The 112,854-nt window shown below is 57.0% G+C and carries 118 protein-coding genes and 1 tRNA gene; 51 read left to right on the forward strand and 68 right to left on the reverse strand.

Annotated elements, in window-relative coordinates; all coding sequences use genetic code 11:
• The coding region (locus GS620_RS21865; protein ID WP_216597948.1) for a hypothetical protein at positions 1-200 on the forward strand (200 nt) is incomplete at its 5' end.
• 237 nt (positions 201-437) lie between these two features.
• Here the strand turns inward: GS620_RS21865 and GS620_RS18280 are convergent.
• Positions 438-1,082: a cation transporter gene (locus GS620_RS18280; RefSeq protein ID WP_170682774.1), complete on the reverse strand. Its 645-nt coding sequence runs from the start codon at positions 1,080-1,082 to the stop codon at positions 438-440.
• Between the two features lie 74 nt (positions 1,083-1,156).
• On the opposite strand from GS620_RS18280, the gene GS620_RS18285 reads away from it, so the two are divergent.
• The 8 genes from GS620_RS18285 to GS620_RS18320 all read left to right on the forward strand — a co-directional run bounded on the left by GS620_RS18285 (position 1,157) and on the right by GS620_RS18320 (position 5,421).
• Positions 1,157-1,573, forward strand: coding sequence for a helix-turn-helix domain-containing protein (locus tag GS620_RS18285; protein WP_170520077.1), 417 nt, complete (start codon positions 1,157-1,159; stop codon positions 1,571-1,573).
• 582 nt (positions 1,574-2,155) lie between these two features.
• Positions 2,156-2,249 (forward strand) — tRNA-OTHER (locus GS620_RS18290).
• A gap of 19 nt (positions 2,250-2,268) precedes the next feature.
• Positions 2,269-2,775 carry a hypothetical protein gene (locus GS620_RS18295; RefSeq protein WP_171617354.1) on the forward strand — a complete coding sequence of 169 codons (507 nt, stop codon included), beginning with the start codon at positions 2,269-2,271 and terminating at the stop codon, positions 2,773-2,775.
• The gene (locus GS620_RS18300; RefSeq protein WP_171617355.1) at positions 2,775-2,954 is read left to right on the forward strand and encodes a hypothetical protein; all 180 of its coding nucleotides are present in this window, start codon (positions 2,775-2,777) and stop codon (positions 2,952-2,954) included. Before GS620_RS18295 ends, GS620_RS18300 begins: the two co-directional genes overlap by 1 nt.
• A gap of 3 nt (positions 2,955-2,957) precedes the next feature.
• The gene (locus tag GS620_RS18305) at positions 2,958-4,016 is read left to right on the forward strand and encodes a hypothetical protein (RefSeq protein ID WP_170682768.1); all 1,059 of its coding nucleotides are present in this window, start codon (positions 2,958-2,960) and stop codon (positions 4,014-4,016) included.
• Entirely contained in the window at positions 4,009-4,173 is a 165-nt protein-coding gene (locus tag GS620_RS18310; RefSeq protein ID WP_170682767.1) for a hypothetical protein, read from the forward strand. Before GS620_RS18305 ends, GS620_RS18310 begins: the two co-directional genes overlap by 8 nt.
• 144 nt (positions 4,174-4,317) lie before the next feature.
• Positions 4,318-4,629, forward strand: coding sequence for a hypothetical protein (locus GS620_RS18315; RefSeq protein WP_170682766.1), 312 nt, complete (start codon positions 4,318-4,320; stop codon positions 4,627-4,629).
• A gap of 195 nt (positions 4,630-4,824) precedes the next feature.
• Positions 4,825-5,421 (forward strand): hypothetical protein, encoded by a 597-nt coding sequence (locus tag GS620_RS18320; RefSeq protein ID WP_170682765.1) that lies wholly within the window; start codon positions 4,825-4,827, stop codon positions 5,419-5,421.
• Positions 5,422-5,744: 323 nt separating this feature from the next.
• On the opposite strand, the gene GS620_RS18325 is transcribed toward GS620_RS18320, so the two are convergent.
• The 3 genes from GS620_RS18325 to GS620_RS18335 all read right to left on the reverse strand — a co-directional run bounded on the left by GS620_RS18325 (position 5,745) and on the right by GS620_RS18335 (position 8,494).
• On the reverse strand, positions 5,745-6,917 hold the full coding sequence (locus tag GS620_RS18325) for an adenylate/guanylate cyclase domain-containing protein (RefSeq protein WP_170332093.1): 1,173 nt from the start codon (positions 6,915-6,917) through the stop codon (positions 5,745-5,747).
• Positions 6,918-7,065: 148 nt separating this feature from the next.
• Positions 7,066-7,458, reverse strand: coding sequence for a potassium channel family protein (locus tag GS620_RS18330; protein ID WP_367397140.1), 393 nt, complete (start codon positions 7,456-7,458; stop codon positions 7,066-7,068).
• Positions 7,459-7,540: 82 nt separating this feature from the next.
• Positions 7,541-8,494, reverse strand: coding sequence for a helix-turn-helix domain-containing protein (locus GS620_RS18335; protein ID WP_171206358.1), 954 nt, complete (start codon positions 8,492-8,494; stop codon positions 7,541-7,543).
• Positions 8,495-8,572: 78 nt separating this feature from the next.
• Between GS620_RS18335 and GS620_RS18340 the strand changes: the two genes are divergently transcribed.
• From GS620_RS18340 to GS620_RS18350, 3 genes are all read left to right on the forward strand, one after another.
• Entirely contained in the window at positions 8,573-9,910 is a 1,338-nt protein-coding gene (locus GS620_RS18340) for an amidohydrolase family protein (protein WP_170380015.1), read from the forward strand.
• A 104-nt stretch (positions 9,911-10,014) separates the two neighbouring features.
• Positions 10,015-10,824 carry a DUF3299 domain-containing protein gene (locus GS620_RS18345; RefSeq protein ID WP_170380014.1) on the forward strand — a complete coding sequence of 270 codons (810 nt, stop codon included), beginning with the start codon at positions 10,015-10,017 and terminating at the stop codon, positions 10,822-10,824.
• Positions 10,825-11,300: 476 nt separating this feature from the next.
• Complete coding sequence (locus GS620_RS18350) at positions 11,301-14,669, forward strand: DEAD/DEAH box helicase family protein (RefSeq protein WP_171206359.1); 3,369 nt, start codon at positions 11,301-11,303, stop codon at positions 14,667-14,669.
• Here GS620_RS18350 and GS620_RS18355 read toward each other — a convergent pair.
• Genes GS620_RS18355 through GS620_RS18370 form a run of 4 tightly spaced genes read right to left on the reverse strand, consistent with a single transcriptional unit; the run spans position 14,666 to position 20,030 of the window.
• Positions 14,666-16,495 (reverse strand): TniQ family protein, encoded by a 1,830-nt coding sequence (locus tag GS620_RS18355; protein WP_171617356.1) that lies wholly within the window; start codon positions 16,493-16,495, stop codon positions 14,666-14,668. The genes GS620_RS18350 and GS620_RS18355 overlap by 4 nt on opposite strands.
• The gene (locus GS620_RS18360; protein ID WP_170657906.1) at positions 16,467-17,447 is read right to left on the reverse strand and encodes a TniB family NTP-binding protein; all 981 of its coding nucleotides are present in this window, start codon (positions 17,445-17,447) and stop codon (positions 16,467-16,469) included. Before GS620_RS18360 ends, GS620_RS18355 begins: the two co-directional genes overlap by 29 nt.
• Positions 17,428-19,380: a Mu transposase C-terminal domain-containing protein gene (locus GS620_RS18365; RefSeq protein ID WP_170657905.1), complete on the reverse strand. Its 1,953-nt coding sequence runs from the start codon at positions 19,378-19,380 to the stop codon at positions 17,428-17,430. Before GS620_RS18365 ends, GS620_RS18360 begins: the two co-directional genes overlap by 20 nt.
• Entirely contained in the window at positions 19,377-20,030 is a 654-nt protein-coding gene (locus tag GS620_RS18370) for a hypothetical protein (protein WP_170698494.1), read from the reverse strand. Before GS620_RS18370 ends, GS620_RS18365 begins: the two co-directional genes overlap by 4 nt.
• A gap of 121 nt (positions 20,031-20,151) precedes the next feature.
• On the opposite strand from GS620_RS18370, the gene GS620_RS18375 reads away from it, so the two are divergent.
• Complete coding sequence (locus GS620_RS18375) at positions 20,152-20,976, forward strand: hypothetical protein (protein WP_170657903.1); 825 nt, start codon at positions 20,152-20,154, stop codon at positions 20,974-20,976.
• Between the two features lie 413 nt (positions 20,977-21,389).
• On the opposite strand, the gene GS620_RS18380 is transcribed toward GS620_RS18375, so the two are convergent.
• From GS620_RS18380 to GS620_RS18390, 3 genes are read right to left on the reverse strand one after another with little or no spacing between them, the layout of a single operon-like run.
• Positions 21,390-22,175, reverse strand: coding sequence for a hypothetical protein (locus tag GS620_RS18380; protein WP_170592131.1), 786 nt, complete (start codon positions 22,173-22,175; stop codon positions 21,390-21,392).
• A 47-nt stretch (positions 22,176-22,222) separates the two neighbouring features.
• Positions 22,223-23,896 carry a sulfatase-like hydrolase/transferase gene (locus tag GS620_RS18385; RefSeq protein WP_170644975.1) on the reverse strand — a complete coding sequence of 558 codons (1,674 nt, stop codon included), beginning with the start codon at positions 23,894-23,896 and terminating at the stop codon, positions 22,223-22,225.
• Between the two features lie 14 nt (positions 23,897-23,910).
• On the reverse strand, positions 23,911-24,066 hold the full coding sequence (locus tag GS620_RS18390) for a hypothetical protein (protein WP_170380012.1): 156 nt from the start codon (positions 24,064-24,066) through the stop codon (positions 23,911-23,913).
• A gap of 106 nt (positions 24,067-24,172) precedes the next feature.
• Here GS620_RS18390 and GS620_RS18395 point away from each other — a divergent pair, with 106 nt between their 5' ends.
• Positions 24,173-25,129 (forward strand): AraC family transcriptional regulator, encoded by a 957-nt coding sequence (locus tag GS620_RS18395; protein WP_170556206.1) that lies wholly within the window; start codon positions 24,173-24,175, stop codon positions 25,127-25,129.
• A gap of 352 nt (positions 25,130-25,481) precedes the next feature.
• Here the strand turns inward: GS620_RS18395 and gyrB are convergent, their stop codons facing one another.
• Complete coding sequence (gene gyrB, locus GS620_RS18400) at positions 25,482-27,899, reverse strand: DNA topoisomerase (ATP-hydrolyzing) subunit B (protein WP_152456615.1); 2,418 nt, start codon at positions 27,897-27,899, stop codon at positions 25,482-25,484.
• Positions 27,900-28,013: 114 nt separating this feature from the next.
• The gene (locus tag GS620_RS18405; RefSeq protein WP_171617357.1) at positions 28,014-28,586 is read right to left on the reverse strand and encodes a TetR/AcrR family transcriptional regulator; all 573 of its coding nucleotides are present in this window, start codon (positions 28,584-28,586) and stop codon (positions 28,014-28,016) included.
• A gap of 100 nt (positions 28,587-28,686) precedes the next feature.
• Here GS620_RS18405 and GS620_RS18410 point away from each other — a divergent pair, with 100 nt between their 5' ends.
• The gene (locus tag GS620_RS18410) at positions 28,687-29,253 is read left to right on the forward strand and encodes a carboxymuconolactone decarboxylase family protein (RefSeq protein WP_171617358.1); all 567 of its coding nucleotides are present in this window, start codon (positions 28,687-28,689) and stop codon (positions 29,251-29,253) included.
• Here the strand turns inward: GS620_RS18410 and recF are convergent.
• From recF to mutM, 6 genes are all read right to left on the reverse strand, one after another.
• Positions 29,250-30,347: a DNA replication/repair protein RecF gene (gene recF, locus GS620_RS18415; protein WP_171617359.1), complete on the reverse strand. Its 1,098-nt coding sequence runs from the start codon at positions 30,345-30,347 to the stop codon at positions 29,250-29,252. The genes GS620_RS18410 and recF overlap by 4 nt on opposite strands.
• Positions 30,348-30,406: 59 nt before the next feature.
• Positions 30,407-31,528, reverse strand: coding sequence for a DNA polymerase III subunit beta (gene dnaN, locus GS620_RS18420; protein ID WP_171617360.1), 1,122 nt, complete (start codon positions 31,526-31,528; stop codon positions 30,407-30,409).
• 225 nt (positions 31,529-31,753) lie between these two features.
• Entirely contained in the window at positions 31,754-33,139 is a 1,386-nt protein-coding gene (gene dnaA, locus GS620_RS18425) for a chromosomal replication initiator protein DnaA (RefSeq protein ID WP_170345655.1), read from the reverse strand.
• Positions 33,140-33,694: 555 nt separating this feature from the next.
• On the reverse strand, positions 33,695-33,958 hold the full coding sequence (gene rpsT, locus GS620_RS18430; RefSeq protein WP_152459792.1) for a 30S ribosomal protein S20: 264 nt from the start codon (positions 33,956-33,958) through the stop codon (positions 33,695-33,697).
• 221 nt (positions 33,959-34,179) lie between these two features.
• The gene (locus GS620_RS18435; protein WP_117870917.1) at positions 34,180-34,956 is read right to left on the reverse strand and encodes an enoyl-CoA hydratase; all 777 of its coding nucleotides are present in this window, start codon (positions 34,954-34,956) and stop codon (positions 34,180-34,182) included.
• Between the two features lie 66 nt (positions 34,957-35,022).
• Positions 35,023-35,874 (reverse strand): bifunctional DNA-formamidopyrimidine glycosylase/DNA-(apurinic or apyrimidinic site) lyase, encoded by an 852-nt coding sequence (gene mutM / locus GS620_RS18440; RefSeq protein WP_171171749.1) that lies wholly within the window; start codon positions 35,872-35,874, stop codon positions 35,023-35,025.
• An 86-nt stretch (positions 35,875-35,960) separates the two neighbouring features.
• Between mutM and ubiE the strand changes: the two genes are divergently transcribed.
• Together ubiE and ubiB are read left to right on the forward strand one after the other, a co-directional pair.
• The gene (gene ubiE / locus GS620_RS18445) at positions 35,961-36,713 is read left to right on the forward strand and encodes a bifunctional demethylmenaquinone methyltransferase/2-methoxy-6-polyprenyl-1,4-benzoquinol methylase UbiE (protein WP_171206363.1); all 753 of its coding nucleotides are present in this window, start codon (positions 35,961-35,963) and stop codon (positions 36,711-36,713) included.
• A 3-nt stretch (positions 36,714-36,716) separates the two neighbouring features.
• Positions 36,717-38,246 carry a 2-polyprenylphenol 6-hydroxylase gene (gene ubiB / locus GS620_RS18450; RefSeq protein ID WP_171206364.1) on the forward strand — a complete coding sequence of 510 codons (1,530 nt, stop codon included), beginning with the start codon at positions 36,717-36,719 and terminating at the stop codon, positions 38,244-38,246.
• Between the two features lie 97 nt (positions 38,247-38,343).
• Here the strand turns inward: ubiB and GS620_RS18455 are convergent, their stop codons facing one another.
• Entirely contained in the window at positions 38,344-39,519 is a 1,176-nt protein-coding gene (locus tag GS620_RS18455) for an acetyl-CoA C-acyltransferase family protein (protein WP_171617361.1), read from the reverse strand.
• Positions 39,520-39,635: 116 nt separating this feature from the next.
• On the opposite strand from GS620_RS18455, the gene GS620_RS18460 reads away from it, so the two are divergent.
• The 6 genes from GS620_RS18460 to GS620_RS18485 all read left to right on the forward strand — a co-directional run bounded on the left by GS620_RS18460 (position 39,636) and on the right by GS620_RS18485 (position 45,272).
• Positions 39,636-40,199 carry a helix-turn-helix domain-containing protein gene (locus GS620_RS18460; protein WP_152459787.1) on the forward strand — a complete coding sequence of 188 codons (564 nt, stop codon included), beginning with the start codon at positions 39,636-39,638 and terminating at the stop codon, positions 40,197-40,199.
• A gap of 110 nt (positions 40,200-40,309) precedes the next feature.
• Entirely contained in the window at positions 40,310-41,497 is a 1,188-nt protein-coding gene (locus GS620_RS18465; RefSeq protein ID WP_171617362.1) for a glycine C-acetyltransferase, read from the forward strand.
• Positions 41,494-42,444: a PLP-dependent cysteine synthase family protein gene (locus tag GS620_RS18470; protein WP_171617363.1), complete on the forward strand. Its 951-nt coding sequence runs from the start codon at positions 41,494-41,496 to the stop codon at positions 42,442-42,444. The genes GS620_RS18465 and GS620_RS18470 overlap by 4 nt, the downstream gene beginning before the upstream one ends.
• Before the next feature lie 19 nt (positions 42,445-42,463).
• Positions 42,464-43,492 (forward strand): L-threonine 3-dehydrogenase, encoded by a 1,029-nt coding sequence (gene tdh, locus GS620_RS18475; RefSeq protein WP_171617410.1) that lies wholly within the window; start codon positions 42,464-42,466, stop codon positions 43,490-43,492.
• 64 nt (positions 43,493-43,556) lie between these two features.
• Positions 43,557-44,441, forward strand: coding sequence for a tryptophan 2,3-dioxygenase (locus GS620_RS18480; RefSeq protein WP_171617364.1), 885 nt, complete (start codon positions 43,557-43,559; stop codon positions 44,439-44,441).
• A 3-nt stretch (positions 44,442-44,444) separates the two neighbouring features.
• The gene (locus tag GS620_RS18485; RefSeq protein ID WP_171331646.1) at positions 44,445-45,272 is read left to right on the forward strand and encodes an alpha/beta hydrolase; all 828 of its coding nucleotides are present in this window, start codon (positions 44,445-44,447) and stop codon (positions 45,270-45,272) included.
• Between the two features lie 68 nt (positions 45,273-45,340).
• On the opposite strand, the gene infB is transcribed toward GS620_RS18485, so the two are convergent.
• From infB to pip, 6 genes are all read right to left on the reverse strand, one after another.
• On the reverse strand, positions 45,341-47,815 hold the full coding sequence (infB, locus tag GS620_RS18490) for a translation initiation factor IF-2 (RefSeq protein WP_152459782.1): 2,475 nt from the start codon (positions 47,813-47,815) through the stop codon (positions 45,341-45,343).
• 8 nt (positions 47,816-47,823) lie between these two features.
• Positions 47,824-48,447 carry an RNA-binding protein gene (locus tag GS620_RS18495; RefSeq protein ID WP_171206370.1) on the reverse strand — a complete coding sequence of 208 codons (624 nt, stop codon included), beginning with the start codon at positions 48,445-48,447 and terminating at the stop codon, positions 47,824-47,826.
• 22 nt (positions 48,448-48,469) lie between these two features.
• Positions 48,470-50,089: a transcription termination factor NusA gene (gene nusA / locus GS620_RS18500; protein ID WP_152459780.1), complete on the reverse strand. Its 1,620-nt coding sequence runs from the start codon at positions 50,087-50,089 to the stop codon at positions 48,470-48,472.
• The gene (gene rimP / locus GS620_RS18505) at positions 50,089-50,679 is read right to left on the reverse strand and encodes a ribosome maturation factor RimP (RefSeq protein WP_170386826.1); all 591 of its coding nucleotides are present in this window, start codon (positions 50,677-50,679) and stop codon (positions 50,089-50,091) included. The genes nusA and rimP overlap by 1 nt, the downstream gene beginning before the upstream one ends.
• Before the next feature lie 160 nt (positions 50,680-50,839).
• Positions 50,840-51,661 carry an ABC transporter substrate-binding protein gene (locus GS620_RS18510; protein ID WP_171617365.1) on the reverse strand — a complete coding sequence of 274 codons (822 nt, stop codon included), beginning with the start codon at positions 51,659-51,661 and terminating at the stop codon, positions 50,840-50,842.
• Positions 51,658-52,635: a prolyl aminopeptidase gene (pip, locus tag GS620_RS18515; protein WP_171617366.1), complete on the reverse strand. Its 978-nt coding sequence runs from the start codon at positions 52,633-52,635 to the stop codon at positions 51,658-51,660. Before pip ends, GS620_RS18510 begins: the two co-directional genes overlap by 4 nt.
• A 48-nt stretch (positions 52,636-52,683) precedes the next feature.
• On the opposite strand from pip, the gene ubiG reads away from it, so the two are divergent.
• The gene (gene ubiG, locus GS620_RS18520) at positions 52,684-53,430 is read left to right on the forward strand and encodes a bifunctional 2-polyprenyl-6-hydroxyphenol methylase/3-demethylubiquinol 3-O-methyltransferase UbiG (protein WP_152459776.1); all 747 of its coding nucleotides are present in this window, start codon (positions 52,684-52,686) and stop codon (positions 53,428-53,430) included.
• Between the two features lie 4 nt (positions 53,431-53,434).
• On the opposite strand, the gene GS620_RS18525 is transcribed toward ubiG, so the two are convergent.
• Genes GS620_RS18525 through GS620_RS18540 form a run of 4 tightly spaced genes read right to left on the reverse strand, consistent with a single transcriptional unit; the run spans position 53,435 to position 55,808 of the window.
• Positions 53,435-53,875, reverse strand: a complete 441-nt coding sequence (locus tag GS620_RS18525; RefSeq protein ID WP_171120173.1) for a MarR family winged helix-turn-helix transcriptional regulator — start codon at positions 53,873-53,875, stop codon at positions 53,435-53,437.
• 12 nt (positions 53,876-53,887) lie between these two features.
• Entirely contained in the window at positions 53,888-54,718 is an 831-nt protein-coding gene (locus tag GS620_RS18530; RefSeq protein ID WP_171617367.1) for a carbon-nitrogen hydrolase family protein, read from the reverse strand.
• Positions 54,718-54,975: a glutaredoxin 3 gene (gene grxC, locus GS620_RS18535; protein WP_152459773.1), complete on the reverse strand. Its 258-nt coding sequence runs from the start codon at positions 54,973-54,975 to the stop codon at positions 54,718-54,720. The genes GS620_RS18530 and grxC overlap by 1 nt, the downstream gene beginning before the upstream one ends.
• A 38-nt stretch (positions 54,976-55,013) precedes the next feature.
• A complete protein-coding gene (locus GS620_RS18540) occupies positions 55,014-55,808 on the reverse strand; it encodes a ComF family protein (RefSeq protein WP_171617368.1) in 795 nt (264 codons plus the stop codon).
• Between GS620_RS18540 and GS620_RS18545 the strand changes: the two genes are divergently transcribed.
• Entirely contained in the window at positions 55,759-56,589 is an 831-nt protein-coding gene (locus tag GS620_RS18545; RefSeq protein WP_171617369.1) for a methyltransferase domain-containing protein, read from the forward strand. The genes GS620_RS18540 and GS620_RS18545 overlap by 50 nt on opposite strands.
• Before the next feature lie 55 nt (positions 56,590-56,644).
• Positions 56,645-57,694 carry a ferrochelatase gene (hemH, locus tag GS620_RS18550; RefSeq protein ID WP_171171784.1) on the forward strand — a complete coding sequence of 350 codons (1,050 nt, stop codon included), beginning with the start codon at positions 56,645-56,647 and terminating at the stop codon, positions 57,692-57,694.
• A gap of 71 nt (positions 57,695-57,765) precedes the next feature.
• Here hemH and GS620_RS18555 read toward each other — a convergent pair whose 3' ends face one another.
• On the reverse strand, positions 57,766-57,948 hold the full coding sequence (locus GS620_RS18555) for a hypothetical protein (protein WP_117870963.1): 183 nt from the start codon (positions 57,946-57,948) through the stop codon (positions 57,766-57,768).
• Positions 57,949-58,087: 139 nt separating this feature from the next.
• Positions 58,088-58,687, reverse strand: coding sequence for a L,D-transpeptidase (locus GS620_RS18560; protein WP_152459769.1), 600 nt, complete (start codon positions 58,685-58,687; stop codon positions 58,088-58,090).
• A gap of 169 nt (positions 58,688-58,856) precedes the next feature.
• Between GS620_RS18560 and GS620_RS18565 the strand changes: the two genes are divergently transcribed.
• Positions 58,857-59,372, forward strand: a complete 516-nt coding sequence (locus GS620_RS18565) for a CAP domain-containing protein (RefSeq protein WP_171120163.1) — start codon at positions 58,857-58,859, stop codon at positions 59,370-59,372.
• Between the two features lie 55 nt (positions 59,373-59,427).
• Here GS620_RS18565 and ptsN read toward each other — a convergent pair whose 3' ends face one another.
• The 7 genes from ptsN to GS620_RS18600 form a co-directional block, all read right to left on the reverse strand.
• Positions 59,428-59,892 (reverse strand): PTS IIA-like nitrogen regulatory protein PtsN, encoded by a 465-nt coding sequence (gene ptsN / locus GS620_RS18570; protein ID WP_117872900.1) that lies wholly within the window; start codon positions 59,890-59,892, stop codon positions 59,428-59,430.
• Positions 59,893-59,951: 59 nt separating this feature from the next.
• Positions 59,952-60,515: a ribosome hibernation-promoting factor, HPF/YfiA family gene (gene hpf, locus GS620_RS18575; protein ID WP_171120161.1), complete on the reverse strand. Its 564-nt coding sequence runs from the start codon at positions 60,513-60,515 to the stop codon at positions 59,952-59,954.
• 252 nt (positions 60,516-60,767) lie between these two features.
• Positions 60,768-61,526 (reverse strand): LPS export ABC transporter ATP-binding protein, encoded by a 759-nt coding sequence (lptB, locus tag GS620_RS18580; RefSeq protein WP_152459766.1) that lies wholly within the window; start codon positions 61,524-61,526, stop codon positions 60,768-60,770.
• The gene (locus GS620_RS18585; RefSeq protein ID WP_371807913.1) at positions 61,526-62,017 is read right to left on the reverse strand and encodes an LptA/OstA family protein; all 492 of its coding nucleotides are present in this window, start codon (positions 62,015-62,017) and stop codon (positions 61,526-61,528) included. The genes lptB and GS620_RS18585 overlap by 1 nt, the downstream gene beginning before the upstream one ends.
• Positions 62,018-62,020: 3 nt before the next feature.
• Positions 62,021-62,602 carry an LPS export ABC transporter periplasmic protein LptC gene (gene lptC, locus GS620_RS18590; protein ID WP_253283988.1) on the reverse strand — a complete coding sequence of 194 codons (582 nt, stop codon included), beginning with the start codon at positions 62,600-62,602 and terminating at the stop codon, positions 62,021-62,023.
• Positions 62,603-62,631: 29 nt separating this feature from the next.
• Positions 62,632-63,600 (reverse strand): SIS domain-containing protein, encoded by a 969-nt coding sequence (locus GS620_RS18595; protein WP_171171788.1) that lies wholly within the window; start codon positions 63,598-63,600, stop codon positions 62,632-62,634.
• Positions 63,597-64,211, reverse strand: coding sequence for a ribonuclease D (locus GS620_RS18600; protein WP_152459762.1), 615 nt, complete (start codon positions 64,209-64,211; stop codon positions 63,597-63,599). Before GS620_RS18600 ends, GS620_RS18595 begins: the two co-directional genes overlap by 4 nt.
• Before the next feature lie 133 nt (positions 64,212-64,344).
• On the opposite strand from GS620_RS18600, the gene GS620_RS18605 reads away from it, so the two are divergent.
• The 8 genes from GS620_RS18605 (at position 64,345) to GS620_RS18640 (ending at position 71,513) form a co-directional block, all read left to right on the forward strand.
• On the forward strand, positions 64,345-64,602 hold the full coding sequence (locus GS620_RS18605) for a metal-sensing transcriptional repressor (RefSeq protein WP_171206378.1): 258 nt from the start codon (positions 64,345-64,347) through the stop codon (positions 64,600-64,602).
• Positions 64,603-64,605: 3 nt separating this feature from the next.
• On the forward strand, positions 64,606-65,925 hold the full coding sequence (locus GS620_RS18610; protein ID WP_152459760.1) for an MFS transporter: 1,320 nt from the start codon (positions 64,606-64,608) through the stop codon (positions 65,923-65,925).
• A 52-nt stretch (positions 65,926-65,977) separates the two neighbouring features.
• Positions 65,978-66,406: an Lrp/AsnC family transcriptional regulator gene (locus GS620_RS18615; protein ID WP_152459759.1), complete on the forward strand. Its 429-nt coding sequence runs from the start codon at positions 65,978-65,980 to the stop codon at positions 66,404-66,406.
• Between the two features lie 73 nt (positions 66,407-66,479).
• Entirely contained in the window at positions 66,480-67,178 is a 699-nt protein-coding gene (locus tag GS620_RS18620) for a transglycosylase SLT domain-containing protein (RefSeq protein ID WP_371809828.1), read from the forward strand.
• A gap of 69 nt (positions 67,179-67,247) precedes the next feature.
• A complete protein-coding gene (gene flhA / locus GS620_RS18625; RefSeq protein ID WP_216597951.1) occupies positions 67,248-69,275 on the forward strand; it encodes a flagellar biosynthesis protein FlhA in 2,028 nt (675 codons plus the stop codon).
• On the forward strand, positions 69,272-70,045 hold the full coding sequence (locus tag GS620_RS18630; protein ID WP_171617371.1) for a flagellar biosynthetic protein FliR: 774 nt from the start codon (positions 69,272-69,274) through the stop codon (positions 70,043-70,045). The genes flhA and GS620_RS18630 overlap by 4 nt, the downstream gene beginning before the upstream one ends.
• Positions 70,042-71,130 (forward strand): flagellar type III secretion system protein FlhB, encoded by a 1,089-nt coding sequence (gene flhB, locus GS620_RS18635; RefSeq protein WP_171617372.1) that lies wholly within the window; start codon positions 70,042-70,044, stop codon positions 71,128-71,130. The genes GS620_RS18630 and flhB overlap by 4 nt, the downstream gene beginning before the upstream one ends.
• The gene (locus tag GS620_RS18640; RefSeq protein WP_171171800.1) at positions 71,127-71,513 is read left to right on the forward strand and encodes a hypothetical protein; all 387 of its coding nucleotides are present in this window, start codon (positions 71,127-71,129) and stop codon (positions 71,511-71,513) included. Before flhB ends, GS620_RS18640 begins: the two co-directional genes overlap by 4 nt.
• A 33-nt stretch (positions 71,514-71,546) precedes the next feature.
• Here GS620_RS18640 and GS620_RS18645 read toward each other — a convergent pair whose 3' ends face one another.
• From GS620_RS18645 to GS620_RS18685, 9 genes are read right to left on the reverse strand one after another with little or no spacing between them, the layout of a single operon-like run.
• On the reverse strand, positions 71,547-72,053 hold the full coding sequence (locus tag GS620_RS18645) for a flagellar basal body-associated protein FliL (RefSeq protein ID WP_171617373.1): 507 nt from the start codon (positions 72,051-72,053) through the stop codon (positions 71,547-71,549).
• A 9-nt stretch (positions 72,054-72,062) separates the two neighbouring features.
• Positions 72,063-72,794: a flagellar basal body L-ring protein FlgH gene (gene flgH / locus GS620_RS18650; RefSeq protein ID WP_152459754.1), complete on the reverse strand. Its 732-nt coding sequence runs from the start codon at positions 72,792-72,794 to the stop codon at positions 72,063-72,065.
• Positions 72,794-73,210, reverse strand: a complete 417-nt coding sequence (gene flgA, locus GS620_RS18655) for a flagellar basal body P-ring formation chaperone FlgA (RefSeq protein ID WP_171617374.1) — start codon at positions 73,208-73,210, stop codon at positions 72,794-72,796. The genes flgH and flgA overlap by 1 nt, the downstream gene beginning before the upstream one ends.
• On the reverse strand, positions 73,210-73,995 hold the full coding sequence (gene flgG / locus GS620_RS18660; protein WP_171617375.1) for a flagellar basal-body rod protein FlgG: 786 nt from the start codon (positions 73,993-73,995) through the stop codon (positions 73,210-73,212). Before flgG ends, flgA begins: the two co-directional genes overlap by 1 nt.
• 21 nt (positions 73,996-74,016) lie before the next feature.
• The gene (locus tag GS620_RS18665) at positions 74,017-74,727 is read right to left on the reverse strand and encodes a flagellar hook-basal body complex protein (RefSeq protein WP_171617376.1); all 711 of its coding nucleotides are present in this window, start codon (positions 74,725-74,727) and stop codon (positions 74,017-74,019) included.
• A complete protein-coding gene (locus tag GS620_RS18670; protein ID WP_170345696.1) occupies positions 74,727-74,999 on the reverse strand; it encodes a flagellar biosynthetic protein FliQ in 273 nt (90 codons plus the stop codon). Before GS620_RS18670 ends, GS620_RS18665 begins: the two co-directional genes overlap by 1 nt.
• Before the next feature lie 4 nt (positions 75,000-75,003).
• On the reverse strand, positions 75,004-75,294 hold the full coding sequence (gene fliE / locus GS620_RS18675; RefSeq protein WP_171171810.1) for a flagellar hook-basal body complex protein FliE: 291 nt from the start codon (positions 75,292-75,294) through the stop codon (positions 75,004-75,006).
• Positions 75,295-75,306: 12 nt separating this feature from the next.
• Positions 75,307-75,693, reverse strand: a complete 387-nt coding sequence (gene flgC, locus GS620_RS18680) for a flagellar basal body rod protein FlgC (protein WP_171617377.1) — start codon at positions 75,691-75,693, stop codon at positions 75,307-75,309.
• Positions 75,694-75,704: 11 nt separating this feature from the next.
• Positions 75,705-76,091, reverse strand: a complete 387-nt coding sequence (locus GS620_RS18685; RefSeq protein ID WP_171617378.1) for a FlgB family protein — start codon at positions 76,089-76,091, stop codon at positions 75,705-75,707.
• 132 nt (positions 76,092-76,223) lie between these two features.
• On the opposite strand from GS620_RS18685, the gene GS620_RS18690 reads away from it, so the two are divergent.
• The 6 genes from GS620_RS18690 to GS620_RS18715 all read left to right on the forward strand — a co-directional run bounded on the left by GS620_RS18690 (position 76,224) and on the right by GS620_RS18715 (position 83,413).
• Positions 76,224-77,516, forward strand: a complete 1,293-nt coding sequence (locus GS620_RS18690; protein ID WP_371809829.1) for a FliI/YscN family ATPase — start codon at positions 76,224-76,226, stop codon at positions 77,514-77,516.
• An 85-nt stretch (positions 77,517-77,601) separates the two neighbouring features.
• Positions 77,602-78,441 (forward strand): flagellar motor protein MotB, encoded by an 840-nt coding sequence (locus tag GS620_RS18695; protein WP_171617380.1) that lies wholly within the window; start codon positions 77,602-77,604, stop codon positions 78,439-78,441.
• Between the two features lie 91 nt (positions 78,442-78,532).
• A complete protein-coding gene (locus GS620_RS18700; protein ID WP_171617381.1) occupies positions 78,533-79,828 on the forward strand; it encodes a flagellar hook protein FlgE in 1,296 nt (431 codons plus the stop codon).
• Positions 79,829-79,860: 32 nt separating this feature from the next.
• Positions 79,861-81,312, forward strand: coding sequence for a flagellar hook-associated protein FlgK (flgK, locus tag GS620_RS18705; RefSeq protein ID WP_171617382.1), 1,452 nt, complete (start codon positions 79,861-79,863; stop codon positions 81,310-81,312).
• Positions 81,313-81,314: 2 nt separating this feature from the next.
• Positions 81,315-82,322 (forward strand): flagellin, encoded by a 1,008-nt coding sequence (locus tag GS620_RS18710; protein WP_171617383.1) that lies wholly within the window; start codon positions 81,315-81,317, stop codon positions 82,320-82,322.
• Positions 82,319-83,413 carry a flagellar basal body P-ring protein FlgI gene (locus GS620_RS18715; RefSeq protein WP_171120118.1) on the forward strand — a complete coding sequence of 365 codons (1,095 nt, stop codon included), beginning with the start codon at positions 82,319-82,321 and terminating at the stop codon, positions 83,411-83,413. The genes GS620_RS18710 and GS620_RS18715 overlap by 4 nt, the downstream gene beginning before the upstream one ends.
• A 54-nt stretch (positions 83,414-83,467) precedes the next feature.
• Here GS620_RS18715 and GS620_RS18720 read toward each other — a convergent pair whose 3' ends face one another.
• The 7 genes from GS620_RS18720 to GS620_RS18750 form a co-directional block, all read right to left on the reverse strand.
• A complete protein-coding gene (locus tag GS620_RS18720; protein WP_152459741.1) occupies positions 83,468-84,112 on the reverse strand; it encodes a DUF1523 family protein in 645 nt (214 codons plus the stop codon).
• A 10-nt stretch (positions 84,113-84,122) separates the two neighbouring features.
• Positions 84,123-84,389, reverse strand: coding sequence for a hypothetical protein (locus GS620_RS18725; protein WP_171120117.1), 267 nt, complete (start codon positions 84,387-84,389; stop codon positions 84,123-84,125).
• A gap of 1 nt (position 84,390) precedes the next feature.
• Positions 84,391-85,728 carry a DUF6638 family protein gene (locus tag GS620_RS18730; RefSeq protein WP_171617384.1) on the reverse strand — a complete coding sequence of 446 codons (1,338 nt, stop codon included), beginning with the start codon at positions 85,726-85,728 and terminating at the stop codon, positions 84,391-84,393.
• Complete coding sequence (locus tag GS620_RS22320; RefSeq protein ID WP_171617385.1) at positions 85,725-86,429, reverse strand: DUF2971 domain-containing protein; 705 nt, start codon at positions 86,427-86,429, stop codon at positions 85,725-85,727. Before GS620_RS22320 ends, GS620_RS18730 begins: the two co-directional genes overlap by 4 nt.
• Positions 86,429-88,360 (reverse strand): ATP-binding protein, encoded by a 1,932-nt coding sequence (locus GS620_RS18740; protein ID WP_171617386.1) that lies wholly within the window; start codon positions 88,358-88,360, stop codon positions 86,429-86,431. Before GS620_RS18740 ends, GS620_RS22320 begins: the two co-directional genes overlap by 1 nt.
• A gap of 57 nt (positions 88,361-88,417) precedes the next feature.
• Positions 88,418-89,536, reverse strand: a complete 1,119-nt coding sequence (locus GS620_RS18745; protein ID WP_171617387.1) for a hypothetical protein — start codon at positions 89,534-89,536, stop codon at positions 88,418-88,420.
• Between the two features lie 222 nt (positions 89,537-89,758).
• Positions 89,759-90,838, reverse strand: coding sequence for a hypothetical protein (locus tag GS620_RS18750; protein ID WP_171230262.1), 1,080 nt, complete (start codon positions 90,836-90,838; stop codon positions 89,759-89,761).
• Positions 90,839-91,122: 284 nt separating this feature from the next.
• Between GS620_RS18750 and GS620_RS18755 the strand changes: the two genes are divergently transcribed.
• The gene (locus GS620_RS18755) at positions 91,123-92,598 is read left to right on the forward strand and encodes an NAD-dependent succinate-semialdehyde dehydrogenase (RefSeq protein WP_171617388.1); all 1,476 of its coding nucleotides are present in this window, start codon (positions 91,123-91,125) and stop codon (positions 92,596-92,598) included.
• Between the two features lie 110 nt (positions 92,599-92,708).
• Here the strand turns inward: GS620_RS18755 and GS620_RS18760 are convergent, their stop codons facing one another.
• From GS620_RS18760 to GS620_RS18790, 7 genes are all read right to left on the reverse strand, one after another.
• The gene (locus GS620_RS18760) at positions 92,709-94,934 is read right to left on the reverse strand and encodes a tetratricopeptide repeat protein (protein WP_171120110.1); all 2,226 of its coding nucleotides are present in this window, start codon (positions 94,932-94,934) and stop codon (positions 92,709-92,711) included.
• A 144-nt stretch (positions 94,935-95,078) separates the two neighbouring features.
• Positions 95,079-95,546, reverse strand: a complete 468-nt coding sequence (locus GS620_RS18765) for an Hsp20 family protein (protein ID WP_152459732.1) — start codon at positions 95,544-95,546, stop codon at positions 95,079-95,081.
• 123 nt (positions 95,547-95,669) lie between these two features.
• A complete protein-coding gene (locus GS620_RS18770) occupies positions 95,670-96,485 on the reverse strand; it encodes a serine protease (protein ID WP_171617389.1) in 816 nt (271 codons plus the stop codon).
• Positions 96,482-97,273, reverse strand: a complete 792-nt coding sequence (locus tag GS620_RS18775; protein ID WP_171171842.1) for a serine protease — start codon at positions 97,271-97,273, stop codon at positions 96,482-96,484. The genes GS620_RS18770 and GS620_RS18775 overlap by 4 nt, the downstream gene beginning before the upstream one ends.
• A gap of 119 nt (positions 97,274-97,392) precedes the next feature.
• Positions 97,393-98,706, reverse strand: coding sequence for a glycolate oxidase subunit GlcF (gene glcF / locus GS620_RS18780; protein ID WP_171617390.1), 1,314 nt, complete (start codon positions 98,704-98,706; stop codon positions 97,393-97,395).
• A 4-nt stretch (positions 98,707-98,710) separates the two neighbouring features.
• On the reverse strand, positions 98,711-99,811 hold the full coding sequence (gene glcE / locus GS620_RS18785; protein ID WP_171617391.1) for a glycolate oxidase subunit GlcE: 1,101 nt from the start codon (positions 99,809-99,811) through the stop codon (positions 98,711-98,713).
• 49 nt (positions 99,812-99,860) lie between these two features.
• Positions 99,861-101,300 (reverse strand): FAD-linked oxidase C-terminal domain-containing protein, encoded by a 1,440-nt coding sequence (locus GS620_RS18790; RefSeq protein WP_171617392.1) that lies wholly within the window; start codon positions 101,298-101,300, stop codon positions 99,861-99,863.
• Between the two features lie 79 nt (positions 101,301-101,379).
• Between GS620_RS18790 and GS620_RS18795 the strand changes: the two genes are divergently transcribed.
• Together GS620_RS18795 and GS620_RS18800 are read left to right on the forward strand one after the other, a co-directional pair.
• Positions 101,380-102,090, forward strand: a complete 711-nt coding sequence (locus GS620_RS18795; RefSeq protein ID WP_171617393.1) for a DUF599 domain-containing protein — start codon at positions 101,380-101,382, stop codon at positions 102,088-102,090.
• A 35-nt stretch (positions 102,091-102,125) separates the two neighbouring features.
• Positions 102,126-102,473 (forward strand): hypothetical protein, encoded by a 348-nt coding sequence (locus tag GS620_RS18800; protein ID WP_171331677.1) that lies wholly within the window; start codon positions 102,126-102,128, stop codon positions 102,471-102,473.
• Positions 102,474-102,476: 3 nt separating this feature from the next.
• On the opposite strand, the gene GS620_RS18805 is transcribed toward GS620_RS18800, so the two are convergent.
• The 4 genes from GS620_RS18805 to GS620_RS18820 form a co-directional block, all read right to left on the reverse strand.
• Entirely contained in the window at positions 102,477-102,962 is a 486-nt protein-coding gene (locus GS620_RS18805) for a flavodoxin family protein (RefSeq protein ID WP_171206405.1), read from the reverse strand.
• 1 nt (position 102,963) lies between these two features.
• On the reverse strand, positions 102,964-103,434 hold the full coding sequence (gene rlmH, locus GS620_RS18810) for a 23S rRNA (pseudouridine(1915)-N(3))-methyltransferase RlmH (protein ID WP_171617394.1): 471 nt from the start codon (positions 103,432-103,434) through the stop codon (positions 102,964-102,966).
• 44 nt (positions 103,435-103,478) lie between these two features.
• Entirely contained in the window at positions 103,479-103,838 is a 360-nt protein-coding gene (gene rsfS, locus GS620_RS18815) for a ribosome silencing factor (RefSeq protein ID WP_058276550.1), read from the reverse strand.
• A gap of 164 nt (positions 103,839-104,002) precedes the next feature.
• The gene (locus tag GS620_RS18820) at positions 104,003-105,355 is read right to left on the reverse strand and encodes a mechanosensitive ion channel family protein (RefSeq protein ID WP_171230251.1); all 1,353 of its coding nucleotides are present in this window, start codon (positions 105,353-105,355) and stop codon (positions 104,003-104,005) included.
• Between the two features lie 115 nt (positions 105,356-105,470).
• Here GS620_RS18820 and GS620_RS18825 point away from each other — a divergent pair, with 115 nt between their 5' ends.
• From GS620_RS18825 to GS620_RS18850, 6 genes are all read left to right on the forward strand, one after another.
• Positions 105,471-105,566 (forward strand): isopropylmalate isomerase, encoded by a 96-nt coding sequence (locus GS620_RS18825; protein WP_224857982.1) that lies wholly within the window; start codon positions 105,471-105,473, stop codon positions 105,564-105,566.
• 43 nt (positions 105,567-105,609) lie between these two features.
• A complete protein-coding gene (gene leuC / locus GS620_RS18830) occupies positions 105,610-107,013 on the forward strand; it encodes a 3-isopropylmalate dehydratase large subunit (protein ID WP_152459723.1) in 1,404 nt (467 codons plus the stop codon).
• A 37-nt stretch (positions 107,014-107,050) separates the two neighbouring features.
• Positions 107,051-107,605: an HdeD family acid-resistance protein gene (locus GS620_RS18835; protein ID WP_152459722.1), complete on the forward strand. Its 555-nt coding sequence runs from the start codon at positions 107,051-107,053 to the stop codon at positions 107,603-107,605.
• A gap of 42 nt (positions 107,606-107,647) precedes the next feature.
• Positions 107,648-108,253, forward strand: coding sequence for a 3-isopropylmalate dehydratase small subunit (gene leuD, locus GS620_RS18840; RefSeq protein WP_171206408.1), 606 nt, complete (start codon positions 107,648-107,650; stop codon positions 108,251-108,253).
• A 332-nt stretch (positions 108,254-108,585) separates the two neighbouring features.
• The gene (locus tag GS620_RS18845; RefSeq protein WP_152459720.1) at positions 108,586-109,416 is read left to right on the forward strand and encodes a hypothetical protein; all 831 of its coding nucleotides are present in this window, start codon (positions 108,586-108,588) and stop codon (positions 109,414-109,416) included.
• Positions 109,413-110,441, forward strand: coding sequence for an endonuclease/exonuclease/phosphatase family protein (locus GS620_RS18850; RefSeq protein WP_171617395.1), 1,029 nt, complete (start codon positions 109,413-109,415; stop codon positions 110,439-110,441). Before GS620_RS18845 ends, GS620_RS18850 begins: the two co-directional genes overlap by 4 nt.
• Here the strand turns inward: GS620_RS18850 and GS620_RS18855 are convergent.
• Entirely contained in the window at positions 110,433-111,341 is a 909-nt protein-coding gene (locus GS620_RS18855) for an epimerase (protein ID WP_171617396.1), read from the reverse strand. The genes GS620_RS18850 and GS620_RS18855 overlap by 9 nt on opposite strands.
• Before the next feature lie 84 nt (positions 111,342-111,425).
• Between GS620_RS18855 and GS620_RS18860 the strand changes: the two genes are divergently transcribed.
• Positions 111,426-112,319, forward strand: coding sequence for a LysR family transcriptional regulator (locus tag GS620_RS18860; RefSeq protein ID WP_171617397.1), 894 nt, complete (start codon positions 111,426-111,428; stop codon positions 112,317-112,319).
• A gap of 3 nt (positions 112,320-112,322) precedes the next feature.
• Here GS620_RS18860 and GS620_RS18865 read toward each other — a convergent pair whose 3' ends face one another.
• On the reverse strand, positions 112,323-112,850 hold the full coding sequence (locus tag GS620_RS18865) for a redoxin domain-containing protein (protein ID WP_171120094.1): 528 nt from the start codon (positions 112,848-112,850) through the stop codon (positions 112,323-112,325).
• Positions 112,851-112,854: the final 4 nt, after the last annotated feature.

Here is a 112,854-nt window from a genome sequence, read left to right on the forward strand (position 1 = left end):
AAGGTGAAAACGCGCTTGGAGGCCCAATTGAAGTCCTGGCTCATCTTGTGTCTCTACTCTCACAAGCCGACCAGCTTCAGGCAGGCGAGCTGGTTACAACCGGTACTTTGACAGACGCATGGCCAGTGTCTCCGGGTGAAGATTGGTCAGCTGGTTTTGGTGGCGTGATGGACACCGAGCTATCAGTACGATTTACATGAGGCCTTGGTAGAGTGGTGACGCCGACTGCACCAAAGAAAAGTTACTCTCAATAGCTGACCATGATGGTCTTCCACTGGTTTCATCAATTCTGGGACGCAATTTAACCAGGTCCGGTTTAGGCTCGGTGTCGTCGTTCGCTCAGTCGCGGCGAATGTCCGGAAAGCGGACATGCATCGCGACTGAGCGAATGACCGCGTGGAGCCCATACCTGTGTAGTTTGCCCTCCGCAGCGAATGTCAGCTTGTCCGAGCTGTTCTATGCTCGTGTGCTGCTTCCTCGTGCCGTTCCTCAAGAGCCTGACGAATGATCTGGTACGAAGATGACAAGAACAGGCTTGCCATGATCGCAGCAACTATTAGGTCAGGCCAACCTGTTGCCGTACCCCAGACGCCCAACGCGGCAATCATCACAGCTACGTTACCGATGGCGTCGTTCCGCGAGCATAGCCAGACTGATCGCACGTTGGCGTCTCCATCCTTGTAGCTAACAAGCAAGAATACGCTCGCAAGGTTTGTTGCGAGAGCCAACGCGCCGATGATGCCCATAATTTCGGCCTCTGGAACGCCCACGTAAAAAACACGGTAGACGGTAGACCCAAACACCCACGCACCCATAAAAAAGAGGCTGATCCCCTTTGCCAAGGCGGCATTCGTTCGAGCGCGGATAGACGCGCCGATCACAGCGAGGGAAATGCCGTAGGTCAGTGCGTCACCAAGGAAGTCGAGCGCGTCGGCCTGAAGTGCCTGAGACTTCGCGTAGTGTCCCGCGGTCATCTCGACCACGAACATCGTCGCATTCAACGCGATGACGATCCAAAGCCGACGTTTGTATTTGTTCGACATTCCGTCGAATTTCACCTCGTTGCCGCAGCACCCTGCCATCTCAAAACCTCTTCAGAATCGCGTCAGATCCAATGTAGTGTCTCTAGTGACTAGAGGTTCAAGAGGTTTTTCACATGTTCTCGATTGGCGAGCTTTCGAAGCGGACGAAGGTCAAAGTGCCCACCATCCGCTATTACGAAGAAATGGGTCTACTGGCCGCACCGGAACGGACGGCAGGCAACCAGCGGCGCTACACAAATGAGGGTTTGGAGCGCCTGAGCTTTATACGGCACGCGCGTGATCTCGGCTTCTCCATCGAAGCAATTTCTTCTTTGATTGAGTTACAGAACCATCCGGATCGGTCGTGCGAAGCGGCCACCGAAATCGCAGAAGGTCAGTTGTCCGAAGTACGCGCAAAGATCAAACGCCTCAAAGCTCTCGAATATGAATTGAAGCGTATCGCACAGGGATGTGACGGACGGGGTGTGGCAGAAGACTGTTACGTCCTGGCTTCGCTTGCAGACCATGACCTTTGTGGTCGAGATCACTGACCCACAAAAGCAGACATCTTTTCACTGATTTTGAACGGCCGCTTGGCGGACGAAGCGGACATTGCAAAGTTTGGTGGTCGAGGCCAACTTTGGGCATGGTTTATGGGAACGTATCATCACAAATTACTCGAGACGCTAAATGGATTGAAACTTGCAAGGTTTTGCAACCGGTATCTCCATTTTTCGAAAGATGCAGGTCAATGCTGCCGCTGAGGTTTGGTCAGATCAAGACTTTTGTATTTTTCCAGAACAGAGCGCATCAGACGCAGATCAAAATAAGCGCGTCGGTTCAGAGCGCACTATCGACGGAGTTTCTGAGTTCGAGTCCGGGTCACAGGGTATCGAATCGTTTCGCTGACTGAGAGCTACTCGACGCTGTACTGACCCGCAAAATAGGATGCTTCATTCTTTTTGGCACACGCTAAGCTAGAAGGTTCCCAGAACTACGCGGTGAATCTCGGGCTGCCGCGCACGTCGACTTGACACAGTAGCCCTAACTGGTTCAGCTTCTGGTCATGACGTACACACGCATCCACTGCCATCGAATATCGGCCTGAGGTCGATAACCCACGCGAAATCCGCGGGAGGCAGCATTGGTATGCGGGCGAGGCTTATATCCTTGTAATTGCTCCAGATTAGAGTGCACGAGTCGGTTCGATTCCGACGCCTCCTACCATCCTCAGGAGGAGTCCAACATGGCGGACGACGTCACGAACGCAATTGATTTCAACGACATCAAGCAATCGGTCGAGGAGAACCTCGGAAGCACACCCGAAGGCTGGTCCGGCTTGGTCACGGCACTCTTCACAGAGGTTAAGGAATACTGCAATCTGAAGGGTGCCACCTACCCCTTTGTCCTTCAGATCAAAGAGAAACTCGGCGAGCTCCGCATCTACCACCGGTGTGATGATCGACAAATCCAGTCGATGATCACCGCCACAATTGCACGAGCAAATCGTACCTGTGAGCGATGCTCAAACGCTGCCGAGACCCAGCTGTTGGACGGCTGGTACACGACACTGTGTTGCTGGTGCGCGCATGATGTCGCGAGCAAGCGCCACCCTGAAAGGAAGAGGCATTTTGGCGTTCGAAAAACGCGTGTTCGAGATCGAATGACCTGTGGTGTCTGCGGATATTACGGCCAGATTGACCGAACGGATGACCGTAATCGGTGCCCCGCGTGCGTGAAGAAGGACTGGTGATGACCGCCGAACAACAAGTGATCTTCAATAAGATTATGGAAGACCACGATGATGAGGACTACGCCCGGAAGCTCATGAACACGGGCTCGCTGTCAACTGGCCATGTTCCGCCGATTGCGCTTTGCCAGATCCCGGGAGGTGTATTCCACCTCAACAGGGCCAAGTTTTGGAGAGTGTGACTGATGGGTGATGTCGAAAAGAGCTGGAAGGAATTCCGGGAAAAGGTCCGAGGTGTGATCGAGGACCATGGAGCGCCAGATGATCTCCGCTCATTTGACGCCTGGTACGCCGAAGAGATGCGTTTGGTGATGGCGCACAACTACCCAGCTCCGCACGTCTCTGACGTCACATGGTCGACCGAGTTTCTGCATGTCGAGTGTGATGACCGCGAAGTGGTCGACCGTATGATGACTGCTATGGCGGAGGTTTCACATGATCTCAAAGAGGCGCGGGCCCGGAGGTCAGTGATGAGCAGTGTTGTCGACTGGAATGATATTCATGGAAGCGTCTTCAAGCAGCTTGGTGAGTATCGTGCCGGGTGGGCGGAGCAGCTTACGCTTGCACTTGAGAAAGTGAAGAGGTTGACCAACGAGCAGCCCGACCTGTTTGGTGATGAACACCCGTCCATCGTTCAGATCAAACAGAAATGGGGAGGCTTGCGCGTCTATGAGGGCCCGGGCTGCAACCAGGCTGCGAGTGAAGAGATTCAATGGCGTGTCGATCAGATTGAGCAAACCTGTGAAGGTTGTTCTAATTCTGCCCAACGCCAGAACATCCTTGGGTTTGTGACGACGCTTTGCAGCTGGTGCTACAATGATGCTCTACGGCGGCGATTTGAGGGCGCCGAAGAATCCTGGCCCGACAGCCTTAGGCTGGACATTGTGGAAAACTATCCAGACCTCGTTTCTCCGGATTGCGCATCTCTTGTTCCTGCTATCGGAAAGGGCTGGCTCGTCGTGATTTCGCAAGCACTCCACAAGCTTTCCTTCAGTCAGGATTTCAGGGCACTGGACCCTGGAACTATTCAGATCTCGGATATTAAGAAAGGCCAGGATGGCAAGATTTCCATCGGTTTCAGTCGATACCACGATCTCCTTCAGGAGTACGCTGACTGGATGAAGTTTCGATGCGGTGTGACGTGTGAAGAGTGTGGCCACGTTGGTGACATCGTTCGGACAGCCGACAGGTCTCAAGTGCTCTGTTCTCACTGTTATTGTACTCGGGAGAAGTCTGATGGGTGATGACGACGACGTTGAGCTGGATGAACAAACCTTGCGTTTGCTTAGGCTTCGGGAGGCTGAAATTGCGGCCGGTCGAGCAAAACTAACCAAGCCGATTACCTCGGATGAGATCCGGTCGCGAAAGGTGCCTGATCCGAAGGTTAAGCCAGATGAGTGACGAGTCTACGGAAGAGGAAATCCCAATTTTCGTAGTCTGCGAGACTTTGGTGAACGGCAAACTTCGAGAGATTGAAGGAAAAGAGATCACTGTAAAACCAAACAAGATCTTAGTCTTGACGATCAGTGTCGAGGATGTTGAGCGATGACAGATGATTTTTCAGAAGACGAGATCTTCGGGCGCCCGTTACAGGATGTTCCTCTGGATGAATTGATCGCGGAGTTGCAAGCTCGTCGCAAAGAGGGTCCGGAGGTCTGGCTTGCATTGCGCAAAATGATTTTCGAGCAAATCGCCGATTTTGCACAGCGTCCGGCCGATGCGCCCAAATGGCGGGATGAATGGGTCAAAGAGAACACCTGGGATCTAGTGACTGACGACGATGATGTCGAGATCACTGATGGTAGCGGCAACGTGTTCGACGACCTCGGGATCGAAGACCCAAGGAAGAAGACTTAGTGATGGGGGCGGAGCATATCAGCTTGATCTTATCCGCTGTGATCATTGTCGCGTTGGCGATCTACGTCAGACACATCGTCCAAACTGCCGGAAATGATCGCGAAGTCGACCCAGAGCGAGTTCGAAGGATCATGCGAGATCTGGACTACAGCCACCTGGACCGAGTGATGAACTGGCGAAGGAAGGGGTAGCGGGATGTTGAAGGTGGTTGTCTATGTCGGCGAAAACGAGGTCGCTCGAGCCATTGCTGAGAACGCTTCAGATCTGGCTGACGTGTCTGATTACGATATCCGCATGAATGAGAGGGCATCTGAACAGCTCGGTGTTGAAGAACGAGGCCTTGGCGGTAGAATCGAAGACCACCCACGAAATCAAACTGTTTGGTCGCTTGTTCGCAAGATCGCAGACCTTTGGCTTGCAGGGACTGGTGCTGGTGAAGAAAGCGCTCAGGCAAAGCTGCTGTCGGTGATCCGTGAGTCCATTCGCGAACCAGACGAGTGGATCGAAAAGGAATCGAACCAGAATGACGATTGGAATGCTGTGATCAAGCAGATTTCTGATGACGAGCCGTATTCCCTAGGCTTCTACGCTGACAAATTTGAGTCGTGGACAGCGGACGAGATTGAAGCTCTTCGATGTGATGTGGTTGAATCAGCCACAGAGGAAGAACTAATGGCCGAGGTCGAACGCCGGCGAAGAGCTGGTCTACTGCCCAAGGAGGCCTCGAATGATGGCTTCTCAGATATGGTTGATGATCTCTGGGGCAAGCTCGATACAGACCCAGACCGCTAGTACAGCTTACCTGCCGCCCTTAACCAAAATTTGACATAAGAAGTCTATGGCGACTGTCGTTGTAGTAGTGCGTGCTTCTTCTAAGCGCCTCTCCTGCTAGGAACCAAAGCGCCCCGGATAAGCATTTCCCCAGCACTGCTCTGCGGAACTATGTACCACCAGTCTCTACGATGAGCATGGTTGACCGCAACCAGCCCAAACCGGACATCCATCGTCGGGCTTTGCAAACTCCCAAATGAGGTAAAAACCTGCCTCTTAACACTTGGTGCCCAATATCTGGTTCCTGCTTCTCGCGATGCTGCCAAAATTAAGTCAGCGCTGAATCAAAGCTCTTCTTCGACGAGAGAAAACAATTCGATTGGACGCGCAAGTCCACGAACTTCTTGAAACCCACAAGGGGAAAACAGATCAGGGGAGACTTCGGCAATCGCAGATGTTGCCAGCACTCTTCGGCCAATAGATTTAGTCAGCCCCTCAATTCGACTCGCAACGTTCACTGCACCTCCGAGAACCGTGAAATCAAGTCGACCAGGGCTGCCGATGTTGCCATAGCTGACTTGTCCAACATTGATCCCGATCCCAACGTCCAAAGACGGCTTTTTCGCTTCAGCGCGGCGACGGTTGAGGACCGTCAAACCGGCCAATACACTTTGTGCGGCTTGCGCAGCCTTTCGGCATCGGTCGGCGTGATCAGCCTGAGTTGCGATGGTGAAGATCGAGAGAATTCCATCACCCATGAACTTGAGAACATCGCCACCGTTATCTTCCACAGACTGAACAACCAGATCAAAGTAGCCGCTCAGCGCGTCAAACACATCGGCCTCGGGTGCGGCTTCTGAAAGCGCCGTGAACCCTCGTAAATCAGAAAACATGACCACCGCATCAAGGGTCGTTCGTTCGCCTCGCTTGATCCTCCCGCTCCATACGGCGTCGGAGGGCCCATCGCCAAGATATGTTCGCAATAGACCCTTGGCTGACTTGCGCATCGTGACAGGTTCCAAAGCGGAAGACAAAGCAGGCAGCGCTGCCTCAATCAATTCCAGATGTTGCGGTGAAAAGCCGTCTGGTTCCTGCGTGACAAATGTGCAGCCGTGCAGAGATCCGTCGCCATAATACATCAGAGTTGCATAGTAATCTGTGCCACCGAGCTCAGCGAACTCTAGATACGATAAATGCTCAGTCTTTGGATCCAGTTGTCGCAGGCTTTTGTGAAGCGGCTTTCTGTGCTCCAGAATGTACTCAAACGAGCTACCAACATACCCTTCCGTCAACATCGTTTCATGAGTTACGTCGTAGCTGTCGGTCCCATCAGGTGTCCAAACGACCCCCCATGCAATGAGTAGCGGATTGGCGAAGCGCTGACCGATATTGACCCGCCAGAGCGGTACACCTTCCTCAATTAAGGACGAGCAGAAATGCGAAACTACTTTAACAGGGTCGCCTGAGCGGCGTCCTTCGGTAATCATCCAGTCGGTTAGTTGTGCTACGGAGGCCATGTTCTCAAACTAGCTGCTTAGACAAGATGATAAAGAACCTTGTCTTTGCTTTGTTTGCCTTAATCCAAGCAGTTTCTCAACGACCTTAACCGCATACGGCAGAGCGAAGCGCTAGGGTGCAACGACCGAAAGACCGTTGCTTCAGTCTTCAATTATCTGACGACTTTTTCTCATCGTAGTCCCTAAGAAGGGCATGTGTGAATTGTACAAACAGCGTGATGAAGACCCCGACGCCTACGAAAATATACAACACGGTAAAGAGTTTTCCTGTGTCGGTTACGGGCGTTAGGTCACTGAGGCCAACCGTAGAAATAGTAGTTGCACTGAAGTACAGCGCGTCCACCCAAGACCACCCCTCGACGCTGACATAAAACAAAGTTCCGGAAAGCAACAAGAGTATTGCAAGGGTAAGCGCTCCGCGGAATCTAGGGCTACTCCACGAGCGGACAATCGCTTTTAAGAGCCTGTAGAAATTCAAAAAAAATGAAAACATTCCGCCGTCCAATCCATAGTTCTGTTTGGCAAATCGTTGAGGTGCCATTGCAATCCGTCAAGGGAACTCTGCTACATCGGAGCCGAGATTCGTATTAATCGGTTTTCGGCAGAACTAAAAAGACAACCGGTCAAATGGGTACAGTACGCTCAATTTGCTCTGATGGTAAAATTCCATATATGCTTTTGTACAGGCTCCCAAATCGTCCCAAATCGGTGAATCCGTGAGCGAGCGCCACTTGCTTCACCATGGGTTTTTGCTGAGACGCCTGAACAAGTTCATCATGGACATTGGCCAGTCTTTGAAGAGCAAAAAATCGTGCTGGTGTTTCACCCGTTACGTCGCGAAATGCTGAGATCAATGTTGGCGCGCTTACCGCGGTTACTCGACACAGATCTGCCACTGATGGCCTTTTTGACAAGGCGGAAGAATAGTACTCTCGTGCTTTTGAGACCAAACCCACTTTTTGAGACCAAGTCGCTTTGCGTGCATTCCCACTATTCAGAGATAAGGCAAAGAAGATCGCAAGCGTCCTTGCAAGACGCGCCTCCAAATCACTCTGGGTATATTGACCATCGGCTTGGTTCATTATGCAGCTAAGTGTTCGCACCAAAGCTGCGTGAAAATCAGAAGACAGTTTCACGATAACCGTTGGTCTGCGAAAATCCGATGTATTTCTGCCGGAAAAAAGTTGAACCTCTTTGAGAAATCGTTGCAAGGGCACACGACCACATAACGAAGTTCGATTGCGCGCGACTACCTCGGTTTCCGATGCAGTGAAATTGAAGAAAACGGAGTTTTCTTTCAAAGGAACGCCACTTACCGTCCATAACTCTGAAGCGCAGATTGGTACAGTGAAATTAGCGAAGCTTTCACTTTGTGCGGTTCTCACCAATGCATTGGGCTTGAAGCGGATACTAGACAAACGGGAAAGCCCTAAACGAGCTGTGAAAATTGCGCCTTCGTCAGCCCCCTTTCCCAACTGTATCACATCGCCATCGAAAACCTCTCCTGTCATTGCTTCACGTACGGTTGCCGCAAAAAGCTCCGGTTTGCCTTCGCCAAGTTCCTTAAAAAAGTTCATATCGATTTTCCTCGGAGAGTTGGCTACCTTCGTTAAAATTAAACAATCGAATGCTTTGATATTCCTAGGGTGAAAGATATGCGCAAAAATCAATTGTCAACGCTCTGCTTGGTAATCTCAAGCATGCTGGCAACGCTGGCGAGCGCTCAAGAGGATTCTACAAGAACTCTCATAACGAATGTTCATGTTTTTGACGGGGTAAACGAAGCACGCATCGAGAATGCTAACGTTTTGATCGAAGATAATCTCATAACCGCTGTTTCTTCCGACCCAATCGAAGCCGAGAACGCGGTGGTGATTGACGGTGGCGGTCGCACGATGATCCCAGGATTGATCGATGTCCATTGGCACACGACGTATGCCTACACCCCTGCATCCGTTCTAATGTTGAATCAAGGCGACATGTCGGAAGTGGCCATTCGCAGTATGAAGGGGGCTGAAGAGACTTTAATGCGTGGATTTACCACCGTTAGAGACCCTGGCGGAAATCCGTTTACGATCAAGAAACTGATTGACGCTGGTGAATACCCCGGTCACCGCATTTTGCCCTCCGGACCATTCATGAGCCAAACGTCAGGCCATGCCGACTTTCACACGCTGCTTGAAAACCCAAGAAACTCCAACTCTGAACTGAGTTATTGGGAAAAAAATATGATGGCGATGATTTCTGATGGCGTACCGGAAGTCAGAAAGAGAACCAGAGAAATCCTCAAGTTTGGTGCTACTCAGGTCAAAATCACGACTGGTGGTGGTGTCTCTTCCCAATACGATCCGCTGGATGTGAGCGAGTATTCGGTCGACGAAATTCGTGCGGTAGTCGAAGAGGCAACGAACTTTAACACCTATGTTTTGGCGCATGTGATGACAGACAGAGGTATCCGTACCTCAATAGAAAACGGCGTGATGAGCATCGAGCACGGCTTCTTCGCATCAAGAGAAACACTGGAATTGATGAAGGAAAAAGGCGCTTGGCTCAGTCCTCAGGCGATGTTTGAGGCCGATATGGTTTGGGATAGCCCAGTTAGTGCCAAAAAGTGGAAACAGGTGACTGATGCTGTAGACGCGCTGTACCCAATGGCCGTCGAAATTGGCGTGAATCTCGCCTTTGGCACCGATCAACTCATGGATCCATCAAAGGCGTATCAACAGAGCGAATATCTTGTGAGGTTGGGAACTTGGATGACGCCTTATCAAGCGCTCAAGATAGCGACCTCTGAAAATGCCCGCCTAATGGAAATGAGTGGCCCTCGTCATCCCTACCAAGACGGTCCACTCGGAGTTATCAGAGATGGCGCATACGCTGATCTGATCCTCGTGGACGGCAACCCGCTTGAAAACTTGGAGCTTGTAGGGGACCCACAAGAAAACTTCGACCTGATTATGAAGGACGGAGTCATCTATAAAAACGAGCTTTGAACTGTGTTTCGCTTAGAGCCCAAGTGTCCATAAATGTCTTAAGCTGGCAGGTGATGACGCATTGACCAACATCCAAGTGGCCATACGGTTGAAAAGGATAAGTCATGAAGATTTGGAGAATAGTCTGTGTTGCCTCTTTGATTTCAACGTCGTTGTCCGCAGAAATCGCTGAGTTAGACTGGAACCAATTGATTGATGAAGAATCTCAGGAATACGTAGATCCTTTCAAAGAACTGACACCTGACCAGCTTAGTGGTCTTGTTGAAGTCGTCCGACTAAAGCTCAGACTGGATAGTGGAGCCCATTCCGAAGATGTCCGCAAAAGTCTTGAAGCGAAAATTCTGGAAAATGAGACGCCGCTGCAAAAGGCTGGGATCGACGTTGATTGGTTGATTGAACAACGATGGGTCGTTGCAGAGCGACGAAAGAAAGCCGCCACGGCTGGTAATCCAGAAATTGACGGAAAAGTCGTAAAGCTGGCGGGCTATGCGATACCCGCACCACCGGATCCTGATGGTACAAACGTCGCTTACTTGGTTCCGGAGAGAGGTATGTGCAGCCATACGCCTCCACCGAACCCAAACCAGCTTATTCGTGTTCGATTGCCGGAAGGTTGGTATCCAGAACGCTTTCACGAGCCAGTTCGCCTTACAGGGATAGTTTCTATTTCGCCGTCAGAGAGGACGATGAATTTCGTGGATGGGTTCGTTCCAATGAGAGCAACGTATTCATTTGAAGCTCAGTATGTAGAGGCTGGCGATGATCTCCCAGCTTATGGTTGGAAGTTCACTGACGCGGATGAGGTCAACGATCCAAGCGCCATTGGAAAATTAGGTTCCGGGGCTGCAAAATTTGACGCGTCAAAATTGGCAAGTTTTCGAGCCAAAGCTGCGCGTGAAGCAAATTCGAATTAAAAACCGCCTGTCTTAAGCATATGAAAGCCAGTGTGTTACGTGCCCAGACTGTGGATAAAACAGAATGTCATGCAGTAATACTTAAATGAAATTGCTTAATACGATTATCAATCTGGCGCCCACCAAGCATTGAAGTGCTGCTTGAAGTGGAGACTGTGACTTTGCAAAGTCAGCTTTCTGCGCATCGCAGACCTTTGAGTTCGAGGAAGCCCTTTGAACTTTGTGCTCACGGCTACCGCTGAAGGAATGTTCACGAGTGTCCGAGGTTCGGATCTAGCCGGTGGTTGGCTGACTAGAACGCAACCGCTCCATAATTGCGACTTATGTTAAATCTCGAAATCCCGGCATCCTGCCACAAAACCGGTGCGAATTTCCGACAGTTTCAGGAAAACGAATGTTTCTTCCGGTGACGTCTTGAAGGACGATGCCCGCAGTATCACTATTAGACTAAGTGTCCTTAAACCAAGACTTGTTCATTGTTTTCACTCCCTGATTGGCTGCGTTCCAAGCCAAAGCAGCTCACCGAAGCAAATCAAAAGCCCGCAAGCGAGCTTGATGCCGAACCGGTTGCGAAGGTCGGCACCAATATCGACCGGCCGGTCATCAATCTTTATCGACCCCACATCACCTCCGGGGATTGTCTGATTGTCACCGGGTATCAGGACTTCTTGTCTTCGCTGTCGATTTTGATGAAGGAATTGCCCGAGCTGCGGGATCTGGAAAACGACAGCGATATCCGGATCCGGATATCGTTCGGGATCGACACTGCGAATACCAAAAGACTGACAAACCCCAAACCAGTCACCCAAGAAATGAAAATCTACTGGCTGGAGCGCTCCGGGCTTCAAGTGGAAGAGGACCACGATCTCATCGCAGTGCTGGCAAAACACGCCATCAAAACCGGGAAAATTGATCTGCGTGTCTTCGATCCGGAGCTCGCCAAACGCAAGTTGGGTATATCTGGGGATCGGCGGCTACACTCAAAAATCGTCAGTTCCCCAAAAGGTGCCGTCGCCGGGTCCGCAAACTTTTCCTACTCAGGGCTCTACAGAAACATCGAGTATGCCGATGACCTGGATGCGGGCACGCATGAACTTCAGGTCGAACGCACAGAAGCCGCCGAGCAGGCTTGGGATGTGTCTGTCGATTGGAATACCGAGGCGCTGGAGATACTCGAAAAGCTTATCAAACCGGTGACCGCTGAAGACGCGATGGCGCGAACACTTTCGGAGCAAAAGGGGTTTGAACCCTGGCTCACTGGCGCCCGAAAAGAGATCACGAGCCATACGCTGTTTGGGTATCAACAGGAGCTGACCTATGAGGCGTGTTCCATCGTCTATGACCATGGCATCGCCTTCGTAGAAGCGCCAACCGGTTCAGGAAAGACAGAGATCGGCTGTCACCTGGCCGAAGCATTGTCAGAAACATTCTCAGAAGTCGTGCCCCGCTCCCCCGTCCATGGCGTTGCGCGAAAAAATGCGGCTGTAATTGCCCCGCCCAAAGTTATTCCCAGTTGGCGCAAGTATTCGACAAACTCGCTCCAACCTGTCGCGAATAGCAAACTTGCCAAACAACACCTCCGCGGCGCTGGCGATGAAGAAAAATCTGGGCTCAGGCTCGATCAGTTTGGCATTCTTATAATCGATGAAAGCCACACGGTTACACCAGGCTTTGAACAAGCATCTCAAATGGCTTCAGCCATCGAACTTGCCCCACCAAGCTGGAATGTCTGTCTGTCAGCAACGCTGCTCGGGAACCGGGATGTCGACTGGTTGACCCATATGCAGGAGAAGCGGGCGTCCATTTTCATGACCCCAACCTTCATTCAGGCCATGGGTGAGTTGTTCGAGCGCGAAACCCACGTTCCCAAAGATATCTTCAACCAGGATGCACAACTGGCCGTTTTGTCAGAACCCGACACGACGCTCACGCGAGAGGCTCGCACCGAACTCGCGCAACTTGTTTCTCCGTTTTTGACACGCAGACAAAGGCGATGCATTGGCGAGGACGAAGATCCCAGGAAGCACAGTTACCCGAAACTTGAAAACCACGGGCGCCCGAAGAAACTTATGGTGACAAAGCCTCAGCAAACGCGCCTGGATGAGATTGTGGCACTCTGTAAAGAACTTGCGCCTGGCGGTAGGGTGACCGCTGTCGAGAAAAGCCGGTTCGGGCATGTCAGCACGCAACAAAGCACCCAGGACCAACTCTACATCCGCAACCTTTTGAACATTCTGCGCGTGAGCGCCGCCCAGGCCCATTGGGAGATGTCTCATGGAGCTATTGGCAAATCGCTTCGCGACTTCGAGCGTGGCGGAAAATCGAAGAAAAAGGTGCCCCACCGCGACCAGTCCGACATGTTCGAAGCATTGGGAATAGAAGCGCCTGAACCCACAAAGAAATGCGACGCGCTAAACCAAAAACTGGGTCTCAGTGTTCTCAAGGAGCTTGATGAGAAGCGGTATGAGGCATGCCTGAGAATACAAAATGAAAAAGACAGAGTCGTCTTTCTCGCAGAACGGACGGACACACTAGAGATTTTTGCAGAAGCACTGTCGCGCAAAGGCCACCACACCAACTATGTCGTGGGAAACCAAACCAAGGGTGAAGATCGCGCCGTGAAGGTGATCTTTGGAGGTGGCCCCGACAGCTTCAAGCGTATCACACAGGGCAAGTCCGTTGAGTCTTACTTCCGACCTGGAGGAAAGAACGAACCAAAAGGATCTGCCTCGGTTTTTCTGACTTACAAAATGGCTGAAGGTATCAACCTTCAGTCGTCAGACACGCTGGTGTTGCTTGGTCTGACCTCGAACCTGAAAGAGCTCATCCAAGGTCTGGGTAGGATCGACAGGATCGATAGTGAGTTCGGGGTCGTCAATTATCACCTTATTGATGTGCCAGTAGGTCAGTTTGCATCTGACGAAAAAATCGCCCAGCGCATAGAGAACTATAGAACTTTGGCTGGGGAAGAGCTGATCGACGCCGTCTTAGAAGAAAGCACCGAAGACGCAGAACTGATCCTCGATAGTGTTGTTGAATATCTGCGATCCCCAAGGCGGCTTCGCGACAATAACTTTCACGACGTGCTGGAACGCACCAAGCAAACAATCCCCGAAGACCGCTACAAACTCATCGACAAGGCCAAAATCCAGGGCACCTGGGGCGCCGAGTTGGCGCTCCTATCGGCCCGTGAGAAATTCACGGCGCTACATCTCAAAGGACTTAGCAAGAGCAATAGCTTCTTTCCGCCTCGCCTGCTGCTTCTAAAGGATACTGCGCAAGGCCTGATATTGGAACGCGACCAGCTGGCCTGCGTCCAATCTCTGGAGACTGCATACGAACGGACCAGAAGCCTGGGTATGGAACACACCCACATGTCACTGGAAGATCTCTCTGAAGCGCTAGAGACGATTTCAGAGCAGATTGGCAAGCTGACCGAGTGGGACTTGCGCCCCGCTCGCGTTGAGAGCCTCATGAAAGCCTGCGCCGAGTTCATGGGACGCAAAGGTGGTGTCGAACTCAGTGATCAAGAATTGTTTGGCCATATGGCACTGCCTGCCGTGGAAATGGTGTGTGAGGCGTGGAGCCGTGAGCTTGATCCCTTCTGGGAAAAAGCGAAACACGAAGTGCGTGACAGCTTCGCCTATGAGGGTCTTCCCAAGGGGTACATCGCGCTTCAGGTTATCCTGGAAAAGCTCGAAAGCGATCATCAGGCGTCCGCAGAGATCCATGAGAAGATGGTCCGGGTCATCGAAGAAGCTGAACATATTTCACGCGACCACGAACCCGCAATTGGACAGCGCATTTCAGTGGTGTTCTTTTCGGATGGTGCAGGCGAGCACTAGGCAGCCTCAGACAGCAGCGAAGCCAGATCACTCAGTTTTACCAAGTGTCCTCGCGTCGTCTTACCTTCCATTTGCGCACCATGGGTCTCAATCCCTTTGCTCTCAAAATCAGACAGGAGTTTTCGGGACGTAGTTCCTCTTGACCTAGCCAGTGTAGCTACCGGCATGTACTCGCTTTGAAAGATCGCAAGCTGCTGCGGTCTGACCAAGAAAGACTCGCTTGGGCCATGCGGAACTTTGCGTGATCCGAGCAGGCCCAGCTTGCACCAATGTGTCACCGCCTGAGCCTTCCAACCCGTCAACTTTGCGACATCATTTGCGGTCCAGTCTTTTGACAACCGCTGCGTCCCAAGTTCGCGGTCGATGTCGGAAACTGAAAAATGAAACTCACCAAGTCGCATGTTTTCTTCCGCAACAACAGGTTTGATAACGCCTGTGGAGATTTTCTGAAGAACATGCATCAAAGCAGCTCGATAAGTTGTGCGCCTCAGGTTGAGCTGATTGAACGGAATAGTTTCTCCCGCTTGAACTTTAGTGCAGTTTCGAATGTTTGTTGTGAGCTCTTTTAGGCTTTCACCGTCAATGCAGCCATCAACAAGTGGAGGACGGTATTCAGCAGCAACCTCGTGGATCAATTCTGACGCGCGAAGCAGATCAAATTGCTTTCTTGTAACACCAAGGTAGTCTCTGGCCTGCAACCCATTCCAATACCGCTTCCTATCCAGATAGATGTTCGAAATTTCGAAGCGTGGAATCATCGTATGCCGGTGCCCATACCCGCTATGGGCTTGCTTTCCGGCAATTTGACCTGACTGAACCTCAGCCACCAAGCGCTGTGCAGAAATTCCCAGTTCCTTGGCCGCTTGTTTAGCCGAGACCCATTCCCGAGCTTGCAACGGCGTTAGCTTTCCCAGGTAGGTTCCCTTGAACTCGGTTGAAGCAGCACGCGACACTGCATCTCTGAAAGGCTGGTACGCATCATCTTCGAACTTCATAAGTCTTTGATACCAGCTTCCGAGCATGGACGGCACAGAGTTGGATTCTGAATTTCCTGCCAGTATCAACCCTCGAACGTGTTCTTCGAACCCATTTGGCCAATGGTCAAATACAGTTGCCAACGGCTCAATCAGTTCCAACGAATCTGCAACGCTTTTGGGTGTTTGTGTTTTCCCAGACTTGCCCGTGCGGTTCTGAGCGAAACCACTCGCTAGGAAATTAATAAAAGCGCCAATGTCTTTTGGGACCTGACGCCCTCCTGCAAGGTCAAGAAACCGCTTGCCAACCGTTGAATCTCCCGCAATCAAGGCGGAGATGATCACTTCGTGGTCCTTTGCTGCCACCCCTGAGAAATTTGAGTAGCTAAAGCCACATCTGCATTTATCAAAGCCGCCGGACGTCGGACGCAATGTGGTTTTGCAGACAGGGCAAACATCTTGAAGACGCGTTTTGTGATGGTGACAGGCTGTCACCAAGTAATGACGCCAAGTTTGTTGAAAGGGTAAGCCATCGGCAAGACATGAAGGGCAAATCGGATCGCTATGATGCCGCTCGAAACGCCAGCTTAAGCTGGGTGACTCAGGTTTGGCAGAAGGGGAGATAGCAACCAACAAACCTTTCTCTAAGCCCATCTCTTGCTCAAAGTGCTCGATGTTCTCGACTAGAATTCGCCCATACTTCCGCCGGAACCGTGTCAAAAATTCAGAGACATCTCTGTATCCATTTACATGGGCTAGACGACGCAAGTATCCGATAAGGCTCTCGCCTTTCAATGGTGGTACTGCAAACAAACCCGGCACCTCATACACCTCGCATAATCGCAAGCTCATGCGACGTCATAGGCTCTACTTCGAGACCAGCATCTGCCATGACTCTGATGTATGACCTGATCAGCTCAGTATCCGATGGTGGTTCTTCTTGAAAAAACGACTGATACGGATCTCGCTCCAGGCCTGAATCCGTCGCTGCCCTGGCAATCGTTTTGGTGCTGTATTGTAAATTTTGGGCACCCAATGCCAGGGGCGCGCGCAGCACTTCCAACGCCACTGGCACACGTCCGCCGGAAACACCGTACAATCGCCGTACCATATCGTCTTGGTCAAACTCCAAAAGGATGCCGGACTCCTCAAGACAATAGAAGGCCGCAAAGATTGCATCGCAGAACGCGATACGATCAGCCTCAACGCTCCACCAATAGGGGTTCATTCGAATGGTGTTCAAACAGCGTCCCGCAAACTGCTCGTTGCTGTCCATAACCGCTTCGAACATTGGCAACCCAGCTAAAATCAGAGTGACTGAGGTTTCATCAACAATAGTCTTGAAGTGATCAGCGGCTTGTCGACGCGAGTGTCTAGTCAGAGTTTCGGCGCAATGGTTCACTTCGTCGATAATGATAGTTTGAATGCCGTGCTCAGCTACGAGCCGAAAGAGACGTTCTCGAATTTGGGCAGGTCGCTCTCGTTCTACGAAATCAAAGCCCATGCTTCGCAAGCAGGAACCGTAATAATCCCGCTCGGAAGGCCGTGGCGCAAGTCGGCCCAGAATGACATCTGAAGATACCAGAATAGCACTTGGGCCGTGGCGGTCATTTTCAACTTGTGCCTTCAAGTCCTTTGTCAGTTCTGTCTTTCCACATCTCGTCGGCCCCAAGATTGGTATGATCCGTCCACCCTCGGTTGCTGCAATATTCAAAAGACGTTTTATCTCCGAGACAGCCCATTCGTGGCGGCTATGTCGGATGAATGCACCTTGCAGAGCTCTACTAGTTGTTTGGTCCAGCATCTTTTCTTTCGACCCTTGGCAAGTTCTTTGATCTCGTAACTGCGAGCTTGTTGTGACCAACCTCTGACCGTATTTGGTCAATTAGTTGTGGTTCTTTCAAACTTCTGTTCTGCATATCAGCGGCCCGCAACTTGTCGATTTCCGCAGAGCGGTTCCTTTGCAGTTTAGTTTTTTTGCCCTGCTTATACGTCCTGCGCGCTTGGATATCTTTGTGGATCTCCAAAGCCGTTTTGATTGGTCCGTTGTGTTTCGCCTTGGGTGACCGGCATTCTCTTAGCTCACGATAAGAAAGTGCTGCCAAGTCTTTTGCTTTGTTGGACGCGCGCACCAACTCGCCTGTATGCGGATCCACGACCAAAATTTCCCTAGCATCAAGTGGAGCATAGCGTATTTCAACACGCTGGCGCGGGCCTAGTCGTCGGTACAGCCTTGCCAAGTCTTCAGAGTTGTATTGCATACTCTCGAATTCGATACCGTAGTGCCACAGAGTTCGAGATTCGGATTGGATCATCAGCGCTGCGTGATGCTCGTCCAAAGACGGGGGTTCTGGCACTATGTGTTCATCTGCCAATCTGTCCCAAGCAGCGCTAGGTGTTTCACCCCGTTTAAAGATGTCTTGGACTTTTCTCCTCGGAGTTCTTCCATATTCGTCGTAGCGCCAGCGTTGCATTATTGAATTGAACACTCTTAGCGTCAGACGGGCTTCATCCATTGCTTTTTTGGTTCGATCCCGGTCGGGATACGCCTTTGACTTAGTCGCACCCGGAAGCTGGCTGACTTTGCTTCGAACTGCCCCGAACAAGTTTTCGATAAACGGCTTTTCCTGGGGTTTTCGAGGTTGCGCCCAATGGCCATGGACACCAGCAACTTCGATAAAAGCATCGATGGGTTCGCCCACGTTCTCTGAACCCTGATCCATTACAACCACTTTCGGCAGTGCGGCGATTTTTTTCCTGTTTACAATTTCGTGCTGTTCGAAAAAGTCTTCCTCTGGGTAGCTAATCATCTCCTTTAGAGCTTTGGCCACATGTTCTGATGATGGATCTGGTAGGAAGACCTGAAATGCGACAATCCAACTAGTAGCACAGTCAATCGCTGCACAAATCCACGGCCGACCTATTACCTCCCCGCTATCATCAACCAGCATTATGTCAGCTTTTGTGCAGTCCAATTCTATTTGATCGTAAGGTGCTGTTATATCATAGTATTTTTGGGCAATTCGCATGTGTTGGCGCGCCTCGTTACTGCCCAGTTGCCACTTTAGAACGTCAAAATGAGGGATTGTGTGCACAATCGCTTCGACTGCCTTGCGTCCGCAGCACCCAGGTTTTATGCCATTCTCATGGCAAACCAACTGGTATTGAATATAAGCGTCGCTAGACAGACTTGTTAGATTTTGTCTGTCCGAAGACGTATATTGCATTTCCAATAGATCGAGCACTATCTCTTGGAAAACGCTGTCAAACCTTGGCATACGATTTCCTGAATTGCTGCGCTTGGGCAAAAGCGCGTCCGGCCCGCCGCGCCGATACAATTTGACCCAATTCTGAACAGTCGATTGCCTCGGAAAACGGTTACCCTTGATTTTGAAGGTGGGTTCTTCGGCGAACTCGCGTTGAAGTATCGGTATGCGTTTTGCCCAATGAACGCCTTCCTCCCCAAGCTTTAGTGCATTTTCCACAATGCGTAGTCTGAGCTGAGCTTCACGTGCATCTTTAGCGGTTACATTACGAGGACGTTTGTCGAAGCCTTCTTCCTTCACTAGCCCATCGTGCACATGGTCTCGATATTCTTGTCCAGATATCTCAAAAGGATCAACTTGGGAGTTCGATATCTGATATGCATCCCGCCCAGCTATCGCTCCATCGACAGCATAGGTTTCTCCCCTATATTTGATGGTTCTCTGGTGCCGCCTTTTGACAATCTGCTTCAAAATTCGATTACCTCCAGATGTCTTCGGTCGCGGTTCGCAGTATTCAGGTTCGTGGATGGCCCAAGAGCTTCACATGAAAAATCGAACACCAGATAGCCATCAAGAATAAGGCGAAGAATCTTCGCTTGGGGGATGCCAATATTCTCTCTTAGTTCTTTGAACGTCACACGTTGCTGTTTGAGACACGCTATTTTGCTTGCAAGTTTAGGGGCGGTCTCTTCGGCTTGTCCTTGCAATAGCAGCCAAGCATTTCGATCAATCGGCCCCTGCAATAAGGACTCAGTTACAATGACAAGCGAGATTCCGACTTCGGCAAGAAGTGAAGGATAGTCCAGGTACTCAGGTTTCTTATCTATGTGAGCGCTGTGCTTGGCGTCCAAGTAGAACAAACGGCCGTCGACAAGTTTGACTTCTAGGTCTGGTGTATAAAGCTTAGGCCTGTACCGACGCCCTTCATAAGCCTCTAGCGCTGCTTCTTTGTTTGCAAATGCTCTTCCGGTTCCCATGTCGATTGTGCAAGGCTGTGGCTTAAGCGAGACCACACGAGGGTCGACCTGCATGCAACGAACCAGTGCTGCTTCCATTTGGCTTTCGAGCTGAATGACGCCTGGGAACTTGACGCCAGACATTTTGCCAGCGCGTTTTTTCATTCCGCGCTTGTGAACGCGTCGGGCCGTCGGGGGTGCGTGTCGATCTATCCTCATACGGGCTCTATACATGCATCCATTCGCATTGGCAATGGGCTCGATGCGAATAAAATGATTGCGACCGATGATGACTGAAGACGAATTTCAAGATTTGGCCAAAACTGAAAACTGGATTGCCCTCGGAGCGTGGCTGAATCGCGTTGTCCAAGACAGCCAAGCCTGCGGGTACGCGTTTCCGGACGATGCACTCCAAAGCGTTGCCGCTATTAGAGGCACAAAGCCTGCAAGCCTTCGCAATCCGATGTCCGCGGCGAAATGGTTAGAACAGAACCGACCCGATCTTTTTGAATCAAAGCCCGACTGGCTGGCCATGATGCAAGTTATTTTGCTTTCAAGGATAGATCGGTATGACCCTAGGAAATCCAAAGAGATAGCTGATGCCGTTCTTTCAGGGGAGTTATCTCAGGCGGAAACTAAGTCTATTCTTGATGAAGTTCGATTGGCGGAGAAGCCTGCGGTCGTGATTGCTAGAGGTGGTTTTGGCGGCCAGCGAAGAGCCCGAGACTTCGAAGTAAACGCAAAAATGCTTTTCAAACAGAACACTAGTGACATTTTCAATATGGAAAATTTGACTGTTCGAGAAGGCAGAACGTTCGAGCCTCTTGCCACAGACTTAATCGTATACAAAGGCTCGGAGCCTTTTGCGGCGATTGAGATCAAAGGCCCGAGGAATAGAATTGATCCTGGCTACTTGATTGACCAACTGGCAAGAGCAGCACTTCTTTTGAGAAAGGTTCCTCAAGTACTATACGTTGTTCCTGAGCAATCTGAGTACAAACTGGGTGAACTTGTAGCGATACGAGACAAACTCGAAATCGAAGGAATTAAATTTGGGACATTGCCGGAGAAAAGTCGGCTCGCACCAAAAGATCTAAAAGTTCTGGGATGATCCACTCTCTAATGTTGGGTGGTATGCCGTGCGCGAAGGTCTGCAATGCGCAGACAGCGGACTTTGCAAAGTCTTGGGTACAGATCGTAATAGAAGTCTCTTTTCTCAGAACTCTGGGCCTGAGCATCGCTGGCTGGGGATTAGAAGCGCGAACAACGGATTCAGTTTCAAGGTTCAAATCCATCTCAGCGGATCGCCTAGAGACTGTTGATCTTCCCCGAGTTCAGAGCGGAGCGACCAGGTAGAATGATGCGGCGCGAGTGACGCCAATTTATTTCCTACCAACCCGGCGCGGGCAGGGATTGGCTCAAGGCAGTTCCAGGAAGGGTCAAGATAGGCGCAGAATACAAATGGCTGAACAGAGTTCTGGACTGTGACATAGATGATCTTCGCCGAGGTTGGGTGTGGGTGAACTAGTAGTTGAAACGCAAACCCAAGCCGGCACCTTTATCGTAGGGGCGGTCGGAACCTATACCGATTAGGAAATCAGCATAAATTGCGATGCCAGGACTGAGGTTCTTGCCAATCTGGAACTCAGCGGTCGCTGGCCAAGCATCGTTCTCCCAGTCATATGGTGCTTTGATGTCAGCCTTGGCCCAGTACCCATCGCCAAACGGTTGTAGCGCAATCAACCGCATCGCAGTTTGGTTTATGTCCGTCGGGCCATTGTATGAAGCAAAATGCTGGAGCAGTGGGATCAGCGTCAGCCCTGATTTTGTGTTTGCAAAGGCGAACCCGCCAAAAGGCGCAATTTGATCGGACCCGGTTCCGATCCCTTTTTCCGGGTCGCCAAAGTCCAGAATCCACTCCAGACCAATGGCCGACTTGATGGCCCACGTTTCGTTGAGCGGTCTCTGAGAGGGAAAATAGATCGCTTTGAGGCTCAATTTCTCGAAGTCAGTGAACCGAGTTCCAGTCACATCCGTTGAGTTGTAGTGCAACTCATATTTCAGTTTCAGATCAGGCCGCAGCATGTATGCGCCATCTATAAAGGCGTCCTGCTTGTCAGCACCGTTGCCCAAATCAAAATACTGATACCGGATGTCCGTGTTATTAACTGCGGCCAAAGGGTTTGAAGCGTTTTCATCGGCGATTGCTGGGGCCGCAACAATGCCAGTCGCCAATGCAAGGACAAGCGCTTGGATTTTCATATTGTTTCCAGAATTTTTGTTGTGGATGCCAAGCCCCACATCAAGCATATCATTATCTGATGCGGGGCTTGCATTACTCTTATCAGCTTCACCTTTTAGTCGGGCTGAATGTCCCGCTTGGCGACAAAGGCATCCACCGCTGCGACGGTTTCAGGACGAAGGTTCACGATACCTTCATAGGGACGTCCAGTCGCGGCCGGTTGATCGGGGTACATTTCCTTAAATTTCAGGTGGCGGGCAATAATGCGGTTAAACTCATGTCCAGCCCATGCTCCGATCTCGGTCGATACGCTCTGTTCTTCGCGGGGGTCGCGGAACAGGTTGTAGAACTTGGCCACGATAGCATTTTCACCTTTGGCCGGAACTTTGAGTTTGATGTGTTCCTTTACCACCTCTTTCAGCGAATTGATCGAGTAGATCAGTACATGATCCCTGCGCCCATGCGTATCGCCAATAAACATCAGGGACGTCTGATCGACACCGTCAATGATCCGGTCGCGGGGGATGGCATCCATCGCTCCGCCGATACGCGCAATTGACGTGAACAAATCAGAGATATGAATAATGTCAGATACAATCGAGTCTCCCTCGATCAAGCCGGGCAGGCGGGCGAACGCATCCACCCGAACGCCTCCTTCAGACGTATCGGCCTTGCCGCCCCGGAAGACCAGCGGCGAAAACCCACTGCCGGGGGCATATTTGGTGAAGTGACCGTTGTCGCCCATCAAAACGATCAGGGTATTGTCCCTAAGCCCCAGCGCATCGACTTCGTTCAGAATGACCCCGATCCATTCATCCAGCTCTTCCATGCTTTCAACGAATGTACCGCCGTTGGGTGTCGTGAACGCCGCTCTCGTCGTGCGCGTTGTCGACAGAGGGACAAGCGGCCAGTATTGCAGGAAGAACGGTTCATCCCGTTCTGCTAGCAGGCGCAACTGTTCCATCGCCTGTGCCTGATAGCGGATGTTCATTTCATTATATTTGTCCTGGGTCCATTTCTCACCCGGTTCCATATGGACTTCGCGGACCTCCCCGCCAATAACAGCTTCGAGGCCGGTAATCATGTGTCCCGGATCAGGGCGAAACCAATCATCCAGCGTGTATTTGGAGTTGTAGTTGTCTTCCCCTATGGCCATGGTGATTTCTTCCTTGGCTGCATCTTCGTTGAAGATGGCCAACTGGCCCTGCTGATGGATGGGGAACGCGGCGTAGTCAAAGCCCTGATAAGTAGGCCAGGATTCCTGAATGTCGCCCATGTGCCATTTGCCAACATGCGAGGTGTTGTAGCCTACGGATTTCAGAACTTCGGCAATTGTGACTTCTTCATCGGCAAGGCCAAAACCTGAAATATCGACGGCGGTATCGCCCATCCCATTGCGATACGGCTGGCGACCCGTCATGAAGGCGACCCGCGACGGTGTGCAGGACGGCTCGGTATACATGCGCGCAAACCGCATGCTTTCCTCTGCGAGCGCGTTGATATTGGGCGTCGAATACCCGCGTATCGCGTTCATCTCGGGCATACCCATGTCGCCAAAACCCATATCGTCAATAAGGATGTAGAAGATGTTTGGAGGGTTCCCTCCGTTTTTCTCACGAAAATCGGCCAGCAGTTGGTCAACCTGTGCGTCGTTCTCGACCCAAACGGCTTCGTTTTGCTGCTTCAGGACATAGTATTCCGCATCATGCACGATATTGCTGTCCTGAGCTGCCGCCGTGATAGCGGAGCCGGTAAAGACCAGCGCTGAGAGGAACAGTTTTGATTTCATGAGATACCCCTGTTTCATGATTTACTTGTTTTCAGACCTTCAAGGATCAGATGATGGCAAAAGGTTGAAAGGGAGAGTTCGCTGTCTTCAGCCTGTGAGCGCAACAACTCTTTTTCGCTTTTGGTTAGCAGCGTTACGACGCGTTCGGTGCGCGCAGTATCGTCAGGCAACGATGGGCGTCCGAACCTCTTCCCTCTCGATTTGTCTGCTTTGTCTTGCAATTGTCCAAGCCTACATATTCGAATAACATTTCATGAAAACTACCTGCGGGGCGGAATGGACGACATCAAAAAACGATCAGCCCCCAAAAAAACCTGCGCCCCAAACACACTTTTTTTGCAGGACCCTTCGCAATTCCGCGAGCTGTCCCAATGGGATGTTGAGCTACGCCAAATTGAGGAGGGAACTATGAACTCTTCGGTATCCGTTTGGGCAGGTCTTGACCTTCAAATGATTGATTTGTCGTTTGATAAGGCTGTGTACCAAACTGGTGTTTCTCGCCCTGACATTCTAGCGTTTGGCTTACCAGACAAAGGGAGTGTACGGACTTGGCTTAACGGCTCACCCTCAGACACCGCTCTGATGAATTTTGGTAGCGGAGACCCTTTTGAAGGCGTGAGCAATTCAACGCTCACAGGCCTGACCTTTGGCATCAACATCCGAAGGGCTCAACGGATCGCCGACGATTGCGGTCTTGATATCAGCACCGTGCGAAATGACGCTTTAAGATCTTTCGTTAGCGACGCTGGAAAGCTTCATTCCTTAGTCAAAAACAAAGCGCGCTTTCTAATTGGATCAGCGGCCGGACCAAGCTCTGATAGTGAAGAGAGTGATATGATCTTTGAGCTTCTGGAAATGCTGGTGGTAGGCGAAAAATGGAGTGATCGGCGAAACAGTAAAAATAGAACCCGTTTAGCACAACAAGCCGTTGAGTTCATGCGGGCCCATTTGATGGATAACGTTTCAATCGGTGAAGTATGTGCAGATATTCAGGTATCTGCATGCACTCTTCGTCGCGCGTTTCAGGAAACATATGGGGTGAGCCCCAAGCAGTTTTATCTAAGAGCCCGTCTCGGTGCTGTACGCCATGAACTGGTGTCCTGCTCGCCAGAGGAGAGTATATCGGACATCGCAAACGCTTACGGATTTTGGCACATGGGTCAGTTCGCGCGAGACTACAGAGCACTCTTTGGACAACTGCCGACACAAACGTTGTCAGGCAAAGTGAACTGAAACAGAGCTTGGCAACAGTCTTTGGCGCAAAGTTTGTGTTAAGCAATTGTAGTTGCGGAGCCACTGTCAGAGTTCAGTGGCTAGCGACGCTGAGACCTTGGCAGTACGCGGCCTAACTTGTCCGCAACACGAGAATTGCAAAGTCGGATTTTGTAGGTCCGCTTCGGGCTGGAAGCGGCCATCCGAAAACCTTCCCCGGCAATACGGCGATGGCGCGAAACAGGCAAAGAATGAGACCCGAAGATATGGAGCCTCGAACCAAGAAAGTTGAAGGTTAATGCGCCCAAAGTTTTGGGCCAAAAATGCAATTCTTTGGGCGAAATGCAAAGCTATGGGCGCACCTACAACATTATCAGAAATCCAGATTCTCAACACTCAAGGCGTTTTTCTGGATGAACTCCCGACGAGGTTCCACGACGTCACCCATCAACTTGGTGAACAGATCATCCGCCTCGACCATGTCATCCACGCGCACTTGCAGCAGAGTCCGCGCATCCGGATCCAGTGTCGTTTCCCACAGCTGGTCAGGGTTCATCTCACCCAGGCCTTTGTAACGCTGCAAGGACAGGCCTTTTTCACCCTCTTCCAGAATGGCGCGCAACAAGTCCAGCGGACCGTGGATCATCTGGCTGCGATCACGACGGTTCAAAGTGGCCGGAGAGTTGTAGATCTCTTGCAGGCTCTGCGTAAAGCTACCGGTCTTGCGCGCCTCGCCCGAGCGCAGCATCGGGCCGTCCAGCGTGCGAACCTCTTCGACACCGCGCAGGATACGGGCCAGCCGGATGCCGTGATCCTGTGTGATCCGACCCTGCCAACCGCGTTCGTATTCCAACGCGATCAGATCCAGCCGTGCGGCGACTTTGTCAGCCACACCTTGCAGATCGGCGTCCACCGCACCCGGCACGAAAGCCCCAGCCACGGCGGCCTGTTCCAGAATATGACGCGGGTAATGCGTTGGAAACGCATCCAGAACACGTTTCAGCTGACGCGCCTCGTCGACCACGCGGGTCAGGTCCTGGCCGATGATTTCCTCACCCGAGCCGAGTTTCAGAACAGCGCCTTCGACGCCCTGATTGATCAGATAGTCATCCAGAGCGGCCTGATCCTTCAGGTAAACCTCTGACTTTCCGCGGGAAACCTTATACAGCGGCGGTTGCGCGATATAGAGGTACCCACCCTCGATCAATTCCGGCATCTGCCGATAGAAGAAGGTCAGCAACAGGGTCCGGATATGCGCGCCGTCCACATCCGCGTCGGTCATGATGACGATCTTGTGGTAGCGCAGCTTTTCGATGTTGAATTCATCGCGGCCAATGCCCGTACCCAGCGCCATGACGAGGTTGCCAATTTCCTGAGACGACAGCATCCGGTCGAACCGGGCGCGTTCCACGTTCAGGATTTTCCCCCGCAAGGGCAGAACCGCCTGCGTCAGACGATCCCGGCCGGTCTGTGCCGATCCACCTGCCGAGTCACCCTCGACGAGGAAAACTTCGGTTTTCGACGGATCTTTCTCGGAACAATCCTTCAGCTTGCCCGCCAGATAGTTCACATCCATCGCCGTCTTGCGCCGGGTAAGCTCGCGCGCCTTCCGCGCAGCTTCCCGGGCCAACGCAGCCTCGATGATCTTGCCGACGATATTCTTGGCCTCGTTGGGGTTTTCTTCGAACCACTCGGCCAGTTTTTCGTTCATCAGACCTTCGACAGCCGGACGGACCTCGGAGGAAACGAGCTTGTCCTTGGTCTGGGACGAGAATTTCGGGTCGGGCACTTTCACCGACAACACGCAGGTCAAACCTTCGCGCGCATCGTCACCGGTGAAGCTGACCTTTTCCTTTTTCGCGATCCCGCTGGACTGCGCATAGTTGTTGATCGTCCGGGTTAAAGCCCCCCGGAACCCCGCCACGTGGGTCCCGCCGTCGCGCTGCGGGATGTTGTTGGTGAATGGCAGCACCGTTTCGTGGTAGCTGTCATTCCACCACATGGCGATCTCGACACCGATATCGTCGCGCTCGCCCTTGATATAGATCGGCTCGGGCATGGCCGGCGTTTTGGATCGGTCGAGGTATTTGACGAACTCCTTTACGCCGCCCTCGTAGAACAGCTCGGTCTCCAGCCGCTCGGCAGGGCGTTCGTCGATCAGGATGATCCGCACGCCCGAGTTCAGGAATGCCAGTTCGCGCAGCCGTTTTTCCAACGTCTCGAACGAGTATTCGAGATTCGAGAACGTGTCGGTCGACGCCAGAAACCGCACTTCGGTTCCCGTACGATCGCCGCATTCGCCGACTACCTTCAGATGCTCTGCCGTTTCACCGCCCTCAAATCGCGCCACGTGCTCTTTGCCCGCGCGCCAAATGCGCAGCTCCAGCCAATCCGACAGCGCGTTTACCACCGAAACACCCACGCCATGCAGGCCGCCCGACACCTTGTAAGAGTTGCTGTCGAACTTGCCGCCCGCGTGCAGCTGGGTCATGATGACCTCTGCCGCTGAAACGCCTTCTTCCGGGTGGATATCAACCGGAATTCCGCGGCCGTTATCGCTGACCGAAACGCTGGAATCCGCGTGAATTTTCACGGTCACATGGTCGGCGTGACCCGCCAGCGCTTCGTCAATTCCGTTGTCGACAACCTCATACACCATGTGGTGCAGGCCCGATCCATCATCCGTGTCCCCGATATACATCCCGGGGCGTTTGCGAACGGCTTCTAAGCCCTTGAGAACTTTGATGGAATCTGCGCCGTATTCTTGAGGAGCCTGTGCGTCTTCGGACATTCAGTCAGTACCTATATTATTTTGGTACCTTATACGTTTTCTGGTGGGGATTGTCACGCGATCCCCCAATATTTTGTGTGTACTCGGGTCGTTTTCTGCCCATCTGAATCCACCTCACAACCGGTCGATGTCAGAAGCGATATCCGCCGCGATTTCCAGCGCATTGACATCTTTGCGTTCGGCCGACAATCGAAGCCCCAGAATGTCCGACTGATACCGGGCCGCCAGCCGATCCGGGTCATGTTCAGGCCGGATTTCACCGGCAGCCTGGGCGCTGCGAAACAGGTCGGCGAAACACGCCTTCATTTCCGCCATGTGAAGCGCGGCCTGATCCGCAAGCGCATGATCCTTCGCCTGCAATTCGGCATATGTCTTTGCCAACATGCAAGCCCTTGCCGGGTTCTCGACCGCTTCGATGACCAAACGAGGTTGCGCCTTGAGCGCTTCCTTCGGCCCCAGTCTTTCAGCAAGGGCGTTCAGGCGCGCCAAGCCTTCTTGCGTGTAGCTTTCCAGCGTCAACGCATAGAGCGCATCCTTCGAACCGAAAGCTGCGTAGAAACTGCCGGGTTTCAGCTTCAATTCCCGCTCAAGGTCCTTCAGCGACGTACCAGCCCAACCCTGACGCCAAAAGATGTCACGGGCCTTCTCGATCAACGCGTCGCGATCATATGCGGGTTTACGGGGCATCGGCATCACCAATTCTTGAACATTCACTCAAATATATACTTGAGCGATCGATCAAGAAACCCTAAATACCACCCATCGCGCCAGAAACAGGAGTTCCGACATGGCCACTTTCCCGTCTCATGACCTCGAATCAGCACCCGAAGCATCCAAACCGCTGTTAGAAAAGTCCCAGGCCGCTTTTGGCCGCTTGCCGGGCCTGCACAAGGTGATGGCAGAAAGCCCACAGCACCTTGAAGGATATCAAGTTCTGCACAGCCTGTTCTTGCAGACCGATTTTGACAACGATGAGAAGACCGTCGTCTGGCAGACCATCAATGTGGAAAACGAATGCCATTACTGCGTGCCCGCGCACACCGGTATCGCAAAGATGATGAAGATATCAGACGAGATATCTGAGGCTTTGCGCAATGAAACCCCATTGCCTTCGCCCAAGCTCGAAGCGCTGCGCACCTTCACCCTGCAAGTGATGGAAACCCGTGGCAACCCGACCGAGGAACAGCTTCAGGCGTTCTTCGACGCGGGCTATTCGCATCGTGCGGTTCTGGACGTGGTGCTGGGCCTGGCACAAAAAACCATGTCAAACTACGTCAACCACATGGCCAAAACACCGGTCGATGAAGTCATGCGCGGCTTCCTGTGGGAGCGCAAAGTCAACGAACCGGCCTAAGCCGCCACGACCGACCCCTCATCGCCTTCGGTCACGATCAGCGTCTGGGCCCGGTCACCCAACTCCTCAAACAGTTCAGGCCCGGTGCCCGTCATCCAGGCCTGAGCACCCAACGAACAAATCTCGTCATAAAGTGAAGCGCGCCGACCCGCGTCCAGATGAGCTGCCACCTCATCCAGCAATACGATCGGTGGCGCACCCACTATTGCGGCCAAAGCTCGGGCATTGGACAGAATCAATGAAACCAGCAGCGCCTTCTGCTCACCGGTCGAACAATCCTTGGCGGGAACACCCTTGGCAGCAAAGACGCCATACAAGTCTGACCGATGCGGCCCAACCAAAGTCCGACCCGCAGCCAGATCCCTGAACCGGCTTTCTATCAAAGCGTCGCGCAAATCCTCAGCCGTTTCCGGCATCGCGCCTTCGGTTTGCACCAATTCCAACTCGGCAGACGGAAAAGCCGTTTCCGCCTGGTCCTGCGCCACCCGCAGATGGCTCAACGCCGCCAATCGCGCTGCGTGGATACGATGCCCCATCTCGGCCAGCTGACCCTCAAGCGCAGCATACCAATGCGCGTCCCGAACCTGCTCTTTCAGCAAACGGTTCCGTTCGCGCATTGCTTTTTCGTACGTCAGCGAGGCCTCTGCATGAGACGGATCAAAACTGAGCGCAATGCGATCAAGAAACCGGCGCCGGCCTTCGGCCCCTTCAATCCACAGGCGGTCCATGGATGGAACCAGCCAGACCACCCGCGCAAGTTTACTCAGATCAATCTGGGTGGCGGGTTTTCCATCAATCCTCACCTGCCGTGCTGCACCACCCTCAGACCAGGTTTCGATTTCGAAATTCTGACCCTGCGATTGCAACAGTCCCGACAGTTTCCAGCCCAACGCCTCGGGCCGCCGCGTCATCTCGGCCGCGCTTGCCCGCCGCATTCCGCGACCGGGTGAAAACAAGGACACCGCTTCCAGAATATTGGTCTTGCCCGCCCCGTTCGGCCCGTGAATCGCCACCGGTCGCCCGTCCAGAGACAACCGCGCCAGCTTGTGAGACCGAAAATGCGAGACCGTAAGCTCGGTCAGGGCCAATCCCATGACCCCTCCCTTCATCTTTTCAAAAATACTCCCGCCGGAGGCATCGCGCGTCCGCGCGATCAGACGCGCATTGGCATGACGACGTAAACCGCGCTCTGGTCATTGCCTTCGCGCATCAGGGTCGGATCGCCAGCTGAATTGAACATGAACACCGCATTCTCTCGATCCACCTGAGACGCGATCTCCAGCAGATATTTTGCATTGAACCCGATCTCCAGACGCTCATCACCATAGGCGACGGCCAGTTCTTCCTCGGCCGCGCCACTGTCTGGTGCATTCACCGACAGGACCAGCTTGTCGCCATCCAGTTGCAGCTTCACCGCACGCGAACGCTCGGAAGACACCGTTGCCACGCGGTCCACAGCCTGCGCGAACTCGGCAGCATCCACTTCCAGCTTGCGCGTATTCCCTTGCGGGATAACGCGCGTGTAGTCGGGAAAAGTGCCATCGATGACCTTCGAGGTCAGCGTGATATCCGGCGTGGCGAAACGCACCTTGGTTTCGCTGACCGAAACCGCGATATCCATTTCATCATCGTCCAGCAGCTTGCGCAGTTCGCCTACGGTTTTCCGCGGGACGATAACGCCCGGCATGCCCTCTGCACCATCCGGCAAATCGGCATCGATCCGAGCAAGCCGGTGGCCGTCGGTGGCCACGCAGCGCAGCACCTTGCCGCCATCGGATCCGTCGGCCACATGCATGTAGACACCATTCAGATAATACCGTGTCTCTTCTGTTGAGATTGCGAATTTCGACTTGTCGAACAACCGACGCAGCAGGGCAGCCGAAGCCGTGAAATTTGATTGATACTCCGACGACGCCATGACCGGGAAATCCTCTTTCGGCAGCGTCGCCAACGAGAAATTTGACCGACCCGCCTCAACCGTCAGACGCCCTGCCGCGCTGTCGGCGGTCAGCGTGACCAACGCTCCGTCGGGCAATTTGCGCACGATCTCGTGCAAGGTGGTCGCGGCCACGGTGGTAGCGCCGGCTTTCTCGACCTGCGCCGGGGCCTTGTCGACCACCTCGATATCCAGATCGGTCGCGCGAAACAGCGCCTGATCGCCTTCCGCCTCGATCAGGACATTGGCAAGTATGGGAATGGTATTGCGGCGTTCCACTACGGATTGGGCCTGCGAAACGGCCTTGAGAAGGGTGCCGCGTTCGATGCTGATCTTCATACCCTCAATTCCTCTGACTTGCGTACCGACATGGGCGGGACTGGCACGTTAGCGGTTCCACCCTGAGGCACAAGGATTTTTTACGGATTTCTGGGTTGGATTGCGTCCAGCGTCAAGGGCAGCGTGCCTGACAGGCACCAGTTCTGATCCAACCGTGGACTAATGCGCACAAGAAACGCCCCGGGTCCGAGGAACCGGGGCGGTTTCCTAGACTACAGGCGCGGATCAGGCTTCAAGCGACCGGCGCAGCATTTCCACATCTTCGGCGATCTGACCGTCGGTCAGCTTCAACTCTTCAATGCGCTTGACGCCATGCATGACCGTCGTGTGATCGCGCCCGCCAAAACGGCGGCCGATCTCGGGCAGCGACCGGCTGGTCAACTGCTTGCACAGATACATCGCCACCTGACGCGGACGCGCGTAAGAACGCAGGCGCTTCGGGCCGATGATGTCAGAAAGCCGGATGTTGTAGTACTCGGACACCTTCCGCTGGATCTCTTCAACGGTGATCTTGCGTTCCGAGGCGCGCAGCACATCCGCCAGACAATCCTGCGTCAGTTCCATGTCGATCTCGCGACCAACCAGCGAGGCAAAGGCGAACAGACGGGTCAGGGCACCTTCCAGCACCCGAACATTGGTCGAGATGCGATGCGCCAGAAATTCCAGAACGCCATCAGCAATCGCCAAGTCCGGATAGGATGAGCTGTATTGCTGCACCTTGTTCTGCAAAATGCCCAGACGCAGTTCATAATCGGTCGGGTGCAGGTCAACCACCAGACCACATTGCAGGCGGGATTTCACCCGATCTTCCAGATCCTTGATCTCACCCGGGGCGCGATCGGCCGAGATGATGATCTGTTTGTTCTGATCCACCAGCGCGTTGAACGTGTGGAAAAACTCTTCCTGAGTGGAATCCTTGCCGGCGATGAACTGCACGTCATCAACCATCAAAACGTCAACCGAACGGAACAGGTGTTTGAAATCCATCATCCGACGCTCGCGCAGGGCCTGCACGAACCGGTACATGAACTGTTCCGCCGACAGGTACAGAACATTTAGTTCCGGATGTTTGGTTTTCAGCTCCCATGCGATGGCATGCATCAAGTGGGTCTTACCCAGCCCTACGCCGCCGTACAGAACCAGCGGATTGAAGGTCACCGGCCCGCCCTCGGATACCCGACGCGCAGCCGCATGGGCCAGTTCATTGGGCTTGCCGACGACAAAACTGTCAAAGGTAAAGCGGGAATCCAACGGGGCGGCCTGAAGCGATTCCAATGTATCCTGCGCCGGGTCCTCGCTCGGCGCGGCGACAGGTTCAGGCTTTGCCACCGGCGGCGTATCGACAGCTGGCTTGGGTCGGGCAGGCGAGTTTGCAGCGACGCGGAAATCCAGACGCTGCACAGTTTCACCTGCGGTGTTCAGCTCGTATAAAATGAGGTCCGCAAAATTCTGGCTGACGTAATTGCCCATGAAATTGGTCGGCACCGAGAAAACCGCCACGCCGTCCTGAAGCTCCTTGAATTCCAAAGGCTCGATCCAGGTCGTATAATTGTTCCGACCGATGGCCTTCAGCAACTTGTTACGCAGTAGTCCCCATTTCTCTTGTGTCATTAAGCGCCTCACGCATCCCATTCTTATTGGCCTGTCAGCCTTATTCATACGAAGCCGGTTCCCCGGTGTTGTATTCACACGCAATAGGTATCCAGTCGCCAAACCAGTCGGCTTGGCGGGACCATCCCGAAGAGCTCGGCAACCCCAGTTCTGACGCTCAGCAATAACGGAACGTCCCGAAAATCGGGTTACACGTCGCAATCTCAATTTTTAGACAGGGCCAAGATCACCGGGTTTATTCCGGCTTCCATGGCAGATCGGCAGCCTGGCTCAAGCCAGTCGTCGACAATTGTCCCCTGATCGCTCTGATGCCCGTCAGTTCGATCGGGAAAACAGCCTGTCCCCCCAAGCGAGTGAATCGCTGACATCAGTCGTAGCAATTCCGAGAGGGGCGCGGCAACGAAACTCTGATATTGACTCGGGTCTTTGGGCGAAAGAATCTCTCGGTTTTGTGAAGGCGCGGTTTTCTGGCAACACGAAAAAAGGCGCCGTGATGTGCGGCGCCTTTTCAGAATGGTTCAGCCTTTCTGACGTGACCTAGGGTCACCCCAAAGCTTAGCCCAGTGCTTTGACGCGCGAGGACAGGCGCGACATTTTACGGGCAGCAGTGTTCTTGTGAAAAACACCCTTGGTGACGCCACGCATCAGCTCGGGCTGAGCCGCACGCAGAGCAGCAGTCGCCGCGTCCTTGTCGCCGGATGCGATCGCTTCTTCGACTTTACGCAGATAGGTGCGGATGCGCGAACGACGCGCTTTGTTGATTGCAAAACGCTTTTCGTTCTGACGAGCGCGCTTTTTTGCCTGAGGCGAGTTTGCCATGTGAATCTGACCTTCGTTCGGTACGTTAATCTTGGGTTGCGCGCCACGGACATATCCGCACCGGATCAGAAATCACGAGTGTGAGTCGGGCCAAGCGGGCCGCACGCGCATGTATAACTGGGGTCTTTAGCCAAGTTCAAAGAGATTGCCAAGGTGATTCTTGGAACCATGGCCAAGAATATGGGGCGGGCTTAAAACACCCGCCTCAGAGGTTCCGCGCTTTACTTGTCGCGGAATTGCGCTGTGCGCTTTTCCAGGAACGCGGCCATGCCTTCCTTCTGATCTTCGGTCGCGAACATCGAGTGGAAGACACGACGCTCGAACAACATGCCTTCACTCAGCGGAAGCTCGTAGCTGCGGTTCACCGCTTCTTTCGCGGCCATTGCGGTCAGCTGCGATTTCTCGGCAATCTTCTGCGCTGCGCTCACGGCTTCTTCGATCAGCTTCTTTGCCGGCACCACCCGGCTGACAAGACCCGCACGCTCGGCTTCGTCGGCATCCATGAAACGCCCGGTCAGGTTCATGTCCATCGATTTGGATTTACCCACGAACCGCGTCAGACGCTGACTTCCCCCCAGACCGGCAATGACGCCAAGATTGATCTCGGGCTGGCCGAATTTCGCGGTGTCCGCCGCGATGATGAAATCGCACAGCATGGCAAGTTCACATCCACCGCCCAGCGCGTAACCTGCAACGGCCGCAATGATCGGCTTGCGAATTGCGGTCACACGATCATTCGCATCGGCAAAAAGGTTGATGTTGTAGACGTCGACAAAACTCATCTCGGACATTTCCTTGATGTCCGCGCCGGCGGCGAAGGCCTTGTCCGATCCGGTTATCACGATGCAGCGCACCTTGTCGTTGCTGTCCGCATCTTCCAGCGCGGTGCAGAGCTCACCCAGCAACTGGGTGTTCAACGCGTTCAGCGCATCCGGTCGGTTGAGTTTGATAAGTGCGACGTGGTCTTCGATTTCGACGATGATCGTCTCAAAAGCCATGAGGAGAAAGCTTCCGGTTGTTCCGTTCAGGTACGATTCCTTACCACGCGAAAAACTTGGATCAAGCTATCTTTGGCATTGCGCACAATAGAAGGATGAGCGACCGGACTGGGTGATTCTCTTGATCGGCGCTCCGCACCCTTCGGTCCGGCAGGCCTCGCCCTCGCGGCCGTAGACATCAAACTTGTGCTGAAAATATCCAAGTTCTCCATCGGCTTGGCGGAAATCCCGCAGCGAAGACCCACCGGCTTCGATGGCGTCCTGCAACACCTGCCGGATGATCGGAACAAGCGCCGCCACGCGGGGTTCGGAAATCTGTCCGGCTTTGCGACGTGGCGACACTCGGCCGCGATAAAGAGCTTCGCAAACATAGATATTGCCCAGACCGGCAACGATTCCCTGATCCAGCAGGGCGGATTTGACAGGGGTGTTCTTGCCTTTGAACGCCTTGATCAGGTGTTGGTCGTGAAAATCGTTGCCCAAGGGTTCAGGCCCCAGAACCGACAGCAGCTTGTGATCTTCGGCGTTGGCCGTTTGCAACAGGTCCATCGCGCCAAACCGGCGGGGATCGTTGAAGGTGATGCGCGCGCCGTTGGCCATATGAAAGACCACATGGTCATGTTTTTGCACGGCGGGATGGTTATGTGCGAATTGCCCCAACGGGTCACCCGACACCGTCATCCGCCCCGACATACCCAGATGGATCAACAGCGTCTCACCGCTGCTGAGATCCGCCAGAATGTATTTCGACCGCCGCCGCAACCGCTCCACCCGCTGTCCGGTCAGCCGTTCGGCCATACGTTCAGGGAACGGCCAGCGCAGATCGGGGCGGTTCACATCAGCCCGTTCGATCAAGACCCCTTCCATGGCGGGACTCAGGCCGCGTCTTACTGTCTCGACCTCAGGTAATTCGGGCATTACAGGGCTCCTAATTCAAAGGGCCGCATTGTGCCCGCCTCTCTTGGCCCTATAACAGAGGCGAAATTCGACAAACGGCAAGGCAAATGTCCGACAACATCGACAAGACCACTCATTTCGGTTTCGAAACCGTCCCCGAGGCCGAAAAGGCCGGGCGCGTGCAGGGCGTTTTCAACTCGGTTGCCTCGAAATATGACGTGATGAACGACGTCATGTCGATGGGCATCCACCGGGTCTGGAAGGACGCGATGATGGACTGGCTGGCGCCACGCCCCGGCCAGCGGCTGCTGGACGTGGCCGGCGGTACGGGCGACATCTCGTTCAGGTTCCTCAAGCGCGCGGGTCACGGCCACGCCACGGTGCTGGACCTGACCGAGCCGATGCTGATCGAAGGGCGGCAACGTGCCGAGGCAGATCAGATGTCGGACAGCCTGAACTGGGTCGTGGGCGATGCCATGGCCCTGCCCTTCGAAGACAATACATTCGATGTCTACACGATCTCGTTCGGCATTCGGAACGTCACCCGCCCGCAAGAAGCTTTGAACGAGGCTTACCGTGTGCTGAAACCCGGAGGCCGCCTGATGGTGCTGGAATTCAGCCAGCTGCCCAATGAGGGGCTGCAAAAGCTCTATGACCTTTACAGCTTCAACGTCATCCCGCGCATGGGAAAACTGATCGCCAATGACTATGACAGCTATCAGTACCTGGTCGAATCGATCCGAAAATTCCCCGATCAGGAAACGTTTCTGAACATGGTTCGCGCCGCAGGTTTCGAAAACGCCAAATACCGGAACCTGAGCATGGGTATCGCCGCGCTGCATTCCGGCTGGAAGATCTGACACATGCGTGGTCCCCATAACATCATCCGCCTGATCCGCACAGGCGCCACGCTCGAGCGCACAGGCGCCATGAACGTGGTACTGGATGCGTTCGAAGCCCCGCGCGCCGTTCGCATCCTAGCCCACACATTGGGCAAACCCTTTCAATGGCTTGGCTACAAAGGCGACCCCGGTATGCCACCGGCCACGCGCGCCCTGACGGCGCTTGGCCCCGCCTATATCAAATTCGGGCAAGTGCTTTCGACCCGCCCTGACGTCGTCGGAAATGAACTGGCCGAGCAACTGCGCGTTCTGCAAGACAAACTGCCCCCTTTCTCCAAAGCCGACGCGATGGCCGAAGTCGAGAAAGAACTGGGTCAGCCGATCTCGGACATGTTCAGCGAATTCAGCGAACCGATTGCCGCAGCCTCGATTGCGCAGGTTCACAAGGCCAAGCTGACCAGCACGGGCGAGGATGTCGCGGTGAAAGTCCTGCGTCCGGGGATCGAACGCGCGTTCCGCAAAGATGTCGATGCGTTCTATTTCGCCGCCTGGATCGTCCAGCTCTTTGCCCCCGGCGCGCGCCGTCTGCGACCGGTGGAGGTGATCGAGCATTTCGACGGTGTCGTACGCGGCGAACTGGATCTGCGTCTGGAAAGCGCGGCGGCCTCCGAATATGCCGCCAACACAAAGGACGACACCGGCTTCTGGCTGCCGCCCGTTGTGTGGTCTCTGTCCGCGCGGCGCGTCATGACGCTCAGCTGGGCGGACGGGATCGCGCTGGGTGACAATGATGCTCTGGATGCCGCAGGTCACAACCGCAATGATCTGGCCGAACGTGTCCTGCGCCTGTTCCTTCTGCATGCCCTGCGCGACGGCTTTTTCCACGCCGACATGCACCAGGGCAACCTCAAGGTCGCCGCGAACGGAGACATCATAGCCTATGACTACGGCATCATGGGTCATATCGATGAATACACGCGCCGGGTCTATGCCGAAATCCTGTTCGGTTTCATCCGCCGCGATTACAAACGCGTGGCCGAGGTGCATTTCGAAGCCGGCTATGTTCCCGCCAACCAGGACGTGGACGAGTTTGCCCGCGCTCTGCGTGCCGTGGGTGAGCCGATCTTCGGCATGGACGCCACGCATATTTCCATGGGGCGGTTGCTGAGCTATCTGTTCGAAGTGACCGAACGGTTCGGGATGGAAACCCGAACCGAGCTGATCCTGCTGCAACGCACCATGGTTGTCGTCGAAGGCGTTGCGCGCTCACTCGATCCTCATATGAACATCTGGGAGGTCGCCCGACCCGTGGTCGAAGACTACATCAAACAATCCATCGGCCCGCGGGCGGCCCTACGTGATTTTGGGAAAACCGCAATGGTGCTGGCCCGCTTCGGCCCGCGTCTGCCGGCACTGGTCGAAAACGCACTGATCGCGCAGACCCAGAAGGACGAACCGCAGACGCCCACCCTTTGGTCCTTTGCTCTGCCCGCCACGATCGGCGCCGCAGCAGGTGCGGCGCTGGTCTTGCTGATCAACGCGCTCAGCTGAACCAACCCGCCTGCTTCATCTGGCCACAAATATCCTCGGGGGGAATCGCGCCCTGGCGCGATGGGGGGCAGACAGCCCCCCCCGCACCCCTTCCGGGTCAGAGCCGCTCGATGGCGATGGCAATCCCCTGACCGCCCCCGATGCACATGGTGATCAACCCTTTGGATCCGCCGGTACGTTCCAGCTCGTATAGTGCTTTCAGCGTGATGATCGCACCCGTGGCCCCCACCGGATGCCCCAACGCAATCGCACCGCCGTTGGGGTTCACCTTGCTCGCGTCCAATCCAAGCTCCTGATTCACAGCCAGTGCCTGCGCGGCGAAGGCTTCATTGCTTTCGATCACGTCGAAATCTTCCGCTGACAGGCCCGTCTTCTTCAACAGGTTTTGCACTGCCGGAACCGGACCGATGCCCATGACTTCCGGCCGCACGCCTGCATGCGCATAACCAATCACACGCGCCTTCGGTTTCAAACCGGCCCTTTCGGCCGCATCCGCTGTCGCCAGCACCATCGCCGCCGCGCCGTCATTGATGCCCGAGGCATTGCCGGCCGTCACACGCCCGTCCTTCTTGAACACCGGGCGCAGACCGGCCAACGCTTCGGCGGTCGTCGCCTTTGGATGCTCGTCGACTTTGAAATCGACCATGTCCCGCTTGACCTTGACCTGTACCGGAGTGATCTGGCCGTCGAAGTAACCGACCTCGATCGCCGCTGCCGCACGTGTCTGGCTGTCCAATGCGAACGCATCCATCTGTTCACGGCTGATCTGATGCTCATCCGCCACGTTTTCGGCCGTCACCCCCATATGTCCTGTGCCGAAGGGGCAGTTCAACGCACCCAGCATCATGTCCAGAGAGGTGACGTCGCCCATCTTCGCGCCCCAGCGCGCCTGCGGAACGATGTAGGGGCTTCGTGACATGCTCTCTGCCCCGCCCGCAACGGCAAAGTCAGCATCGCCCAGCATCAGGGACTGAACGGCTGACACGATCGCCTGCGCGCCGGATCCGCACAGGCGGTTCACGTTCATGGCCGGCGTACCATTGGGAATGCCCGCCTGCATGGCGGCGACGCGCGACAGATACATGTCACGCGGTTCAGTGTTGATCACATGACCGAACACAACATGCCCGATCTGCGCCCCCTCAACCCCCGATCGCTCAAGCGCCGCTTCGGTCGCGACAGTGGCCAGATCAATCGGCGCGGTTGAAGCCAGCGCACCACCAAAGGTGCCAATTGCGGTGCGGGCACCGTCGAGAATAACGATATCGCTCATGAGCTACTCCTCCTGAATTTCGCTGCATTATGCATGCGCAGAATGGCACTGTCGCCCCAAACGTCCCGTCACGGCGGGAATTGACATTGCGTTGCGCAGCCCGCATGGATTCCGTCATGACGGAAGACACAGACGATATCCTGAACCTCCTGCCTGCCCGCCTGAAAGAGGCACGCCGGGCCAAAGGCCTATCCCTGGAAGCTGTCGCCAATCTCAGCGGTGTGTCCCGGTCCATGGTCAGTCAGATCGAACGCGGCGAAAGCAGCCCGACGATCTCGACCTTGTGGAACCTGACACGCGCCTTGCAAGTGGATTTCGCCGGTCTCTTGGAGGGCACAAAGACCACGGACCAGATCGAAGTACTCAGAAACTCCGAAGTGCCCAGCATCGACAATATGGGGCAGAACTGCCGAATTCGCATCCTGTCACCACCGGAAGAGGCCGGGGGTCATGAAGTCTATGATATCGAATTTGACGAGGATGGGGCCCTGAACAGCCAACCCCACGCCCGCGGTGCCCGTGAACAGCTCACCGTGCTGGAAGGTGCGGTCAAAGTCACTTCAGGCAATGCGGTGTCCGAGTTGAACCAGGGGGACACGGCCCGATACGCCGCCGACATTGCGCATTCCATCTGTGCCCAAGGGCCAGCCCGAGTATTTCTGATCGTAAAAAACGCCTGACATCCGCGAAATTCCGCCTTCACGGATATTTTTCCTTCATATTGAATTTCCCCTATTTGGGAATTTCATCCGCTATGTTAGATGTGCGACTCAGTTGAACGGAGGTCGCCATGTCAGATGCATTCCTGTCCCATATCACGGACACACTTGCGCAGATCGAATCTGAGGGTCTTTACAAACGCGAACGAATGATCACCTCGCCTCAGGGCGGTGAGATCACTGTGGGCGGCAAGCAGGTGATCAACCTCTGTGCCAACAACTATCTGGGTCTGGCGGATCACCCGGCGCTGATCGAGGCCGCGACACAAGCGATGGGACCCAAAGGATTCGGCATGGCGTCGGTTCGGTTCATCTGTGGTACGCAAGACATTCACCGCGAACTGGAACAACGTCTTGCCAATTTCCTGAACAAGGACGACTCCATCCTGTTTGCCGCCTGTTTCGACGCCAATGGCGGGTTGTTTGAACCTCTGCTGGGACCGGAAGACGCCATCATTTCGGACAGCCTGAACCACGCCTCGATCATCGACGGCGTGCGGCTGTGCAAGGCCAAGCGCTATCGCTACATGAACAATGACATGAACGACCTCGAAGCCTGGCTGAAACAGGCGCGCGAAGACGGGGCGCGGCATATCATGATCGCCACCGATGGCGTGTTCTCGATGGACGGCTATCTGGCCAACCTGCCGAAAATCAGGGAACTGGCCGATAAATACGATGCGATTGTCATGGTGGACGATTGCCATGCGACCGGCTTCATGGGGCCGAACGGGGCCGGCACACCCGATCATTTCGGCGTCGATGTGGATATTCTGACGGGAACCTTGGGCAAGGCACTTGGGGGGGCAATCGGCGGCTATATCGCCGGGCCGCAGCCAGTGATCGACCTGCTGCGGCAGCGGGCGCGGCCCTATCTGTTCTCAAACTCGCTGCCGCCCTCGATCGTCGCTGCCGGGTTGGAGGCAATCCGTCTGGTCGAAGAAGGCGACATGCTGCGCGCGCAACTCTTCGGCAACGCCAAGTATTGGCGCGCTGGGCTGGAAAAGCTTGGCTTTGACCTGCTGCCCGGGGAACACCCGATCATCCCGGTGATGCTGGGTGAGGCGACGCTGGCACAAGACATGGCGTCACGGCTGTTCGACGAAGGCGTCTATGTTTCGGGCTTCTTCTTTCCGGTCGTCCCACGCGGGCAAGCGCGGATCAGAACGCAGATGAATGCGGCTCTGATCAGGGATGAACTGGACCGCGCCCTGTCCGCATTTGGCAAGGTCGGCAAAGAGCTGGGGGTCATCGAATGATCCTTCCATCGGTCATCGATGTGATCGGCGACACCCCCATGGTCGAACTGTCGCGCGTGTGTGCCCAGCAGAAGCTGAACGGGCGTATCATCGCCAAGCTTGACTATTTGCTGCCGGGACTTTCGAAAAAGGACCGCGCGGCGAAGTCCATCATCGAAACGGCGCGCGCAGACGGGACTTTGTCACCGGGGCAGACGGTGGTCGAGCTGACCTCAGGCAACATGGGCACCGGCCTGGCGATTGTCTGCGGCATTCTGGGGCACCCGTTCGTGGCAGTCATGAGCGCGGGGAACTCGGTCGAACGCGCCCGCATGATGCGCGCGTTGGGCGCCGAGGTGGTGATCGTCCCCCAGGCCCCCGGCAGCAAACCCGGCGAAGTCTCTGGGGCCGATCTTGAACTGGTCGATGTCGAGGCGAAACGCATCACGACCGCACGCAACGCGTTTCGTGCGGATCAATTTGGCCATTCGGGAAACCCCAAGGCCCACGAAACCGGGACCGGGCCCGAGATCTGGGCGCAATCCGAAGGCACCGTCACGGCATTCTGCGACTTTGCAGGGTCGGGCGGAACGCTGGCCGGAGCGGCAGAGTATCTGAACCGGCACGGCGTGCGGTGCTATGCCGTGGAACCTGCGGGCGCGCGCGCTTTGGCCGGTGAGCCGGTTTCGACCCCGGACCATCCCATTCAGGGCGGCGGTTACGCCATGGGTGATCTGGTGCATTTGAAGGATAGCCGATTGGCAGGACACCTAGCTGTTTCGGGGAAGGCCGCGCGGGATTGCGCCCGGCTTCTGGCCCGGACCGAGGGGATATTCGCCGGCTATTCGGCAGGCGCGAATCTTGCCGCGGCAATTGAACTGCTGCGCGGCCCCGAAGAAGGCGGCTGTGTCGCCATCGTCATGTGTGACAGCGGCCTGAAATACCTGTCGACCGATTTGTGGGAGTAAACATATGCGACCCAATACAATGAAAGCACTGGAAAAATCCAAACCCGAAGAAGGGTTGTGGATGGTGCAGGCCCCGATCCCCGAAATTGGCCCCGATGATGTGCTGATCCGCATCAACAAGACGGGTATCTGCGGCACCGACATCCATATCTGGAACTGGGATGAATGGGCGTCTCATACCGTGCCGGTTCCGATGATCACTGGCCATGAGTTTGCCGGAGAGATCGTCGAGATCGGGCGCAACGTGACAGGGCTTGAAATCGGCCAGCGATGCTCGGGCGAGGGCCATCTGATCACCACCGACAGCCGTCAGAGCCGCGCCGGAAAGTTTCACCTGGATCCGGGAACTCGGGGCATTGGAGTGAACGAACAGGGCGCATTTGCCGAGTATCTGAAACTGCCTGCCTTCAACGTGGTTCCCTTGCCCGACAACATACCAGATGAGATCGGAGCCATCCTCGATCCGCTGGGCAATGCGGTGCATACTGCCCTCAGCTTTGATTTGCTGGGCGAGGACGTTCTGATCACGGGTGCGGGCCCCATCGGCATTATGGCCGCTGCCGTCGCTCGTCACGCGGGTGCACGCAACGTGGTCATCACCGACATCAACGCAGACCGATTGAAACTGGCCGAACATGTGGTTCCTTCCGTGCGGACCGTCGATGTATCCACCGAGGGCTTGCAGGACGTCATCGCCGAGCTTGGGATGAAAGAAGGGTTCGATGTCGGGCTTGAGATGTCCGGCTCGCAAGCCGCCCTGGACCAGATGGTCGAAGCGTTGGTGATGGGTGGAAAGATCGCGTTGCTGGGGATTCCTCCGGGCAAATCTCCGGTCGACTGGTCGCGCATCGTGTTCAAGGCGATCACGATCAAGGGGGTCTATGGGCGTGAGATGTTCGAGACGTGGTACAAGATGATCGCCATGCTGCAAAACGGTCTGGATGTGTCCCGCGTGATCACGCATCGCTTTGCGGTTGATGATTTCGCCAAAGGGTTTTCCGCGATGAAATCAGGCCTGTCCGGCAAGGTTGTTCTGGACTGGACCTAACGCGCTGGAAAGTTGCAACCTCAGCCCCTAGACAGTTGCAGAACTTGCACAAGGGAGACATGAGATGGGCGAGAACAAAGACGATCGTCTGTTGCAACGGGGGGTCGAAGACACCCTGGTCACTGATTTCGCCGAAACTCACCGCAAAAGCTATGGCGACTTCCTGCAACTGAAGACGCTGCTGAACCTGCAAAAAACCTTTCAGGACCCCGCACAACCTGACGAGATGCTGTTCATCATCATTCATCAGGTCAGTGAGCTGTGGCTGAAACTGATGCATCACCAACTGGTCGAGGTGCGTCGGTTCCTGCAACAAGACGAATTCGGACCCGCCATGAAAAACCTCGACCGCATCAAGGCTATTCAACGGCAATTGATTGCGGCCTGGGAAACCCTGCTGACCATGACGCCGGCCGACTATATGACGTTTCGGCAGGCCCTCGGCAACTCTTCCGGGTTTCAAAGCTATGGGTACAGGCAGATCGAATTCATTCTGGGCAACAAGGATGCATCGACCCTGAAAGTGCACGAGCATGATCCCGAGGTGATGGAGATGCTGAACGCCGCCCTGACCAAACCGTCCCTGTATGACGAAGTGTTGCACATGCTGGCCCGACAGGGGTTCGACGTTCCAAGGGACTTGATCGAGCGGGACTACTCTGAACCCTATTCCGGTGATCCGCGCGTGGTTCAGATCTGGGTCGACGTGTTCCGCAACACGGACAAATATTGGGATTTGTATGCGCTGGCAGAAAAGCTCATGGATGTGGAAAGCCTGTTTCAACGCTGGCGCTTTGACCACGCCACCGCGGTTGAACGTGTGATCGGAATGCAACCCGGTACCGGAGGTTCCAGCGGCGTGGCTTTCTTGCGAAAAGCACTTGAGTTGCGGTTCTTCCATGACCTCTATGATGTGCGGACGGAACTGATGTACAGCGGGCAGTGCTAAGCCATGCTGTATCGCGGATTTTCACAAGCCGAACTGGAGCGGGAATACTCTCCCAGTTCGATGATCGGTGGCGACCTGACCCCTTATCTGGCCAGCTACCAAACGCTGAGTGCGCAAGCCCGTGCCGAGCTGCCCGTTCAGGCCAACCTGGCCTATGGCGACACCCCGGCCCAGGTGCTGGATTTCTTTCCTGCGAAGGGGGCCGGCGCTCCGTTGCATGTCTTTGTTCACGGTGGGTATTGGCAGGATCTCAGCCAGCGCGAATCGGCCATGATGGCCCCGGCGCTGATCGAAGCCGAGCAATCCTTTGCCACCTTGAACTACACGCTTGCCCCAGATGCGCGGCTGGATCAAATGGTCGACGAATGCCGCGACGCCCTTCTGTGGCTTGCGTCACAGGCCGAGGCACTGGGATTCGACCCGACGCGGATCACCTTGTCAGGGCACAGTGCCGGCGCTCATCTGGCTAGCATGGTCATGGCAACCTCGGCCGGCGCATTGGCCCGCGCCGGGCTGCGTGTGCGTGACGTGCTTCTGATCAGCGGTGTATATGATCTGGAACCCATCAGTTTGACATCCGTGAATGATCCGCTGCACCTGACCCCGGTCGAAGTGAACGATCTGTCCCCGATCCGCAACCTGCCCCCACCGGGCCCCCGCTATCATGTTTCAGTGGGGGAACGGGACACCGGCGAATTCATTCGTCAAAGCCGCGACTATGCGGAACGGCTGCGCAAGGCCGGGCACTCGGTCAGCTTTGCCTTGAAACACGGAATGCACCATTTCGACATCATCCTGCATTCCGGGACATTCCAGCCCGACACGCAATGAGGCATTTTTCAAACAAAAACAGCGGCCCGATCGGTGCCGCTGTTTTTTTGTCTCCGTCCCGCTTGGGATCAATCCAGGGTGCGGGTAACCTCTTCGCGCTCGAAGATCTCGATCACGTCGCCCTGGCGGATATCATCGTAGTTCTCGAACGCCATACCACATTCCTGACCCGACTGGACCTCGGCCACTTCGTCTTTGAAGCGCTTCAGGGTCTTCAGCGTGCCTTCGTGGATCACTACGTTGTCGCGCAGCAGGCGAACGCCTGCCGAACGGCGGGCAACACCTTCGGTCACCAGACACCCGGCAACCTTGCCGACACCGGTAACCTTGAAGACTTCGCGGATCTCGGCATAGCCGATGAACTTTTCGCGGATCTCGGCGCTCAGCAGGCCGGACGCGGCCGCTTTCACGTCGTCGACTAGGTCATAGATCACCGAGTAGTAGCGGATCTCGACACCCTTTTGGTTTGCCGTGTTCCGCGCCGATGCGTTGGCACGGACGTTGAAGCCAAAGACCGGCGCGCCGGAAGCCTCCGCCAGACCAACATCCGTCTCGGTGATCGCACCCACGCCCGAGTGCAGCACACGCACGCGCACTTCGTCGTTGCCGATCTTTTCCATCGCCTGAACGATAGCTTCGGCAGAACCCTGCACATCGGCTTTGACGAGGATCGGCAGCTCGGCCACGTTCTCGTCTTCCTTGGCCTTCTGCATCAGCTGTTCAAGGGTGGTCGCGGCACCTGCCGCGGCGCGTTTGTCCTTGGCGGCCTGTTCGCGATAAGCGGCGATTTCACGGGCCTGCGCTTCGGTCTCGGTCACGTTCAGAACGTCGCCCGCTTCGGGCGTACCGTTCAGGCCCAGAACCTCGACCGGAACCGAGGGGCCAGCTTCCTTGACGCGCTCACCCTTGTCATTGATCAGCGCACGGACCTTACCGTACTGCTCACCCACAACGAAGATATCGCCCTGACGCAGCGTGCCGTTCTGAACCAGAACCGTGGCAACCGGGCCACGACCCACGTCCAGCTGCGCCTCGATTACGGCACCTTGGGCGGCGCGGTTCGGGTTTGCTTTCAGTTCCAGAATCTCGGCCTGAAGCGCGATGGCTTCCAGCAATTCGTCCAGACCCTGACCCGTGATTGCGGACACTTCGACATCCTGGACGTCACCGGACATTTTCTCAACGATCACTTCGTGCTGCAGCAGATCGGTGCGCACCTTGTCCGGGTTTGCATCCGGCTTGTCGACCTTGTTGATTGCCACGATCATCGGCACTTCGGCCGCTTTTGCGTGGTTGATCGCTTCGATCGTCTGCGGCATCACCGCGTCGTCAGCCGCGACGACCAGAACCACGATATCCGTAACCTGAGCGCCGCGCGAGCGCATCGACGTAAACGCCGCGTGGCCCGGAGTGTCGAGGAAGGTCAGCGTGGTGCCGCCATCGGTTTTCACCTGATACGCGCCGATATGTTGGGTGATGCCACCGGCCTCACCCGCCACAACGCGCGCGTCGCGGATTGCGTCCAACAGCGAGGTCTTGCCGTGGTCAACGTGACCCATGATGGTGATGACCGGCGGACGCGGCTGCAGATCGTCTTCGCTGTCTTCGACCTCTTTGATGACGTCTTCAACATCCGAATCGGATACGCGAGTGACCTTGTGGCCAAATTCTTCGATGATCAGTTCCGCGGTGTCTGCGTCGATGGTCTGGTTCTGCGTGACCATCATGCCCATCTGCATCAGCGATTTGACCACGTCAGCCACACGCTCGGCCATACGGTTGGCCAGTTCCGAGACCATGATCGCCTCGGGCAGCTGTACGTCGCGGATCACCTTTTCCCGTTCAACGGCACCGCCCATGGCTTTCTGACGCGCACGCTCCTGCTTGCGCTTCATCGCGGCCATCGAGCGCTGACGGTTGCCTTCGCCACCGGTCGCCTGACCCAGAGTCAGCTTGCCTGAACGGCGGTTGTCGTCGCGACCTTTGCCACGACCACGCTGCTCACGTTCGCGATCCTGTTTGCGCGGCGTGGCTGCCGGCGCAGGTTTGCTGGCCGGGGCACGAGCTGCTTTGGGCTCTTCCGGTGCGGGCGCGGCAGCGGCGCGCTTGGCAGCTTCTTCCGCCTCTTTGCGCTTGCGTTCTTCTTCCTCAGCCTTCTGACGCGCACGCTCTTCGGCTTCGCGCTGTTCGCGTTCTTTGGCTTCCTGTTCCGCACGGCGGCGCGCGCGCTCTTCTTCGCGCGCCTTTTCAGCAGCCTCGCGCGCCGCGGCCTCTTCGGCCTCGCGTGCCTTGGCCGCTTGCAACGCCTTCATGCGGCGCGCCATTTCCGCATCGGAAATGCCCGCAGGACGACGCGACGGATCACCCGAAGGTGCAGCACCGCCACCCGGCTTTGCTGCGCCCGGCTTGGGAACCACCACGCGTTTGCGTTTGGTTTCCACCACGACATTCTTGGTGCGTCCGTGGCTGAAACTCTGTTTCACATTTCCGGGGCGTGCCCCGCCACGAAGACCCAATGTCTTTTTGCCGTCATTATCGCTCATAAAGCTACTTACCCTTCCGCGCGGCCCCTGCCGCCGTCATCCGTTTCGCGCAAGCCACGCAGGCGCTGCGCTTCCTCTACAACACGTTTGGCGAGTCCGCCAGAGGCCAAGGCAGCATGAATCACCGTTTGGCGCCCAAATGCCTGTCCTAATTCGTCTGCCGTCAGCCAACCTATGTATTTCCCGAAGTGCGGCGTGCTCAGTTTGGACTTGCCGCGCCCCGATCCATCAGCGGCCTGAATCAGCACCTGCGCCTCTTCCCGGTCCAGCCACGTCTTGACCTTTTCATACCCGGCGACCGCGTCGCCGGACTTGCGCGCCAGGCTGAGCAGCTCGATAACGCGCCGCGCGATCTGCTGTTCAACCTTTTCCGCCAGGTCCTTGGGCACAGACACCTGCGCCTTGAACCCCCGCGCAAACAGTTTCTTGCCAACGGCCTTGTCCAGGGCGGCACGATCCGCCGCCACATAGACCCCCCGCCCGGGCAATTTCGCCGCGACATCCGGAAAAACCTGACCGTCCGGCCCCGCCACAAAGCGGATCAACCCGAATTTGGGCTGCACCTCGCCCGTGGCGATGCACTTGCGCTCGGGTCCGTCGGACCGATCCTTATGGGCGCCACCGCGACTCATACACGCCACCCGAAGCCCGAGATCAGGCCTCGACCTCCTCGTCTGCTGCGTCGCCGTCGGCGTCTTCTTCCGCCTGTTCCAGCTCGGCCGGATCAACCCAACCCAGCAGGATACGCGCCGTCATGACCATATCTTGCGCCTCTTCCAGCGTTACGCCGAAAGGCTCCAATACACCGTCATCCTTGACACGCTCACCATCGACGGTCGTCCAGCCACCGGCCAGTTCCCAGTCGGCGCAAGTTGCAAAGTCTTCCAGAGTCTTCACGTCGTCCCTGGCCAACGCCTCTACCATCTGGGGTGTCAGACCTTCGAATTCAATGAGACTGTCCTCGGCGCCCAATTCACGCGCCGCATCCAGTGCCGCCTTGGCCTGTGCTTCCAGGAATTCGCGGGCGCGGGTTTGCAGTTCCTGCGCGGTACCTTCGTCAACGCCGTCAATGACCAGCAGTTCCTCGATCTCGACATAGGCAACCTCTTCGAGGTTGGTGAAGCCTTCCGAGACCAGCAGCTGAGCAAAGAATTCATCCAGATCCAGGCTGTCCATGAACAGTTTGGTACGGGCTTCGAATTCCTTCTGACGGCGGGCCGATTCTTCGGCCTCGGTCATGATGTCGATGTCCAGACCGGTCAGCTGGCTGGCCAGACGCACGTTCTGACCGCGGCGACCGATGGCCAGCGACAATTGTTCTTCGGGCACGACGACCTCGATCTTGCCGGCTTCTTCGTCCAGAACCACCTTGGAGACCTCGGCAGGCTGCAACGCGTTCACCAGGAAAGTCGGTTGATCTTCGTTCCACGGAATGATGTCGATCTTTTCACCCTGAAGCTCGTTCACAACGGCCTGAACACGGCTGCCGCGCATACCCACGCAGGCACCGACGGGGTCGATCGAGCCATCATAGGAAATCACAGCGATCTTGGCGCGCGAACCGGGGTCACGGGCCACGGCCTTCACCTCGATGATGCCGTCATAGATTTCCGGCACTTCCATCTTGAACAGCTCGGCCATGAATTCCGGCGCGGTGCGCGACAGGAAGATCTGATGGCCACGCACTTCGCGGCGAACCTCTTTGATATAGGCGCGCACGCGGTCATTCGGACGATAGCTTTCGCGGCCGATCTTGTCGTTGCGGCGCAGAACCGCCTCGGCCCCGCCCAGATCGACGATGACATTGCCGAACTCTTCGCGCTTGACCGCACCGTTGATGATGGTGCCCGCACGATCCTTGAATTCTTCGTACTGACGGTCGCGCTCGGCTTCGCGCACTTTTTGCAGGATGACCTGCTTGGCGGACTGAGCCGCAATCCGACCCATTTCAACCGGTGGAACTTCTTCGACGAAGACGTCGCCAACCTCGGGCGATTCCATGTACTGCTTTGCCTGCTCGACGGTCATTTCGGCCTGATAGTTTTCAAGCTCGTCATCTTCGACCACCGTGCGAACACGGGTGAACGTCGCCTTGCCGGTCTTGCGGTCGATGCTGACGCGGATGTCCATCTCGGCGCCGTAGCGGCTCTTGGCGGCACGGGCGAGCGATTCCTCCATCGCTTCGACAACCAGGCCGGGGTCGATCATCTTTTCGCGGGCCACGGCCTCGGCGGTCTGCAGCAGCTCCAGCTGGTTGGCTGAGGTGATTGCCATCAGTTCGTCTCCTCTTCGGACCCTTCGGTCTCAATCTCGTCGAAAGCGTTTTCGTTCAGGGCACCCGCGTCTTTGCGCTGGCGCAGCATTTCCTTGATCAGGTCGTCGGTCAGGACCAGCTTGGCGTCGCTCAGCCAGTCGAATTGCAGACCGATGGTGATCGTCTCAGACCCCTCGGGGATGTTGATCAGAACCTCGTCCCCTTCGATCCCGGCCAATTCGCCCTTGAAGCGCCGGCGGCCGTCAATCAGTTCGGCGGTCTCGATCTTGGCCTCATACCCTTCGAAGGTCTCGAAATCCTTCAGACGGGTCAGAGGGCGGTCGATACCGGGGCTCGACACCTCGAGCGTATAGGCGTCAAGGATCGGATCCTCGACATCCAGCGTGGCGCTGACCGCGTTGGAAATTTCGGCGCAGTCATCCACTTCAATACCGCCATCGGGCTTGTCGGCCATGATCTGAAGCGTGGTCTGCTTGCCGCTCATCAGGCGGATGCGGACCAGCTCATACCCCAGATCCTCGATCACGGGCGTGATGATCTCGGCCAGTCGCCGGTCAATGGCAGCTTTTGCTATCAGGTCGTTTGTCATCTGGTACTCTACCCTGTCAGTCGGGCACAAAAAAACGGGCGCGCGGCCCGTCGAACTTTCCGGTGGAGCCTTGGACCAGAAGTCCAACGCGCCGCTGTTGAAACTGCATATACGCAGGATGGCCCGAGTCTGCAACCCCCCGAGGGATTCGCATTCGGATTTACACCATCCACCACCGTTCGGCGATGCGGCCATCGTCCAGCGCACCGTTCCCGGCAATCTGCCGCGGCATCCCGACAGCATCCGATACGGCAAGGGCCATGTCGGCCTCGGACGGGTGGAACCGGACACCGCGCGTGCCTCGCATTCCGGCCCGATCCGGAAGCGCCGCGATATCGACATACCCGTCCCGCAGCGCCTCGGCCCGCACGGCGGGGTCCGGGATTACAATGACCTCGACCGCATCAGCCCATCCGGCCTGACCATCTTTGTAATGCCCCTCGACACGGCGGCCCAGAAAATGGCGGCCATCTTCTGCCCGTTCGACACGATAGCAGCCGGTGCCGTTGGCCTTGCGCAACGGGGATACGGTTTCACCGGCGCGCGCAACAACAAAGCGGCTGTCGGCCAGCAGGAAAGGCAATCCGGGATTTGCCTCGGCAAGTTCAAGCCGCAGGCGGTTGGGGGCAAGCGCCTCGGGCCTTCCGATTTCGGCCAGAACGGCCATGACATCAGCAATCTGCAACGGTTCGTCATCGTGAAAGACCGCGTCATCACGCAGATCAAAGTTCCAGACCCGTGCTTCAGCGTCGGTTTGCCATCCGGTCGCAAGCTCACCGCGCAACGTACCATCCGGGGCGATTTCGGTCATTGTGTCGAAAACGGCCCCACGCGCCACTTGCTCGAGGCTGTCATCGCGCGGAACGGCCAGACGCAATGTCCCGCCTTTCTTGGGCGTACCGGCAAGGGATGCTCCTGTCGCCGCCAGCAATGCGGCAGCGGCACCAGAGGCAAAGAGAGCACGGCGATCGATGCGGGTCATGCGACACCCTCCGCCACACGGTCCATGATTCGCACCAGTTCCGCGCTGATGCCCGGCTCGGACAGGGCGTGCCCCGCCTGACGAACCATCTTCAGTTCGGCATTCGGCCAGCGTTCCGCCAGCGACCAGGCGGCCTGCGGCGGGCAGATCATGTCATAGCGCCCCTGCACGATATGGCCGGGAATATGCGCGATCCGGTCCATCTGTTCCAGAATCTGCCCGTCCGTTTCCAGAAACGCCTTGTTGGTGAAATAGTGATTCTCGAGCCGCGCAAAGGTGCGCGCGTATTCGCCGGGGCTTTCGCCAACCGATCCGTTGGTGTGGATCGAGGCCAGCGCGTTTTCCCAATGCGACCAGGCCCGCGCATACAGGATCTCTGTCGCGCGGTCGCCCGAAAACAGACGTTTGTTATAGGCGGCAATGGTGTCGTCCAGTTCAACCTCGGGCAGCAGCGAGGTGAATTTCTGCCATTGCTCGGGCCAGAACCGCCCGGCGCCGCCGCCGTAAAACCAGTCAAGCTCGACCTGAGTCGCAAGGAACACCCCGCGCAACACCAATCGACTGACGCGATCGGGATGGGTCTGGGCATAGATCAACGCCAGAGTCGCCCCCCAGCTTCCGCCAAAAGCGATCCATTCTTCGATCTCGAAGAGTTTGCGCAGCCGCTCTATGTCGGCCACCAGATGCCACGTCGTGTTGTCCTCGACCGAGGCGGTGGGGCGCGACCGGCCACATCCGCGCTGGTCAAACAGAATCACCCTGTAGGCCTGTGGATCGAAGTATCGCCTCATGGCCGGGCTGCACCCCCCACCCGGCCCCCCGTGCAGGATCACGACGGGTATGCCGTCAGGATTACCGCATTGTTCCACATAAATACGGTGCCCATCGCCCATATCGACCATCCGCTGGTCGAAAGGGTCGATCGGCGGGTACAGATATTGAACTGCGCGCTTTTGGTCCGGGTACTTGTCCATTATGGCCCTATATAGTCCTTAAGCGTAAAAGAGCACACGGAGACAGGAATGCAAGCGCATCCGAACACGGTGGACCCGTCCGAGATCGCAAAATTCGAGGCGATGGCCGCGGAATGGTGGGACCCGCACGGAAAATTCAAACCATTGCACATGCTTAACCCGTGCCGGCTGGACTATATAACGCAGCAGATCGCCGGAGAATTCGATCGCGACCTAAAGTCGCCTATTCCGTTGGAAGGCCTGCGCCTGCTGGATATCGGTTGCGGCGGCGGGCTGCTGAGCGAACCAATGGCGCGTCTTGGGGCCGACGTTGTGGGCGCCGACGCCGCGGAACGCAATCTGCCCGTGGCGCGCATTCACGCTGAACAGTCCGGGCTGAAGATCGACTATCGCCATACCACGGCCGAGGACATGGCCGCTGCCGGTGAGCAATTCGATGTTGTGCTGAACATGGAAGTGGTCGAACACGTGGCTGATCCCCTGTCCTATCTGACCGCCACGCGTCACTTGCTCAAACCCGGCGGGTTGGAGATTTGTTCAACCATCAACCGCAACCCGAAATCCTACGCCATGGCGATTTTCGGGGCCGAGGTCGTCATGCGTTGGCTGCCGCGCGGCACGCATGAATGGAACAAGTTCATTACGCCGGACGAGCTGTTTGACCTGCTGCGTCAGGCCGGGCTGGACCCGGTGGACCGCAAGGGGTTCGTGTTCAACCCGATCCTTTGGAGCTGGTCCATCTCGGATCGGGACTTGAGCGTGAATTACGTGACGGCGAGCGTGAAGCCACAGTAGGGGGTTATTCCCCCTCCAACTGCATGCGCAAATCCCGAAGCACTGGCAGGGCGCTGCGGACCCGGTCCGGCCCGAGCTCTCCGACCACGCGGTTGATCAGCGGGGCAATCGAGGAAATCGCCTGATCGCGCGCCCGGCGGCCTGCGGGGCTGATCGCCACCATCTTGCGGCGGGCGTCGTCCCAGTCGGGGCGGATGTGGATGTACCCGGCCCATTCGAGCTTGGCCAAAGTATTGGTCATCGCGCCACGGGTCACGTGGAACGTGTTGGCCAGTTGCGCCGGGCTACGTTCGTCCCCGACGAAAACCAGATGATTCAGCACCGAGAAATGCGAAATTTCCATACCCTTGGGCAGCACCCGGCTGAGCCGGTTGCGCAACAACTGATCCGCGGTCAGGATCTCGCTGAACAGCGTGACCGCAAGGGCGTTGGTGTCTTCCGTCATTGTTCAATTCTGTCAGGGTCCAGTGAAAGACCGGGTGTGTGTCAACGACGGCACGCGGCGGCGTGCCTCTGTCACAGAACTATCATCCAAATCGAAAATGTGAATGCCCGGATCGGTACCTGCGTCGATCAGCACCTTTCCCCAGGGGTCGACGACCATGCTGTGCCCATGGGTAAAACGCGTCTTTCCGCGCGTTGATGGGTGTTCCCCCGTTTGCGCGGGGGCCAAGACCCAACAGCCTGTCTCGATCGCCCGGGCCCGCAACAGCGATTCCCAATGCGCGGCGCCCGTAACAGGTGAAAACGCTGCCGGAACGGTCAGGATTCGCGCGCCTGCCTGCGCCAAAGCCGCATGCAGGTACGGAAACCGGATGTCATAACAGATGGTCAAACCCACCTTGCCAAAATCAGTTTCGGCTATGACCGCCTGTTCGCCGGGGCGGTAGTTCTTTGATTCGCGGAACGTCTCGGTCTCGGTGACCTGCACGTCGAACATATGGATCTTGTCGTAACGCGCCACGATCCGACCTTGCGGATCGATCATGAAAGACCGGTTGGCAAACCGCCCGTCAGCGTCATGAGTCTTGATCCCCAGTGACCCGATCAACACCCACACGCCCAGTCGGGCGGCCTGATCCCGCAGGCCGGCCAAGGTGATGTCGTCTTCTTCGTGCTGAAGAACCTCGTTTTGCCGCGTCGTACTGTTTGACACGCAATTCGTGACCTCTGGCGTCAGGATAAACCGCGCGCCCTGCCCTGCCGCGTCGGCCGCCATGGCGCGCACCATGTCCAGGTTTTCGACCGGATCATCCGACGAGGTGATTTGCAGCAGCGCGGTCTTCATCAGGCGGCAAGCAGACGGTCAAGCTTGCCTTGCCGCTCCAGCTCGTAAAGGTCGTCGCAGCCGCCCACATGCTGTGTCCCGATGAAAATCTGAGGCACCGTGCGTTTGCCGCCTGCACGCTGGATCATCTCGGGCTTGCGTTTGGGGTGCATCAGAATGTCAACTTCCTTGAACTCAACGCCTTTCTGCTTCAGCAGACGTTTGGCCGCGTGGCAAAAACCACAGAGCGGCGAGGTATAGATTTCTACGGGCTTCATGTTCCGGTCCCTTTGGGTTTCGTGCGATCTTGGGCGAATTAGGCATCCTTGGCAACGCGCGCCAGTGCCAACACGAAAATATGATTTGCCCCTGCGGCCTGACACGCACGCGTGCACGCCGCCAACGTCGCGCCGGATGTCATCACGTCATCCACCAGCAGGACATCGCGCCCCTTCAAATGCAGCGCCCGCCTTGGGTGGATGTCAATTGCGCCTGCCAAGGCTTCGCCCCTTTCCCGCGCGGTCTTTCCGTCCAGCACAGGGGTCCGCCGTTTGCGCACCAGCAGATCCGGCACGTAGTCCAACCCGGTTTCTCGCCCCAGGTTGCGCGCCAGCAGCGCAGACTGATTGTATCGCCGTTTCAGCAGGCGTGACCAATGCAACGGCACCGGAGCAATCACCATCCCGGGACGCAGCAGATCGCGTCCGGCCTGCGCCATCCAACGGGCAGCGGGGCGGGCCAGTTCGGTCCGGTCACCATGCTTCAAGGCCAGAACAAGTGACCGCGCCTTCCCATCATACATCAGCGCAGCGCGGCCCGTGTTCCAGGGCGGAGGGGTTTTCAGACAATCGTCGCACTCGGTCCGGAACCTGTCTGCACTTCCGATCACGGGCACACCACAGCTTTCGCAAACCGTGCCACCGATGAACGGCGTATCCCGCCAACACGCCCCACACAGGCCGAAATCGGATTCCGTCAGCTCTCCGCAGCTCATGCAACGCGGCGGGTAGATCAGTGCAAGGGCAGTTTGAATCCGCTGCGCAATGCGATACTTGCGACCTATGAAACTGCCCGAGCCCACCGCACCCTCTCTTTTCGACCGTAACGCCATTCTGCATCATCGCGCCCGCGCGAAGGACGACGCCCTTTTCTTGCACCGCGCCGCCATTGATGAGGTTCAGGATCGGCTCTCCATGGTTAACAGAACCTTTACGGCACCTGCGGTTGTGACCCCTTTCCCACAGCTTTGGGCAGGCGTTTTTCCGGATGCCGCCATTGTCGCGGATGACGATGTGCTGTCGCTGCAACCCGGCGCGCATGATCTGGTAGTTCATGCGATGGCGCTGCACTGCGCCAATGACCCGGTCGGACAGTTGATCCAATGCAAAAGGGCTTTGAAACCGGATGGGTTGCTTCTTGTTGTATGCCTTGGGGGTGAGACCCTTCACGAATTGCGCGCCGCGCTGGGTCAGGCCGAAATCGAAGTCACGGGCGGGCTCAGCCCCCGCATCGTCCCCATGGCCGAACTGCGCGATCTGGGTGGGTTGCTGCAACGGGCCGGTCTGGCATTGCCAGTGGCCGATGCCGTACCGCTGACGGCAGAATACCGCGATATCTGGCACCTGATGCATGATCTGAGGGACATGGGTGAGACCAACGCTCTGGCTGCCCGGTTGAAATGTCCGACCCGACGCAGAGTGTTCGAAGCCGCGCAGCGCGTCTATTCGGATCACTTTTCGACGGAAACAGGCCGTCTTGCCGCAACCTTCGAACTGATTTGCCTGACCGGTTGGTCCCCCGATGACAGCCAACCAAAGCCGCTGCGCCCGGGGTCAGCCCAAATGCGCCTGGCAGATGCCCTGCGCACGGAAGAGGGCAAACTGTCGGATTGACGCGCAACCAAATCCCTTTATCTCAGGTCGGAACACGAAAATTCAGGAATGCCCAATGTTTGATGCCACTCGTCCCGCTCATGCCCCTGCCGACCATCCCAAGGTCAAGATGGGCCGTGTTGGCATTTTGCTGGCCAATCTGGGCACACCGGACAATTACACCTATTGGCCGATGCGTCGCTATCTGAACGAGTTTCTGTCGGATCAGCGGGTCATCGACTATCCGAAATGGAAATGGCAACCGATTCTTCAGGGAATCATCCTCAGCAAACGGCCATTCAGTTCGGGTGAAGCCTACAAATCGATCTGGAATCACGAGAAGGGCGAAAGCCCGCTGATGACGATCACCAAGGACCAGACTGCCAAGCTGCGCGACGCGATGCAGGATCGGTATGGGGATCAGGTGATGGTCGATTTCTGCATGCGCTACGGCAACCCGTCAACAAAATCCAAAGTGCGCGAGATGGTTGCCGCGGGCTGTGACCGTATTCTGTTCTTCCCGCTTTACCCACAATACGCGGGCGCAACCACGGCCACCGCCAATGACCAGTTCTTTCGTGCACTGATGGATGAGGCCTGGCAGCCTGCCACGCGAACCGTACCGGCCTATTTCGACCAACCCGCCTATATCGACGCTCTGGCGCAATCCGTTGAACGTGCTTATGCAGCGGCGGAGATAAAACCCGATATTCTGGTCTGCTCGTATCACGGGATGCCGGAACGGTATCTGCAACAGGGTGACCCCTATCATTGCCAGTGCGCCAAGACGACACGGCTGCTGAAGGAACGGCTGGGATGGTCTGACGATCAACTGGTTTCAACGTTCCAGTCGCGATTCGGCCCCGAGGAATGGCTGAAACCCTATACAGTGGATCATGTGGCGGATTTGGCCAAACAGGGCAAAAAGAACATAGCGGTCATCGCGCCGGCTTTCTCGGCCGACTGCATCGAAACGCTGGAAGAGATCAACGAAGAGATCAAGGAAAGCTTCGAAGAAGCGGGCGGCGAAACCTTCACCTATATTCCATGTCTCAATGACGATGCGGCGCACATAGCTGCATTGGGCACAGTGATCGAAGAAAACTTGCGCGGCTGGCTGGACTGACCTGCACAGCCTTGGGAAACAAAAAAGGCGGTGGATTGCTCCACCGCCTTTTTCATGAATTCCGTGTCGGATTAGCTTGCAGCAACAGCAGCAGCAACAACGACCAGCAGGATCAGCGGCAGCAGGATGCCCTGCGACGAACCCTGAGTTTCTTCTACAACAACAGGTGCTTCAACAACCGGCTCTTCCAGGTTACCAGCATAAGCGGTCGAAGCAGCAGCAGTCAGTGCAGCAGCGAGAACGAGTTTCTTCATATTAACCTCCAGAATTTGCGCAGTTCCAATGCCCGGAACCACACATCTAAGACTTACCTCGTGGTTTTTTCTAATCAGCATTGACGCTGGAATGCAATTGCAACTTGACCGCTAAGCGGGTTCCCACACGAAAATGTCGTCAAATTAGCAACACTTGCGTGCCGACCTTCGCCATCGAGAACAGCTCGGCAATGTCTTCGTTGAACAGACCGATACAGCCATTCGACGACCGGCGTCCGATTTTTCGCGTATCGTGCGTTCCGTGAATGCGATAGTACTTCCAACTCAGGTATAAAGCATGTGTTCCCAGCGGGTTATCCGGCCCCGGAGGGATATAGTCAGGCCATTCCGGGTTTCGCTTTTTCATGGACGGTGTCGGAGACCAGCTGGGCCCTTCAACCTTTCTGATCACGCTGGTACGCCCCCGGCGGGTCAGTTCCTCGGTCAGGGGAACCGATGAAGGGTAGAGTTTGTATATACTTTGATCATCTGACCAATAGTGCAGCGCGCGCGACACGGTATCGACCAGAATGGCACCGTTTCTGGTGTTCGAAAAGTACGGCTGCCAATCCAGCGCCCGGAAACCCGATACGTTGCGGCGCACCGACGGTTCGGGTTCGGGTGCAGGGCGCAGCGGATCACCGGGGATGTACTGCGCCAGTGCGGGTGTTGCCAGCGTTGCAGTGGCCCCAGCCAGAAAACCCCTGCGTGTGGACGTTTGAATGCGCTTTTTGACCATGACAACGGGTCCTGTGTTCAAGTGAGGTCTGAAATCCGTGACATTCTATTGCCAGAATGCTTCAGTCGCAAATCAAACCGGCAGAATCACGCAAGTTTAGGCTATTGCGCGTTTGCTCAGAGCTGTCAGGCGCGCTATGCCCTGTAATGACACAATAACCAGGTCGATCATGACGCGTATCGTTTCTTTACTCTTGATTTGCTTTGTCGCGCTGGCGGCATGTACAGACACCGGCACCACGACCATCGGTGCAGACGGTCGCCCGCTGCCCACGGTCTACAAAATTCGCGGCAACCCGGAAAAGTTGCAGTTCCGTATGGTTGATTCGGTCAATGCCCTGCGTCAGGCCCAAGGATTGCAGCCTGTCCAGCTGAACGCGCAGTTGAACGCGGCAGCGGCGACCCATTCCAAGGACATGGCCAGACAGAACCGGCCCTGGCACTTCGGGTCCGACGGCTCCTCTCCGATCGATCGGGCTGCACGGGTCGGATATTTCGGCACGTTCCTCGGTGAAGCAATTTCCGAGACCTACGAAACCGAAACCGAAACCCTTGCCGCTTGGATGCAGGAACCCGGACCGCGCGCCGTGATCATGGACCCCAAGGCCACGCAGATGGGGTTCGCCTGGCATCAGGAAAAAGGCGGGAAAATCTGGTGGACGCTGGAAATGGGAACCGGCGGCTGACCCCGATCACCGTACACACAAAAAAGCCCCCGAAATCCGGGGGCTTTTTTTCAGATTACGCTGCTTGCATGGACTGCGCTTCGGTCAGGATCGCATAAAGCTTGACCGGATCGGGGTTCGCCCGAAGCTTGGTGCACACCGAGGTGTCCCTCAGCGTACGTGACACAAGGGCCAGCGCCTTGAGATGATCGACGCCGGCCTCTTCCGGTGCAAACAGTGCAAAGGCGATGTCCACGGGTTGACGATCAACCGATCCAAAGTCGATGGGCTTTTCCAGCATAACGAATACGCCCGAAACCGAATCCAGCTCGGGCAAACGCGCGTGCGGAAGCGCCACGCCATGCCCCACGCCGGTCGGGCCCAGGCTTTCCCGTTCAAGCAGACAGTCGACGACGGCCTGAGAATCGAGCCCCAGATTGGCGGCTGCGACATCGCCGATTTCCTGAAACAACCGCTTCTTGCTGGAAGCGGCGGATAGTACACGCACTGCTTCGGGCTTCAGTATGCTCGAAAGCTCCATGATCACGCTCCATAGGCACGGCACCCGCGTCGGCGGGTGCGGCCCCGTATCCTTGCCTGTTAAGGATCAATCCAGCCGATGTTACCGTCTTCGCGACGATACACGACGTTCAATCCATCCTTGTTCTCATTTCTGAACACCAGCACCGGGGCACCGGCAAGTTCCATTTGCATCACGGCTTCACCAACGCTCAAAGATGGGATTTTTGTTTCCATCTCAGCCACAATCATGGGCTGTAGCGATTCGGGTTCATCGGCCGCGTCCGATTCGTCAGAGGCGAGGATATAAGAGGACGCCCCAAAGAGTTCAACCGGCTCGGACCGATCCTTGTGGTGGTCCTTCAAACGACGTTTGTAGCGCCGCAGCTGTGTTTCCATTTTGTCGCAGCATGCCTCGAACGCCGCATAAATTTCGGTTGCATGCGCCTTGGCCTGAGCGGTCAGCCCGGTGGACAGGTGCACTGTTGTTTCGCATACATATTCATGCGCTGAACGGGAAAAGACGACGTTGGCATCGGTAGGCCGCTGAGCATATTTACTCACAACCTCGCCCAATTCGGTCTGCACGTGAGTCTGAAGCGCCGCACCGATGTCGATCTGTTTTCCGCTGATTTGGTAACGCATGTGATCTCCTTCACAATTCACACCCATTCTGACGTCACGTTACGCGACGAACTTGTTTTTATCGGGTGGGGGGTCGAGACACTTTCCGCGGTTGTCTTAACTCGAGCCCTTCAACGAAGGGACAACGATCTCCAGACTGGAACCGGGTAAATGCCATGGGACAATTGAGGCAAGAGACGACGGAAGAGTCAATCAAAACAGGTGTGTATATACGCGATTTCCGCCATGCATCCGACGCAGACCATAACAAGCCTATGAAATACGGAAGTTTTCGCCAAGATAGACACGGCGGACATTCTCGTTCTCGACGACCTCGTCCGGTGTGCCCGACATCAGAACCTGCCCGTCATGCAGGATATAGGCGCGGTCGACAATTTCCAGCGTTTCCCGCACGTTATGGTCGGTGATCAGAACACCGATCCCCCGTTTTTTAAGGTCGGCAACCAGATGCCGGATATCGCCGACGCTGATCGGATCAACACCCGCAAATGGTTCGTCCAACAAAAGATATTTCGGGTCTGCGGCCAAACATCGCGCTATCTCAACGCGGCGGCGCTCACCGCCGGAAAGGGCAAGAGCAGGCGCGCGGCGCAGATGTTCGATCGAGAAATCTGACAACAGCTCTTCCAGCCGTTCTTTCCGCCTGTGAGCATGAGGAACCGTGATATCCAGCACCGCAGCGATATTGTCTTCGACGCTCATGCCGCGAAAGATCGACATCTCCTGCGGCAGGTAACCGATGCCCATCCGCGCACGCCGGTACATCGGCAACGTCGTAACATTCTGGCCGTCAATCGTGACTTTGCCGGCCTCTGGGAAAACAAGCCCCGCCACGGAATAAAAGGTCGTGGTCTTACCCGACCCGTTGGGTCCCAACAGGGCAACGACTTCGGACCGGTCCAGTGTCATCGAGACATCGCGGATCACCGTTTTCTTACGGTAGGATTTCCGCAGTTTCTCGATGCGCAGCCCGGAATTGCCTTCGGCCACTGACAAGTCGGGTCGCGCCATCAGTTGTTTCCCTGCTGAAGGATCGTCTTGACGCGCCCGGTCATGGTCGCTGTGCCCGTTGTCAGATTGGCGTTCATCTGATCGCCGCTGATGATGCTGGGGCCTTGCGTCAGCAAGACATTGCCTTTCATGACGATCACACCGGAATCGATCGTGTATTCCGCCCAATCGCCCTCTGCCGCGTCCGGCGGGCTGACCAGAACAACATTCTCGGTGGCTTCCATCCGTTCAATCGCCGAGCGTTCCTCGTTGTAGATCACGAGAACCCGCTCAGCAGTCAGCCGCATTTCACCCTGAATGACGACGACATTTCCGAGGAATTCGGCAGAACCGTCCTCCTGGTTGACGTTCAACGTTTCGGACGTGACCTCGACCGGAAGGCTCGGGTCGGCATTTGCAGAACCAAAAGCCACCTGCGCCTCCTGCGCTGTCGCGGTTGCGGCACCTGCAAACAGAGCAAGGCACAAAGGAACAAAACGAAAATCGAACACAGGTTATCTTTCTGCTTTTTCAGGCTCGTATACCAGCTTCACGCCGTCTGTAAAAACAATATGGACCGGTCCGTCCTTTTTTTCAGTCCCAAAGGTCATGCGTCCGGCGGAAAAATTGCCGATCGGCCCGGTTCCGTTCACCCGCCCCGGCGTGTCGCCCCGGATTTCGTCCAGCGACGTGTTGAGCAGGTCAGTCGTGACTTGAAGTCCGTCGGCAGTGGTAATCACCACGTCGCCGACAAAAGTTGCCGTACGCTCATCAGGGCGGATCAAACCTGAATTGGAATCCAGAAATATCGTTCCACCACTGAGAAGCCCCAGACGGCCCCGAAATTCGGATGCGTTCGGGGTTTCGTCTTCGTCGCCCTGCTTGGCTTGGATAGCTTCGATCTGGACATCTTCGCCTTTGCGGGTTGTCCCGCGGTACTTCGGCTGTGTGACCACCTGTTGCGCCAACCGCTCGTCAATGTCTTTTTCGGCGAATGGCACCGTTACGTTGGTTTCGATGCTGCGCGACAGAAGGAACACTGTGGACAGCATCAGAATGGCCGCAAGCGGCAACAGAACCTTCAGGAACTGTACCATGCGGGAATACCTGTCCAATTCGGCCTCCCTCAGCCCAGACCGACGCGCAAGCAGTCGTGGATATGCAGAAGACCCAGCGCCTGCCCGGATGCAGCCTCGTCGACCACAAACAGCGAAGTGATCTTGCGATCATTCATGATCGCCACCGCCTCTTCGGCCAATGCGTCCGGTGTTATGGTGGTCGGATTGGCGGTCATGACCTGCTCGGTCGTTTTGTCCAGCAGACCGTCCATGTGTCGCCGCAAGTCACCGTCCGTAATGATGCCCGACAAATGCCCCTGCGCATCCGTTACACCGGCCACGCCGAAACCCTTTTGGCTGATTTCGATCAGCGCGTCGCTCATCGGGGTGTTCGCCGCGACCAGAGGCAAGGCGTCGCCGGTATGCATCAGGTCACGCACCGTACTCAGCCGTGCACCCAGCTTTCCGCCGGGGTGGAAGGCGCGAAAATCCTCGGGGCGGAAGTCGCGATACTTCATCAGCGCAATGGCCAGCGCATCGCCCATGGCTAGGGTCAGCGTCGTCGAGATCGAAGGCACCATGCCGAAACCGCAGGCCTCGCCCATCGACGGTATCAGCAGATGCACATCGGCCTGTTTCATCAACGTGCTTTCTGGCTTGCTGGATAGCCCGATCAGCGGAATGCCAAAGCGGCGCGTAAAGGCAAGCAGGTTGGCCAGCTCGGGCGCTTCGCCCGAATTCGAAATCGCCAGCACCACATCGCCTTTGGAAACCATGCCCAGATCGCCATGGCTGGCCTCGGCCGGGTGCACGAAATAGGCAGGCGTTCCGGTACTGGCCAGAGTGGCGGCAATCTTGTGGCCGATATGGCCCGATTTTCCGATGCCGCTGATGATGATGCGCCCGGTGGCTTTCAGGATCAGATGCACCGCCTCTGCAAAATGCTCGTCAAGGCTGTCGGCCAGCACGTCCAGCGCGCGGGCCTCGTCGGTGACGACCTGGCGGGCGGTTCTCAGGAATGCTTCGGTGTCGGTCATGAGTGTGCAAAGATATCCGTTTCGGGCCAACCGGCGAGATCCAGCTTCGCACGCATCGGCAGGAAATCAAAACAGGCCTGCGCCATCTCGGTCCGGCCCTCGCGCGCCAGTCGCTTGTTCAACTCGTCGCGCAGGCGGTGCAGATAAAGAACGTCCGAGGCCGCATAGTCCAGCTGAGCATCGGTCAGGGTTTCAGCGCCCCAGTCGCTCATCTGCTGTTGTTTCGAGATATCCACGCCGATCAGTTCCTGGCACAGGTTCTTCAACCCGTGGCGGTCGGTGTAGGTGCGCACCAGCCGGCTGGCGATCTTGGTGCAGTAAACCGGCGCGGCCAGGGCACCAAAGGTGTGATACATCGCGGCGATGTCGAACCGCCCGAAATGGAACAGCTTCAGGACATCGGGGTTTTCCAGCATGGCACTCAGGTTCGGGGCTTCGGTCTGGCCCTTGTCCACCTGGATGATATGGCTGTTTCCGTCACCGCCTGACATTTGAATCACGCACAGGCGATCGCGATGCGGGTTCAGCCCCATGGTTTCACAGTCAATGGCCACAACCGGGCCCAGATCCAGCCCATCCGGCAGATCGTTTTTGTACAAATGGTTCGCCACGCGACTAGTCCTTTGTGCGATATCGCCTCCGAGATAGGCGGTTTGGTCTCCAAACTCAACGCCGTCCGAAAGTCGCGGGCCATTCGATGCCAAATCCTTGACCATATCCCCATCGGGGGGATACGGATAAGCCATGTCAGACAACGCCCACCAGTCACATCCACAGATTACGGCCCGGCTGAAGCGGGCCCATGGGCACCTGGCCAAGGTCATTGCCATGCTCGAGGAGCACGCGCCCTGTTCGGACGTCGCCCAACAGTTGTTTGCAGTAGAAAAGGCCGTCACCAATGCTAAACGCGCATTGATTCATGATCATATCGAACACTGCCTGTCCGCTGACGACGATGGCGGCGGGATCGAAGACTTCAAGGCGATTACAAAGTACCTCTGAGCCATGCTGAGTATTCTGAAACACCGCACCTACCGCCACCTGTTCGCCGCCCAGATCGTCGCCCTGACCGGAACCGGGCTGGCCACGGTCGCCCTTGGGCTGCTCGCCTTTGATCTGGCCGGGAATGCTGCGGGCCTTGTCCTTGGCACGGCACTGACGATCAAGATGGTGGCTTATGTCACCGTTGCACCGCTGGCCGCTGCTTTTGCCGAGCGTCTGGATCGTCGCAAGATGTTGGTCGTGCTGGACCTGATCCGCGCTGCGGTGGCAGTATGTCTGCCGTTCGTGACCGAAGTCTGGCAAATCTACGTGCTGATCTTCGTGCTCCAATCGGCGTCGGCGGGCTTTACGCCCGCCTTTCAGGCCACGATTCCGGACGTTCTGCCAGACGAAGCTGAATACACGCGTGCCTTGTCACTGTCACGCCTGGCCTACGATCTGGAAAGCCTGCTGAGTCCGATGTTCGCCGCCGCATTGCTGCTGCTGGTCAGCTTCAACAGCCTGTTCTGGGGTACCGCGCTTGGTTTTGTCGCATCGGCAATGCTGGTTGTCTCGGTCGTGCTTCCGTCACCTAAGCCAAGCCGACCCCGCGGCATCTATGACCGCACCACACGCGGCATACGTATCTATCTGAAGACACCCAGGTTGCGCGGACTGCTTGCGCTCAGCTGGAGTGCAGCGGCCCTGAGCTCGATGGTGATCGTGAACACTGTGGTCATCGTGCGCGCCAATCTTGGCCTGTCGGAAAGCGCGGTGGCCATTGCCCTGGCCGGTTTCGGGGGCGGGTCGATGCTTGCAGCCTTTACCTTGCCCCGCCTTCTGGACCGGATCGAGGACCGTCGGGTCATGGTCGCGGGCGCCGTTTTTGCCACTGGCTCCATGGCCGTCGCCGCGATGTTGGCCGCAATTGCTCCTCTGTCGCTCGGGTTGCTGACCGCGTTGTGGGCATTCACCGGTTTTGGATACTCCACCACCCTGACACCTTCGGGCCGCCTTTTGACCCGGTCGGCCCACCCCGAGGATCGCCCAGCCGTCTTCGCCGCACAGTTTACCCTGTCGCATGGTTGCTGGCTGGTTCTTTACCCGCTGGCGGGGTGGTTGATGACGGTGTTCGGCCCGACCGTCACACTCAGCAGCATGGCGACGCTGTCCGTGGCGGGCGTCGTCGGTGCAATCGGCCTGTGGCCGCGCCTCGACCAGGAACCGATCACCCATGATCACCCCGACCTGCCGCCCGATCATCCACATCTGGCCGGGTCGGGCCCGCACGCGCATCCGATCATCATCGACGATCTGCACCCGCGCATCCCGCGCGAACCCTGAGCGGGCGCTTGGACCTGATCTCAACCCGCAATGACCACAAACCAGAGCCCCAATGGACCAGCTTGACCGTCGCATCATCGCCGCCCTGCAAGCCAACGCGCGCGCCTCGACCACGCAGATTGCGACCACGCTGGGTGTGGCCCGGACAACCGTGCACGAGAGAATAAACCGGATGGAACAGCGCGGCCTGATCGAAGGATATTCCGTGCGCCTCGGGTCCACCGAAGACACCCCGAAAGTGCAGGTCATCGTCATGCTCGAAGTGCAGCAAAAGGAAACCAGCCGGATCATCAAGCGGCTCGAAGCCTACCCCGAAGTCAAACTGTGCCTGTCGATCAACGGAGAGTTCGACCTTATGCTGTCCGCAGAGGCGCCGAGGCTGGAGGATCTGGACATTCTGGTCGATGACCTGGCGAAAATTCCCGGTGTCTTGCGCACCAATACCAGCGTTGTTTTCGGGCGCAGGATAGATCGAAACTGAAGCGGCGATAACTCTCTGTAAACCGATCGTTGGCTAGCTTGGCCGGGAGAGATCAGAATCCCGGACCGGCAGAATGCCAAATCAGAAGTTCCCGCTGTTGCTCATGTTGGTGCACGTGCTTTTGGCGCAGGCAGGGTTTGCCATGCCAGATGCCGAAACCGGTGACCTGTGCGATCATGCCGCGCGGCGCGCCGCTTTGTCCGAAGGCGTGCCCCTGGACGTGCTCCGCGCTATCTCGCGCGTTGAAACAGGGCGCAGGCTGGACGGCCGGTTGCAGCCTTGGCCCTGGACGATCAACGTCGGCGGTCAGGGATACTGGTTCAAGTCCGAGGTCGAAGCCAAGGCCTATGCGTTCAAAATCTTCAAATCGGGCACCCGCAGCTTTGATGTCGGCTGTTTTCAGATCAATTATCGCTGGCACGGCAAAGCCTTCCGTTCGATCGACGCGATGTTCGATCCAGATGAGAACGCGACCTACGCCGCCCGGTTCCTGAATGAACTCCATGCCGAGCTTGGATCGTGGCCCGCAGCCACGGGGGCTTATCATTCCCGCACGACACCCCTTGCCGAAGCTTACAAAGAGCGGTTTCAAACGGTGCTGGCACAGCTTGAAGGGGCCCCCCGAACCCGGGTTGCGGGCACGTCTCGGGATCCGTTCACCGAGGCCGGCCTCCCCTTGATCTCCATTCCGACAGCCTCGCCCCGCACCGGCGCGCTTGGGTCTCTGGTGCCAGCCGCAGGCGCCGCAACCGCGTTTATCGCCTTCAACTAGGAGCTTCGCGTGCCCAAGGTAAACATCCAGTCGCTGTTTTCGCCTACTGTCCTGCTGGCGATTGCGCTGATGACGGTCATCGTCATGATGATCCTGCCCATGCCAGCCTGGGTTCTGGACGTGGGGTTGGCGGCCTCCTTTGCGCTGGCCATCCTGATCTTCACCCTGACCCTGTTCATTGAACGCCCGCTGGACTTTTCGTCCTTCCCGACGATTCTGCTGGCGTCTTTGATGTTGCGCCTGTCGCTGAATGTGTCGTCGACGAAATTGATCATCGGGCAGGGGCACACCGGCCCGAATGCGGCAGGAGACGTGATCGAAGGTTTCGCCAGTTTCGTCATGGGTGGCAGTATTTTTCTTGGCCTGGTGGTGTTCGGCGTGCTGCTGATCGTGAATTTCATGGTCATCACCAAAGGCGCCGCCCGCATGGCCGAAGTCGGCGCGCGCTTTGCGTTGGACGGGATGCCCGGCAAACAACTTGCGATCGACAGCGACATGTCAGCCGGGGCAATCGATCATCAGCAGGCCAAGGAACGGCGAGAGCTGGAACAGCAGGAGACGACATTCTTCGGTTCGCTCGACGGTGCGTCGAAATTCGTGAAAGGTGACGCTGTCGCCGGGCTTCTGATCACGTTGCTGAACCTTGTCATGGGCCTGGTCATGGGCGTCGTCGTACATGGAATGCCTCTGGCCTCGGCATTCGAAACCTATGCCATTCTGACCGTCGGCGACGGGTTGGTGTCCCAAATTCCCGCCGTCATCATTTCCATTGCGTCCGCCCTGCTGCTGGCACGGGGCGGCACGCAGGGGGCCACGGACAACGCCATCTTTTCTCAACTTGGCCGCCACCCGGCAGCATTGTCCACCGTGGCGGTGCTCATGGTCCTGTTCGCTCTGGTGCCCGGTCTTCCTTTTCTGCCGTTCATCCTCGGCGCGGCCATTCTGGGATATGCGGCTTACAATGTTCACCGAAAGCAGCAAGACGCAGACGCGTCGGCAAACCTGCCCTCGACCGAAACCGAAGCGCCGACATCCCAGGCTATCGGCGACATCTTGGACCTGGATGATGTCCATCTGGAATTCGCTCCGGATCTGGTCAGCATGGTTCTGAATCCTGGCACGGGGCTGGACGCCCGTATTGCCAATATGCGGACCTATGTGGCGTCGACCTTTGGCCTGATCCTGCCCGAAATCCGCCTGACCGACCGCGCCGACTTGCCGACCGGAACGTATGTGATCAAGGTTCAGGGCGTCGAACAGGCACGCGGTGTCTTGCATCCCGATCTCATCCTGGCGCTCGTGCAGGACGGGTTTGACCTGCTGCCGGAGGGCAATGACGTGACCGAGCCGGTCTATGGTGCTCCAGCGCGCTGGATCCTGCCGAAAGATCAGGAGGACGCCGCGCTGAGCGGTGCCACCATAGTTTCACCGCCCGAGATTCTTGCAACCCATCTGCTGGAGATCATCAAACAGAACTTCTCGCGCCTGCTGACACTGAAATCCCTCCGGCGCCTGCTGTCGGAAATGACCCGCCTGAGCGACCCGGTACGCGCCGAAGCCAACCGTAAGCTGCTGGATGAACTGATCCCCGACAAAGTGCCGATCGACACGTTGCACGCTGTTCTGCGCCTGTTGCTCGACGAACGTGTGTCGATCCGGAACATGGCGCTGATTCTTGAAAGTGTCGCCGAGGCGCGGCTGACCACAACCCAGCCCGAAGGCATCTGTGAACTTGTGCGTCAGCGTCTTGGCTTTCAGTTGGTCGCGGACATGAAGCGCGAGGATGGTTCGATCCCTCTGATCCAGTTGGCCCCGGAATGGGAGGACACATTCGCCTCTTACCAGATTGACGCCCCAAATACCGGCATGGATGTCGCGCTGCCCCCGAACGTGTTCAACAAACTGGCCGACGGAGTCGTGAGCACCATCGCCAAATCCGCTGACAACGGTCTGTTTCCGGCCGTCGTGACCTCGACCCGGCGCCGTCGGTTGCTGCGCACCGTCATGCAGGCACGCGGCGTGTCCAACCCGGTTTTGTCCTTCGAAGAAATCGGGCTGGAAGCCAAACCTGCCTTGGTCGGAACTGTTGCAGCGTGATTGCCCTGCCGCCAGAGATGCTGTCGCAGCTGGCCGAAGCAATCTGGCAGGCCTTTGTCGTGTTTCTGCGCGTCTCCGCTCTTGTTTCGCTGCTTCCAGCTTTCGGCGAGCGCAGTATCCCGACACGGGTAAAGCTTGGTGCTTCCGTTGCTTTTACGCTGATCATACTGCCCGCTGCGCCCCCCGTCAGAATTGATCCCAGCCTTTGGGCGACCGTGCGGCTGGTCGGCACCGAAGTTCTGATCGGGCTTGTCCTGGGGATAGGCCTGCGCCTGTTCGTTCTCGCGCTGCAAACCGCGGGGTCTATTGCGGCTCAGTCCACGTCATTGTCGCAACTGCTGGGTGGCGCGGCGGCCGATCCGGTCCCCGCCATGGGATACCTGCTGACCCTGGCAGGGCTGACACTTGCCGTAATCATGGACCTGCACATCCGGGCCGCGCAGTTCCTGATCCAGAGTTATGCCCTGTTCCCAATAGGGCTGGCACCTGATGCCGCAGATGCGTCGCGCTGGGGATTGCATCAGGTCGCCAACAGCTTTGGGCTGGCTTTTGCACTGGCAACGCCGTTCGTCATCGCCTCTTTGATCTACAACCTGGCACTTGGGGTCATCAACCGGGCAATGCCCCAGCTGATGGTGGCCTTCGTTGGTGCTCCTGCAATCACCTTCGCCGGGCTGTTTCTGCTGTTCGCCGGCACACCGCTGATCCTGTCCGTGTGGGCTGACGCGCTGGTTGCCTTCTTCACCAACCCGATGGGAGCGCAAAGATGAGCGCAGGTGATGACGACAGCGACAAGTCATACGAGCCGACACCGCAAAAGCTGCTGAAGGCGCGCGAGAAAGGTGAGGTTCCAAAATCCAACGACTTGTCGGTTGTGGCGGCATATACCGGGCTTCTGATCGCCCTGCTTACAGTCGGTCAATACAGCGTCGAGCATATGGGCACCGGGTTCATGGTTCTGATCGATCAGTCCGACGCATTTGCACGGCTTCTGACGGATGGGCCATCGCATGCTCCGGTTGCGGGGGTTTTGAAAAGTGCCCTGCTGCCTGTTGCTTTGCTGTTCTGCCTTCCTGCGGCGGCTGTTCTGCTGAACTTGATCGCCCAGCGCGCGCTGATCTTTGCCCCGAGCAAATTGAAACCAAAACTTTCGCGTATCTCTCTGGTTTCGAACGCAAAGAACAAGTTCGGGCGGGGTGGCCTGTTCGAGTTTGCCAAAAGCACCACCAAACTGTTGATCTACAGCACCTGCCTTGCGCTTTTTCTGAAAGCCAATCTAACCGAGATTCTGTCTGCCAGCGCGGCACCGGCAAAGTCATCCATTCTGCTCATGATGAACCTGCTGTTTCGCTTTCTGTTCATCGTGATCGGAATCGCACTGGCCATCGGGGTCGTCGATTTCCTTTGGCAATATGCCGAACACATGCGCAAGAACCGTATGTCGCGCAAGGAGATCATGGATGAAACCAAGGATGCCGAGGGCGACCCTCATGTCAAACAACACCGGCGCCAGCGCGCACAGGAAATCGCAACCAACCAAATGTTGGCAGATGTTCCAGGCGCGGATGTCGTGATCGTAAACCCCACCCATTATGCTGTGGCGCTTAAATGGACACGGGTTGCCGGCAGCGCCCCGGTTTGCGTTGCCAAAGGGGTGGACGAAATCGCCGCCACCATCCGATCCGCCGCAGGAGAAGCAGGCGTTCCGATCCATTCAGACCCTCCCACAGCTCGCGCCCTTCACGCGACCGTGGACATAGGTCAGGAGATCGCCGAAGAGCACTATCGTCCTGTTGCCGCCGCGATCCGGTTTGCCGAAGCGATGCGAAAACGCGCGAAGGAGCAAGTTCGATGACTCATACGCAATTACCCGATCTGGAAAAAGTGACCAACGCAGCGTTTCAGAAGCAGTTTCAAGCGCTGCGACCGATCCTGGAGGCCGAGGCACGGATCAAGCAGCAACTTGCCAGATTGGACGGTCAACTCCGTCAGGCGCGCCAAGACAGCACCAAGGTCGAAGGCTATCAGGTTTCAGGGACCGACGTTCTCTGGAATAGTTGGGAGTCCGCGACGCGGAGACAATTGAACCTGCAACTGGCACGAACGCGCGCGCAGAAACTGGCCGGAATGGAAGCTTTACGTACTGCCTTTGGGCGAAAACAAGCGGTGGAAAAATTGCGAAAGAAAGTTCAGCAGGCAAACCGAAAAGCAAATGCCAAAAAGCACTTCGGGCCCTAGCTTGACCGACCCGACGTATCGGGCCGGTCAGTGTCAGCTGTCTTGTCGGTTTACACTCAGGATCAGCACTTTGGACACGTCGTCGCCAAATTCTTTGCGCGCCACTTCCAGCAAGGAATTCCGCAAAACATCCAGGTTCCCGGATTCTGTAAAAGTCCCGTCAAAGCCGCCCGTGTTTGCATGGTCAAAAAGAACCTGAAGAAAGCCATCCCTGAGTTTAGGCTCGATTGCATAAAAGGTTTCTGTAATGTCCGGGTTCGCCTCAAGGCTCAGCGACAGCGTTACCATGGCTTCGATCTGGTCGTCTTTTACAACGGGGACGACGAATTGCTTGGTCATTTTCAGATAACCAAAGCTTTCCCCCTCGCCTTTTTCCTTTGATTTCCCGGTTTTTTTGCCGGCCGACTTATCCTCTTTGACTGCTTCTTTTTCGGCAACGGCAGTTTCAGGTTTTTTTGCAGGTGCAAGAACCAGACCCGCGCCAATACCCGCGCCGAGTCCAACAATCAGAAAAATCACGGGAATCAATTTCGCGACCACGATCTCACCTCAGAACGGCAAAAGGGAATCAAGAACTTGCTGACCATAGCGGGGTTGCTGGACATCCGTTATCTGGCCTCTGCCGCCATATGACACGCGCGCTGACGCGATTTTGTCATAGGTTATTTCGTTTTGCCGCGAGATGTCCTGCGGGCGGACATATCCCGTCACAAGAAGCTCTCGCAGTTCGAAGTTGACCCGCAACTCCTGCGATCCCGATATTGAAAGAACTCCGTTCGGCAACACATCCAGCACTGTTGCGGCAACACGCAGAGTCAGTTTTTCGTTTCTCCTGACGGATCCCCGGCCAGAGCTCGAGGAATCCGCTTCAATCGAAACGGCTTCATCCAATGACGCGCCCTGGGGCAGGTTCTTTTGCACGCGCTGAGGCAGGCCGAAGAGGCTGGGGACTTCGAGGGTCTCGGACCCAGATCTGGATCGTCTGGTATTGTTCGAAATTTCTGCCTTCTCGTCCAGCTCGATGACGACGGTCAGGATGTCGCCTTTCTTGATCGCCCGCTGGTCGCCCAGCAACGAATGCTGCCCGCCGCTCCACAAAGAGGACCGGTCGACGTTTCGCTGGGGTTGGGTGTGCAATGGCAAACCCGGCCACAACATTGCAACCTGTTCCGGGGAATCCTCGTTGGGTGTGAAACTTGGCGGTTTGCCCAAATGATCCATTCGTCCACATGCGGACAAGGCAAAAGCCGTCAGGACAAGGGTTTTTGGCAATCCGTGCATCACTGTACCTCGATTTGACCGTCCGGACGGATTCGGCCTGTTACGGTTGTTCGGGATGAAAGGTTCATGACCCGAATGCGATCCCCCGCCGCGCCGCGCCCCAAGGCCCGGCCCTCGGTGGTGATCGACAAGGGTTGGCTGCTGAACACCAGCACGACCAGATCGTTTCGATCCACGATGGCAGGTGGCCCGACATCAGAGCCGCGAATTGGCCGACCGGGGTAGAGCGCCACCCGGGCCTCTTGTCCGATCAGAAGATCAGGGTCTGAAATTGCATCGGCAACATCTGTTGGCTTCAACTCGAGATCGGCCGCAAAAATGACTTCCTTGGCCCGGATCGTGCGTGTCGGCACCACAATGTCAGCCTGGGCGGCAATTGGCGCCATAAGCACCAGAGAAAGAACCAGATGTCGCATCACCGTACCTGCGTTGTCGCGCTCATCATCTGGTCCACCGCCGTGATGACTTTGGCATTCATCTCATAGCCGCGTTGCGCTTCGATCAGCTCGGTAACTTCGCGAACGGCGTCAACCGAACTGTCTTCCAGATAACCCTGCCGCAAAGTTCCCAGACCGTCTTCGCCCGGCGTACCCAAAACCGGAGCACCCGAAGCTTCGGTTTCCTTGAACAGATTGCCTCCGACGGCTTCCAGGCCTTTGGCGTTCGAAAAACTGGCCAGCGCAAACTCCCCAAGCAACTGACCTTCGGGGGAATCGTCAAAATACGCATAGACTTCGCCCGACGCGTTGATCGAAACAGAACGCGCATCGTCAGGGATGGTGATTTCCGGCGAAACCGCAAACCCGTCAGAGGTGACGATCAGGCCCTCTGCCGACCGCTTCAAACTGCCGTCGCGCGTATACGCGGCCTGACCGCTGGGCAAGGTCACCTCCAGATATCCGCGACCTTCGATTGCAACATCCAGATCGCTCCCGGTGGCCGACAAGGCCCCTTGTTCCAATTGCACTGTCACCGCTGCCGGTCGCACACCCAGACCCAGTTGAATACCCGTGGGCAGAACCGTTCCGTCCGACGCATTCACGGTGCCGGCCCGCGCCATCTGTTGATAATGCAGGTCGGCGAATTCGGCCCGTCGGGCGTTGTAGCCGGTGGTATTCATATTCGCGAGGTTGTTCGAGATCGTCTCAACCCGCATCTGTTGTGCTGTCATCCCGGTGGCGGCAATTTTAAGGGCCCGCATATCTAACTCTCCTCATCCAAATCAGCGCATCAGCGCCTTGAGTGCTCCACGCACGCGCTCATCTTCACTCTCAAGAAAGCTTTGCCCCAGCTCATAGGCGCGCTGGATTTCCACCAAACGGGTCACTTGCTGAATCGCATTCACGTTTGACCCTTCGAGAAAGCGATGCAAAACCACCGGCTCGTCGACCGGCTCAATTGCACCGTCGGTGCGGAAACGAGTGTTTCCTTCGCGTACAAGTTCGTTCGTATCGGCGACGTTGAAAACGCCCAGCTGACCCAGAAGCTGACCATCGACACTCAGCGTTCCGTCGCTGCCGACATCGATTGACGCTGCGTCAGGCGGGATGAACACAGGCGCGCCATTGGCATCGAGCACGCGCGCACCATCCATTGAAACCAGATCGCCATCGGCATTGGGAGAAAAGCTGCCAGCCCGCGTCAGCCGGTTGCCATCCTGGGTTTCGACCATGAAGAAACCGTCGCCTTCGATGGCAAAATCAAATTGCCCGCCGGTTTGCGTCAGCACGCCTTGTTGCATTGACGTATTTCGCGCCTCGGCCCGGCTCATGGAGAGGGAGGGGCTGTTCGGCATATCTCGAATGTATTCCGAGAACACCAGCCCCTGCTGGCGATAGCCGGTCGTGTTGGCATTTGCGATGTTATTCGCCACCAGGCGCATTTCATTCATCAGCCCGGACTGGCGGGACAGGGTGACATAGGCGGTGTCCATCAGCGACCTCCTGCGATCAATGGAACAAGCGTACCGGTGAAAAACGTAACAAGGGTCTGAGTCATGAACCCCATCGAGATCCAGAACACGACGACGATGGCGATCAGTTTGGGAACAAAGGTCAGCGTCATTTCCTGTATCGACGTCAGAGCCTGAAACAGACCAACGACCAGGCCTGACACCAGAGCAACTGCCAGAATCGGGACCGATGTGATGACGGCGATCCAAAGAGCCTGACGCACGATGTCATAGAAAAGACCTTCGCTCAGCATCGTATCAGACCGGCATCCGCAGGATTTCCTGATAGGCCTCAACCACCTTGTTGCGAACGATCACAGCTGTCTCAACGGCCAGTTCGGTCTGTGCCAGCGCCTGCACCAGCGCGTGCGGGTCGGCTTGCCCGACCATCGCGGTCTGCGACATCTGCTCGCTGTGTTTCAACGTGGATGCAAAGTCCTGAAAACTTGCCTTCAGCCCCTGCACCATGCCCGAGTGATCGGGGTCGGCCTGGGTTGCAGGACGGGCGCCGGCATAATTCTGCGCGGCGTTCAATGATCGGATGTCCATTCTGGCTGTCCTTTATTCTCTGAGCAGTTCCATCAACGACGACGACATTTGCCGTGTTTGATCGAACATCTTGAGGTTGGCTTCGTAGCTCCGTTGCGCCTCGCGCGCGTCGGCTATTTCGATCATCAGATCGACATTCGATCCCAGATAGTGACCACTGGCATCTGCCATCGGGTGACCGGGGTCGAAAATTCGTGTCAGGTCGCGTCGATCAAGCTTTACGCGGCCGGCTTGCACCACGTTCTGACCATCTTTTTCTATGGTCTCAAACGGCACCGTCTTGCGCCGATACCCGGGCGTATCCGCATTCGATATGTTTTCGGACACGTGGCGCAGACGGGCTGCCTGCGCACGCAGGGCGTTGGCGGATGCCGCAAGTGAGTGGGAAAAATCGCTCATCCTCGGCCCCCTTATCCACGTCCCAGACTGGTGCGAAGGATGTTCATCGAGGATTTGTAGATCGCCAACGCGCGGTCGTGCTGTCGTTTGACCTCGACCGATTTCAGCATCTCTTCTTCAAGCGATACGCCGTTGCCATTTGGATCACCCGACGGAGCGGCCTGGTGCTCTGCCCAAGGCTGCGTACCCGTACCGCCATGCAGATGACCCCGCCGCGTGGCCATCATGGTCACTTCGCGTCCCGAGTTTTCAAGTGCTTTATGGAAGAGGTCGATATCGCGCGGCTGGTAGCCCGGCGTATCCGCATTGGCCATGTTGCGCGCAATCACCGCCTGCCGTTGCCCGGCATGGGTTGCCATTGCGTACGCGGTCTTAAGGACGTTCAAGTCATAGAACATCGGGGCTTCTCCCTCGATCAATTTCAATCAAGGCTTAACCCCGATTCCTTTAGAAACCGTTTTCAGAACCCAATTGGAGAACCCAAGATGTCCGATCTCGACCCGATGCTTCTGAAACATGAATTCGATCGGATGACTTCGATCCGCCACGTGGGCCTGGTCAGTAGCGTCGCACAAGGGTTGATCGAGATCAGTGGCCTCAACGAACATGCGCGAATCGGAGACTTGCTTACATTGCGGCGGCGCGCGGGGCCCGATCTGGCCGGTGAAGTGCTGCATGTCGGTGCAGACCATATCCACATGATTCCGGGTTCCGCCCCGGACGGTGTCAGCCTCGGGGACCGTGTGTATCTTGATCCCTCGCCGGGTTTCGCGCCCGCATTGCACTGGCTTGGGCGCGTCATTGATCCGTTTGGCAAACCGCTGGACGGAAAACCCCTGCTGAACGGGCCGCAGGATCGCGAAATCATGCAAGCCCCCCCGCCTGCGGTGGCGCGCAAGCCATTGGGAAAGCGGATGGCCACCGGACTATCGGTTCTCAACACCATGCTGCCGATTGTACGCGGTCAACGCGTTGGGTTGTTTGCGGGATCGGGTGTGGGGAAATCGACGCTGCTGTCGACGCTGGCGCGCTTCATGCAGGCTGACGTGGTTGTGGTGGCTCTTGTCGGCGAACGTGGGCGTGAAGTGAACGAGTTTGTTGCCCGCGCCATAGGCCCGGAAGCCATGAAGCGCACTATCGTGGTCGCCGCGACGTCCGACCAGTCTGCATTGGCGCGCAGACGGTGCGCGTGGTCGGCCATGTCGGCGGCTGAGTTCCTGCGGGATCTGGGGCTGAACGTCCTGTTTCTGGCCGATTCGGTAACCCGTTTCGCGGAAGCGCACCGTGAAATCGCCGTTGCCATGGGCGAAGCCCCGTCGCTCCGAGGGTATCCACCCTCTGTCACCCCCCTGATTGCCAATCTGTGTGAACGCGCAGGCCCCGGCACGCAGGAGCAGGGTGATATCACCGCCGTATTCAGTGTCCTGGTTGCGGGCTCCGACATGGATGAACCCATCGCCGACATTCTGCGCGGTGTGTTGGACGGGCATATCGTACTCAGCCGCGAGATTGCCGAACGCGGGCGCTTCCCGGCCATTGACCTCAGCAAATCCGTATCCCGCAGCCTTCCAGAGGCCGCGTCCGAGGCCGAGAACCAGATGATCAACGAAACCCGCAAACTTGTCGGCAGCTACGAACAATCCGAAGTCATGATAAAGGCCGGGCTGTATTCAGAAGGATCAGACCCGCTCTTGGATCAGGCCGTGCGCGTTCATGAGGAGTTGGACTCGTTTTTCGGCAAACCCGATTCCGAAGGGATTGAAAACAGCTTTAACCGGCTGTCCCTGATTCTGCGCCGTGCTTCGGCCAGCCTGCCGCGTTAGTGAACTCGGAACAGTTTTAAGTATTAAGGCCGCCTTAAGACCTGCACTGCTATTCCAATAGTCGGGTGATAAAAAGGTGGTGGAGATGGGTGCGCAAACCAATGCGGCGCCAATCATCATCAAGAAGAAGCGTGTATCGGGTGGCGATGGCCATCACGGTGGCGCGTGGAAAGTCGCGTATGCCGACTTTGTGACGGCCATGATGGCCTTCTTCATGTTGATGTGGCTGCTGAACGCAACAACGGAACAGCAACGAAAAGGGTTGGCGGATTATTTCGCGCCGACAATCCCGCTAAGCCCGGAATCCGGCGGCGGGGACGGGGCGTTTGGCGGCGACAGCATGCTGTCTGAAGAAGTGCTGCTGCGGGACGGTCAGGGTGCTACGACCACACACCCGACCGAATCGCATCAGGCTCGTGGCTCGATCGGAGTGAACGCCGTGGGCGGCGACAAAGGGGCCAAGGAAGATTTCTCTACCCTGGAGGCGCAACTGCTGGGGCGCACGGGTGAAAGCGAGGTCTCAGACAAACTGCTCAAGCATATCGTCACACGGGTCACCGATGAAGGATTGGTGGTGGAACTGTTCGACACCGACGATCAGACATTGTTCGAATCGGGTTCCGACAAGCCAACCAGCTTTCTGCGGTCCCTGGCCCTGATCATCGCCCGAGCCTCGGATCTTGTCGTCAATTCGATCGCCGTCGAAGGGCATGTCAGCGCGTCTCCGGTTGTGCAGGCGCGCAACACTGCCTGGGAACTGTCCACGGCAAGGGCCCAAAAATTGCGTCAATTGCTACAGGACAAGGGCGTTGCGGCACAAAGGATGGATCGTGTTACGGGCCATGCAGACCGAGAATTGTTCGCCGACAATCCCATGGCTGCGAGGAACAACAGGATCGAAGTGATCTTTCTGCGCCAGCCCTAAATGATAGAGCGTATTTTACATGTTAGCGCGCTGTTAAGGGGCAGCGCGTTACCTGTTGCATCAAAGACGGACGCAACAGAAGGGCGCACCCATGACCATTTCCTCTTCGCTCAATGCCGGTGTGGCGGCGCTGAAAGCCAATGCCAACAGGTTGGCGACGATTTCCGACAACATCGCGAATTCTTCAACCTACGGGTATAAACGGGTCGAGACGGATTTTCATTCAATGGTCACGTCGGGCCAGGTTGGCAGCTATTCGGCAGGCGGCGTGCGGACGACAAGCCAGCGCATGATTGATCAACGCGGGCCCCTGGTCACAACCAGCAACTCAACTGATCTGGCAGTTCGTGGGCGCGGCATGTTGCCTGTGCGCCCCAGTTCGCAGATCGGGAATAATTCGAACGAGATGCTGCTGACAACAACCGGGTCGTTCCGAACCAACGAAGAAGGGTATTTGGTTACCGAATCCGGCCTTGTTCTTCTGGGGTGGCCCGCGGCACCCGATGGCACTATTCCACCGGTTTCGCGCGACACACCCGCCGCGCTTGAACCCATTCAGCTGAGCGTGAACCAGCTGTCGGGTTCACCAACCACAGAAATGAAACTGCGTATGAACCTTCCGGCCACGGCGACAAATGCGGGCGCGCCGGGCGACGTTCAACCTTTGTCGGTTGAGTATTTCGATAATCTCGGCAAGTCTGAAAGCGTCGATATCCAGCTGATCCCAACGGTTCCCGCAACCGGCAGCAGCAACGAATGGACTATGGTCTTACGTGACTCGGCGTCGGGTGGCGCGGTCATCGGTGAATACACGCTGACATTCACCGACAACCGAACGGCAGGCGGCACTCTGGCCAGCGTCACACCTGTTTCTGGCGGAGCTTATGATCCAGCAACGGGCAGTGTCATGGTCAACGTCGCCGGCGGACCGATGGAGGTCAATATCGGCCTGATCGGGGATGCAGACGGGATAACCCAATTGTCCGACACGTTCGCGCCTGTTTCGATCACACGTGACGGTTCTGCTGTGGGAACAATGACCAGCGTTCAGGTCGATGAGAGAGGATATGTCTACGCGTTCTACGACACCGGCGTCAGTCGCCGGATGTACCAGATTCCGTTGGCAGATGTACCCAATCCCAACGGTTTAACCGCGTTGGACAGCCAGACTTACGCGCTTTCCCGTGAAAGTGGTACGTTCTTTCTTTGGAATGCCGGCGAAGGCCCGACCGGGGATCTTGTTTCTTTCGCGCGTGAGGAATCCACCACGGATGTAGCGACCGAACTGACCTCGTTGATTCAGACGCAACGTGCTTACTCCTCCAGCGCCACGGTGATCCAGACGGTGGACGAGATGTTGCAGGAAACGACAAACCTGAAACGTTAATCCAGCTCTGACCCAAAGAAAGGAGCGGCCTCATGAACATGTCGACAGCACTCAATAACGCATTGGGCGGGCTGACTGCGGCCAGTCGCGGGGCCGCTGTGGTGTCCGGAAACATCGCGAATGCGTTGACCCCCGGCTATGCGCGCCGGTCCCTGGAACTTGCCACAAGCCCAATTTCCGGAAATGGCGTACGCACCGTTGGCGTGATCCGGCATCAGGATCCGGTTTTGACCGCCAACAGACGTTCGTCTGATGCCGAACTCGCCTTTCGGTCGGACGTTTCAGATTTTCACGCACGGTTCGAACAACTGGTGGGGTCTCCTGATGACGGCCCTTCGCTGTCTACCCGTCTGTCCTCGTTGGAAAACGCCTTTATCACGGCGGCCAGTCTGCCTGACTCGATCGAACGGCTGGATCAGGTTGCGCGCTCGGCCCGCGATCTGACCAACGAGCTGAACGCGGCGTCCGAAGGCGTACGCCAGGCACGCTCGGATGCTGATCGAAAAATTGGCGCCCAGATCAACACCCTGAATCAGACTCTGAAAGATATCGAAGAACTGAACGCCAAGATTCCCGCCATTCAAAACTCTGGCGGTGACATCGGTGCCCTGCTGGATCAGCGGCATGTCCTGATCGACCAGGTCAATACCCTGATCCCGGTCAATGTCGTGCCGCGCGCCAATGATCTGGTATCCCTGTACTCGGAGGGCGGGCTGATCCTGCTGGAAGGCACGGCCTCGGAGTTCACTTTTTCCACGACCGGCGAAACAAAGCCTCACATGACCGTGGCAAATGGTCTGTTGTCCGGTCTGGAGATGAACGGTAACCCGGTACGGACAAGCGGAGACAACGCTCAAATCCGCGGCGGGGCACTGATGGCGCAGTTCACCATCCGCGACGACTTGGCAGTCGAGGCGCAGGTTCAGCTCGACACGGTTGCAAGGGACCTGATTGAACGATTTGAAACGCCCGGTTTGGATTCGTCGGCTCTTGCGACAGATCCTGGTCTGTACACCGACGACGGCAACCGGTTAGACCCTGCATCCGTTGTCGGGCTTGCATCACGGATTTCACTCAATTCAACCGTGGACCCTGACAATGGCGGGGACAGTTGGAAGCTTCGCGCGGGTCTGGGTGCCGCAACTCCGGGTGACCCCGGGCAGGCTGCTCAACTGCGCGCGTTCGGGAACATATTGAACGACGCACGTCCGGTACCCGGCGGGCTGTTCGGCACGGGAAACATGCGCGCTGCCGAGTTGACCAAGGCCCTGTTGTCGAAAGCGGGCGCACACGCCCATGCCGCAGATCGACGCAAGACTTTTGCAAACAGCTTCCAGCAGCAAATGGCGCAAATCGAGGCCGCGCAGGGCGTGGATACCGATCAGGAACTACAGCGGCTCATGCAGGTCGAACAGACTTATGCCGCAAACGCTCGTGTCATCTCGGTTGTTGACGAGCTTATGGAAACTCTTCTGAGGTTGTGACCATGAATATCACTTCTATCGGCGATTTGGCGCGAGGAATGACCTTGCGAACCCGCGCAACAGATATCAAAACCCAGATCGAAACCCTGTCTTATGAAATGTCCACCGGGCGGGTACAGGACGTGTCGGGGCGGCTTGGCGGGGATTATTCGCAAATTCTGGATCTCGACCGCAGCCTCGCCAGACTCGACGCCTTTGGCATCGCAACGTCCGAAGCGGCCCTGTTCACCGATACCATGCAACTGAGCCTGAAAACCTTCGGAGATTCGGTCGGAGACATGACCGCGTCTTTGCTGGCTTACGGAACCGCCAATCAGCCCGTCAATCATGAACAAGCGTCCCAACAGGCGAAGAATGAGCTGGACACGATGATCTCGGCACTGAACACGCGCGTAGGAGGGCGCAGCCTGTTTTCCGGTACCGCCACCGATGTGTCGCCCCTGCAATCTGCGAACGATCTTTTGACGGCGCTGAAATCGCAGTTGACGGGGCTTGCCACGGTCGCTGATATCAGGCTGGCGGCAGAAAACTGGTTCAATGACCCAGCCGGTTTCGACGCCGTGATTTATCAGGGGTCAAACAGCACCCTGTCTCCGATGCAGATTTCGGAAAACGAAGGCGTCACGCTGCCGATCACGGCAACGGACCCGGCGTTCAAGGCCGCACTCAGGGACGTCGCCGTTGCGGCGCTGGCCACCGACAGCGCATTAGCACTTTCGCCCGATCAACGCACCGCTTTGTTCACGCAGTTAGGGGTCGATCTGGCCAACGCACAGGATGCCACCGTCAAGCTCCGGGCAAAGGTCGGGGCGGCCGAAGCCCGCATCGAAGAGGCGGCAACACGCAATTCGTCGGCCCGAACCAGCCTGGAATTCAGCCGAAACGAACTGATCGCGGCCGATCCTTATGAGACGGCAGCGAAACTGCAAACGGTACAATTTCAGCTGGAAAGCCTGTATTCCGTAACCGTTCGCAATGCGAGCCTGTCGCTGGTGAACTTTCTGAGATGAGGGCGTTGATTTTTCTCCTGCTTCTCCTTCCCGGCATGGCTTGGGCTGGGACAATCCGTCTCAAGGACCTCGTGGATTTTGACGGTGTAAGGGGCAACGATCTGGTGGGTTACGGCCTGGTGGTCGGCTTGAACGGAACCGGCGATGGGTTACGAAACGCGCCTTTCACCGAAGAAATCATGTCCAACATCCTCGAACGTCTTGGCGTCAACGTCACCGGTGAGGATTTCCGGCCCAAAAACGTGGCAGCGGTATTGGTCACGGCCAGCCTGCCGCCTTTTGCACGGGTGGGGGGTCAAATCGATGTAACGGTTTCAGCCATAGGCGATTCAAGCAGCCTGTTGGGTGGAACATTGATCATGACCCCGCTTAACGCAGCCGATGGCCAAATCTATGCGGTCGCGCAGGGCACAATCCTTGCAGGTGGCGTTTCGGCTGAAGGAGAGGCAGCCTCGGTCGTGCGTGGGGTGCCAACTTCGGGCGTGATCCCATCCGGTGCAAGGGTCGAGCGTGAAATTGACTTCGATTTGTCAACTCTCACTCAAATGCGCCTTGCACTCAGAGAGCCCGATTTCACCACAGCCGCGCGCATCGAAACCGCGATAAACACCGAGTTCAACAGAGTTGTGGCAATCATGCGGGATTCCGGCACGGTTGAGATCAACGTCGCGGCGACGCAGGCGGTTTCGACAGCCCACGCCATAGGGCGTATCGAAAACATTCTGGTCGAGCCTGAATCGAAAGCGCGCGTTGTTGTCGATCAGCGCTCTGGCACCATTGTCATGGGGCAGGAGGTCCGAATTTCGCGTGTTGCGGTGTCTCAAGGCAACCTGACTCTGACGGTTCAGGAGGCACCGATTGCGGTGCAGCCCAACCCGTTCGCCAGAGGTGAAACAGTGGTCGTGCCACGTACAATCGCAGGGATCGAGGAAGAAGAGGGAACCGGCCTCGCCGAAATCCCCGAGGCCACCACGTTGTCCGAGGTTGTCGCAGGTCTGAACGCGCTTGGGGTCTCGCCTCAGGACATGATCGACATTCTGAAAACGATCAAGGCAGCAGGCGCGCTGCATGCGGAATTCATCGTCAGGTGAAAGGCACCGCCAGCGGGATAGGCGTGCTGCTGGCACGCCCACCAAAGCTTGTATCTATTTCGATTTCCAGCTGTCCAGCCAGCGCCGAAATCTGTTATGTCGCTCTTCTATGGCGTCACCGGCCGCATATAGGCCATCTTCCACGTTTTCGATCATCGGATCAATCCGTGCTTGCCGGAACCTGCGCCAACGCACCCATATCGCCCAGACGAACGCCGCAAAGATCGTCAGGAAGATGATATTGAACCAGGGAATGATCCGAACATCCGGCCCTTCAACGTCTTTGATGAAAATGGCGTTGGGAAAGATCGACATGAATTCGTTGCGCCACCCGTAGTGGGTTACGACCACCCATTTCGGGTTTTCCTTGGTGGATTTCGCATCATTGGCCTCGGTATACAGGTTCGCCGTGTCGAACTTGAAATACGGGGGCCATCCCCAGCCGGTATCCTCATTTCGGTACACGATGGGTTTTCCGTTAGCCCGCACCGCCTGAATGAACTGCACATCCCGGTTGGACAGGCTGGTGGATTGATCTTCCGGCTCTGACCAAAAGATCCGGGTCCAGTCGTTCAGATCCTGCCGTTCTTCATAGGTGTTGACGATGCGCACAATGTCATGCTGGGGCAGAGAATATTGCAGGATCACGGCAATCGTACCCCAGAAAATGATAATGAACGCCCATTTCACATAGGCCATGCCTAAACCCTCACATGTAATTCACGATGTAGATCAGCGCGCCAATCGCCACCCACGGCACGATATAGACACCCAGGATCAGTTTACGCCGAAACGAGTTGTCATACACATGCAATCCGCGTTCGACAAAGGCTTCTTTGTTGCCCGTCTTGCCCTTTTCGTCCCACCAGTTCTCCAGTTTGCGCCGGCGTATGCCGCGCGAATAGAAAGACAGCCCGACATAGGCAATCGTCTGGATCACCAGCAAGATCAGCAAAAGGCGCAACAATCCAATCATTTCAACCTTTCCTCACCGAACCCCACGGACCAACCCGAGCAATTATGTCATCGCTGACGCGATCGTCACCACTCATATCCGGCTCATGTCCGAACAGGGCGGCGCGGGCGCCTTGCTTGTCCACCTGATATTCGCGCGCAAGGAAGTCGGCCACATAGGCCTTCTTGCTCTCGGGCCAGCCAGAATATGTTCGGTAGAACAATTCTTTGTGGCAGATGAACATCTGGCGCGGGTCCAGCGGGGCCAATTCGGACAACAGCATGTTCACCAGATCGCGGTTCGGCGTATCGGCGGCGCGTAGCGTGTAGAAATAGGCCGGGTGGTCCGAGGTGATGCGCGGCCACGGACCCCCGTCACTTGCCCAGCGCAGCAGTTGCGCAAGCCCGTGATAGGCCTGCGGCAGGCGATCCGCGTGGTTCCGGGCCAACCGCCGCATGTCGCTGCGATCCAGCCCGGTCAGGTTGACATCGGCATCTGCCGCCGCATCGACGGTCAGGAAATCCATCTTCTGTTGCAGGATCGCGGCCGCATCCACGCCGCGCGCCTTGACGATGGGCTCAACCAGATCGTTGTAGTCCAGAAATTTGGCAATCTGGTTCCGCTGCGGCGGATCAAACGTGTATTTGATCGGCAAGTCGTCAGGCTTTTCACCCATGCAAATCGCTGCCGGGTGATCAACGTCAGGAAAAAGATAAAGCCCACCGAAATGTGCCGTCCAGAAGTTTCGCTGCTCAAAATCCGTATGACGCAGGCGCACCGGGTTTCGGGTGACGTCACCGGTTTCCCTGGCGGTTTCGATCATCTTGGCGATCAGCACATCATCGAACCAGGCGTCCTCTTCGGTTTTGAACCGTTCGACCATGCCTGCCAGTTGCTGTGCCTTGCGCAGGGTGCCGCCTGTTGTGTCGGCCTCGATCTCGATCTTGCGCAGGTTCAGCAGGTCGCGCGGCGTGGTGAGTTTGAAAACCGAGTTCACCAACTCTCCGGCCACCGCATCGGTGGCGGTCAGGGCGAACAGCTGCGCCTCGTTCATCTCGATGAATTCCCGCAGGATATCGCGCGAGGTCGAGAATTTGACGTTCAGCAAAGGCGCACGTTTCTGCTCGGTCGTCAGCAGGATGAACTGCCGGTTGACCCCGTTGGGGTTGAGATAAAGCTCATCCTCCAGCTCAATCCCTACCTCCGGCGAATAGCCCGAGATATCGACATGGAAATCCGTCAGCGCCGTGGTCTTGCCCGCAAGATGCTGCAACGCGCGGTTATACCGCTCGACTAAGGCCGGGCTGGAGATGTGGACGAGGTTGCCGAACATCAGGCCTTTTTCGATGAGGCGAATCATGTTTTGTCGCACCACTTCCAGAGCTTTGTGTTCTGCTGGCTCACAATATTGAACTTTCTAAACGCCGGTCTTGATTGGAAGAAGCGAGATCGGTCTATCCCTGCCGCGAGAATTTCTTCGCAGCAAAGAACGGGCCGCGGCCCGTTTATTACTCCAACTAGCTTTAGGCGCTCCGAGAAATTCAGGAAACGCATGTTTCCGTCTTTGACTACATCAGAGTCCATAAACTTTGAGATTACTCTTATTTCTCTTTCATATTTCCACTTTGTCGACTTGATGGAGCAGAACTCACTAAAGTTTGGAGAATTGGGCTTCGGGAAATCTCGATCATTATACACTTTCCTCACGGCCAAGTATTTTACTGGCGTGGAAATTTTCATCGACACATCAATGACAAGGCAAACCCCCTGCCCTCTATCGGCATAGTGTGCCCACATCAACGGATTCTTCCAGTCTTCGGAAAGACATAGCAAGCCTACCTTGTCCTTGACTGATTGCATCCAATTTCGGTGAGCGTCTCGCGAAGCTCTTTCGTCTAGTGAAAATGATGCAAGCTCAAAAACATCGTTACATTTGTCAAATGCGGACAATTTGACTCGCCTATTTCTAATCGTCGTTAGGACGTGATTTGGCCCCGTGAAATAGAAAACTCTTCGATAGCCGAGTTCCGGTTTCTTCAGCCATTCTAAGCTGTAGGTCACTACCCCTTCCCCTCCAGATACCGTCGCTTGGCCTCTTCCATCCGGCCCATCTCGCGGACGGCGTTCTCGATGGCGACCTCATCGCTCTTGTCGGCATAGCGGAACTCGCTGTCGGCGTAGCGGTTGATCTCCTGGATCACCATGTCCATCGTGATCGGCTGGCGCAAGTCCTCGATCATGGCCTTCTTGGTGTCGTAGTCGCGGAACAGGAACAGGTCGGGGTTCTCCATCCATTCGTCGGGCAGTTCGAAATCCATCGCGCGGACCTTGACCGCGTCGGTGATGTTCTTGATCGCGCGGCCGGTAAAGCGCTCATCCGCCTGCTGGATCGCCTTGAGGTAGGTGCCCAGCTTGGCGATGGTGTCCATCTGGCCGATCTGAGCCGAAACCCGGTCATAGACCTGCAGCAAGGCGTCCTCATGCGGGCGGGAGTGGCTTTCGAAACTGGCGGCGACAGCTTTTTTGATCTCTTGCGCGGCATAGGCCTCGTGCTCACCCAGCGGGATGTCATGGTTGCGGCCCATCAGCAGGTGCAGGATGTCGATGTAATCCTCGCGCGTCTGTGGCCCGTCCACCAGAAACCGCGCACCCGCCCGTTGACGCAGGGCGTCGTCCACATTCTCGGGGTAGTTCGAGAACATGCCAAAGGTGCAGTTGCCGCGCACGACGGTGTTGGCGCCCGCAAAGCTCTCCATCAGCACGGCGGTGATTTCCAACTGCCCGGCTGACGATTGCCGGTCGCCGCGTTTACCCGCCAGCTGGTCGATATCGTCGATGGTGCCGAACCCGATGACCGAGGGGTCGATGATCGTGTTGATGAACGCCTTGGCGTTCTGGCCCGATTTGCCCTGATAGCTGTCGATATTGTCGGTGCTCAGGTTCTGATAGCGGAACGGATAGCCCGCGTTCTGGCAATAGTCGTTGATCAGCCCCGCCATCATCTGGATCAGGGTCGTCTTGCCGGTGCCCGGTTTGCCGTCGCCCATGAAGGTAAAGATGAACCCGCCAAGCTCGGCAAACGGGTTCAGGCGGCGGTCGAAATCATAGGCCATCACCATCTTGGCCAGTTTCATGGTCTGATATTTGGCGATATGGTTGCCGACCACCTCATTCGGTTTCTTGAACGTCATGGTGAGCGTGGTGGATTTGGCTTTTGAGGCCGGCTCAAACCCCCGGATGGTCAGGTCATCCGCCTCGATATGCCAGGCAGCATTCTGGAACGGGGCCAGATGGCCTGCGGACCCTGCACGCAGGGCGGCCTTTTCCATCAGTTGTTCGGCATAAGCGCTGGTAGCCGCGATTAGATGGGCGTCGTCGGGGGCGTGTTTGGCCAGCACCTGATCCAGCTCCCACAGCGCGCCATGCAGGGCAAGCTGGCCATTGTCGGTCAGAACCTCTTCGATCTCGCCCAGATCAACGGTGGTTTCGCCCAGATGCGAAGACATCAGATAAGCCAGCGCGTTGCCGAACGTATGGAGCGTGATCAAAGCCTCGGCGGTCAGCAATTCCGAGAATTCAGTCTTGCGCGCGGCAGGTAGATCCCCGGCCAAATTGGCACGTTTCAGATCGGCCAACGGCGTCTGCTCCGTATAGGCCTCGGCCACGGCCAGAGCGATGGCAATCGCGCGCCGAATGGCCTGCTGGGCAGTGGCCTGCGGGGGTGAGACCAGCGTATCGCCATCATCCGACGCCTCGATTCGTTCAACCAGATGCACCCCATCCGCGCGCACCGTGCGCCGTGTCACCAAACCCGGTGTCGTCGACCGAAACCGCCGCCCCGTCGACACACCCGGAGACCGTTCGACGGCGGCCTCAACGGGTTTGGCAATCCGCGGTGCATGCTCGAACCCGTTCAACAGGGCGGTCGCTGCGGGATAATGCTTGCGAATGTCGTCTTCGCGCAATTCCATCTGATCTGACGTCAAACTCATCTCAATAACCGCCCTTGCTTCATCTTTTCAAAAATACTCCCGCCGGAGGCGAAAAATTCAATATCTCAACACCTGCCCGGTCTTGCTGACGACGAACTTGCGCACATCGGCAAAACCCGGCGGGTTGCGCTCGGCCAGCACCTGAAACGGACGCTGGGGCAGGATGATCGAGCGCTGAGTGCGCGTGGCCCCGGTCTCGGCCCCCTGCCCGCCGAACGGGTCCAGCGCAAAAATCTCGCGCTCAACGGTCGAGAACCACCCGGAGCGCTCTTCGATCACCTCTTCGCTCTCCAGTTCTTCGGTGGTCCAGGCCAGTGCCCAATCCTGACCTTGCGGAGATTGCGCGTCCTCCAGCACCTGCCGCAGGGGGCCGGATTGCTCGGTATAGGCCGAGGAATACATCGGACCCACATGGATGCGGCGCAGGTGTTTGGGATGCAGGTCGTCGAAATCCTGATCGAAGCCTTTGGCAATCGTCACCAGTTTCAACCCACCCAGCGCTTGCGCCATCAGATGCGCCTGAACCTCGGGCCAGCGGCGCTGATCCTTGGGCAGGGCAGTTTTGCCGCTGTCCTCAAGCTGCATCAGATAGATGACGGGCAGGTTGATCTGGCTGTCATAGACCGCCCAGTGGATCAGGAACTTGCGCCGCTCGCCCTCATTCCCGATCCAGTGACATTCGGGATCGTTGCGGGCCCAGAACAGCTGACCTTTCAACAATTCCTCGTAATAGAGCCTTTGGGACAGCGCGAATTGCAACTTGGTGGGGATGTCCTGATCGCCAATAATTGCCCGCACCATGTCGGTTTTCAGGTCCTCTTCCGAGGGCATGTTTGCCAGATGCACCTGCGCCTGCTGCGCGTCATTGGCCATGGTCAACAACTCGGCCGCCACCGGAAACCCGCTGTCGCGCTTGTCCATGGCGAGGCTGCCAAAGAACCGCCCGGTATCACGCCCGACCAGCAGGTATTTCATGGAGAGCGCGCGGAAGGTGTAGAGCAGCCCCGAGAGGTAGCGCGACACGATCCGAACCTCTTGTTTGCTGATCGCGCCCTCGGCCTCCATCGTCGCAGCCACGCGCAGGAGGTGGACGGTGATCACCTCGAATTTGCGGAAATAGCGGCGCGAGGCGAAAGTGTCGGTCAGGCCGACATGGTCTTGGGTGGGGTCAGTCATCCTCGGCGACTTCTTCAGGTTTCCCCTTTTTGTTATTTTTAACAATAAGGTACAAATTGACTAGGCTACCGACACAGACTGCCGCGTATATTCCAACATAGTTAGCTGTTGATTCCGGCCAAATCCAAATTAGGCCGAGCACAAACAAAGTTGCCACAACCATTTGGTAAGTCCATTCGGGCACTGATCTCGGTCGCCCAATTAATCTCATTTCCGAAATCTTCATCCGCCATACAAATTCTTATCATGCTTCTCGACAATCGAGGCAAACCGGCGGGCAAAGCGCTCATCCGCCTTGGCCTTTTTCTCCAGCACGTCGCGGGCAAAGACCATGTGGTCCTCGTGCGCCTCGAGCATGTCGGCCATCTTCTGGTTGGTCGCGGTGCCGATGGCGGCCATGGCGGTTTGCGCCTCCTGGTCGGTCTGCACGCCGATCTCGTTGATGCGGTGGGCCACGTCCTGCTGCTGTGCAGTTTTCAGCGATTTGGTCAGGGCGTCATACAGCACCACGCGCTGTTGCGTGTCTGTTTGCAGCTTGTTGATCAGCACCATCTGCGTCGCCGCCTGGTTTTGCAGTGAATCGACCCAGGTTTTGCCCTTTTCGATGTAACGCTCCAGCGTTTGGGATTTGGCCAACTTGACCTGTTCTTCCTGAACCTTGGCGTTGTATTGTTTGTTCAACTCGGCAAGTTCGGTTTCCAACTGGGTGCGCGCGGCGGCGTCCTGTTCGACGCTGATCTTGTTTTCCAGCGTGATGATCGTCGGATCCATACCCTGAATCTCGGCGCGCAGCGCCTCGAGTTCCGCCACAGTCGCCTCGCGATCGTCCAGCGTGACGGTCAGGTTGTCCTCGACCTTGACGCGCTGTTCCTCCAGCACGGCCAACTGCCCTTGCAGCAGTTTGACGATCACGTCGGATTTGGCGATCAGGTCTTGCAGCTTGTCATCGATATTGGCGGTGCGCATCCGCTCCTGCCGCATCGACTCGGATTTACCTTTCGAGAAGATGCCGACAAACGACTCCCACCCGGTTTTCGAGCGCATCTCGTCAAAATCCTTGGAAAACGCGCTGGTGACGTCGTCCAGCCCCATGATCAGCTCGGCGATATTGGCGTTCATCACCTCGGTATGGGCGTGCACATCCTCGAGCGTGGCGTTTTCGATGTCGATATCGGCCTCGGCAGTGCCGATCTTGGCGCGGGCCGCTTCAATGCGCGAGGTCAGCCCTTCGATCTGAGACTGGCTTTCGCGCACTTTGGCTTGAGTCTCTTCTATCAACGCTTCGAATTGCTGGTTCGACATCGCTTCTATCCCTTTTTTCTTCTATTACCCAATAAGATAGGGAATGTTACACTGATTTACATCCCCCGGGTCTCAAAATTCACTCAGACTTTGGCAAACTCCTTGGCAAAAAGAAAGGCGAGACCGGCCAATGAAACGCGCAGATTTCGGGTGACTCGATTAATTTAACTTGTTAAGTATTTTTTTGATCAAATCTGGATTGATTCCACATCCAGAGTGGCCATAGACAATTGAGACATCACCTGATTGGGTGCGCGCAACCCAATTCACGCCGGAGGCTTATCATGCTGGACGCAACGACCGATCTGAAGTCAATCCTGAAGAACCCCGAATTGCTTGTAACCAAAGCCTATATCGGCGGTCACTGGGTAGACGGTGACAATGGCACGTTCAAAGTCACCAACCCCGCTCGGGGCGATGTGGTCGCCGAGGTGGCAGACGTCAGCCGCGCTCAGGTCGCCGGAGCAATCGCACAGGCCGAAGCCGCGCAGAAGGAATGGGCCAAACTGACCGGCAAGGAACGTGCAGCCATCCTGCGGCGCTGGTTCGATCTGATGATGGAAAACGCCGAGGATCTGGGCAAGATCCTGACCGCTGAACAGGGCAAACCCCTGGCCGAAGCCATCGGTGAGATCGGCTATGGCGCGTCTTTCATCGAGTTCTTCGGTGAAGAGGCCAAGCGCGTCTATGGCGAGACCATTCCCGGCCATCAGCGCGACAAGCGGATCATGGTGATGAAGCAGCCGATCGGCGTTGCGGCCTCGATCACGCCCTGGAACTTTCCCAACGCGATGATCACCCGCAAGGCAGGCCCGGCTTTGGCCGCTGGCTGCGCCTTTGTGGCGCGCCCGGCCACCGAAACGCCTCTGTCGGCGCTGGTACTGGCGCTGCTGGCGGAACAGGCCGGCGTACCTGCGGGCGTGTTCAACGTGGTGCCCTCGTCGCAGGCCAGTGAGATCGGCAAGGAGTTCTGCGAAAACCCCGGCGTGCGCAAGCTGACCTTTACCGGATCGACCGAAGTGGGCCGCATCCTGCTGCGCCAGGCAGCCGATCAGGTCATGAAATGTTCGATGGAGCTGGGCGGCAACGCACCGTTCATCGTGTTCGACGACGCCGATCTGGATGCCGCCGTCGAAGGCGCGATGCTGTGCAAGTTCCGCAACAATGGCCAGACCTGTGTCTGCGCGAACCGTATCTACGTGCAGGCCGGCGTCTATGACGCATTCGCGGCCAAACTGAAAACGGCAGTAGAGGCACTCAAGATCGGCGACGGCTTGACCGAAGGCACCACCACCGGCCCGCTGATCAATGCCGACGCGGTCGCCAAGGTCGAAGAACATATCAAGGACGTGACCGACAAGGGCGGCGCGGTCCTGACTGGCGGTCTGCCGCATGATCTGGGCGGCACGTTCTTCCAGCCAACCATCGTGACCGGCGTGACGCAGGACATGCTGGTGGCGCAGGACGAAACCTTTGGCCCGCTGGCCCCGCTGTTCAAGTTCGAGGACGAAGACGACGTGATCGCCATGGCCAATGACACGATTTTTGGTCTGGCCTCGTATTTCTATGCCAAGGACCTGAGCCGCGTCTACAAGGTGGCCGAAGCGCTGGAATACGGTATCGTCGGCGTGAACACCGGCATCATCTCGACCGAGCTGGGCCCGTTCGGCGGCGTCAAGCAATCCGGTCTGGGCCGCGAAGGCAGCCATCACGGCATGGAAGACTATCTGGAAATGAAATACGTCTGCATGTCGGTCTGATCCAATACGGTCTCTGTCCCATTGCGGTGGGCAGAGACCCCCGCGTCCGGAAACGCAATCGCGTCGTCTTTTGACTGTTCATGGCGGTGACCCAATCGACGCTGACACGGCTATTCTGCGGATTTGTCGCGGATTTGTTCGATTGCACGGGTCGCGAACTTTCCCTGTAACGAACCGTCCACCATGGCTTCCAGCGCGGGCAATGCAGAGGACGCCGCGCCACCTATTTTCCCCAATGCAATGGCTGCCTCTTTGCGGACAAACACCGACGGGCTTTCAAGAAGCGCGATCAATTCCGGCACCGCTGGCTCTGCCTCGGGACCAAACAGGGCCAGCGATTGGGCTGCCGTCCGCTGATCTTTGGCATCCCCCCGTGACAGGTCCGCCCTCAGACTTGCTATGGTTTTTTCCGGAGGCAACGCCGCCAGACGCAGCCCGTCGTTCAGCCGGGCGTTCAAATGCTGGTTCTCACCGACCCAGCGAATGATGAAAAAGTAATTCTGAACAGCGTCCTGTATGACACCGGCATGCTTGCCCTTTTGCCATCGGTCGATGATGGCCCTGCCCGCACGGCGATCTCCATTCAGGGCCAGAACCGAGGCTGCAAATGGCATCAGTTCAGTTGCCTGCGGATTTCTGTTCAACTCTTTCTCGATCACATCTGCCGCACCCGTCAGGTCATTCAATGCGTAAAGAGCCGCCGCTTCAAACAGCGCGTAGTGGCTGGGATAATTGGGATCCAGCCGGGTCGCGGCCTGTACAAAGGCCAATCCTTCCTCGGGCTCACCGGCTGCAATCAGCGCCCATCCCATCGTCAGATGCGCCTCGGGGTCGCTGGGTTGCAGCGCGATGGCTTTCGCTGCTTCTCGTCTGGCTTCTTCCGTCCCCCGACCTACCCGTAGGTTACTGTCCCAATCCGGAAGGTTGAGACTGACAATAGCCCGGATAACGTGCACCAGGGCGGTGTCCTGCTCCATCACATCCCGGTAATATCTGTAAAACAGGCCGATATGCATTTGCGCGCCTGACTCTGCAAACCCATTCCAATGATGAAAGATGTGCGGTCGCAAATGCGCCAGGGCAAGCGTCGCCCAGGCACGCCCATAATCCGGGTCCAATTCCACGGCCTTTTCAAAATGGGGAATTGCCGCAAGGTTGTCCTGTTCGTTGAACTGCGAATACAACTCCCACCCGCGCTGGAAGGCCTCGCGTGCTGCAATGGTCTGGGTTTCCACACTTTCGATGGCTTGCCGGCTTTGAGGGTCGAGCGGAAGATCCAGCTCCTGAGCAATTGCGAGAACAATGGTTTTCTGCACTTCAAAGATGTCATCAATCGCGCCATCAAACCTGTCCGCCCAGATCAATCGCCCGTTCAATGTGTCGGTCAGGCGAATGTTGATCCGGAAATCTTCATCCGCACGTCGCACGCTGCCGTCAACGACGTAGCGAACCCCAAGTTCTTCGGCGAAACGAGCGATATCTATGTTCCTGTCGCGGTATGCGAAGGATGAATTGCCGGCGATGACGAACAATCCGGATATTCGGGACAGGTCCGTGATCAAATCCTCAGAGATACCGTTGATCAGCATTTCCTTGGATGCGTCATCGGTGTAATTCGCAATCGGCAACACTGCGATGGAAGGTAGATCCGGCAAAGGGTAAACCATCTGCGCCTCTGAGGCGCGCAATTGGCCAGTCTTCCACGGTTTCGTCAGAAAAAGCCCAACAGCCGCCAACATCACGAGCAGAGCCGCCAGCGGCAGCCAGCGGGATTTCCTCAGTGTGCGGCTTTTTCGCGGTGAAGGCAAAATTTCCGCTTCTACGCGAAAGGCCTGAACTGGGTCTGCGATGTTCTTGACGTTCTGTGGCCCGATCGGGGCAAAACCATAGGGCACTTTGTTGCGCGCATAATCGACGATGGATTGTGAAACAATGATACCACCGGGATCTGACAGTGCCTCGAGCCGCGCGGCAACGTTCACCCCGTCGCCAAGGATGTCATCCCCGTTCGAAACCACATCGCCGACATTCAGGCCGATCCGAAACGTGATGACGCTATCTTGATCGGTACCCGCGTTTCTCTTTGCAAGGTCGGCCTGAATTTCCACGGCAGCGTGAACCGCATCGACGGCGCTGCGAAATTCGATCACAAAGCTGTCTCCCGCAGTGTTCGCGATGCGCCCTGAATGCCGGGCGATCGCCGGCTCTATGACTTCGCTGCGGATCAGGCGAAGCCTTGCGATGGTACCTTCTTCGTCCAGACCAACCAATCTTGAGTAGCCGGCGATGTCGGCTGCCAGGATAGCTGCTAGTCGACGTTTTGGTCGGCTTTCCATAATACCGAAGACTATCAGGCGGATAATTTGCTGGGAACCAGTTTTCGCACACGCCCAAAACACAACGCCCCGCGTCTGGAGGAACGCGGGGCGTGTGTTGCGGCAGTCCGGGAGGAGTGAACTGCCGCGGGATATTCAGAAGCCTCAGTTCACGGCTTTGGCGTCCACCACATCCTTCTCGATGGCTTTGGCCGAGGTGATCTCGATCCGGCGCGGTTTCAGAGCCTCCGGAACCTCGCGCTTCAGTTCGATGTTCAGCATACCGTTTTCGTGGCTCGCACCGGTGACGCGGACATGATCCGCCAGGGCAAACCGACGCTCGAACGCGCGGGTGGCGATGCCACGGTGCAGATAGGTGCGCTCTTTGTCTTCGGCGGCTTTTTTACCTGCCACGACAAGTGAATTTTCTTTCACTTCCACGGTCAGGTCGTTTTCCGAAAAACCGGCAACGGCCACCGATATCCGGTAGGTGTCGACATCGGTTTTTTCAATGTTGTAGGGTGGATAGCTGGGCTGGGCCCCATCGTTGGTCAGAACGCGATCCATCATGTCGGCGATCTGGTCAAAGCCAATGGTGGCGCGGTGCAGCGGTGCAAAATCAAACGTACGCATGTGTCATATCCTCATTCTTGAGCGATTTGCGATAAGTGCCCTCCGACTGGACGGGCGATTTCAGGTACCGGACCCCGTTGTGGCGGTCCGATACACATCACATGGGTAGCGATTTCGCCGAGTTCAACCCCCGCCAGAACTGATGAATTTCGCACCAGATCCTGACTTACCGGACCCGACCTGCAATCGGCGGATCGACGCCTTGGGCTGAGGTGCGTCGCGCCGCATGATGGCCTTGAGCTCGGCGACGATCCCGCCAAGCTCCATGCCAAACCCCACCTTTCTACGGCCGTTCGTGCCTACCGCCGATACCACAGACAGGATCTGCCAGCGCGCACCGTTTTTCGCCAGAATTGCAGACCCGGAAGACCCGAAAGTAATGTCGCAATCAAAGGTGATCAGACCCTGCCTGCGGTCGATGATACGGCACGACCGTTCTCGGGTGATCGCCTCGGACCGTCCGCGCCCATACGAGGCAATGCTGATCTTGTTGCCCGGAACACGGCCGCTGTGCAGCGCAAAAGGGTCGGCGACCGAATACGGGATAGGCTCGTTCAGCCGCATCAGGGCCACGTCCAACTGGACACCTTCGTGCGACAGCGGGTTCTGCGCCCCATAGCTGGGATGAAGGGCGATTTGCGTGACCTGACGCTCGGCCAAAGCGTTGCCGTTGCTAAGGCCTGCACGAAACGTGATGTCTTCGGGCACATAAGTCTTCCCGGTACGACGATCCACCGCACAATGGGCTGCGGTCAGCACCATGTCCTGCGCGATCAACGTGCCGGTGCAATACGAGGCATCGCGGACATCCAGCCGACCGATAGCCTCCCAACCATAAAGGTCATCCCGGTCGGTCAGCTTGCGCTTGTTGGATTGCGCTTGCGGCGCTGTTGCCAGGATGCTCAGGCCCAATAACAGGCTCCAGAAGACTCTCATCATGGTCGAATGAACCTTGCGCCTATGTTCTTGTTCGTTCCCGATCCGGACGAGGAAAGCCCAAATCCCCGCCCCGCAGAAAGTTCGTCACGCAGCAATTGCAGAGAATGCTCAACCGCGGTTCCAATTGCAACACTCTGGCCGTCCATACTGGCCTTGGCCGCAACCACCGATACGATCTGAGGGCGCGCGCCCGTGAAAGAAAAAACGGGTGCCCCCGAAGACCCGAAATCAACGTCGCAGGACATGACCATAACCCCGGCCTGCCGGTTCATGACCGAGCAGACCTGTTGCAGCGACGGAGCTTCTGACCGGTCATGCGCATAAGACACAACGCCCACTTCAGCGCCACGTTTGGGCTGATCGCCCGACTCAAATGGAATGACGGCGGTATTACGGATCGGCTGCCACAGCTCGATCAAAGCCACGTCCGCGCTTACCCGGTCGGCCGTAGAGTCGACGCCATATTGGTAGTCCGGATGGATCACAGCCTGGCGCGCGGTCCGATAGGCCAACGCACGTCCCAAACGCCACCCGGCCAGAAACTCGATATCCGCAGGGTTGATCCGTTGTCCTGATCTTTTGTCGAACAGGCAATGCGCCGCTGTCAGTACAAGCGTCGGCGACACCAGCGTTCCGGTGCAAAACCCTGCGCCGGCGATATCCAACCGCCCGACAGCCATCCACTCGCGCCCGGAATCCGACGTATCCAGGCTTTCCAGCCTAGTGTCCTGCGCCGTGGCCGCCAATGGCAAGACACAGAGCACGATCGCCTTGATCCAGTTACGCACGCGGTTCTCCGAGACTCACTTCGAAGCTTTTGTCCTACGTGCCGCGTTGGGCGAAAATAGGGCGGTCATGCACCAAAGGTATTTCCCTGGGAAATGATGCGCGCTGGCATCAGCATGATTCACCGCAAGACGGGAACCGGGTTCCCTGTTCCCTGCAAGGCCGGTGGCTTTGGCCCGCCGGTCGCCCAGTCCAGCAACTCTACCGTGTGAACGATCGGCAGTTGCGTACCAGAACCGATCTGCATCATGCACCCGATATTGCCAGCGGCAATGATATCAGGCTGTTTCGCCTCAAGAGTTCTGACTTTTCGCTGTTTCAACTGGCCTGATATGTCCGGCTGCATCAGGTTGTACGTTCCCGCGCTGCCGCAGCACAAATGACTGTCGGCGGGTTCGACAACCGTGAAACCCGCGTGTTTCAGCAAGTCTTTGGGATAGGATTTGATCTTCTGCCCATGCTGCAATGAGCAGGCCGCATGATAGGCGACGGTCAGGTTTTGGTTTTCGCCCGTCGGCAGATCCAACTTGATCAGAAGTTCACTGATATCCATGGCGATTGCAGACACACGCGCCGCATCTTCGGCTAGCGGGCCATTGCGAAACATATGCCCATAATCTTTCACGGTGGTGCCACAGCCGGAGGTATTGATGACTATGGCGTCCAACCCATCACCGTCCATTTCCCGTTTCCAGGCTCTGATATTGGCTTTTGCCGCCATATGACTGTCTTGCACCTTGCCCATGTGATGGGTCAAAGCTCCGCAACACCCGGCACCTTTGGCGATCACGACCTCGCACCCCAATCGAGTCAGCAGGCGGATCGTGGCGTCATTGATATCGGTGTTCAGCGCCCTTTGCGCGCAGCCCGTCATCAGCGCCACCCGCATTTTCCGTTCGCCGCCGGGCGCAAAACTCTGCGGATCATCGTTGCGGCTGACAGGCGGGATATGCTTGGGCGCCATGTCCAACATCGCGCGCAGCCGGGCATCAGGCATCAGGAACCGGAAAGGGCGGCCCAGCCTGGCCCCGATCAGGGCCCAACGGAATCGCATGGGATAGGGCAGGATCTGCGCCAGAACCCAGCGCAACGCACGATCCGTCAGCGGGCGCTTGTAGTTTGCCTCGATGTATTCGCGCGCATGATCGACCAGATGCATATAGTGCACGCCTGACGGGCAGGTGGTCATGCAGGCCAGACAGGACAGGCAGCGGTCGATGTGCTTTACCGTCTTTTCGTCGGGCACACGCTCGTTTTCCAGCATGTCCTTGATCAGGTAGATGCGCCCACGCGGACTGTCGAGCTCATCTCCCAGCACCTGATATGTCGGGCACGTGGCCGTGCAAAATCCGCAATGGACGCAGTTGCGCAGAATCTCGTTCGAGCGCTGGATTGCCGGGTCCAGCAATTGCTTTTCCGTGAATTTTGTCTGCATCGCCCTATCCCATCAGTCCTGGGTTGAACAAACCGCGAGGATCAAATTTCGCACGTAAGCCCTTTGTCAGAGCCGATATTGATGTGGATTCCGGATGAAACCGCCCCAGTTTTCCGAACGTCGCGTGGTCAGATCGTACCAAAGTGGCATGACCAGAAAACGCACCAAGCCGGGCACGCACATCCGTGCCGGCCGGGACCCGCAGCCAAACAAGACCACCGCCCCAGTCAAACAGCGCTTGATCCGCTTCGGCGCGCGCCGAAATCTCCGCCGCGTCACCCGGTTTTACCGAAAGCCGCCAGACGTCCCCCTCCTTGCCCTGAAATGGGTGCACGTCACGTATTCCAGCCCAAAGCGCCTCGGACTTGCTTTCCTCAGCAACGTCCCCAAAACCTTCCAACTCAGATGTCAATCTGCTTGTCCGATATGCAACCGAATCCTCAAAACCTTCGACCCTAATCAAGGCTTTTTGAAGATTTGGGTCATAGGCCGCGCCCGTCACCTCAAATGGAGATTTCAGTGCTGCCGAAAGAACCCGCACAGCAACGCCGATGTCTGAGACTGCAACGGAAAGGGTTGAACTTCGTTCCGGCTTGGGCAGCACCTTCAACGACACCTCGGTCACAACGCCCAAAGTGCCCCAAGACCCACCCATCAGCTTGACCAGATCGTAGCCGGTGACGTTCTTCATCACCCGCCCGCCGTTCCTGATCACCTGCCCGCGCCCGTCGACGAAGCGCACTCCTAAAAGATAATCCCGGCACGCCCCGGCCTGAATCCGCCGCGGGCCCGAGATATTGGCCGCCACAACACCGCCAATCGTCGGATTACCCCGGATCTCCAGCAAACCCCGGTGATCCATCGGTTCAAAGGCCAGTTGTTGCCCTTCCCCATCCAACGCCGCCTCAATCTCAGCCAGCGGTGTACCCGCCTTTGCCACAAGTGTCAGCGCCCCGGGTTCATAGAGGGTAATACCGCTCAGCCCGGATACCTTCAGTTCGGGCTCCCTCCCGGTCACACCGCGCGTACCACCTCCGGCAATCCGCACCGGACCGCTCAGCCCGGCCACCAGTTCGGCCAATTCAGCTTCCGTCTCAGGTCTCATTTGCTTCATCTTTTCCAAAATACTCCGGGGGCAAGGGGGCAGAGCCCCCTTACTCCGCCGCAATGCGCCGCGCCCGAGACACATCCAAAGGGAAAACTTTCGCAGGATTCAGCAGCCATTTGGGGTCAAAAACGTCCTTTACCGCCATCTGCGCCTCAAGATCGGCAGGCGCATATTGATGCGACATGAGATCCCTCTTCTCGATGCCCACGCCATGCTCACCGGTCAGACAACCGCCTTCGTCCACGCATAGTTTCAGAATTTCGGCCCCGAATGCCTCGCATTTTTCCAGATCACCCGGTTTGTTGGCATCGAAAAGGATCAGCGGATGCATGTTCCCGTCTCCTGCGTGAAAAACGTTCCCAACAGGCAGACCGAATTCTTCACTCAACTCGCCGATACGGCGCAGCACCGTCGGCAGGGCCGACACCGGGATCGTACCGTCAAGACACATATAGTCGTTCAACTGCCCCATGGCGCCGAATGCGGATTTCCGGCCAAGCCATATTTTTGCGCTTTCTTCGGCTGACTGGCTTTCTCGCAACTCGACCGGGTTGTGGCGCTTGGCGATCTCGATGATTTTCGACAGTTGATGGGCGATTTCGGCTTCCGACCCTTCCACTTCGACAATCAACAGCGCATGGCAATCGGGGTATCCGGCGTGTGCAAAGTTTTCGCAGGCTTTTATGCACAGCGTGTCCATGAACTCGATCGCGACCGGCAGAATGCCCGATTTGATAATGTCAGAAACACACTGACCCGCGACTTCGTTGTCGTCGAACCCCATCAGAACCGGCCGCGCGCCTTCGGGCTTGCGCAGAATGCGCAGTGTTGCTTCGGTCACCACGCCCAACTGACCTTCCGAGCCGCAAATGACGCCCAAAAGGTCCAGACCGGGCGCATCCAGATGCGCGCCGCCGATCTCGACGACACTGCCATCCATCATCACCATGGTCACGCCCAGAAGGTTGTTCGTTGTCACGCCATATTTCAGGCAATGTGCGCCACCTGAATTCATCGCGATATTGCCGGCAATGGCACATGCCAGTTGCGAGGAAGGATCAGGCGCATAAAAGAAATCCTCCTCCTCGACCGCGCCGGTGACGCTCAGATTGGTGCGGCCCGTCTGCACCCTGATGAAACGGTTGTCATAGTCAACCTCCAGCACCTCATTCATCCGCGCGACGCCCAGAATGACGCAATCAGCCGTTGGCAATGCCCCGCCGGCCAGCGACGTACCCGCACCGCGCGGCACGACAGGCACGCCTTCTTCATGGCAGATGCGCAAAACGTCCGAGACTTCCTGCGTGCTCGACGGCAGCACGGCCAGCATCGGCGGGCATTTGTAAGCCGTCAGGGCATCGCACTCATAGGCTCGGGTTTCAGCCGGATCATGGATAATTGCCGTATCCGGCAAAACCCGCGACAGCCGCGAAACGATCGCGCTTTTCCGGTTCAGTACGTCCGGGCTTGGCTTTGGCATTTCCATGGCATCCCTCCCTTTGGTAAAATAATATTACCAATTTACCACTCTGGCAAGTTCCGATGTCCGGTCGTACTGTCGCGCCATGACCTGGATCGAACGTGCCGCCCTATTTTCCCCTCTGGATTATGCTGCCATTGCAATATTGCTGGGTGCGTGGCTGTGGATCGGATGGAAGATCGAACACCCGTCACCACAGAAGCCGTCCGTCGCCCTTGTGATGGATGGCTACCGCCGCGACTGGATGCACGAGATGGTGACGCGTCAGCCACGGATGTTCGATGCACAGGTCGTGGCTGCCATGCGGCAAGGCAGCACCTTTTTCGCCTCGACCACGATGATTGCCATCGGGGGCGGTCTGGCCCTGTTGGGCAATACCGAACGATTGGCCGGGGTGGCGACGGATCTTGCCATCGGCAGCGCACCGGCGATGGTCTGGGAAATCAAGATACTTGTGGTTGTCCTGCTGCTGGCCAATGCTTTTCTGAAATACGTCTGGGCACATCGCCTTTTTGGGTATTGCGCCGTTTTGATGGCCTCGGTTCCAAACGATCCTGAAGACCCAAACGCCTATCCTCGGGCCGGTCAGGCGGCCGAGATCTGCGTGACCGCCGCCCGCAGCTTCAACCGCGGTCTCCGCGCCACCTATTTCGCCCTTGCTTCGCTGGCGTGGTTTCTTGGACCGATGGCATTGGTGTTGGGCACGATGATCACATTCGGTGTCCTGTATCGCCGCGAGTTTGCATCGCATTCCCGCGCGATCCTCATGGCCCAACGCCCGAACACAGAGACGTGATCCCCAAGCGCGGCATTAAACCCTAGGTTCGAACCATGCGATATGTGATTCTCAGCGCCCTTCTGGCTGTACCTGCCCTTGCCGACCCGCCGACAATCGAACAGGTCCGCGCCAGTGCCACCGGTGACACATGGCGGTTCGACGTGACGATCCGGCATCCCGATACAGGCTGGGATCATTACGCCGACGGCTGGCGCGTTCTGGACATGGACGGGAATGAACTGGGACTGCGGGTGCTGCACCACCCGCACGAGACAGAACAACCTTTTACCCGCTCGCTTGGCGGCGTGGTGATTCCGGAAAACGTTTCACAGGTGCAGATTCAGGCCCGGTGCAATGTGGATGGCTGGAACGCAGACACGACGTTGGTCGAACTGAACTGACCTTCAGAAAATCCCCATGGCCAGGCCCGCACCCAACGCGGCGCCGATCTCGCGACACCGATCCAGCTGATCTTCCGGAATGGTTTTCCGGGCCAGAATGGCCTCGGGCGTTTGCGCGTGCGTGCAGACAATCAGCGGCGACTGGACCTCTTTCAACCGCCATCCAGTGGCGATCCGTGCGATCTGGCAGGCTGCATTCTCTCCGTCCGACCCGGCGCAAATCATCTGCGCATATGGGCGACCTTCGATCTGTCCCAGAACCGGGTAATAGCAACGGTCGAAGAATTCCTTCATCAAGCCCGAGATCGCCGCCAGATTCTCTGGCGCGCAGAAGATGTAGCCGTCGGCGGCCAGCACATCCTCCGGCCCCGCCTGATCCGCAGGCACAAGCTCAACCTCGGTCTCAGCCCGCGCCGATTCAGCCGCCGCTTCGGCCATCTGCCGGGCACCGCCTGTGCGCGAATGGTAAACGATCAGAAGCTGCGCCATGTCAGACCCGGTGATAGGGGCCACCTGACAGAATGGTCGCGGCCCGATACAGTTGCTCGGCCAGCATCACACGGACCAGCATATGAGGCCAGACCATCGACCCGAACGAGAGGGAAAAGTCGGCTTCGGCCCGCAAAGCAGGGTCTATTCCGTCGGCTCCGCCGATGATCAGCGCCAGATCCTGCCGCCCCGCATCGCGCCAACTACCCAGTTTCCTGGCAAAATCGGGCGAGGACATCACGCGCCCGCGTTCGTCCAGCGTACAGATCACCGCGCCCTTGGGCAGCGCCTTGCGCAGCAACGCGGCTTCGGCCCCCATGCCTGCGTTTTTCTTGTCCTCGACCTCGATCACCCGCGCGGGACCAAGGCCCAGGCCACGGCCGGTCCGGTCAAAGCGGGTCAGGTAATCATCAAGCAGGGACTTCTCCGGTCCGGAGCGCAATCGCCCGACCGCAACTATGCTGATACGCATATCTCTCTCGCCTCCGGCCCCTCAATACGGGCCGGGATGGCGCCTCAGTTCGCCGAGGCGCTGCCGCCCTGGGGCAGCCACATCTTTTCCAGCTGGTAGAATTCGCGCACTTCGGGGCGGAAGATATGGACGATCACGTCGCCCGTATCGATCAGCACCCAATCGCCGGCATCCTTGCCTTCGACCTTCGAGGTGAAACCGAATTCCTGCTTGATGCGATCCGTCAGCTTTTCCGCCATGGCCGAGACCTGACGGGTCGACCGACCCGAAGCAATGACCATGTGATCCGCGACAGACGACTTGCCTTGCAGGTTGATCTGCACGACGTCTTCGGCCTTGTCATCGGAAAGTGAGGAAAGGATACGCTCAAGCAGCTTGTCGCTGATTGACTGAGAGTGGGCCATTACACGGGACCCGTCTTCGGCAGGCAAACCCGCCTGTGTATGTAGTGACAGGACATAGTCCTCCTTTGCTGCGCGCCGTGAAACCCCGGCGCCGGGGTACTAATAAGGTAACAAGGGGAATGCAACATTTCAATGAAAGCGCGTCCGGCCCCGCGCAGGGTTGATCACTCTTCTGCGATTTGTTGCATGTTTGCGTTTTCCGACAAAAGCCGAACCTCGCGCTGCGGGAAGGGAATCGAGATGCCTTCATCCTGAAACGCATCCCACAGCGCAAGATAGACATTGCCCCTGATATTGGTCAGCCCTTTGGTCGGATCGCTGATCCAGAACCGCAGAACGTAATCCACGCTGCTGTCGCCAAAACCGGTGATATGGCAAACCGGTTCATGTTTTCCGCCACTCAATACGCGGGTCACTGCCTTTACAGCCCGGATCGCCGTTGCCCGCACTTTGTGGGGGTCATCCTCATAGCTGGTGCCGAAATCCAGATCCAACCGCACGAATTTGTCGGAATGCGACCAGTTCACCACCTGGTTGGTAATCAGGTCCTCGTTCGGGATCAGGTATTCCCGCCCGTCCCGCGTGACAACCGAGACATAGCGTGCGCCCAGCGCATTGATCCAACCGAACGTATCGCCCAGCGAGATCACATCGCCTGGCTTGATCGACCGATCCATCAGGATAATGATCCCCGATATGAGGTTCGACACCACTTTTTGCAGGCCGAACCCGATGCCCACGCCGATCGCGCCCGACAACAGCGCAATGCCGGTCAGATCGAAGCCCAGCGTGCGGATCGCAGCCAGAAAGACCGCGCCATACAGCAGCACCTGAATTCCCTTGGCCAACAACACCTGCATGGACGGGGTGATGTCGTCATTGCTCTGCAATCCACGCTCGGCCGCGCGGGTGCCGATGCGGGCCAGCGTCAACAGGACTCCGATCAGCAGGATGGCCTTGAGAATGCCCAGCAAGGAAATATGCAGGTCACCGACGGAAATCGCGACCCCATCGAGGAATTCGGCCACGTCATCCGTCAGATTCAACGCAACAAGCGTTGCATAGACCCACATTGCCCACTTGAATATCCGTCGCAGCGTCCGGTTGCGGACAAGCCTCGCCACCAGTGCAATCGCCAGCCACGCAGTTGCCAGAGTTGCAATGATCCCAATGAGATAACTGCGCGACGGCCAGGTGACATGCTGCATAACCTGATACAAGAGCCAGGACAGCAGCACGAAATAGACCAGTGTCAGCCGCTGCATCAGCTGTACCATGGTGCGAAGCCGCCATTTCGGCCATCCGGTGCGGGCGCGCGTCCAGGCATCCCATCGCGGCTGTGTCAGAACTTTCAGAAGGAAAGCCAGCGCCCAAATGAAAAGGATGATGACCAACTGATACTGCCGCCAGCCCGGCGTAACCACCAACTCGACCAGTTCTTGAAGCTCGGAAGAGAACCCCGCGACCATGTTGTTGTAAAGGTCTGTCAGCGAGCTGGGGATCAGGTCTTGGTTCATACGCGCCTCCTGCACGGCAGCTTGGACAGCAATGCTAGGCGATGCAAGTCTGACACCAGTTTTGAACCTTGATTGCAGCAAAGGCGCGGTATATCTGAACCGCATGAGACTCAATGTGGCCCAAGAACAGAATCTGGAAGACCGCGCGCGTCTGCGCGAACGGTTCTTTGGGGCTGCCCGCACGGTCCTGGCGCGCCTACCCGTCGCCTGAGCCAACTCGCCAGCTATTTCTCATTACATACGGGAGAGGACACATGTCCCCCAAAACACTCTATGACAAGATCTGGGATGCCCATGTCGCGCACGAAGCCGATGATGGCACCTGCCTGCTGTATATCGACCGCCATCTGGTCCACGAGGTCACCAGCCCGCAGGCGTTCGAAGGCCTGCGTATGGCAGGCCGCAAGGTGCGCGCCCCAGAAAAAACCATTGCCGTGCCGGACCACAACGTTCCGACCACACCGGATCGGGTGAACGGGATCGAAAACCCCGAATCGCGCATTCAGGTCGAAGCGCTGGACAAGAACGCCCGGGATTTCGGCATTCACTATTACCCGGTGAATGACGTCCGTCAGGGCATCGTGCACATCGTCGGCCCCGAACAAGGCTGGACCCTACCGGGCATGACCGTCGTCTGCGGCGACAGCCATACCGCCACCCATGGCGCATTCGGCGCATTGGCCCATGGCATTGGTACGTCCGAGGTCGAACACGTTCTGGCCACGCAGACCCTGATCCAGAAGAAATCCAAAAACATGAAGGTGGAAATCACCGGCAAATTGCAGCCGGGCGTGACCGCCAAGGACATCACCCTGGCCGTGATCGGCGAAACCGGCACCGCCGGCGGCACCGGCTATGTCATCGAGTATTGCGGTGAAGCCATCCGCAATCTGTCGATGGAAGGCCGCATGACCGTCTGCAACATGGCCATCGAAGGCGGCGCACGCGCAGGACTGATTGCACCGGATGAGACCACGTTCGAATATGTCAAAGGCCGTCCGCATGCGCCGAAAGGTGCGCAGTGGGAAGCCGCGATGAATTGGTGGAAAACACTCTACACCGACGAAGGCGCGCATTTCGACAAGGTTGTCACGATTCGCGGCGAAGACATCGCGCCTGTCGTCACCTGGGGCACTAGCCCCGAGGATGTTCTGCCGATCACTGCAACCGTGCCGCACCCCGAGGATTTCGAAGGCGGCAAGGTCGAGGCGGCCCGCCGGTCAATCGAGTATATGGGTCTGAAAGCCGGTCAGAAGCTGAGCGATGTCGAGATTGACACCGTCTTTATCGGGTCCTGCACCAACGGACGTATTGAAGACCTGCGTGCCGCGGCCGAAATCCTGAAAGGCAAGAAGATCAAGGACGGGATGCGCGCCATGGTCGTGCCTGGTTCGGGGCTGGTCCGCGCCCAGGCCGAAGAAGAAGGCCTGGCCGACATCTTCAAAGAGGCCGGGTTCGAATGGCGTCTGGCAGGCTGTTCGATGTGCCTGGCGATGAACCCCGACCAGTTGCAACCGGGCGAACGCTGTGCCGCGACCTCGAACCGCAACTTCGAAGGCCGTCAGGGCCGGGGCGGGCGCACACATCTGCTGAGCCCGGCAATGGCTGCCGCAGCGGCAATCACGGGACGGCTGACAGACGTCCGTGAATTGATGTAAGGTGCCCTCATATCTAGATATTTGAGGGATTGAACAAATGAGTGACTGGGTCAAATGGCTCCTGCTGGGGCTTCTATCAATTGCGTTCGGCGTCTTTGCGCTGGGCAATGCGATTGCGGCTTCGCTTGCCGTAACGGTCGTAACCGGTGCGCTGCTGCTGATTGCAGGCGCGATGCAAGTGGTCGGCGGTTTCACCGTCGAAGGCACAGGCAACAAGATTCTGTCACTTATCATGGGTGCGGTCATGCTGTTCCTGGGCTGGTCCTTTCTGGATCATCCGCTTCAGGGAACACTGACGCTGGCGACCGTGATGCTGATCCTGTTCATGGCAGGTGGCATCGCGCGGGTCATTCTGTCGTTCCAGATGAAAGGAACACAGTTTTTCTGGCCCACGATGATCTCGGGCATCTTGTCGATCATCCTCGCAGGTATCATCTGGTCTTATGCAAGCAGCGAACCCGCCGCTTTGCTGAGCCTTCTGGGTATCCTGCTGGGCATCGAGATGCTGTTCAACGGGTTCGGATTGGTGTTCATGGCGTTCTTCGTCAAGAACGCACCCAAGGACGAAACAACAGAAGCGAAAGAAGCTTAATCGCGGGATACGGGCGCGGCCCTCTCCTGCAGGAGTGCAGACATGGAAAAGTTTGAAAAAGTCCACGGGGTGGCCGCCCCGATGCCACTGATCAATATCGACACCGATATGATCATTCCCAAAGTGCATCTGAAAACCATCAAACGGTCCGGCCTTGGCGTCGTGCTGTTTGATGAAATGCGCTATCATGATGACGGGCAGGAAAACGAAGAGTTCGTCCTGAACAAACCCGCCTATCGCGAGGCCGAAATTCTGGTCGCCGGCGACAATTTCGGCTGCGGCTCGTCGCGCGAACACGCACCCTGGGCGATCAAGGATTTCGGCATCAAAGTCGTGATCTCGACCAGCTTTGCCGACATCTTTTTCAACAACTGCTTCAAGAACGGCATCCTGCCGATCGTGGTCGAGGAAGAACACCACGCGATCCTGATGGAAGACGCACATAAGGGTGAGAACGCCCGCATGACCGTGCACCTGGAAGATCAGCAGATCACCACTTCGGATGGGGTCGTGATCGAATTCGATATCGATCCGCACCGCAAGCACTGTCTGCTGAACGGTCTGGACGATATCGGTCTGACCATGGAGAAAGATCACCACATCGACAAATTCGAGGATCACGCAAGTCAGGCCCGCCCCTGGGTGTAAGGCCTTAGCCGATTCTTTGGATACTCAACCTAACGGGGTCGCCAAGGCGGTCCCGTTCTCATTCTTGGGGTTGATTTTACCAGAACCACAACATCTTGGTCTCACATTGCGATACACGTCGGATTTGCGTCGAAAATGATGCAATCCCGCACCAGTTGCGCCATCATTTTGCCCGAAATCACGTGTTTTCTGCACCCTGTCTTGAGCGAAATGCCGCTTATCGTCCATGTTGGCGCTAAAGAGGCATCCGTCAAAAACTCGAGACGATGGGCACAAGTTGGAATGTAAGTCGGCGAAGATCGACTTATCCGGTTTGAAAAAGGGTTCGGATAGTGATTGCGCGCACAACAGGGGCGGCGATACGCGGAATACTTGTGGCACTGATGGTGCTGACACCCGCGTTGTACCTGCCTGTATCATCGACGAACGGGACCGAGATTCTGGTCTTCCTCGCGATTCTCGCGTTCATCCTGACATTCGCCGAGTACAATTCTGCCTTTCCCAGCTTTATTGAATTTCGCGATGCGCCGCCGGTGAACCGTCTGCGGTTTGTCGGGCTGATGTCGATGGTCACCTTTCTGACCCTGGTTTGCAAAAACGCCTATGAGCCGACTGAGCTGACCGCGTTTGCCTACACCGCGGGTCTGGCCGTCGCGAATGTCGCGGACTTTCCCTATTCCCCGGTTCGATTGATCGTGCTGATGCTGCCCTTGGATGCGGGCCAGCCGTTGATCGAATTGGTTCGGATCGCAGCCAGTGTGGCCTATGTGGCCGCCTTGGTCACCGTCGCCAGCTTTGCCTACGCGGTCAAAGTGCGTGGCTGGCCCACGGGTAATGGCGCCTTCAACGTTTGGACCAATCTACCGTTGTTTGATCCCACCAAGGGCGGCGATGTTGTCACCCGCCTGCAACGCGATGGTCGCCTGAATATCTGCATTGGTGTTCTGCTTCCCTTCCTCATTCCGGCCGTCATCAAGCTCATGAGTAGCGTCGTCGCCCCGATCTCGCTGAGCAATCCGCAAACGTTGATCTGGACCATGTGCGCTTGGGCCTTCCTTCCCGCCAGCATGATCATGCGCGGCATGGCGACGCTTCGCATCGCGGGTCTGATCGTAGAAAAGCGCCGCGCCTATTCGACTAGCGAGACAACGCAAGCCGCATGATCCGTGCCCTTGCCCTGCTGCTGCTGCCTTTATCGGTGCAGGCAGAGGTTTATCGCATCTCCACCTACAACACTGAACTCAGCAGAAACGGTCCCGGCCTGCTGCTGCGCGACATCCAGCGGGATGATGCGCAGGTTGAAGCCGTTGTCGAGGTCATTGCCGCTGCGCGACCTGATGTCATTGCCCTGCAAGGCATCGACTGGGATCTGGAAGGCGCGGCCCTGAGCGCCCTGTCCGAGAAACTGCGCGAGGCGGGCCTGGATTTCCCCTATCACTTTTCCGCCCAACCAAATGCTGGGCTGGAAACGCCGCTGGATCTGGACGGTGATGGCAAAACGCAAGGCCCCGGCGACGCGCAGGGCTGGGGGAAGTTCACCGGCCACGGAGGGGTGGCGGTGTTGTCCCGTTTCGAAATCATGACCGATGACGTTCAGGATTACACCGATCTGCGGTGGAAAGATCTGCCTGGGGCTGCTTTGCCACGCAGTGATGGGCTTCCCTTCCCGTCTGAAGCTGCGCACGACATTCAGCGCCTGTCCTCGACCGTGCATTGGGTTCTTCCCATCGAAACCCCGCAGGGGCGATTCAGCCTGATGACCTTTCACGCCGCCCCACCGGTTTTTGACGGACCCGAGGATCGCAACGGTCTGCGCAACAGGGATGAGATTCGCCTGTGGTCGGTTTTGTTGAATGGCGGTCTGGGGCCAGTTCCTCAAGGCCCCTTCGTGATAGCTGCGGACGCCAATCTCGACCCGAGCCGCGGAGAAGGCCACAAACAGGCCATTCGCGCGCTTTTGACCGATCCCAAGGTGCAGGACCCGATACCAAAGGATCCATCGGGGTCATCAGCAACGGTCGAATGGAAAGCCACCGGGGAAATGCGCGTTGACTACGTGTTGCCGTCCAGTGATCTGCAAATCTTGGAAACCGGCATTGTCTGGCCCGTGGAAGGTGACACGCTGTACGACAGTGCCCGACGCGCCAGCAGACATCGACTGGTCTGGGTTGACATAATCCTACCCTAGAACCTCGCCCCTGTTCCCGGTTGTTGGCGATGAAGCGGCACGTTGGGGCGAAATGGCGGAACGCAAGGCATCCTCCAGGTTCGTGTCAGAAAACGAGGCCAGCAATTCTTTCATATAGCCGCCATCCAATTGATGCGGCACGTGCCAGAGGTACCGCATCTCGATCAAATGAAGGGCCATGCGCCAGAACGGGCGGGCCAATTGCAGCGGCCACCAATTCATGCGTCGCACTGCAACCGGCCGGCCGGTGACTTGCGAAAGCGATTGAGCCATCTGCGTCCCGGTCAAAGTGTACCCTTCAAAGGGAACATCGCAAAAACGGGGAAGGTCTTGCCGCATCTCAGCCAGCGCGACGGCGGCGCGGGCCAGATCAGGCAGAAAGGCCCAAGCGTGCGGCGCGTGCGGATCGCCGGGGTAAACGAACTGACCGCGCGAAAGACGCTTGATCATGACCTGATCGAACCAGTTTCCGGATGCATTGGTGTCGATGAAATCCCCGGCGCGCAAAAGGATGGTGCGCACGGTTGACGCGCGATAGGCCTCTTCCATCTCGATCCGAACCCGGCCCAGAGGGTTGGTGGCCTGATGCGGAGTCCCGCCCAACCATGGACCCGGCGTATTTTCACCAAATACGTAGACATTGCCCGGCACGATCACGGTCGCCCCCGTATCTGAGGCCGCATCTATCACCCGTTTGGTCAGCACCGGCACATCGCGCGCCCAATCGGGATAGGGCGGGTTCCATCCGTTCACGATGACGTCCACGCCGCGCGCCGCCTGTGACAGCGAATCAGACCTGCGGTCAAATTCTGTCACGTCCCAGCCCGCGCGCCTGAACGCCAGGGCTGCATTGCGTCCAAAACGACCTGTTGCACCCAGTACCAGTGCAGATTGTGCCATGTTTGCCTCCTGACTGAGATCAATCTAGCCATTCACTTCGCGCAAGGAATTGCCGCAATTTGCAGAACGTGTATTCATTTCTGAATGGACAAAGCTCTGACACATGCAGATTGGTCTCTGATCCAGTGCTTTCTGGCCGTGGCCGAGACGGGATCGCTGTCCGCCGCCGCCCGACATCTGAATCGCAGCCAACCCACTTTGGGGCGGCAGGTCCAAAACCTCGAGGATGAGCTGGGTGTCTCTCTTTTCGATCGCCACGCGCGTGGTCTGAAGCTCAGCGAAGCGGGTTCACAGCTTTTGCCGATGGCCCAGCAGATGCACAGCGCCATGACCGCGTTCAGTCTTGCCGCTGCGGGGCAATCGCAACAGCTTGAAGGTTCGGTGCGCATCACCGCATCCGTCTTTGCCTCGCATCACCTGCTGCCACCGATACTGGCGTCCATCCGCGAGCAGGAGCCCACGATCCAGCTTGAACTGGTGGCCACTGACACCACCGAGAATCTGCTCTATCGAGAGGCGGATATCGCCGTGCGGATGTATCGCCCTGCGCAGGTGGATCTCATTTCCCGCTATCTCGGGGATGTGCCGCTGTGCTTTTGTGCGGAAAAGTCCTATCTGGACCGGAAGGGGCGCCCCAAGACACCCGAAGAACTGTTTACGCATGATCTGGTAGGGTTTGACGCGAACCAGGAGATCATCAAAGCCATGCGTGAAAAGGGGTGGCCAGCCAGCCGCGACAGTTTTGCCACCCGCTGTGACCTGCAAAGCGCCTATTGGGAACTGATCCGGGCAGGCTGTGGCATAGGCTTCAGCCAGGTACAGGTTGCCCAAGCCGACCCCGACGTGGAAATCCTGCCGCTGGATGTAGACATCCCGATTCTACCCGTGTGGCTGGCCGCACCTCAGGCCATGCGCCAGACCCCGCGCATCCGCAGAGTCTGGGATTTGTTGGCAGAAGGGCTCAAAGCCGCTCTTTGAGGGTCAAAGCGGACCGGTATAAGTTCCACGCGCGGGATAGTTGTTGCCCAATGTGAATTTCAAACCACCCGCAATATCCGACATGGACGGGCGACCGAAAGGCGTGGTCTGTTGCCATGCATAGTACAGCGTGCGGTCGGGTGCGATGTAGAAGTGCCCCGGCTCTGCGAACAGGTCCGGTTCGGCGCTGCCTTCGCGCTTGGTCGAGATGTTAAGGCCCCAATCATCCCGCGCGGCGGACAGGGGAAGGCTGTGACCCACACGCAGGCGCGACGCTCCGGCTTTTTCGGCGGTTTCCGCCGCGCGCTCGGCTGTATCGGTGGTGATCATGATGACCTCGACGCCCAGCGCCGCAAAGTCATCCAGCGCCGCTTCGACCTCGGCCATCTGCTTGATGCAGATCGGGCAATGCAGCCCGCGATATTGAATCACCAGCGTCCCGTTTTCGCCCTTGTCCGCGTCAAGATCGAAGCTGCCATGGGCAACAGTTTCGATTTTCAGCGCAGGAACCGGATTTCCAGGAGTCAGCATGTGT

Source organism: Ruegeria sp. HKCCD6428, assembly GCF_013110595.1.
GTDB lineage: Bacteria > Pseudomonadota > Alphaproteobacteria > Rhodobacterales > Rhodobacteraceae > Ruegeria.

Bases quoted from the DNA above. Each gene is read 5' to 3' on its own strand.
- GS620_RS18435 (WP_117870917.1), bottom strand. From the start codon at position 34,956: ATGGCTTTTGAGACGATCATCGTCGAAATCGAAGACCACGTCGCACTT.
- flgG (WP_171617375.1), bottom strand. From the start codon at position 73,995: ATGCGGGCCCTTAAAATTGCCGCCACCGGGATGACAGCACAACAGATG.
- GS620_RS18540 (WP_171617368.1), bottom strand. From the start codon at position 55,808: ATGGCGTTACGGTCGAAAAGAGAGGGTGCGGTGGGCTCGGGCAGTTTC.
- GS620_RS18310 (WP_170682767.1), top strand. From the start codon at position 4,009: ATGGGTGATGACGACGACGTTGAGCTGGATGAACAAACCTTGCGTTTG.
- GS620_RS18800 (WP_171331677.1), top strand. From the start codon at position 102,126: ATGCGATATGTGATTCTCAGCGCCCTTCTGGCTGTACCTGCCCTTGCC.
- GS620_RS18300 (WP_171617355.1), top strand. From the start codon at position 2,775: ATGACCGCCGAACAACAAGTGATCTTCAATAAGATTATGGAAGACCAC.
- GS620_RS18465 (WP_171617362.1), top strand. From the start codon at position 40,310: ATGTCAGATGCATTCCTGTCCCATATCACGGACACACTTGCGCAGATC.
- GS620_RS18460 (WP_152459787.1), top strand. From the start codon at position 39,636: ATGACGGAAGACACAGACGATATCCTGAACCTCCTGCCTGCCCGCCTG.
- gyrB (WP_152456615.1), bottom strand. From the start codon at position 27,899: ATGTCCGAAGACGCACAGGCTCCTCAAGAATACGGCGCAGATTCCATC.
- GS620_RS18375 (WP_170657903.1), top strand. From the start codon at position 20,152: ATGATGACTGAAGACGAATTTCAAGATTTGGCCAAAACTGAAAACTGG.
- GS620_RS18670 (WP_170345696.1), bottom strand. From the start codon at position 74,999: ATGCTGAGCGAAGGTCTTTTCTATGACATCGTGCGTCAGGCTCTTTGG.
- lptB (WP_152459766.1), bottom strand. From the start codon at position 61,526: ATGGCGCGACCCGACTTGTCAGTGGCCGAAGGCAATTCCGGGCTGCGC.
- GS620_RS18565 (WP_171120163.1), top strand. From the start codon at position 58,857: ATGACGCGTATCGTTTCTTTACTCTTGATTTGCTTTGTCGCGCTGGCG.
- GS620_RS18755 (WP_171617388.1), top strand. From the start codon at position 91,123: ATGCTGGACGCAACGACCGATCTGAAGTCAATCCTGAAGAACCCCGAA.
- pip (WP_171617366.1), bottom strand. From the start codon at position 52,635: ATGGACAAGTACCCGGACCAAAAGCGCGCAGTTCAATATCTGTACCCG.
- GS620_RS18855 (WP_171617396.1), bottom strand. From the start codon at position 111,341: ATGGCACAATCTGCACTGGTACTGGGTGCAACAGGTCGTTTTGGACGC.
- GS620_RS18770 (WP_171617389.1), bottom strand. From the start codon at position 96,485: ATGATGAGAGTCTTCTGGAGCCTGTTATTGGGCCTGAGCATCCTGGCA.
- GS620_RS18560 (WP_152459769.1), bottom strand. From the start codon at position 58,687: ATGGTCAAAAAGCGCATTCAAACGTCCACACGCAGGGGTTTTCTGGCT.
- dnaA (WP_170345655.1), bottom strand. From the start codon at position 33,139: ATGACACAAGAGAAATGGGGACTACTGCGTAACAAGTTGCTGAAGGCC.
- GS620_RS18710 (WP_171617383.1), top strand. From the start codon at position 81,315: ATGAATATCACTTCTATCGGCGATTTGGCGCGAGGAATGACCTTGCGA.
- GS620_RS18405 (WP_171617357.1), bottom strand. From the start codon at position 28,586: ATGCCCCGTAAACCCGCATATGATCGCGACGCGTTGATCGAGAAGGCC.
- GS620_RS18595 (WP_171171788.1), bottom strand. From the start codon at position 63,600: ATGACCGACACCGAAGCATTCCTGAGAACCGCCCGCCAGGTCGTCACC.
- GS620_RS18740 (WP_171617386.1), bottom strand. From the start codon at position 88,360: ATGAGTTTGACGTCAGATCAGATGGAATTGCGCGAAGACGACATTCGC.
- GS620_RS18325 (WP_170332093.1), bottom strand. From the start codon at position 6,917: ATGGCCTCCGTAGCACAACTAACCGACTGGATGATTACCGAAGGACGC.
- GS620_RS18805 (WP_171206405.1), bottom strand. From the start codon at position 102,962: ATGGCGCAGCTTCTGATCGTTTACCATTCGCGCACAGGCGGTGCCCGG.
- mutM (WP_171171749.1), bottom strand. From the start codon at position 35,874: ATGCCCGAATTACCTGAGGTCGAGACAGTAAGACGCGGCCTGAGTCCC.
- GS620_RS18615 (WP_152459759.1), top strand. From the start codon at position 65,978: ATGGACCAGCTTGACCGTCGCATCATCGCCGCCCTGCAAGCCAACGCG.
- GS620_RS18725 (WP_171120117.1), bottom strand. From the start codon at position 84,389: ATGATTGGATTGTTGCGCCTTTTGCTGATCTTGCTGGTGATCCAGACG.
- GS620_RS18525 (WP_171120173.1), bottom strand. From the start codon at position 53,875: ATGACGGAAGACACCAACGCCCTTGCGGTCACGCTGTTCAGCGAGATC.
- GS620_RS18760 (WP_171120110.1), bottom strand. From the start codon at position 94,934: ATGGAAAGCCGACCAAAACGTCGACTAGCAGCTATCCTGGCAGCCGAC.
- GS620_RS18695 (WP_171617380.1), top strand. From the start codon at position 77,602: ATGGGTGCGCAAACCAATGCGGCGCCAATCATCATCAAGAAGAAGCGT.
- flgA (WP_171617374.1), bottom strand. From the start codon at position 73,210: ATGCGACATCTGGTTCTTTCTCTGGTGCTTATGGCGCCAATTGCCGCC.
- GS620_RS18555 (WP_117870963.1), bottom strand. From the start codon at position 57,948: ATGAAGAAACTCGTTCTCGCTGCTGCACTGACTGCTGCTGCTTCGACC.
- ubiE (WP_171206363.1), top strand. From the start codon at position 35,961: ATGTCCGACAACATCGACAAGACCACTCATTTCGGTTTCGAAACCGTC.
- rsfS (WP_058276550.1), bottom strand. From the start codon at position 103,838: ATGGCCCACTCTCAGTCAATCAGCGACAAGCTGCTTGAGCGTATCCTT.
- GS620_RS18385 (WP_170644975.1), bottom strand. From the start codon at position 23,896: ATGAAATCAAAACTGTTCCTCTCAGCGCTGGTCTTTACCGGCTCCGCT.
- GS620_RS18345 (WP_170380014.1), top strand. From the start codon at position 10,015: ATGAAGATTTGGAGAATAGTCTGTGTTGCCTCTTTGATTTCAACGTCG.
- GS620_RS18340 (WP_170380015.1), top strand. From the start codon at position 8,573: ATGCGCAAAAATCAATTGTCAACGCTCTGCTTGGTAATCTCAAGCATG.
- GS620_RS18750 (WP_171230262.1), bottom strand. From the start codon at position 90,838: ATGTCGAACCAGCAATTCGAAGCGTTGATAGAAGAGACTCAAGCCAAA.
- GS620_RS18360 (WP_170657906.1), bottom strand. From the start codon at position 17,447: ATGCTGGACCAAACAACTAGTAGAGCTCTGCAAGGTGCATTCATCCGA.
- GS620_RS18685 (WP_171617378.1), bottom strand. From the start codon at position 76,091: ATGTTCTATGACTTGAACGTCCTTAAGACCGCGTACGCAATGGCAACC.
- GS620_RS18720 (WP_152459741.1), bottom strand. From the start codon at position 84,112: ATGGCCTATGTGAAATGGGCGTTCATTATCATTTTCTGGGGTACGATT.
- rimP (WP_170386826.1), bottom strand. From the start codon at position 50,679: ATGACAAACGACCTGATAGCAAAAGCTGCCATTGACCGGCGACTGGCC.
- hemH (WP_171171784.1), top strand. From the start codon at position 56,645: ATGTTTGATGCCACTCGTCCCGCTCATGCCCCTGCCGACCATCCCAAG.
- rlmH (WP_171617394.1), bottom strand. From the start codon at position 103,434: ATGCGTATCAGCATAGTTGCGGTCGGGCGATTGCGCTCCGGACCGGAG.
- flgC (WP_171617377.1), bottom strand. From the start codon at position 75,693: ATGAGCGATTTTTCCCACTCACTTGCGGCATCCGCCAACGCCCTGCGT.
- GS620_RS18530 (WP_171617367.1), bottom strand. From the start codon at position 54,718: ATGAAGACCGCGCTGCTGCAAATCACCTCGTCGGATGATCCGGTCGAA.
- GS620_RS18380 (WP_170592131.1), bottom strand. From the start codon at position 22,175: ATGCTTGATGTGGGGCTTGGCATCCACAACAAAAATTCTGGAAACAAT.
- GS620_RS18495 (WP_171206370.1), bottom strand. From the start codon at position 48,447: ATGAGTCGCGGTGGCGCCCATAAGGATCGGTCCGACGGACCCGAGCGC.
- GS620_RS18370 (WP_170698494.1), bottom strand. From the start codon at position 20,030: ATGAAAAAACGCGCTGGCAAAATGTCTGGCGTCAAGTTCCCAGGCGTC.
- GS620_RS18745 (WP_171617387.1), bottom strand. From the start codon at position 89,536: ATGACTGACCCCACCCAAGACCATGTCGGCCTGACCGACACTTTCGCC.
- GS620_RS18860 (WP_171617397.1), top strand. From the start codon at position 111,426: ATGGACAAAGCTCTGACACATGCAGATTGGTCTCTGATCCAGTGCTTT.
- grxC (WP_152459773.1), bottom strand. From the start codon at position 54,975: ATGAAGCCCGTAGAAATCTATACCTCGCCGCTCTGTGGTTTTTGCCAC.
- dnaN (WP_171617360.1), bottom strand. From the start codon at position 31,528: ATGAAGATCAGCATCGAACGCGGCACCCTTCTCAAGGCCGTTTCGCAG.
- GS620_RS18305 (WP_170682768.1), top strand. From the start codon at position 2,958: ATGGGTGATGTCGAAAAGAGCTGGAAGGAATTCCGGGAAAAGGTCCGA.
- GS620_RS18410 (WP_171617358.1), top strand. From the start codon at position 28,687: ATGGCCACTTTCCCGTCTCATGACCTCGAATCAGCACCCGAAGCATCC.
- GS620_RS18510 (WP_171617365.1), bottom strand. From the start codon at position 51,661: ATGACCCGCATCGATCGCCGTGCTCTCTTTGCCTCTGGTGCCGCTGCC.
- GS620_RS18795 (WP_171617393.1), top strand. From the start codon at position 101,380: ATGACCTGGATCGAACGTGCCGCCCTATTTTCCCCTCTGGATTATGCT.
- tdh (WP_171617410.1), top strand. From the start codon at position 42,464: ATGAAAGCACTGGAAAAATCCAAACCCGAAGAAGGGTTGTGGATGGTG.
- GS620_RS18820 (WP_171230251.1), bottom strand. From the start codon at position 105,355: ATGAACCAAGACCTGATCCCCAGCTCGCTGACAGACCTTTACAACAAC.
- hpf (WP_171120161.1), bottom strand. From the start codon at position 60,515: ATGCGTTACCAAATCAGCGGAAAACAGATCGACATCGGTGCGGCGCTT.
- GS620_RS18620 (WP_371809828.1), top strand. From the start codon at position 66,480: ATGCCAAATCAGAAGTTCCCGCTGTTGCTCATGTTGGTGCACGTGCTT.
- leuC (WP_152459723.1), top strand. From the start codon at position 105,610: ATGTCCCCCAAAACACTCTATGACAAGATCTGGGATGCCCATGTCGCG.
- lptC (WP_253283988.1), bottom strand. From the start codon at position 62,602: ATGGTACAGTTCCTGAAGGTTCTGTTGCCGCTTGCGGCCATTCTGATG.
- GS620_RS18480 (WP_171617364.1), top strand. From the start codon at position 43,557: ATGGGCGAGAACAAAGACGATCGTCTGTTGCAACGGGGGGTCGAAGAC.
- flgH (WP_152459754.1), bottom strand. From the start codon at position 72,794: ATGCACGGATTGCCAAAAACCCTTGTCCTGACGGCTTTTGCCTTGTCC.
- GS620_RS18610 (WP_152459760.1), top strand. From the start codon at position 64,606: ATGCTGAGTATTCTGAAACACCGCACCTACCGCCACCTGTTCGCCGCC.
- GS620_RS18545 (WP_171617369.1), top strand. From the start codon at position 55,759: ATGAAACTGCCCGAGCCCACCGCACCCTCTCTTTTCGACCGTAACGCC.
- GS620_RS18640 (WP_171171800.1), top strand. From the start codon at position 71,127: ATGACTCATACGCAATTACCCGATCTGGAAAAAGTGACCAACGCAGCG.
- rpsT (WP_152459792.1), bottom strand. From the start codon at position 33,958: ATGGCAAACTCGCCTCAGGCAAAAAAGCGCGCTCGTCAGAACGAAAAG.
- leuD (WP_171206408.1), top strand. From the start codon at position 107,648: ATGGAAAAGTTTGAAAAAGTCCACGGGGTGGCCGCCCCGATGCCACTG.
- fliE (WP_171171810.1), bottom strand. From the start codon at position 75,294: ATGGACATCCGATCATTGAACGCCGCGCAGAATTATGCCGGCGCCCGT.
- GS620_RS18700 (WP_171617381.1), top strand. From the start codon at position 78,533: ATGACCATTTCCTCTTCGCTCAATGCCGGTGTGGCGGCGCTGAAAGCC.
- GS620_RS18295 (WP_171617354.1), top strand. From the start codon at position 2,269: ATGGCGGACGACGTCACGAACGCAATTGATTTCAACGACATCAAGCAA.
- GS620_RS18315 (WP_170682766.1), top strand. From the start codon at position 4,318: ATGACAGATGATTTTTCAGAAGACGAGATCTTCGGGCGCCCGTTACAG.
- nusA (WP_152459780.1), bottom strand. From the start codon at position 50,089: ATGGCAATCACCTCAGCCAACCAGCTGGAGCTGCTGCAGACCGCCGAG.
- GS620_RS18665 (WP_171617376.1), bottom strand. From the start codon at position 74,727: ATGGACACCGCCTATGTCACCCTGTCCCGCCAGTCCGGGCTGATGAAT.
- glcE (WP_171617391.1), bottom strand. From the start codon at position 99,811: ATGAGACCTGAGACGGAAGCTGAATTGGCCGAACTGGTGGCCGGGCTG.
- infB (WP_152459782.1), bottom strand. From the start codon at position 47,815: ATGAGCGATAATGACGGCAAAAAGACATTGGGTCTTCGTGGCGGGGCA.
- flhB (WP_171617372.1), top strand. From the start codon at position 70,042: ATGAGCGCAGGTGATGACGACAGCGACAAGTCATACGAGCCGACACCG.
- GS620_RS18455 (WP_171617361.1), bottom strand. From the start codon at position 39,519: ATGAGCGATATCGTTATTCTCGACGGTGCCCGCACCGCAATTGGCACC.
- GS620_RS18470 (WP_171617363.1), top strand. From the start codon at position 41,494: ATGATCCTTCCATCGGTCATCGATGTGATCGGCGACACCCCCATGGTC.
- GS620_RS18280 (WP_170682774.1), bottom strand. From the start codon at position 1,082: ATGGCAGGGTGCTGCGGCAACGAGGTGAAATTCGACGGAATGTCGAAC.
- GS620_RS18320 (WP_170682765.1), top strand. From the start codon at position 4,825: ATGTTGAAGGTGGTTGTCTATGTCGGCGAAAACGAGGTCGCTCGAGCC.
- glcF (WP_171617390.1), bottom strand. From the start codon at position 98,706: ATGCAGACAAAATTCACGGAAAAGCAATTGCTGGACCCGGCAATCCAG.
- GS620_RS18335 (WP_171206358.1), bottom strand. From the start codon at position 8,494: ATGAACTTTTTTAAGGAACTTGGCGAAGGCAAACCGGAGCTTTTTGCG.
- GS620_RS18850 (WP_171617395.1), top strand. From the start codon at position 109,413: ATGATCCGTGCCCTTGCCCTGCTGCTGCTGCCTTTATCGGTGCAGGCA.
- GS620_RS18355 (WP_171617356.1), bottom strand. From the start codon at position 16,495: ATGAGCTTGCGATTATGCGAGGTGTATGAGGTGCCGGGTTTGTTTGCA.
- GS620_RS18715 (WP_171120118.1), top strand. From the start codon at position 82,319: ATGAGGGCGTTGATTTTTCTCCTGCTTCTCCTTCCCGGCATGGCTTGG.
- GS620_RS18835 (WP_152459722.1), top strand. From the start codon at position 107,051: ATGAGTGACTGGGTCAAATGGCTCCTGCTGGGGCTTCTATCAATTGCG.
- GS620_RS18395 (WP_170556206.1), top strand. From the start codon at position 24,173: ATGGACGACATCAAAAAACGATCAGCCCCCAAAAAAACCTGCGCCCCA.
- ubiG (WP_152459776.1), top strand. From the start codon at position 52,684: ATGCAAGCGCATCCGAACACGGTGGACCCGTCCGAGATCGCAAAATTC.
- GS620_RS18330 (WP_367397140.1), bottom strand. From the start codon at position 7,458: ATGGCACCTCAACGATTTGCCAAACAGAACTATGGATTGGACGGCGGA.
- GS620_RS18865 (WP_171120094.1), bottom strand. From the start codon at position 112,850: ATGCTGACTCCTGGAAATCCGGTTCCTGCGCTGAAAATCGAAACTGTT.
- GS620_RS18485 (WP_171331646.1), top strand. From the start codon at position 44,445: ATGCTGTATCGCGGATTTTCACAAGCCGAACTGGAGCGGGAATACTCT.
- ptsN (WP_117872900.1), bottom strand. From the start codon at position 59,892: ATGGAGCTTTCGAGCATACTGAAGCCCGAAGCAGTGCGTGTACTATCC.
- GS620_RS18285 (WP_170520077.1), top strand. From the start codon at position 1,157: ATGTTCTCGATTGGCGAGCTTTCGAAGCGGACGAAGGTCAAAGTGCCC.
- ubiB (WP_171206364.1), top strand. From the start codon at position 36,717: ATGCGTGGTCCCCATAACATCATCCGCCTGATCCGCACAGGCGCCACG.
- GS620_RS18730 (WP_171617384.1), bottom strand. From the start codon at position 85,728: ATGATTCGCCTCATCGAAAAAGGCCTGATGTTCGGCAACCTCGTCCAC.
- recF (WP_171617359.1), bottom strand. From the start codon at position 30,347: ATGGGATTGGCCCTGACCGAGCTTACGGTCTCGCATTTTCGGTCTCAC.
- GS620_RS18605 (WP_171206378.1), top strand. From the start codon at position 64,345: ATGTCAGACAACGCCCACCAGTCACATCCACAGATTACGGCCCGGCTG.
- GS620_RS18790 (WP_171617392.1), bottom strand. From the start codon at position 101,300: ATGGAAATGCCAAAGCCAAGCCCGGACGTACTGAACCGGAAAAGCGCG.
- flgK (WP_171617382.1), top strand. From the start codon at position 79,861: ATGAACATGTCGACAGCACTCAATAACGCATTGGGCGGGCTGACTGCG.
- flhA (WP_216597951.1), top strand. From the start codon at position 67,248: ATGACGGTCATCGTCATGATGATCCTGCCCATGCCAGCCTGGGTTCTG.
- GS620_RS18690 (WP_371809829.1), top strand. From the start codon at position 76,224: ATGACTTCGATCCGCCACGTGGGCCTGGTCAGTAGCGTCGCACAAGGG.
- GS620_RS18765 (WP_152459732.1), bottom strand. From the start codon at position 95,546: ATGCGTACGTTTGATTTTGCACCGCTGCACCGCGCCACCATTGGCTTT.